At 37.2% G+C, this 115,343-nt stretch carries 113 protein-coding genes, 1 tRNA gene, 1 other RNA gene and 1 pseudogene (1 of these 116 running past the window's edge); 68 read left to right on the plus strand and 48 right to left on the minus strand.

Annotation, left to right across the window (positions count from 1 at the left end):
- The 8 genes and pseudogenes from FJA49_RS07185 to FJA49_RS07220 form a co-directional block, all read right to left on the minus strand.
- Positions 1-1,744 (minus strand): annotated as a pseudogene (locus FJA49_RS07185) (hypothetical protein); the annotation flags it as partial.
- A 94-nt stretch (positions 1,745-1,838) separates the two neighbouring features.
- Positions 1,839-3,710 carry an OmpA family protein gene (locus tag FJA49_RS07190; protein WP_140000314.1) on the minus strand — a complete coding sequence of 624 codons (1,872 nt, stop codon included), beginning with the start codon at positions 3,708-3,710 and terminating at the stop codon, positions 1,839-1,841.
- Between the two features lie 17 nt (positions 3,711-3,727).
- Positions 3,728-4,663 (minus strand): PorP/SprF family type IX secretion system membrane protein, encoded by a 936-nt coding sequence (locus tag FJA49_RS07195; protein ID WP_140000315.1) that lies wholly within the window; start codon positions 4,661-4,663, stop codon positions 3,728-3,730.
- A gap of 72 nt (positions 4,664-4,735) precedes the next feature.
- Entirely contained in the window at positions 4,736-13,093 is an 8,358-nt protein-coding gene (locus FJA49_RS07200) for a choice-of-anchor J domain-containing protein (RefSeq protein ID WP_140000316.1), read from the minus strand.
- 160 nt (positions 13,094-13,253) lie between these two features.
- Positions 13,254-14,408, minus strand: coding sequence for a tetratricopeptide repeat protein (locus FJA49_RS07205; protein ID WP_140000317.1), 1,155 nt, complete (start codon positions 14,406-14,408; stop codon positions 13,254-13,256).
- Positions 14,398-15,912 carry a helix-turn-helix domain-containing protein gene (locus FJA49_RS07210; protein WP_158629459.1) on the minus strand — a complete coding sequence of 505 codons (1,515 nt, stop codon included), beginning with the start codon at positions 15,910-15,912 and terminating at the stop codon, positions 14,398-14,400. Before FJA49_RS07210 ends, FJA49_RS07205 begins: the two co-directional genes overlap by 11 nt.
- A gap of 234 nt (positions 15,913-16,146) precedes the next feature.
- On the minus strand, positions 16,147-17,322 hold the full coding sequence (locus tag FJA49_RS07215; protein WP_140000319.1) for a GlmU family protein: 1,176 nt from the start codon (positions 17,320-17,322) through the stop codon (positions 16,147-16,149).
- A 242-nt stretch (positions 17,323-17,564) separates the two neighbouring features.
- Entirely contained in the window at positions 17,565-17,816 is a 252-nt protein-coding gene (locus FJA49_RS07220; RefSeq protein ID WP_140000320.1) for a type B 50S ribosomal protein L31, read from the minus strand.
- Between the two features lie 245 nt (positions 17,817-18,061).
- Here FJA49_RS07220 and FJA49_RS07225 point away from each other — a divergent pair, with 245 nt between their 5' ends.
- From FJA49_RS07225 to FJA49_RS07245, 5 genes are read left to right on the plus strand one after another with little or no spacing between them, the layout of a single operon-like run.
- On the plus strand, positions 18,062-18,592 hold the full coding sequence (locus FJA49_RS07225; RefSeq protein WP_140000321.1) for a DUF4199 domain-containing protein: 531 nt from the start codon (positions 18,062-18,064) through the stop codon (positions 18,590-18,592).
- Complete coding sequence (locus FJA49_RS07230) at positions 18,592-19,548, plus strand: glycosyltransferase family 2 protein (protein WP_140000322.1); 957 nt, start codon at positions 18,592-18,594, stop codon at positions 19,546-19,548. The genes FJA49_RS07225 and FJA49_RS07230 overlap by 1 nt, the downstream gene beginning before the upstream one ends.
- A gap of 31 nt (positions 19,549-19,579) precedes the next feature.
- Positions 19,580-21,307, plus strand: a complete 1,728-nt coding sequence (locus FJA49_RS07235; RefSeq protein WP_140000323.1) for a phospho-sugar mutase — start codon at positions 19,580-19,582, stop codon at positions 21,305-21,307.
- A gap of 12 nt (positions 21,308-21,319) precedes the next feature.
- Positions 21,320-23,149, plus strand: coding sequence for an ABC transporter ATP-binding protein (locus FJA49_RS07240; protein ID WP_140000324.1), 1,830 nt, complete (start codon positions 21,320-21,322; stop codon positions 23,147-23,149).
- Between the two features lie 10 nt (positions 23,150-23,159).
- Positions 23,160-23,861, plus strand: coding sequence for a DUF2971 domain-containing protein (locus tag FJA49_RS07245; RefSeq protein ID WP_140000325.1), 702 nt, complete (start codon positions 23,160-23,162; stop codon positions 23,859-23,861).
- Between the two features lie 32 nt (positions 23,862-23,893).
- Here FJA49_RS07245 and FJA49_RS07250 read toward each other — a convergent pair whose 3' ends face one another.
- From FJA49_RS07250 to FJA49_RS07260, 3 genes are read right to left on the minus strand one after another with little or no spacing between them, the layout of a single operon-like run.
- A complete protein-coding gene (locus FJA49_RS07250) occupies positions 23,894-24,628 on the minus strand; it encodes a hypothetical protein (protein WP_140000326.1) in 735 nt (244 codons plus the stop codon).
- A gap of 53 nt (positions 24,629-24,681) precedes the next feature.
- Complete coding sequence (locus FJA49_RS07255) at positions 24,682-27,144, minus strand: TonB-dependent receptor (RefSeq protein ID WP_140000327.1); 2,463 nt, start codon at positions 27,142-27,144, stop codon at positions 24,682-24,684.
- 11 nt (positions 27,145-27,155) lie between these two features.
- A complete protein-coding gene (locus tag FJA49_RS07260; RefSeq protein ID WP_140000328.1) occupies positions 27,156-28,853 on the minus strand; it encodes a M23 family metallopeptidase in 1,698 nt (565 codons plus the stop codon).
- A gap of 187 nt (positions 28,854-29,040) precedes the next feature.
- On the opposite strand from FJA49_RS07260, the gene FJA49_RS07265 reads away from it, so the two are divergent.
- From FJA49_RS07265 to rny, 4 genes are all read left to right on the plus strand, one after another.
- Positions 29,041-29,331, plus strand: a complete 291-nt coding sequence (locus FJA49_RS07265) for a hypothetical protein (protein WP_140000329.1) — start codon at positions 29,041-29,043, stop codon at positions 29,329-29,331.
- Positions 29,332-29,336: 5 nt separating this feature from the next.
- Entirely contained in the window at positions 29,337-29,630 is a 294-nt protein-coding gene (locus FJA49_RS07270) for a cell division protein ZapA (RefSeq protein WP_140000330.1), read from the plus strand.
- A gap of 58 nt (positions 29,631-29,688) precedes the next feature.
- A non-coding RNA gene (ssrS, locus tag FJA49_RS07275) (6S RNA) lies at positions 29,689-29,794 on the plus strand.
- Positions 29,795-29,844: 50 nt separating this feature from the next.
- The gene (rny, locus tag FJA49_RS07280; RefSeq protein ID WP_140000331.1) at positions 29,845-31,410 is read left to right on the plus strand and encodes a ribonuclease Y; all 1,566 of its coding nucleotides are present in this window, start codon (positions 29,845-29,847) and stop codon (positions 31,408-31,410) included.
- A gap of 59 nt (positions 31,411-31,469) precedes the next feature.
- On the opposite strand, the gene FJA49_RS07285 is transcribed toward rny, so the two are convergent.
- The 3 genes from FJA49_RS07285 to xerD form a co-directional block, all read right to left on the minus strand.
- Complete coding sequence (locus FJA49_RS07285) at positions 31,470-31,868, minus strand: response regulator (RefSeq protein WP_140000332.1); 399 nt, start codon at positions 31,866-31,868, stop codon at positions 31,470-31,472.
- Positions 31,855-33,378 carry a PAS domain-containing sensor histidine kinase gene (locus tag FJA49_RS07290; protein WP_140000333.1) on the minus strand — a complete coding sequence of 508 codons (1,524 nt, stop codon included), beginning with the start codon at positions 33,376-33,378 and terminating at the stop codon, positions 31,855-31,857. The genes FJA49_RS07285 and FJA49_RS07290 overlap by 14 nt, the downstream gene beginning before the upstream one ends.
- 86 nt (positions 33,379-33,464) lie before the next feature.
- On the minus strand, positions 33,465-34,364 hold the full coding sequence (xerD, locus tag FJA49_RS07295; protein ID WP_140000334.1) for a site-specific tyrosine recombinase XerD: 900 nt from the start codon (positions 34,362-34,364) through the stop codon (positions 33,465-33,467).
- A gap of 82 nt (positions 34,365-34,446) precedes the next feature.
- On the opposite strand from xerD, the gene FJA49_RS07300 reads away from it, so the two are divergent.
- Positions 34,447-35,067, plus strand: a complete 621-nt coding sequence (locus FJA49_RS07300) for a porin family protein (RefSeq protein ID WP_140000335.1) — start codon at positions 34,447-34,449, stop codon at positions 35,065-35,067.
- An 83-nt stretch (positions 35,068-35,150) separates the two neighbouring features.
- On the opposite strand, the gene FJA49_RS07305 is transcribed toward FJA49_RS07300, so the two are convergent.
- From FJA49_RS07305 to FJA49_RS07325, 5 genes are all read right to left on the minus strand, one after another.
- Entirely contained in the window at positions 35,151-39,362 is a 4,212-nt protein-coding gene (locus FJA49_RS07305) for a GEVED domain-containing protein (protein ID WP_140000336.1), read from the minus strand.
- Between the two features lie 326 nt (positions 39,363-39,688).
- A complete protein-coding gene (locus FJA49_RS07310; RefSeq protein ID WP_140000337.1) occupies positions 39,689-41,002 on the minus strand; it encodes an ABC1 kinase family protein in 1,314 nt (437 codons plus the stop codon).
- A 9-nt stretch (positions 41,003-41,011) separates the two neighbouring features.
- Positions 41,012-41,680, minus strand: a complete 669-nt coding sequence (locus tag FJA49_RS07315) for a TetR family transcriptional regulator C-terminal domain-containing protein (RefSeq protein WP_140000338.1) — start codon at positions 41,678-41,680, stop codon at positions 41,012-41,014.
- A gap of 182 nt (positions 41,681-41,862) precedes the next feature.
- Positions 41,863-42,558, minus strand: coding sequence for an OmpA family protein (locus FJA49_RS07320; protein WP_140000339.1), 696 nt, complete (start codon positions 42,556-42,558; stop codon positions 41,863-41,865).
- A gap of 19 nt (positions 42,559-42,577) precedes the next feature.
- Complete coding sequence (locus FJA49_RS07325; protein ID WP_140000340.1) at positions 42,578-43,054, minus strand: lipocalin family protein; 477 nt, start codon at positions 43,052-43,054, stop codon at positions 42,578-42,580.
- A 184-nt stretch (positions 43,055-43,238) separates the two neighbouring features.
- Here FJA49_RS07325 and htpG point away from each other — a divergent pair, with 184 nt between their 5' ends.
- Positions 43,239-45,125 (plus strand): molecular chaperone HtpG, encoded by a 1,887-nt coding sequence (gene htpG / locus FJA49_RS07330; RefSeq protein ID WP_140000341.1) that lies wholly within the window; start codon positions 43,239-43,241, stop codon positions 45,123-45,125.
- Between the two features lie 178 nt (positions 45,126-45,303).
- Here htpG and FJA49_RS07335 read toward each other — a convergent pair whose 3' ends face one another.
- The gene (locus FJA49_RS07335) at positions 45,304-45,915 is read right to left on the minus strand and encodes a murein L,D-transpeptidase catalytic domain-containing protein (RefSeq protein WP_140000342.1); all 612 of its coding nucleotides are present in this window, start codon (positions 45,913-45,915) and stop codon (positions 45,304-45,306) included.
- Between the two features lie 140 nt (positions 45,916-46,055).
- Here FJA49_RS07335 and FJA49_RS07340 point away from each other — a divergent pair, with 140 nt between their 5' ends.
- The 9 genes from FJA49_RS07340 (at position 46,056) to FJA49_RS07380 (ending at position 54,430) form a co-directional block, all read left to right on the plus strand.
- Positions 46,056-46,955: an EamA family transporter gene (locus FJA49_RS07340; RefSeq protein ID WP_140000343.1), complete on the plus strand. Its 900-nt coding sequence runs from the start codon at positions 46,056-46,058 to the stop codon at positions 46,953-46,955.
- Between the two features lie 181 nt (positions 46,956-47,136).
- Positions 47,137-48,486 (plus strand): sensor histidine kinase, encoded by a 1,350-nt coding sequence (locus tag FJA49_RS07345; RefSeq protein ID WP_140000344.1) that lies wholly within the window; start codon positions 47,137-47,139, stop codon positions 48,484-48,486.
- Between the two features lie 16 nt (positions 48,487-48,502).
- On the plus strand, positions 48,503-49,345 hold the full coding sequence (locus FJA49_RS07350) for a sterol desaturase family protein (RefSeq protein WP_140000345.1): 843 nt from the start codon (positions 48,503-48,505) through the stop codon (positions 49,343-49,345).
- Between the two features lie 92 nt (positions 49,346-49,437).
- Positions 49,438-49,716, plus strand: coding sequence for a DUF2805 domain-containing protein (locus FJA49_RS07355; protein ID WP_140000346.1), 279 nt, complete (start codon positions 49,438-49,440; stop codon positions 49,714-49,716).
- Positions 49,717-49,848: 132 nt separating this feature from the next.
- Positions 49,849-50,130, plus strand: a complete 282-nt coding sequence (locus tag FJA49_RS07360) for a DUF2089 family protein (protein ID WP_140000347.1) — start codon at positions 49,849-49,851, stop codon at positions 50,128-50,130.
- Positions 50,127-50,720, plus strand: a complete 594-nt coding sequence (locus tag FJA49_RS07365) for a hypothetical protein (protein WP_140000348.1) — start codon at positions 50,127-50,129, stop codon at positions 50,718-50,720. Before FJA49_RS07360 ends, FJA49_RS07365 begins: the two co-directional genes overlap by 4 nt.
- A 4-nt stretch (positions 50,721-50,724) precedes the next feature.
- Positions 50,725-51,666, plus strand: a complete 942-nt coding sequence (locus FJA49_RS07370) for an alpha/beta hydrolase (RefSeq protein WP_140000349.1) — start codon at positions 50,725-50,727, stop codon at positions 51,664-51,666.
- 76 nt (positions 51,667-51,742) lie between these two features.
- Positions 51,743-53,590, plus strand: coding sequence for a M61 family metallopeptidase (locus FJA49_RS07375; RefSeq protein WP_140000350.1), 1,848 nt, complete (start codon positions 51,743-51,745; stop codon positions 53,588-53,590).
- A 126-nt stretch (positions 53,591-53,716) separates the two neighbouring features.
- Positions 53,717-54,430 (plus strand): DUF4369 domain-containing protein, encoded by a 714-nt coding sequence (locus FJA49_RS07380; RefSeq protein WP_140000351.1) that lies wholly within the window; start codon positions 53,717-53,719, stop codon positions 54,428-54,430.
- A 55-nt stretch (positions 54,431-54,485) separates the two neighbouring features.
- Here FJA49_RS07380 and FJA49_RS07385 read toward each other — a convergent pair whose 3' ends face one another.
- The 7 genes from FJA49_RS07385 to idi form a co-directional block, all read right to left on the minus strand.
- A complete protein-coding gene (locus FJA49_RS07385) occupies positions 54,486-55,832 on the minus strand; it encodes a T9SS type A sorting domain-containing protein (protein WP_140000352.1) in 1,347 nt (448 codons plus the stop codon).
- Between the two features lie 139 nt (positions 55,833-55,971).
- Positions 55,972-57,357, minus strand: a complete 1,386-nt coding sequence (locus FJA49_RS07390) for an RCC1 domain-containing protein (protein ID WP_140000353.1) — start codon at positions 57,355-57,357, stop codon at positions 55,972-55,974.
- A 183-nt stretch (positions 57,358-57,540) separates the two neighbouring features.
- A tRNA-Thr gene (locus FJA49_RS07395) sits at positions 57,541-57,614 on the minus strand.
- Positions 57,615-57,692: 78 nt separating this feature from the next.
- Complete coding sequence (locus FJA49_RS07400) at positions 57,693-57,959, minus strand: hypothetical protein (protein WP_140000354.1); 267 nt, start codon at positions 57,957-57,959, stop codon at positions 57,693-57,695.
- A 58-nt stretch (positions 57,960-58,017) separates the two neighbouring features.
- Positions 58,018-58,983, minus strand: a complete 966-nt coding sequence (locus FJA49_RS07405; protein WP_140000355.1) for a type I phosphomannose isomerase catalytic subunit — start codon at positions 58,981-58,983, stop codon at positions 58,018-58,020.
- Between the two features lie 85 nt (positions 58,984-59,068).
- Complete coding sequence (locus FJA49_RS07410; protein ID WP_140000356.1) at positions 59,069-59,479, minus strand: 6-pyruvoyl trahydropterin synthase family protein; 411 nt, start codon at positions 59,477-59,479, stop codon at positions 59,069-59,071.
- A 108-nt stretch (positions 59,480-59,587) separates the two neighbouring features.
- Entirely contained in the window at positions 59,588-60,115 is a 528-nt protein-coding gene (gene idi, locus FJA49_RS07415) for an isopentenyl-diphosphate Delta-isomerase (RefSeq protein ID WP_140000357.1), read from the minus strand.
- Between the two features lie 325 nt (positions 60,116-60,440).
- On the opposite strand from idi, the gene FJA49_RS07420 reads away from it, so the two are divergent.
- From FJA49_RS07420 to FJA49_RS07430, 3 genes are read left to right on the plus strand one after another with little or no spacing between them, the layout of a single operon-like run.
- Positions 60,441-60,743 carry a hypothetical protein gene (locus FJA49_RS07420; RefSeq protein WP_140000358.1) on the plus strand — a complete coding sequence of 101 codons (303 nt, stop codon included), beginning with the start codon at positions 60,441-60,443 and terminating at the stop codon, positions 60,741-60,743.
- Entirely contained in the window at positions 60,740-61,216 is a 477-nt protein-coding gene (locus FJA49_RS07425; RefSeq protein ID WP_140000359.1) for a hypothetical protein, read from the plus strand. The genes FJA49_RS07420 and FJA49_RS07425 overlap by 4 nt, the downstream gene beginning before the upstream one ends.
- Before the next feature lie 56 nt (positions 61,217-61,272).
- Entirely contained in the window at positions 61,273-61,821 is a 549-nt protein-coding gene (locus FJA49_RS07430) for a TPM domain-containing protein (protein ID WP_140000360.1), read from the plus strand.
- A 52-nt stretch (positions 61,822-61,873) separates the two neighbouring features.
- On the opposite strand, the gene FJA49_RS07435 is transcribed toward FJA49_RS07430, so the two are convergent.
- The gene (locus FJA49_RS07435; RefSeq protein WP_140000361.1) at positions 61,874-62,245 is read right to left on the minus strand and encodes a VOC family protein; all 372 of its coding nucleotides are present in this window, start codon (positions 62,243-62,245) and stop codon (positions 61,874-61,876) included.
- 147 nt (positions 62,246-62,392) lie between these two features.
- Here FJA49_RS07435 and FJA49_RS07440 point away from each other — a divergent pair, with 147 nt between their 5' ends.
- The 3 genes from FJA49_RS07440 to FJA49_RS07450 all read left to right on the plus strand — a co-directional run bounded on the left by FJA49_RS07440 (position 62,393) and on the right by FJA49_RS07450 (position 65,225).
- Positions 62,393-63,196, plus strand: a complete 804-nt coding sequence (locus FJA49_RS07440; RefSeq protein WP_140000362.1) for a hypothetical protein — start codon at positions 62,393-62,395, stop codon at positions 63,194-63,196.
- Positions 63,197-63,216: 20 nt separating this feature from the next.
- Positions 63,217-64,623 carry an aminotransferase-like domain-containing protein gene (locus FJA49_RS07445; protein ID WP_140000363.1) on the plus strand — a complete coding sequence of 469 codons (1,407 nt, stop codon included), beginning with the start codon at positions 63,217-63,219 and terminating at the stop codon, positions 64,621-64,623.
- A gap of 86 nt (positions 64,624-64,709) precedes the next feature.
- Positions 64,710-65,225, plus strand: a complete 516-nt coding sequence (locus FJA49_RS07450; protein ID WP_140000364.1) for an N-acetyltransferase — start codon at positions 64,710-64,712, stop codon at positions 65,223-65,225.
- A 46-nt stretch (positions 65,226-65,271) separates the two neighbouring features.
- On the opposite strand, the gene FJA49_RS07455 is transcribed toward FJA49_RS07450, so the two are convergent.
- Positions 65,272-66,009 carry an NAD(P)-dependent oxidoreductase gene (locus FJA49_RS07455; protein WP_140000365.1) on the minus strand — a complete coding sequence of 246 codons (738 nt, stop codon included), beginning with the start codon at positions 66,007-66,009 and terminating at the stop codon, positions 65,272-65,274.
- Positions 66,010-66,184: 175 nt separating this feature from the next.
- On the opposite strand from FJA49_RS07455, the gene FJA49_RS07460 reads away from it, so the two are divergent.
- From FJA49_RS07460 to FJA49_RS07495, 8 genes are all read left to right on the plus strand, one after another.
- Positions 66,185-66,508 (plus strand): ArsR/SmtB family transcription factor, encoded by a 324-nt coding sequence (locus FJA49_RS07460; RefSeq protein ID WP_140000366.1) that lies wholly within the window; start codon positions 66,185-66,187, stop codon positions 66,506-66,508.
- A gap of 3 nt (positions 66,509-66,511) precedes the next feature.
- A complete protein-coding gene (locus FJA49_RS07465) occupies positions 66,512-66,979 on the plus strand; it encodes an SRPBCC family protein (protein ID WP_140000367.1) in 468 nt (155 codons plus the stop codon).
- Positions 66,980-66,985: 6 nt separating this feature from the next.
- The gene (locus FJA49_RS07470) at positions 66,986-67,369 is read left to right on the plus strand and encodes a DoxX family protein (protein ID WP_140000368.1); all 384 of its coding nucleotides are present in this window, start codon (positions 66,986-66,988) and stop codon (positions 67,367-67,369) included.
- 12 nt (positions 67,370-67,381) lie between these two features.
- Positions 67,382-67,942: a DUF4256 domain-containing protein gene (locus FJA49_RS07475; RefSeq protein WP_140000369.1), complete on the plus strand. Its 561-nt coding sequence runs from the start codon at positions 67,382-67,384 to the stop codon at positions 67,940-67,942.
- Between the two features lie 82 nt (positions 67,943-68,024).
- On the plus strand, positions 68,025-68,543 hold the full coding sequence (locus FJA49_RS07480) for a DinB family protein (protein WP_140000370.1): 519 nt from the start codon (positions 68,025-68,027) through the stop codon (positions 68,541-68,543).
- 10 nt (positions 68,544-68,553) lie between these two features.
- Positions 68,554-68,949 carry a DUF1398 domain-containing protein gene (locus FJA49_RS07485; protein WP_140000371.1) on the plus strand — a complete coding sequence of 132 codons (396 nt, stop codon included), beginning with the start codon at positions 68,554-68,556 and terminating at the stop codon, positions 68,947-68,949.
- A gap of 149 nt (positions 68,950-69,098) precedes the next feature.
- Positions 69,099-70,097, plus strand: a complete 999-nt coding sequence (locus tag FJA49_RS07490) for an SDR family NAD(P)-dependent oxidoreductase (protein ID WP_140000372.1) — start codon at positions 69,099-69,101, stop codon at positions 70,095-70,097.
- A gap of 80 nt (positions 70,098-70,177) precedes the next feature.
- Complete coding sequence (locus FJA49_RS07495; protein ID WP_140000629.1) at positions 70,178-70,993, plus strand: helix-turn-helix domain-containing protein; 816 nt, start codon at positions 70,178-70,180, stop codon at positions 70,991-70,993.
- Positions 70,994-70,996: 3 nt separating this feature from the next.
- Here the strand turns inward: FJA49_RS07495 and FJA49_RS07500 are convergent, their stop codons facing one another.
- On the minus strand, positions 70,997-71,527 hold the full coding sequence (locus FJA49_RS07500; protein ID WP_140000373.1) for an NAD(P)H-dependent oxidoreductase: 531 nt from the start codon (positions 71,525-71,527) through the stop codon (positions 70,997-70,999).
- 102 nt (positions 71,528-71,629) lie between these two features.
- Between FJA49_RS07500 and FJA49_RS07505 the strand changes: the two genes are divergently transcribed.
- The 5 genes from FJA49_RS07505 (at position 71,630) to FJA49_RS07525 (ending at position 75,018) form a co-directional block, all read left to right on the plus strand.
- Positions 71,630-71,992, plus strand: coding sequence for a winged helix-turn-helix transcriptional regulator (locus tag FJA49_RS07505; protein ID WP_140000374.1), 363 nt, complete (start codon positions 71,630-71,632; stop codon positions 71,990-71,992).
- Positions 71,989-73,479, plus strand: coding sequence for a hypothetical protein (locus tag FJA49_RS07510; protein WP_140000375.1), 1,491 nt, complete (start codon positions 71,989-71,991; stop codon positions 73,477-73,479). Before FJA49_RS07505 ends, FJA49_RS07510 begins: the two co-directional genes overlap by 4 nt.
- A gap of 73 nt (positions 73,480-73,552) precedes the next feature.
- On the plus strand, positions 73,553-74,107 hold the full coding sequence (locus FJA49_RS07515) for a YdeI/OmpD-associated family protein (protein ID WP_140000376.1): 555 nt from the start codon (positions 73,553-73,555) through the stop codon (positions 74,105-74,107).
- Positions 74,108-74,343: 236 nt separating this feature from the next.
- Positions 74,344-74,670 (plus strand): potassium transporter KefB, encoded by a 327-nt coding sequence (locus FJA49_RS07520; protein WP_140000377.1) that lies wholly within the window; start codon positions 74,344-74,346, stop codon positions 74,668-74,670.
- Positions 74,671-74,715: 45 nt separating this feature from the next.
- The gene (locus FJA49_RS07525) at positions 74,716-75,018 is read left to right on the plus strand and encodes a hypothetical protein (RefSeq protein ID WP_140000378.1); all 303 of its coding nucleotides are present in this window, start codon (positions 74,716-74,718) and stop codon (positions 75,016-75,018) included.
- A 181-nt stretch (positions 75,019-75,199) separates the two neighbouring features.
- On the opposite strand, the gene FJA49_RS07530 is transcribed toward FJA49_RS07525, so the two are convergent.
- Positions 75,200-76,642: a S41 family peptidase gene (locus tag FJA49_RS07530; RefSeq protein ID WP_199758367.1), complete on the minus strand. Its 1,443-nt coding sequence runs from the start codon at positions 76,640-76,642 to the stop codon at positions 75,200-75,202.
- Positions 76,643-76,953: 311 nt separating this feature from the next.
- Between FJA49_RS07530 and FJA49_RS07535 the strand changes: the two genes are divergently transcribed.
- The 15 genes from FJA49_RS07535 (at position 76,954) to FJA49_RS07600 (ending at position 86,573) form a co-directional block, all read left to right on the plus strand.
- Positions 76,954-77,820, plus strand: a complete 867-nt coding sequence (locus FJA49_RS07535; RefSeq protein WP_140000379.1) for a tetratricopeptide repeat protein — start codon at positions 76,954-76,956, stop codon at positions 77,818-77,820.
- A 37-nt stretch (positions 77,821-77,857) separates the two neighbouring features.
- Complete coding sequence (locus FJA49_RS07540; protein WP_140000380.1) at positions 77,858-78,436, plus strand: hypothetical protein; 579 nt, start codon at positions 77,858-77,860, stop codon at positions 78,434-78,436.
- A 56-nt stretch (positions 78,437-78,492) separates the two neighbouring features.
- Positions 78,493-79,017 (plus strand): hypothetical protein, encoded by a 525-nt coding sequence (locus tag FJA49_RS07545; RefSeq protein ID WP_140000381.1) that lies wholly within the window; start codon positions 78,493-78,495, stop codon positions 79,015-79,017.
- Positions 79,018-79,125: 108 nt separating this feature from the next.
- Positions 79,126-79,506, plus strand: coding sequence for a 2-dehydro-3-deoxyphosphooctonate aldolase (locus FJA49_RS07550; protein WP_140000382.1), 381 nt, complete (start codon positions 79,126-79,128; stop codon positions 79,504-79,506).
- Between the two features lie 17 nt (positions 79,507-79,523).
- Positions 79,524-80,570, plus strand: a complete 1,047-nt coding sequence (locus FJA49_RS07555; RefSeq protein WP_140000383.1) for a transglutaminase domain-containing protein — start codon at positions 79,524-79,526, stop codon at positions 80,568-80,570.
- Between the two features lie 134 nt (positions 80,571-80,704).
- A complete protein-coding gene (locus tag FJA49_RS07560) occupies positions 80,705-81,097 on the plus strand; it encodes a hypothetical protein (protein ID WP_140000384.1) in 393 nt (130 codons plus the stop codon).
- 49 nt (positions 81,098-81,146) lie between these two features.
- Positions 81,147-81,893: a hypothetical protein gene (locus FJA49_RS07565; RefSeq protein WP_140000385.1), complete on the plus strand. Its 747-nt coding sequence runs from the start codon at positions 81,147-81,149 to the stop codon at positions 81,891-81,893.
- A gap of 157 nt (positions 81,894-82,050) precedes the next feature.
- Positions 82,051-82,800, plus strand: a complete 750-nt coding sequence (locus FJA49_RS07570; protein WP_140000386.1) for an RDD family protein — start codon at positions 82,051-82,053, stop codon at positions 82,798-82,800.
- 204 nt (positions 82,801-83,004) lie between these two features.
- Complete coding sequence (locus FJA49_RS07575; RefSeq protein WP_140000387.1) at positions 83,005-83,577, plus strand: hypothetical protein; 573 nt, start codon at positions 83,005-83,007, stop codon at positions 83,575-83,577.
- A gap of 71 nt (positions 83,578-83,648) precedes the next feature.
- Positions 83,649-83,960, plus strand: a complete 312-nt coding sequence (locus FJA49_RS07580; RefSeq protein WP_140000388.1) for a hypothetical protein — start codon at positions 83,649-83,651, stop codon at positions 83,958-83,960.
- 50 nt (positions 83,961-84,010) lie between these two features.
- Positions 84,011-84,184, plus strand: coding sequence for a hypothetical protein (locus FJA49_RS18420; RefSeq protein WP_158629460.1), 174 nt, complete (start codon positions 84,011-84,013; stop codon positions 84,182-84,184).
- A gap of 2 nt (positions 84,185-84,186) precedes the next feature.
- Positions 84,187-84,420, plus strand: coding sequence for a hypothetical protein (locus tag FJA49_RS07585; RefSeq protein WP_140000389.1), 234 nt, complete (start codon positions 84,187-84,189; stop codon positions 84,418-84,420).
- A gap of 34 nt (positions 84,421-84,454) precedes the next feature.
- On the plus strand, positions 84,455-85,267 hold the full coding sequence (locus FJA49_RS07590) for a trypsin-like peptidase domain-containing protein (protein WP_140000390.1): 813 nt from the start codon (positions 84,455-84,457) through the stop codon (positions 85,265-85,267).
- A gap of 431 nt (positions 85,268-85,698) precedes the next feature.
- Positions 85,699-86,172: a hypothetical protein gene (locus FJA49_RS07595; protein WP_140000391.1), complete on the plus strand. Its 474-nt coding sequence runs from the start codon at positions 85,699-85,701 to the stop codon at positions 86,170-86,172.
- A complete protein-coding gene (locus FJA49_RS07600) occupies positions 86,172-86,573 on the plus strand; it encodes a hypothetical protein (RefSeq protein WP_140000392.1) in 402 nt (133 codons plus the stop codon). Before FJA49_RS07595 ends, FJA49_RS07600 begins: the two co-directional genes overlap by 1 nt.
- Positions 86,574-86,621: 48 nt before the next feature.
- Here FJA49_RS07600 and FJA49_RS07605 read toward each other — a convergent pair whose 3' ends face one another.
- Positions 86,622-86,894 (minus strand): hypothetical protein, encoded by a 273-nt coding sequence (locus tag FJA49_RS07605; RefSeq protein ID WP_140000393.1) that lies wholly within the window; start codon positions 86,892-86,894, stop codon positions 86,622-86,624.
- Between the two features lie 341 nt (positions 86,895-87,235).
- On the opposite strand from FJA49_RS07605, the gene FJA49_RS07610 reads away from it, so the two are divergent.
- Positions 87,236-87,589: a hypothetical protein gene (locus FJA49_RS07610; RefSeq protein ID WP_140000394.1), complete on the plus strand. Its 354-nt coding sequence runs from the start codon at positions 87,236-87,238 to the stop codon at positions 87,587-87,589.
- 126 nt (positions 87,590-87,715) lie between these two features.
- On the opposite strand, the gene FJA49_RS07615 is transcribed toward FJA49_RS07610, so the two are convergent.
- The 3 genes from FJA49_RS07615 to FJA49_RS07625 form a co-directional block, all read right to left on the minus strand.
- Positions 87,716-89,284 (minus strand): NAD(P)/FAD-dependent oxidoreductase, encoded by a 1,569-nt coding sequence (locus tag FJA49_RS07615; protein WP_140000395.1) that lies wholly within the window; start codon positions 89,282-89,284, stop codon positions 87,716-87,718.
- Between the two features lie 123 nt (positions 89,285-89,407).
- Positions 89,408-90,952, minus strand: a complete 1,545-nt coding sequence (locus tag FJA49_RS07620) for a T9SS type A sorting domain-containing protein (protein WP_140000396.1) — start codon at positions 90,950-90,952, stop codon at positions 89,408-89,410.
- A gap of 41 nt (positions 90,953-90,993) precedes the next feature.
- Complete coding sequence (locus tag FJA49_RS07625) at positions 90,994-92,046, minus strand: DUF2891 domain-containing protein (RefSeq protein WP_140000397.1); 1,053 nt, start codon at positions 92,044-92,046, stop codon at positions 90,994-90,996.
- A gap of 103 nt (positions 92,047-92,149) precedes the next feature.
- Between FJA49_RS07625 and FJA49_RS07630 the strand changes: the two genes are divergently transcribed.
- The gene (locus FJA49_RS07630) at positions 92,150-92,386 is read left to right on the plus strand and encodes a hypothetical protein (RefSeq protein ID WP_140000398.1); all 237 of its coding nucleotides are present in this window, start codon (positions 92,150-92,152) and stop codon (positions 92,384-92,386) included.
- A gap of 339 nt (positions 92,387-92,725) precedes the next feature.
- On the opposite strand, the gene recQ is transcribed toward FJA49_RS07630, so the two are convergent.
- On the minus strand, positions 92,726-94,921 hold the full coding sequence (recQ, locus tag FJA49_RS07635; RefSeq protein ID WP_140000399.1) for a DNA helicase RecQ: 2,196 nt from the start codon (positions 94,919-94,921) through the stop codon (positions 92,726-92,728).
- Between the two features lie 86 nt (positions 94,922-95,007).
- Here recQ and FJA49_RS07640 point away from each other — a divergent pair, with 86 nt between their 5' ends.
- From FJA49_RS07640 to lptB, 4 genes are all read left to right on the plus strand, one after another.
- Positions 95,008-95,973 carry a KpsF/GutQ family sugar-phosphate isomerase gene (locus FJA49_RS07640; protein ID WP_199758368.1) on the plus strand — a complete coding sequence of 322 codons (966 nt, stop codon included), beginning with the start codon at positions 95,008-95,010 and terminating at the stop codon, positions 95,971-95,973.
- Positions 95,974-95,975: 2 nt separating this feature from the next.
- The gene (gene tatC / locus FJA49_RS07645) at positions 95,976-96,803 is read left to right on the plus strand and encodes a twin-arginine translocase subunit TatC (protein ID WP_140000400.1); all 828 of its coding nucleotides are present in this window, start codon (positions 95,976-95,978) and stop codon (positions 96,801-96,803) included.
- Positions 96,787-97,134, plus strand: coding sequence for a carboxymuconolactone decarboxylase family protein (locus FJA49_RS07650; RefSeq protein WP_140000401.1), 348 nt, complete (start codon positions 96,787-96,789; stop codon positions 97,132-97,134). The genes tatC and FJA49_RS07650 overlap by 17 nt, the downstream gene beginning before the upstream one ends.
- 77 nt (positions 97,135-97,211) lie before the next feature.
- A complete protein-coding gene (gene lptB / locus FJA49_RS07655; RefSeq protein ID WP_140000402.1) occupies positions 97,212-97,952 on the plus strand; it encodes an LPS export ABC transporter ATP-binding protein in 741 nt (246 codons plus the stop codon).
- A 107-nt stretch (positions 97,953-98,059) separates the two neighbouring features.
- Here the strand turns inward: lptB and FJA49_RS07660 are convergent, their stop codons facing one another.
- Both FJA49_RS07660 and FJA49_RS07665 read right to left on the minus strand, forming a co-directional pair.
- Positions 98,060-98,911 carry a glycoside hydrolase family 25 protein gene (locus FJA49_RS07660; RefSeq protein WP_140000403.1) on the minus strand — a complete coding sequence of 284 codons (852 nt, stop codon included), beginning with the start codon at positions 98,909-98,911 and terminating at the stop codon, positions 98,060-98,062.
- Positions 98,912-99,115: 204 nt separating this feature from the next.
- Positions 99,116-99,829 (minus strand): CDP-alcohol phosphatidyltransferase family protein, encoded by a 714-nt coding sequence (locus tag FJA49_RS07665; RefSeq protein WP_140000404.1) that lies wholly within the window; start codon positions 99,827-99,829, stop codon positions 99,116-99,118.
- Between the two features lie 199 nt (positions 99,830-100,028).
- On the opposite strand from FJA49_RS07665, the gene FJA49_RS07670 reads away from it, so the two are divergent.
- The gene (locus FJA49_RS07670) at positions 100,029-101,099 is read left to right on the plus strand and encodes a putative type IX sorting system protein PorV2 (RefSeq protein WP_449404269.1); all 1,071 of its coding nucleotides are present in this window, start codon (positions 100,029-100,031) and stop codon (positions 101,097-101,099) included.
- A 67-nt stretch (positions 101,100-101,166) separates the two neighbouring features.
- Positions 101,167-102,300 (plus strand): lipoprotein N-acyltransferase Lnb domain-containing protein, encoded by a 1,134-nt coding sequence (locus FJA49_RS07675; RefSeq protein WP_140000405.1) that lies wholly within the window; start codon positions 101,167-101,169, stop codon positions 102,298-102,300.
- A 1-nt stretch (position 102,301) separates the two neighbouring features.
- Here FJA49_RS07675 and FJA49_RS07680 read toward each other — a convergent pair whose 3' ends face one another.
- From FJA49_RS07680 to FJA49_RS07705, 6 genes are read right to left on the minus strand one after another with little or no spacing between them, the layout of a single operon-like run.
- On the minus strand, positions 102,302-103,696 hold the full coding sequence (locus FJA49_RS07680; protein ID WP_140000406.1) for a sugar transferase: 1,395 nt from the start codon (positions 103,694-103,696) through the stop codon (positions 102,302-102,304).
- Between the two features lie 58 nt (positions 103,697-103,754).
- Positions 103,755-104,765, minus strand: a complete 1,011-nt coding sequence (locus FJA49_RS07685; protein WP_140000407.1) for a glycosyltransferase family 4 protein — start codon at positions 104,763-104,765, stop codon at positions 103,755-103,757.
- On the minus strand, positions 104,737-106,086 hold the full coding sequence (locus FJA49_RS07690; protein ID WP_140000408.1) for an O-antigen ligase family protein: 1,350 nt from the start codon (positions 106,084-106,086) through the stop codon (positions 104,737-104,739). Before FJA49_RS07690 ends, FJA49_RS07685 begins: the two co-directional genes overlap by 29 nt.
- Complete coding sequence (locus FJA49_RS07695; RefSeq protein ID WP_140000409.1) at positions 106,070-107,161, minus strand: glycosyltransferase; 1,092 nt, start codon at positions 107,159-107,161, stop codon at positions 106,070-106,072. The genes FJA49_RS07690 and FJA49_RS07695 overlap by 17 nt, the downstream gene beginning before the upstream one ends.
- Positions 107,158-108,276: a glycosyltransferase family 4 protein gene (locus tag FJA49_RS07700; protein ID WP_140000410.1), complete on the minus strand. Its 1,119-nt coding sequence runs from the start codon at positions 108,274-108,276 to the stop codon at positions 107,158-107,160. Before FJA49_RS07700 ends, FJA49_RS07695 begins: the two co-directional genes overlap by 4 nt.
- Positions 108,273-109,277 carry a glycosyltransferase family 2 protein gene (locus tag FJA49_RS07705; protein WP_140000411.1) on the minus strand — a complete coding sequence of 335 codons (1,005 nt, stop codon included), beginning with the start codon at positions 109,275-109,277 and terminating at the stop codon, positions 108,273-108,275. The genes FJA49_RS07700 and FJA49_RS07705 overlap by 4 nt, the downstream gene beginning before the upstream one ends.
- A gap of 179 nt (positions 109,278-109,456) precedes the next feature.
- Here FJA49_RS07705 and FJA49_RS07710 point away from each other — a divergent pair, with 179 nt between their 5' ends.
- The 6 genes from FJA49_RS07710 to FJA49_RS07735 all read left to right on the plus strand — a co-directional run bounded on the left by FJA49_RS07710 (position 109,457) and on the right by FJA49_RS07735 (position 112,578).
- Positions 109,457-109,828: a hypothetical protein gene (locus tag FJA49_RS07710; protein ID WP_140000412.1), complete on the plus strand. Its 372-nt coding sequence runs from the start codon at positions 109,457-109,459 to the stop codon at positions 109,826-109,828.
- A 48-nt stretch (positions 109,829-109,876) separates the two neighbouring features.
- The gene (locus FJA49_RS07715; protein ID WP_140000413.1) at positions 109,877-110,296 is read left to right on the plus strand and encodes a hypothetical protein; all 420 of its coding nucleotides are present in this window, start codon (positions 109,877-109,879) and stop codon (positions 110,294-110,296) included.
- 104 nt (positions 110,297-110,400) lie between these two features.
- The gene (locus FJA49_RS07720) at positions 110,401-110,631 is read left to right on the plus strand and encodes a hypothetical protein (RefSeq protein ID WP_140000414.1); all 231 of its coding nucleotides are present in this window, start codon (positions 110,401-110,403) and stop codon (positions 110,629-110,631) included.
- A gap of 36 nt (positions 110,632-110,667) precedes the next feature.
- A complete protein-coding gene (locus FJA49_RS07725; RefSeq protein WP_140000415.1) occupies positions 110,668-110,937 on the plus strand; it encodes a SoxR reducing system RseC family protein in 270 nt (89 codons plus the stop codon).
- A gap of 90 nt (positions 110,938-111,027) precedes the next feature.
- Positions 111,028-111,489, plus strand: a complete 462-nt coding sequence (locus tag FJA49_RS07730; protein WP_158629461.1) for a hypothetical protein — start codon at positions 111,028-111,030, stop codon at positions 111,487-111,489.
- A 447-nt stretch (positions 111,490-111,936) separates the two neighbouring features.
- A complete protein-coding gene (locus FJA49_RS07735) occupies positions 111,937-112,578 on the plus strand; it encodes a GNAT family N-acetyltransferase (RefSeq protein ID WP_140000417.1) in 642 nt (213 codons plus the stop codon).
- A 12-nt stretch (positions 112,579-112,590) separates the two neighbouring features.
- On the opposite strand, the gene FJA49_RS07740 is transcribed toward FJA49_RS07735, so the two are convergent.
- The 4 genes from FJA49_RS07740 to FJA49_RS07755 form a co-directional block, all read right to left on the minus strand.
- Entirely contained in the window at positions 112,591-113,094 is a 504-nt protein-coding gene (locus FJA49_RS07740) for a transposase (RefSeq protein WP_140000418.1), read from the minus strand.
- A gap of 1 nt (position 113,095) precedes the next feature.
- Positions 113,096-113,557: a MarR family winged helix-turn-helix transcriptional regulator gene (locus FJA49_RS07745; protein WP_140000419.1), complete on the minus strand. Its 462-nt coding sequence runs from the start codon at positions 113,555-113,557 to the stop codon at positions 113,096-113,098.
- 158 nt (positions 113,558-113,715) lie between these two features.
- Positions 113,716-115,257, minus strand: a complete 1,542-nt coding sequence (locus FJA49_RS07750) for a glycosyltransferase family 2 protein (RefSeq protein WP_140000420.1) — start codon at positions 115,255-115,257, stop codon at positions 113,716-113,718.
- Positions 115,254-115,343: the end of a glycosyltransferase family 4 protein gene (locus FJA49_RS07755; protein WP_140000421.1), read on the minus strand. Its footprint extends 1,053 nt past the window's final position; 90 of the gene's 1,143 nt are visible here — the last part of the coding sequence; its start codon lies off the right edge, out of view — the gene reads right to left on this strand; the stop codon is at positions 115,254-115,256. The genes FJA49_RS07750 and FJA49_RS07755 overlap by 4 nt, the downstream gene beginning before the upstream one ends.

The raw sequence follows: 115,343 nt of genomic DNA on the forward strand, positions 1-115,343 counted from the left end.
TGACCTGGGAATTAAGCGTGCCGGTAATCGTTACCGTGCCGGTGCCGTTCTCGCAGATCACGGGGGTAGATGTCGATATCGTCGCAGTCGGGGCATTCGTTACCTCGATGCTGACAGTGCCCGTTGCAGGTTGCGTGCACATTGGGGCTATACTTGAGGTTATGCTCACCAGTGTATAGGTATGCGTGCCTGGCGTAAGAAGAATTTCCTGAATGATATATTCTCCGCTGGCAGGAATAGAAATCTGAGGCTGTGCCGCCCCATCCAACATGAAATCCACATTTGCGTTCGGTTCGCCGGTAATCTTTACTCTCGATGGGTTGCCAAGACATACCTGAGCATCAACCTGGTGGATTGTAGCCGTTGGCATAGGCCTTACGGTTATGATAACCGAATCCGTAAGGTTCTGCTCGCAAGGCGGCGTTCCGGTTGTGGATACCTTTACTAGTGTATAGGTATAGGTTCCAGGAGTAAGGTTGTTTGGAACGGTAATAGTACCGTTACCCGTCGTAGTGTTAAGAGGCAGTGTCTGCTGTACTCCCGCCGGGTTGGTATAGGTCACTACCGTGCCAGGTGTACCCTGCACATCGATGGTAAAGCCGCTGCCCTCGCAGATAGGAGTATCTGCTGTAGTAATATCGGCAGTTATTGTAGGTGATCCAATTGTGGCCTGACTTGTAAGTAATTGTGAACAGATAACAGTATTACTTGAATCTACTATCCTTCCTTCCACTAAAGTATATGTGATTGGGCCAGTGAAAGTCTCTAAAAAAGGATGAGTTCCACTTGCATCTAAGGTTACTGTTTGTATAGGCCCTGCATTAACCCTATAATCAATTATAGCATTGGGTATTCCATTAATCGTAAATGTTACCTGTTCTCCTAAGCATGCTGTAGGAGTTGATGCAGTTATTGTAGCATTGGGTATAGGATAAACTTTCAATGTAAAATCAACAACACTATAGCACTTAGTAACATTGTCAGTCACTCTGGCAAAAATTTGCTGAGGATTAGGAGAGTTACTGATTATGTTTGGCAAAGGCAATACCTGATCAACAGCGTTTGCTAATGTTGTATGAAAGGTTATTGTGTTATTTGTGAGATCAGGATTAATAAGGCTTCTATAGGAATTAAGATCAAACAGTCCTACACCAGGTGTATTACTACAGGTTCTTCTTTCTCCAATTGGATTGGCCTGGGGGGCTGTAGGAAAAGTAGCAGTACCTATCCATTCCAGTTCAAAACCACCATCTCCTACCGGCCTATCAATAGCAATATAATAGGATTGTCCTGCTGTCACATTCAACCATCTTACATAACCATCACCATTAGCACCAGGTCCAACCTGAGTAGCTGTCGTACTTGCATACATACCGGTATGATTGTTTGCCTGTCCAGCCAACTGAGGATTCGTTGTAGCACAACGAATTGGGCTTCCTAAACTAGAACAAGTTCTATTAGGTCCATATACCCAAAAATCATAATCTACGAGAATACTAGGATCCAATGGTTTTATATGAAATCCTAAAGTTCCGGAAGTGGCAATATTAATTTTAAGCCAAATAGAATTATGTTCTAAACCACCACAACCCGATACCTCCTGTACATTTCCTATACCAGAAGCATTGGATGTGAATGTGCCATTACCGCAAACCGTTATGGCATTGACACAATCATTGGGTTGTTGGGCATTGGCCAGATAACCAAATAATACCAAAAGACTTATTGTCAGAAACTTTCTCATTTTAATCATTGCATTTTTTTGAAAACCCCAACAGCCGGTCTTAAAAAGACCAGCTGTCGAGTTACTATATTCTTTAATCCGTAAGAACCGTGTCCTATCTCTTTATAATCTTAAATTCCGAACGCCTGTTCTGCGCATCCTCCTCTTCCGTGCAGTTTGCCTTGCAGTCGATCTTTGGTTCCGTGATCCCGAACCCTTTGCCCGATAGGCGTTCCTTGCCGATGCCTTTCGACACGAGGTACTGAACCGTGGACTGCGCCCTCTGCTCGGAAAGCTTCAGGTTGTAGGCAGCGCTTCCCTTGCCATCCGTATGCGACTTCACATAGATAACCATATCCGGGTATTTGTTCATCACATTCACAAGCTTGTCCAGTTCGGTAGCACCCTGCTGGGTAATATTGCTCTTGTTGAACTCAAAATAGATGTTTTTCAGCAATACTTCCGTATCCGTGATCACTACCTCTACAGGTTCAAGGGCGATATCGACAGCTGTCTTGCCGCCTTTCGTTTTCATTACTCTGCCTGATCCCGCCTCATAATCTTTCTTGGTGGCCTGGAACACGTATTCCGTATCGCATTCCACGTCAAAGGAAACTTCCCCGTTCGAGCCACTCTGTTTCGTGGCTATCACGTTTTTCTTTGCATCCAGGATTGACACGCTGGCATCTGATAATACGCGGCCTGTCTTGCTGTCCTTCACCATGGCTATGGCCTCTACCCTGCACACCGGTACTGCCTTGATGATATTGTCCTTGCCGTTCCTGTTTGAGGAGAAGTAGCCTTCGTTTTTAGCCGTATTGAAACTGAAGGAGAAGTCGTCCTTCTCGCTGTTCACCGGCTTGCCTACGTTAATAGCTTCTCCGTCCTTGTTCAGATCTGCCCTAAACACGTCCAGTCCTCCAAATCCTTGCTTGCCGCTTGATGCAAAATAAAGGATGCCGTTATCGCTCATGAAAGGAAATCCTTCCTTACCGGCAGTGTTCACGTTCGATCCCAGGTTTTGTGGCTTGCCATAGCTGGTGCCATCAACCGATACTTTCCAGATATCGGAATCGCCGTGGCCGCCGGGCATGTTCGAGGTAAAGTATAAGGTCTTGCCGTCCGGGCTAAGGCTCGGGTGCGTTACGGAATAGCTTTTGCTATTGAACGGGAGTGCCTGGATGTTGGTCCATTTGCCGTCAACTCTTGTTGCCCTGTAGAGTCCCTGCTGTCCTATCTTCACGTTGTTCTTCCTGTCCTTGTCAAAGTTTCCGTCATTAAGGCCGTCTCTGGCAAAGAAGATGGTGTTCCCGTCTGCGCTTATGGTAACCGGCCCGTCATGGAAGGCGGTGTTTAGTTCATTAACCGCTTTGGGTTCTGACAGGGTTCCGTCCGCATTTCTTATGGACTGGAAGATATCCAGGTAGGGTTGCTTCACCCATTTGTCGGTCTTGTTCGAGTTGTTCCTCGTGCTCACGAAGTACAGGATATTGTCATTGGAGAGCACTGCCCCGAAATCGCTCTGGTCCTTGCTGTTGATGGTGGTCTCGCTGATATCAAAGAGTTTGTCCTTGCTGGAAAGGCTTGGGATATAGTTCGGGTTTGCCTTATGGTCCTTGGCCCTCTGGTCGTTTGGCAGCAGGCTCGCAAACCTGTCCATCTGCTTGTTGGCTTCCTGGTATTTGCCCTGCGACCTTAATGCTTGTGCATAACGGTAATACGTTTCCGCATCCTGGCTGCTCTCCACTGCCTTGGCATACCATCTGGAGGCTTCCGGCATATTGAACACGTTATAGTAGCTGTCTGCAAGCTGCTTATAGACATGGCTGTCGCCCTTCTTGCCTTCCGCAAGCTTCAGGTATTCCTCTATGGCCGCAACATACTGGTAGCTGCCGTAAAGCCTGTCTGCCTTTTCTGAATCCTTGTTCTGCCCGTAACCGGAGGCAATGGCCAGGAGCAGCCCTGCGGCTATGTATATTTTTTTCATTTTCTTGCTCTTTTGGGTTAGAAATATCTTGGTGATACGGATACCTTCTTCGGGAAGTTCAGGTCGAACAGCAGCATGATCTCGTGCGAGGACTGCGTGCTTACCTTAAGGTCCGAGATGATACGGTCATAGGCATATCCGATGCGGATGTTAGGCGTCACTGCGTAGTTGACCATTCCCCCGAAGGAATCGTCAAGACGGTAGGTGGCCCCTATCTCGAAGCGGTCAAAGAACATCATGTTGGCCGAGGCGTCAAGCGAGGTGGGCGCATCGAAGGCCGACTTTAGCATGAACGAGGGCTTGAACTTGGTGTTTTCAGAAAGCTCGAACACGTACCCTCCCGTCAGGAAGTAGTGCTGCGTCTCCGAGCCGAACTGGTATTCCCTTCCGTCGTTCCTGATATCAAGGTGCTTGCTCTTGAGCATGTTCGGTACCGAAAGCGCAAGATAGTACTTTTGGGTATAATAGAAGAATCCCGTACCGATATTGAAGAACGTGTTGCTTGAGTTTTCCCTGAAGGCAGGGTCATTGATATCCGGGACGTGTCCGTTACCAATATCGCTGAACAGGCCTACTTTATGGAAAGTGGCTCCGGCCTTGATACCGAGCGCCAGGCGGTGTTCGCCCCCGAGGTTCAGTGTATAGGAGAAGTCCCCATATACGTTGGTCTCATCCACGGGCCCGATCCTGTCCGTTATGGCTGAGAGTCCTAATCCGACATTTTTACCTGCCGGGCTGTGTACCGACAGGGTTCCCGTTTTGGGTGCTCCCTCGATGTCTACCCATTGGGCACGGTAAAGCAGGCCGACGGCCAGGTTTTCCTTGGAGCCCGCATACGCCGGGTTCATCACGTTCATGTTGTACATGTATTGCGTATAGTGGGGATCCTGCTGTGCCTGGGCGCCTACCGTGACCATAAACGCAAAGGCTAGTGTAAGATATATTTTTTTCATGTGTATCTATAGTTTTCTTTGGTGTAGGGATTGGCCTGCCTTGCGGCAGGCCGTCCTTACCTCTTATGATTGTTAGTATTGCCTGTTGATATAGACCCATCCCGTTACCGTGGTACCGTCCTGCTTGGAGATGCTGTAGAAGTACGTGGCGTCCGGAAGGTCCTTGCCGTCCCTGTCCTGGCCATGCCACTCGTTAGTGTAGCTTCCCTTGAACTTGTAGACTTCTGTTCCGTATCTGTTAAAGATGCTCAGGTGTTGTACTCCCATACCGCTCAAATCGAAGCTGTCGTTCAATGAATCACCGTTAGGGGAGATCCCTTTTGGGATAAGCTTGCAGGAGCTGCTCTCGACCGTGAAGCTCGCAGTAGTGCTGCATGCGCCGGATCCTGCCGTTACCGTAAAGGTGATCGGCATCGTGGCGCCCGGGTGCTGCGACAGGTATTCCTCGACGTTAAGGTCTGCCTGGTTCCCAACCGTGGCTCCGCTTCCGTCTTTCCACTCGTAGCTGGCAGCGTCTGATGGCGTGGCCTTGAGCCATAGCGTCTGGTTGCTGCATTCCTTGGCGATCGACACTTGAAGGCCTTCTGAGATGGTAACCGTGAAGCTGCCGTTGCCGCCAAGGCTGCACGTTGCGATGTTCTCCTCTATCACGTAGGTGATCTGGTAGGTACCCGGGGTGCTCTGCGAAACGGAGATCTCTCCCGTGGCCGTGTTGATCGCTACTCCCGTAGGGGCGCTGAAACGTCCTCCCGCAGTAAAGCCTGCCGCCAGGTTCGGCAATAGGTTCGCATCGTTCTGGCATACCGGCGTGTCGTAGGTGAAGCCTACAGTTGGCGTTACGCCTGCGTTGATCGTGATGGAAACGGTATTGCTGCCGCCATCGGTACATGTAGCTATATTTTGTGCTAATGTATATACAATCTGATGTGTTCCTTGCGTTGCTCCTGCCAAGTTGATCTCACCTGTAGTTGGATTTACTGTAATTGTAGAAGAAGTAAATGAACCTCCCTGAGTAAATCCTGTTGATAATATCGGTCTTGGGTTTGTAGACGCATTTATACAGGTATTATTATAACTGAATGTCAGTTGCGGTGTTGTCAGCGCATTGATCGTAATATTTTCTGTATGGATTCCACCTGAATTACAACCTGATTGTACAACCTTGTATGTAATTGTATAGTTTCCTGCAGGACTATTTGCCAAATCAATTTCTCCTGTTGTTGCATTGATAACCAAGCCGCCCGTTGCTTCAAAAGCACCTCCTATATAGAAGTCTTGAGCTAATGTTGGCAATGGGTTCGCTCCTGCCTTACAGTACGATGCCTGATACGTAAATCCTGTTACTGGAGTAACTCCGCTTTCCAATACGATCTCAGCAATAAACTCTCCTTCATCAGTACAAGTTGCCAAATCACGAACCAATGTGTACTTAATTTGGTGCGTTCCAGCTGTAGCTCCAGCCAGATTGATTTCACCTGTTGTTGGGTTTACCGTAATTGTAGAAGAACTAAATGTTCCTCCAGAACTAAATCCTGTTGGCAATATCGGCAAAGGATTTGTACCTGAATTTGTACAAACATTAGCATAGCTAAATGTTACTTGCGGTGTTACCACAGCATTGATTGTAACGTTTTCTGTATGGATTCCACCTGAATTACAGCCTGATTGTACAACTTTATACGTAATCGTATATACTCCAGCCGGGCTATTTGCCAAATCAATTTCTCCGGTCGTTGCATTGATAATTAAGCCTCCGGTTGTCTCAAAAGCACCTCCAGTGTAGAAGTCCTGAGCTAATGTTGGCAGTGGGTTCGTTCCAGCCTTGCAATACGAAGTCTGATACGTAAATCCTGTTACTGGCACAATATTCTGCTCTATCTGAATCTGGAAGGTCTGACTTCCTGCATTTCTACATGCAGCTGCATCAGAATTCACATTATAGGTTATAGTATGAAGACCAACAGTTGCTGTTGCCATATCTATTTCTCCTGTCAGCGTATTTACAGTAAGAGTTCCAGAGGAAAATTCTCCACCCGTAGTAAAGCCAGAAGGCAATTGTGGTAAAAGATTAGCGTTGTTTGAACATACAGGGGTTTCATAAGTGAAATTAACCTGTGCTGCAACTGCCGGATCGATTGTGATGGAAACTGTATTTATTCCTCCATCTGTACATCCCACATTTCCTATACTATACTTTACAGTATAAGTTCCTGCTGTACTTGTACCTAAATCAATTTCTCCTGTTGTTGTATTGATTCCAAGTCCGTTTGGTGTAGCCTCAAAAGTTCCTCCTGTTGCAAAGCCAGGATTTTTTGTGATTACCGGATTTGATCCAAAAATACAATAATTGCCATCATCATAGCTAAAGCCAACCTCAGCTGTAGTTCTTTGATTTACTGTTACTGTTATTGCTACTCTAGGTCCTTCACAACCGTTAACATCAACATTACTTACATAATATGTTGTTGATCCTACTGCAGTCGTTTCTGGAGTTGGAGCCGTTGTTGTTCCTGTACCACCAGTTTCCTGAGTAAACCATTTCAATGTATAGTTTACAGTAGGCGTAGCTGCCAATGGCTGAGCGGTAGCATTCAAGCAATATTCTACAGGACTTGTAACCGTTGGCACATCGCTGAATCCGTTGTAAGTCACTACTACAGTCTTATCGCAGTATCTTGTTTTCCAATGGAAAGTGTATGCTCCAGGTGTATTGAATCCTGAAATAGCTGTCGATTTGTTATTCGGACTTGCGATAATCACTTGTGCCGGATTGTTTTCGTCAGCAACCCATGTTCCAACACCTTCTGCTTCAAGTAGTGCAGAGGTTTCTTGGCAGGCAAGCGTAAGAGGTGCTGTTTTTATATCTACATTGGCTGTAATAGACACAGCATCCAAAAGGTTTCCTCCGGCATTGTCTTTCGACCTGAAGACAAAACGGGTTACAGTCTGTCCTGCAGGTACATTATAAGTACCTTCATAGTAGTTCCATCTAAGGCTGCCCGGATGTTGTTCAAGCAATACGAACGGTCCTGCAGGTGGTCCTGCAAGCAATTCTAATGAGCTGTTGCCACCTCTTGTTGCATGAGCATAGCCATATTTAAATTGAGTTATCTCTGAACTGTCAAGATCCTGATAAATCCCTTTCACATTATCAAGGGTTGTAGGTGCCGGATCAGGAGAAAGTGTCTGAACGACTTGTCCTCCATCATAAGGCATATAACCGTCTATTCCTGTCGCATTTCCAAAGAAAAATTCGTTGTAAAGCGAAGATGTAGGATCTACTATGGCATTGGTTCTCCATCCCGGAATTATGTTCTGCGGATAGAAGTTACCCAATCCAAAATCAGCTTCCGGTCTTTCAAAGCTACCATTTACAATATCCAAGGCACAAAGGTTCTGAGGCGTAGTGATACACACATCGAATGTACAGATATTTGGAGCCGTATCATTCAGGGTCATTCTTACCTTATAGGTAGCTCCCGGTTCTACTTCTGCCATATACGACATTACGATTGCATTGTTATAGGTACATGCCAATTGCTGTAAGGACGAACCGTTGACTTTGTATAGCGTTAATGTAATACTTGGTGCAACCACATCTGGCGTATAGCCGCCCTGATAGCTTCCCTTTGCAGAGAAATTGCCCAATTCCAGTACATGTACTTTTGAGGAAGCCACAAATTCAAACCAAATGTCTCCATTGTTGACTCCTGTGCAAGCCATAGCTTCTGTTGAAGCCGTTGCTCCAATAAAACTTGCTTTGGTAGCCGATTGCTCGCAATCAGTACCTGCGTTTACAGGGATAACGACTGCTTTGGAAGCATCATCATTTCTCACAAACTTGCGAGGGCCTGACCAGTAGCTTTTATCATTAGAACTACAAACTGCCCTTACAAAGAACTCATAAGTTCCTGCTTTCAAATCAGCAAAATCAGAAGCTTGTGGCGTATAGGAAGCTGTTGTTACAAGCGTTCCTGATTGCGGTAATGTATTATTCTCCAATGGCTGTATGAATACTTCCCATTGAGTCTCGCTTCCGCCTGCTGTCCAGGAAAGAACTCCTGTAGAGTTAACCGCAAGGTTGGTTGGCTGCGGACAGGTAACCGGCCCACAGGTTGCAACTCCTGTATATATTCTTGAGTTTGAAAGCCCAATACCTCCTATCCAAACCTGATTTCCTGAAGCATCTTTAATCTCTACACGAGCAGTAGTAAATTGCCATTCATTTCCGGCATCGTTTACTAATGAGAATTCTACTCCCGTACATAAGAATACCGTAAAGTCTACAGGAGGAGGAACCTGACCAAACGGTCCTGAAGGGAACACCATACTTTGGATTATAACTCCATTCTGAACCAGGTTTATTCCACCACCAACTCCTGATGAAGTACCTCCACTTAAAGTAATGGTATATTCACAAAGGTTTTCAAAACTACATCTTGTAGTAAATTCAAATGGTCCAACCCATTCGCTGTCTTGAGTGGCACTACATACCGCTCTTACATAGTATTCATATTTTACTGCTGGCGTTAGGCCTGTCACAGTATATGGATTCGATGATGTATTGTGCAGGTATTGCGCATCACCATCTCCAACAGGAGCCGGCAATTCAGCAGGCTGTACATATACATCCCATGAAGTTTCGGTACCGTTGGCATCCCATGAAATCTTAGCACCGGTATCGATAATATCGCTTACCGCTAGATTGTTAGGAACAGCACATGCAGGTATGTCTTCGATAACTACTTTGTCTATTACCAATAACTGTCCTCTATAATTCCAAGGATTTGGAGCTTTTTGAGGAATATGCCATGCAATGTTGATATCGCCCGTAACACCAGCCGGAAGGTTGATTACTTTTTCCTTCCATTCCGGATTATTAAGAGGGGGCACACTTTCGTAGCTTACTTCATATAACATGGTTGAGAACTGATTCAGTTCGCTTCCGCTTGTAGATAATTTCACTTCAAGATCTTCCTTGAAATCATCACCCCACAGTACTCTGTAGTAATAACGCAGGCGTTGTCCTGGTCTAACTGTTATTGTTGGCGAGATCAACCAATCGTCATTATTTCCGTTAGATCCCGTAAATATCATTGCTGCATGCTCTCCTTCGTATGGATTTAGCGTGTTATGCAGGTTCCATGAAAAAGTATCGCTATTGCCATTAACAACTCGCCAACATTCTTCTGATACCGATCCCGGGTTGAATGTCTCCACAAACGGTGTCGTAAAGGCGTTACATAATGTGGTAAATCTAAAAGGCCCTACCCATTGGCTTTGTTCCGAAGTACTGCAATAAGCCCTCACATAATATTCGTATTGTCTATTAGGTAGTAATGGTCCTGTAGCAAAAGTTGTATTGTTGCTTGTCAATTGTCCGTTTCCGGTAGGGATTCCTGAACCTACCTCCTGTACTACGACTTGCCACTGAGTTTCCTGATATCCTTTAGTCCAGGACAACACACCAGAAGTTTGCGTAATACTAGCAGCCCTAAGTTCAGATGGTGCCGGACATGCCGGAGCATCTTCAACCTTTACGTCATCGATTTGCAAAATGGATGTTCCTCCTGCTGTCGAAAAGGATGGCGGTACCCTGAACGCAATATACACTGGTCCGGTTGCATTGATGTAAAGTGATTTTTCGATAAAGTCAGTATTGGTAAACTCCATCAGCGGCATAATAACGCTGAAGCTTGCTGGGTTCCTATCCGTAGTAGATATCAAAACCTCAATACCAAATCTAGGATTTGGGAACATAGGACTCAAAGCCGCCTTATATTTGAATTTTAAGGTTTTAGTTCCTACCACATTGATAGCCGGAGAAATCAGCCAGTCATTGTATGATGCCGTAGGGAAAGGAAAAGTCCTACCCTGAATTGCTGCAAACGTAGGATCTAAACGCCATGTAGTTCCATCAGTATTCGCATCCGTAATGGTCCAGCATGATCTGTGATTATTTACATCTGCAGTATCAAAATTTTCATTGAAAGGCGTATCAAAAACACCACAAACCGTTGTAAAATAAAAAGGTCCTACCCAGTTACTTTGTTGTGTAGAAGAACAGTAGGCTCTTACATAATATTCATATTGTGTAGCATGTGTAAGCTGATCTGCTGTATATTGTGCTGAATTGACAAGCACTCCGCTTCCTGTTGGGATGCCTGTATCCTTAGGTTGTACTACAACCTGCCATTGGGTTTCAACATCGCCTGCTGTCCATGACAATTGTGCTTGTGAAGTTGTAATTCCATTTGCTGCAAGCGCAAGTGGATCCGGACATGCCGGCTTGTCTTCAATAAACACATCGTCAATCGAGATTCTGGTTGCAGTATGTCCTGATCCGGGAACAATAACCCAGGCAATATTTACATTACCTGTTATATTCGCCGGAATATTGATTATTTTCTCTTGCCAAGCGGTATTCGTAATTTGCGTATCCGGAAGCAGAATTGTTGTAAAATTATCTGCTCCTACACCAGTTGTAGAGATCTTAATACCATAACTAGCAACTCCTCCCGTTACCTGATGTTTATATCTTAGTCTTTTTTGAGTTCCATTGAAATTAACCTGTGGAGAAACAAACATATCATTATTATTATTTTGGAAGGTGCTTGTCTGCATAGTAGCATAACCTCCCAAATAAGACCATCTTTGTCCATCTCTATTCACATCAATAGCTGTCCAGCATGGTTCTGAAACTGTTGCTGATGTTCCCGGAAATGCGGTAGAATAAGGCGTATTAAAAACGGCACATTGTGTCGTAAATCGATACGGTATTCCCCATTCTCCTGGAGTACCTCCGCATACTGATCGTACATATAGGTCATACGATTGGCCAGCTGCTAATCCTGAAGTTATCAGGTTATCAATATTACTATTGGTAGCCGTTCCTGGGCCAGTTGGAACACCTGCATTTGCAGGACGCACTACATATTCCCATGAGCTCGCCAAATTGGCAACGTTATCCCAAGAGAACACAACACTATCCTGAAGCAAGTTTTTATAGGTGAATACGCTTGGCGCTCCACAGCTTGAAAAACTCAATTCAAAATTAAAACAGATACTTGTTGATGCTGGTGATGTTGAAGAAATCACAATGATATAAGTATGACCAGCCTGTACATATAAATTAGATATGTATTTTGGCGTACTTGTAGCAGTTGTATTCAATCCTGCCATACAACTCACTCCTACAGTACTACAACTGTCATAAACAAATACGCCGGTAATAGCATTACCAAAACATCCAGAACCCGGTGAAGACGGAAGTGTCATCTGCTTTATACTAAGCAATCCATTCTGTGTAGGCGTATAAGAGAAAAAAGCTTTTGCTCCATTTAGATAGTTACCTGTAACTCCAGCCGGAAGACATCCCGATCCTTGAGTCGTATAGCTCGTTGGATTATCTGCAAAAAGGTTAAGGTTACTTGATAAGATATAAGGTGTACTCGTAACAGGGATCACGATTGGAGAGTCACATGACAATCCTACTTTCTTTGTTCTGAAAGGAAATGGTCCTGCCCATTCGCTGGCTGTATCGGCATCACATACTGTCTTGATATATACATCGTAAGCAGTATCCGCCAAAAGCGAACCTGCTGGATAAGAGTTCTGAACGTTAGTGCCTGTGGCTCCAGGTGCTGTTCCTTGCGTTACGACCTGAATTTGAAAATCAAAAGCCGTTGGATGCGTCCAAGCCAGGTTGGCACCACTTGATGTGATGTTGCTCGCCGAAAAATTAGTTTGGATTACTTTCTGGCAGGATTCTATAACCCTGATGTTGTCCAGGAACCACGCATCGCCACTTGGTGTTGCACCGGTTTGGGTATTAACAACCACAAACGCAATATTGACATTCAGTCCAACCGGAATATTCGAAGGGATAGCAACTATCTTTTCTTCGTATGCCGTCTGAGAACCTATATTAAGGTCTGCTTCTGTCCAAGACTTTAATATTACGCTATAACCGGATGGGTCATTCAGTCCTGCTGTTGACAGCCTGATCTGGTAGATAGCCCCGTTATTGGCACTGGTTGCCTGTTTTGAATAAAAGCGGATTTCCCCGTTTTGAGGAATCTGAACGGGTGTTGCTAAAAAATACTGTGCGGTATTACCGGCACCGATGTTTTCTGCACTCGGGTTCAAAAAAGCCGCACTGGTTCCTCTGTAGCTGTCAGAAGAAATTCCCCAGGTTTGTGTCCCTACAGTGTTTGTAAAGGACGGCCATGAAGATGGTATGCCGCTTTCAAACGTCTGTAAAGCCAATTGTGCGTGGGCACTAATGGAAATAAAAAATAAAAATAGGGGGATTACAATTCTCTTCCTAATACTCCTCTGTATTAGCCTGTCCTGAATTGTAGAGAATCGATAAAAGCCAGTCTGCAAGAACCTACTTATTATCGAAGTAAATGGTAATTCTTTTCTCATGAGTCATTACATTTTTCAGTTAGTGTTTCGTCATAAAAATAGAAACAACTCTTAACACTTTCTTAAGAATGTCTTTACTATTTACCGAAATTCACAAAACCAAAAAACGAAATAAACTATTTAAAATCAGATGATTACACACAAAAAAAATCAAACTTATCTAATTGGATTTTGCTTTAGAATTTTGAATGTTTTCAATAATTTTATTTAATTTTAATATATTTTTCTCACTTTTCTTAATTAATATAAAGAAAAATATAACAGCCGTTATTATTAGCAACAAAGTTGTTAGGATATAATAATTGTAAGTAGAAATTTCTGTTTGAAGGTTTTTATTTTGAGACTTATAACCTTCATTTATCAAATTGTTGATTGATTTTCGTTCCGATTCCTTGACCTTTAATTGAGTATCCAGATATAGAGCGTGAAATTTCTCATAGTTGTCCCAATCGTTTACTGCCAGGTAATTTTCTAAAAGGCCATTGTAAATCCCTCTGTTTAAAACCAAGTCGCCTACTCTATTTGAAACAGCCAATGCTTCTTCAAGTTCTTTTATGGCGTCACGGTATCTTCCTTCCAGCGTATAGACTTCAGCCAATCCTTTTTGAGCAAAAGCCTGAAGGCTGATGGCATGGATTCCTTTTGTAATCTCAATAGCTTCAAAAAAACTTTTCTTAGCCGATTCGTAATCGGATAAAAGAATATAGCAGTTCCCTTTATTATAAAGCGCAATACTCAAAGTGGTCTTTATCATGGCTTTATCGGCCTTACCCAATTCGGCTATTCCTTTATTAAAAAAGTTTATCGCAATATCGCAGTTTAGTTTTTCTTTGTATATGAACCCTCTGACAATATGATTTCTTCCCAAATGATACATTACAGAATCTTTTATTGGATAGGCCATACAGAGTCTCTCTGCTTCATTTAGATATTGTATCGCCTCATCATATATTTTCATCTGCTGGTATTGGATTCCCATTTTGTTGGCAATCTTAATCTTTAGCAGCGGATCGTCTATATGACTGGAAAGATTATTCGCCATGATGACATATTCCAGTGATTTCTGGTAATCTCTTTTTACAGAATAAGCATCTGCAACAAGCATGAGGCCTTTTATTTTGGTTTTGGCATCCTCTTTAGCATTGGCAATAATATACTCGCCCGCTTTAATAGCTTTTTCAGGCTTCTCATAGATTTCCGTCCCGCTGGCCTTAATAATACTGTCAACATTTTTGATAGACTGCGCAAAAGCAGCATAGCCAAAGAATAAGGCTAAGCCTAAAAAAGCGGAGAAAAAATAGCGATTATGATGCATGGCTGTTCATTTTTTCTTGTTTAAGGGCTTCTGTTTCTTCTTTCAGAAGGTCAATGAATGTACCTGGTGCTATTCCCGTTATTGATTTAAAGACCGTAGCAAAACTACTGTGGGATGAAAAACCACTTTTTTCAGCCAGATAGCTGATTTTATAGTGCATATAATTAGGGTCTTCTTTCAACTTTCCTATGATAAAAGTAATACGCAGCTTGTTGATATAGGTATTAAAGTTATCCTGATAATGCTTGTTTATTATCTCTGACAGGTATTTGGTATTGGTATCAAATTGACCCGCCAAGACCGCCAGCGACATTTCCTTGTTGGTATATCGGATAGAGTTTTCAAAACGTTTCAATTTGGTGAGTATCACCTGTTCCGTTTCTAACGGAATTGATATCTTTTTATTGGTTTCTCGTTTTTCAGGCTGTAATTTCACAACATTATTGGTCTTTATCTCGAGATAGCTGATGATTTCTTTCAAACGCTTTTTCTTCAGATAATTTTTTAACCAAAGCAACAACCCCATAATCAGTACAAAAATCAATGCTCCTACAGCCAAATAAAAATAATCGGCATAACGTGATTTCGCTTTCTGGAAATCTGATTCCTGCTCCTGGCTAATTAAATTATAAGCCGAGTTGACAGCATCCTGCTCAGATTCTTCAACATTGTCGTAGGTTTTCAGAAACTTATTATCAAATAATTGGTAATTTTTCTTGTCATTCAAAGCAAGATAATTGATCCCCAATTGTTTGTTGATAACCTTTAAGAGTGCTTCATTTTTAAGTGTTGATGCCATTCTCATAGACACCAGTAAAGTATCAATGGCTCTGGCATGTTGCTTTTCATGAAAATAAACAAGACCTAACTCATTTAATAGTGCTATTTCGTTCAGATAATCTGAATTCTTTTGAGTCTTGGAAAGTTTTAGAGCCTTTGCCAAATAATAATTGGCAGAATCTATTTTTGTCAAACCCACAAAGGCTCTGGCTTTAGCAACATAAAATTCTTGTTGCAGGGAAGCATTTTTACTAAAAGCTGGCTGATATATTTTATCTGCTTTCTGCAATAGCTCAAAAGCACTTTGGTAGTTCTGCCTGTCCAAATACATTACCGAATTACCAATTAAAATTTTAGCCTCAAAGTAGCCTTGTTCTTCTTTTGATTTGAGTCCTGAAATTTTTTCTGTAGCTTCCTCAAGACATCTTTTTGACTGATTGTCAAGATATAGGGTTCTGAAAAGCTGCGATTTAAGGAGCAGTATTTTTATTTTTTCATCATCACCGGCTTTATCAGCAAATTTACCAGCTTCAAAAACATTGATTACCGAATTGTTATAATCGCCTTTTGCCCAATAGCTTTCTGCTAACAATAGGTAAAATTTTGCCTTCTGAATATCCGACGGATTATTCTTTAGCAGGTATTGTCCTATTTTTACCGCTTCCTCAGGATTGGAATGCACCAACTCATAGGCCTTACCCAACAACGATTCGTTGGGAGCCATAGATTGCCCATAAACAGGGCTTTTCCATAAGCAAAGTGCCACGAGAATTATCCAACATGTATAAAGGCGACAGGGTTTCATTTTTTCTGGTACTTCTGATTTATGGTTTTCCGTAAAACTCTTTCTACAAATATATCCTCTTTTCTTGTATTTTTAAGAAATATGCCCACAGAATAACATATTTCTCCTGAAATTAGTATAAAAAAACGCTAGAGGATATCTAGCGTTTTTTTATTAATCTTTTCTCCATTTTTTTGTTTGTTCAAAAACGTGCTCAAGTATCCTGGCTTCTTTTTCATCAAACTCAACATTTCTCCTTGCCATGACTATTCTCGCAGTTTCAAAAGCTTTTTTAGTTATATAGGTTGTAAATCCTGCTGCGCCGCCCCAAGAAAAACTTGGCACAAAATTTCGAGGAAATCCACTTCCGAAAATATTGGTGCTAACACCTACAACCGTTCCAGTATTAAACATGGTATTGATTCCGCATTTGCTATGATCTCCCATCATCAAACCGCAAAATTGCAGGCCTGTTTTGGCAAACCCTTCGGTTTCATAGCTCCATAATTTTACCTCTTCGTAATTATTCTTCAGATTTGAATTATTGCTATCCGCTCCTATATTGCACCATTCACCTAAAACAGAGTTTCCTAAAAATCCGTCATGCCCTTTATTAGAATAGGCAAAAAGCACGGAATTACTGATTTCTCCTCCTGCTCTTGAAAATGGGCCAATAGTTGTGGCACCATATATTTTTGTCGCCAGTTTTACTTGTGCTCCTTCGCAAAGAGCAAATGGCCCTCTGATAACAGAACCTTCCATGATTTCAGAATTTTTTCCAATATAAATTGGACCTGTAGAAGCATTTAGGGTTACGAATTCAAGCTTTGCACCTTCTTCAATAAAAATATTTTCCGGAGCAATGACATTGACACTTTTTGGAATTGGTTGTGAAATCCTGTCTTCTGTCAAAAGTTCAAAGTCTTCTCGAAGCGCAGCATCATTTTTCTGAAAAATATCCCACGTATGTTCAATCGTGATACAATCGTCGTTGTATTCTAAGATTTCGTAGTTTTCAAAATCGACTTCTTCCTGACTTTCTTCCGAGAAAAAGGCAATTACCTCTTCTCCTTTAAAAATAGCCTGGTTTTTCTCTAACGACTTTATCATTTCAGCCAAAACCTCGTTAGGAAGAAAAGAGGCATTGATCATAATGTTTTCAGGCATTTCTACCATAGGAAACTTTTCCATAAGGTATTCCTCCGTCAGGCTTGTAGTAGTATAACCTAAATATTTTTCCCATTTTTCACGAATAGTCAGAATCCCTACACGAATATCTGCAACAGGGCGGGTAAATGTAAAAGGTAATAGGGCATTTCGAACGGTTCCGTCAAAAAGTATATAGTTCATCTTGTTTAGTTTATAGTTGATAGTTATTAGTTGATAGTTTGGATTCTGGATTTTTGATTTAGGCTTTGGACTTTAGATTTATGATTTTAGATTTATGATCTTGACCTAGAAATTCAAAAACCTTAGCACCTCAGAACCTTAATCATCCCAAAGTTACAAAGTAAAAATATAAAAAAGATATCTTGCAAATAAAAAAGCCCTCCAAATCTGGAAGGCTTTTTGTTATTTTGAGCGTACAAAAATTATTTTGCGTGCTTAGCGTATTTCGTTTTGAATTTGTCGATACGTCCTGCAGTATCAATCAATTTAGACTTACCTGTGTAGAAAGGGTGAGATGTTCTAGATATCTCCATTTTTACAACCGGATATTCAACTCCTTCGTGAATGATTGTTTCTTTTGTGTCTGCTGTAGATTTAGTAATAAACACATCTTCGTTTGACATGTCTTTGAAAGCAACTAATCTGTAATTCTCTGGGTGAATTCCTTTTTTCATCTTATTTGATTTTTTATTCAATTGGTTATAAGCTGCTCTGAAGCTTTTCGTATTGAAAAGGTATAAACCTCTTATAACTTTTTAATTTTTAAACTTTTATTGTTTTGAGTCTGCAAATTTACAATTATTTTTTAATCTGCAAATCTTTATTACTCTTTTTTTTCGAGTATTCCCGATTGATTTTTGTTACACTATAATCACGGATTTCTTATATTTGTAGATTAATTCTTAAAATAGATAAAACGATGAATCCAATTATTAAGAAAAACGGTATTTCCTTCGGAATTGCACTTGGTATTTTTTCCATCCTAGTCACAACATTAATATATGTTATCGATTACACTCAATTCATAAATATCTGGTTGGGCTTAATAATTCTTACAATCTATATTATAGTTGGATTTGTTTTGGTTTCAAAAACTAAGAAAGATCTCAACAACGAAATTACTTTTAAAGAAGCTTTTACAGTTTTCTTTTTAGCTGGAGTTATAGGCGCTGTTTTATCCGTTTTATTTAACATATTGCTTTTCAACTACATTGACCCAGCAGCAAAAGATTCTCTAAATGACTTAACTCTAAAATACACAGTAGGAATGATGGAGAAATTTGGAGCTCCTGCCGCTGAAGTAGACAAAGTAAGAGCCGAAATGGGCAGCGTGGACAATTATTCTCCAGCAAGCCAATTTAAAGGTCTTCTGTTTAATATCATTCTTTCATCAATATTTGCAGCAATCTTAGGATTAATTTTTAAAAGCAAAGCCGCTTACAAAGAATAATGAATCTATCCATTATTATCCCTCTTCTCAACGAAGAAGAATCTTTAAAAGAATTACAGCAGTGGATTGAAAAAGTCATGACTGCTAATAGTTTTTCATACGAAGTCATTTTCATAGATGATGGTAGTACTGATAATTCCTGGCCTATTATAGAGGGATTATCACAAGAAAATCCAAACATAAAGGGAATCCGATTCTTACGGAATTATGGAAAATCCCAAGCCTTGCATGCTGGTTTTGCCAAAGCACAAGGTGATGTTATTATTACTATGGATGCCGATTTGCAAGACAGCCCGGATGAAATTCCGGAACTGTACTCCATGATTGTCAACCAGAAATACGACTTAGTTTCGGGCTGGAAGAAAAAACGCTTTGATTCTGTTGTATCCAAAAACCTGCCATCAAAATTATTCAACTGGGCTGCAAGGAAAACCTCGGGAGTTCAACTGAACGATTTTAACTGCGGATTAAAAGCCTATAAAAATGTAGTTATCAAAAACATTGAGGTTTCTGGCGAAATGCACCGTTACATTCCCGTACTGGCAAAAAATGCCGGGTTTGCTAAAATCGGAGAAAAAATCGTAGTGCATCAGGCCCGAAAATATGGCTCCACAAAATTTGGAATGGAGCGTTTCATCAATGGTTTCCTTGATTTGATTACCATTTGGTTTCTTTCCCGATTTGGGAAAAGACCAATGCACCTGTTTGGCGCTTGGGGCGTCCTGATGTTTATCATCGGATTTTTATCCGCAGGTTATATCGGATTCATGAAGCTCTACAGATTATACGACAAGCAGCCTACCATTTTAGTTACTGACAATCCTTGGTTTTATATCGCATTAACAACCATGATTATTGGAACGCAGCTGTTTCTTGCCGGATTTTTGGGAGAAATCATCCTACGAACAAAAAATAACGAAGAACGATATAAAGTTTCTAAAGAAATAAATCTTTAAATTTAAAGTTCAATTTAAATTTTAAACCCGAATGCACATCGAACAAAATATATTAGACAAAGTAAACGTTTGGCTATCGCCAATTTTTGACGAAAAAACACATAAGGAAATTACTGAAATGATGACTTCTTCTCCTAAAGAATTGGAGGAAAGTTTCTATAAAAATCTTGAATTCGGAACCGGTGGTATGCGTGGAATCATGGGTGTAGGAACCAATCGTATCAACAAATATACGCTTGGAAAAAACACTCAGGGAATTTCGGACTATATGAAAAAGTCATTTCCAAACGAACAGTTGAAAGTAGCGATTGCCTACGATTGTCGTCATAATAGCGATACTTTGGCAAAAATAGTAGCCGATGTTTTTTCTGCAAACGGAATCAAAGTATACTTGTTTTCAGAAATGCGCCCTACTCCGGAATTGTCTTTCGCTTTGAAATATCTGAAATGCCATGCTGGCATTGTGCTTACGGCTTCGCATAATCCGCCTGAATACAACGGATATAAAGTGTATTGGCAGGATGGCGGCCAATTGGTTCCGCCTCAGGATGCTGAAATCATACAAATGATTGAAGAACTGGGCTATGACCAAATTAACTTTAAGGCCAATGAAAAACTAATCGAACACATCGACAAAAAAATCGATGAGGCTTTTATCAATTCAACCATTGAAAATGCTAGTTTTAATACGCCTGCTCAAGCCAAAGAGAACCTGAATGTAGTTTACACATCATTACACGGTACTTCCATCAAATCAATTCCTGATGTTTTATCAAAAGCAGGTTATACTAATGTCAATATTGTTCCAGAACAAGCGATTCCAGACGGAAACTTCCCTACCGTAAAGTCTCCAAACCCAGAAGAACCGGAAGCATTGACCATGGCACTGGCACTGGCTGACAAACTAGGAGCTGATATTGTTGTTGGAACCGATCCGGATTCTGACCGCCTTGGTGTTGCTGTTCGTGATAATGACGGCAAGATGATTCTCTTAAACGGAAACCAGACTATGGTTTTGATGACCGCTTTTCTGTTGGAACAATGGCAAAAAGAAGGAAGAATTACCGGAAACGAATTTATTGGCTCAACAATTGTTTCTACTCCAATGATGTTGGAATTAGGAACAGCTTATAATGTAGAATGCAAAGTGGGGCTGACCGGATTTAAATGGATTGCCAAAATGATCAAAGATTTCCCTGAGCTGAAATTTATTGGTGGTGGCGAAGAAAGCTTCGGATTTATGGTTGGTGATGCCGTACGTGATAAAGATGCAGTTGCAGCCACTTTATTGGTCTGTGAAATTGCGGCACAGGCAAAAGCTCATGGCAGTTCGCTTTATAAAGAATTACTAAACCTGTATGTTGACTTTGGATTTTATAAAGAATACCTGATTTCGATGACCAAAAAAGGAATTGAAGGTGCTGCAGAAATCCAAACGATGATGTTGGAATTGCGTCAAAATCCTTTGAAAGAAATCAACGGACAAAGAGTCTTAATGGTAGAAGATTACCAGAATTCAACAGCTAAAAATCTATTTACAGGAGAGACCGAAACGTTGAAGATTCCAAAATCAAACGTTTTGATCTATTATCTGGAAGACGGAACAAAAATATGTGCCAGACCAAGCGGTACGGAGCCTAAAATAAAATTCTATTTCAGCGTGAACGAGCCTTTGGATTCTGTTGAGCACGCTAAAGAGGTTGAAAAAAACCTAGACCAAAAAATTAAAAATATCATTGCAGAAATGCATCTGCAATAATCCCAGTCATTAATGGATGCAAATATAAAAAAGTTAATCCCTTTTGCTTTTCGGTATAAAAAAGACATTGTTTTAAATATTGTCTATAATATTTTTTATGCTTTTTTCTCGACCCTTTTGATGGTTTCTATGATTCCAACATTAAATGTGTTGTTTGGACTTAATGAGAAAATCCTAGTAAAACCAGAATACACAGGGATTGAAAATTTAAAATCGTTTTCTGAAGATTATCTTAACTATCAAGTTACCCAATTTACAGAAAACAGCGGCTTTGAATATGCCATGATTTTTGTGATATCAATTATCATAGCAACCGCATTTTTGAAAAATTTGACCAACTATTTAGCTTCCTACCACATCACCCGACTTAGAAATGGTGTCTTAAATGATTTAAGAGAGAAATTATATAATGTAATTATCAATCTTCCTGTTTCTTATTATTCAGAAAAAAGAAAAGGAGATGTGATGTCGAGAATGCTAGGTGATGTTAACGAAGTTAAAAACGCATTTTTTCAAGTTTTGGAACTTGTGGTTAGAGAACCGCTAACAATTCTATTCTCAATTGGTGCCATGTTCTTTATAAGCGCAAAACTTACATTGTTTGTGTTTTTATTTATTCCAATTTCTGGATTTATAATTTCCAGAGTCGGGAAAAACTTAAAAACCAAATCAACAAGAGCTCAAGAAGAAAACGGAATACAAATATCAATTTTGGACGAGACATTAAGCGGCTTAAAAGTAGTTAAAGGCTTTAATTCTGAAAATGTTTTTATATCAAAATTCAATCTTTCTTTAAAACGATTATTACGTTTATCCAATAGCATTGGTAACAAGAATAACCTGGCTTCGCCTTTAAGCGAATTTTTAGGGATTCTAACCATCGCCGTTCTTTTATGGTATGGGGCGCAATTAGTGATTGTAGACAAGTCATTGTCCCCAACAACATTCATTGCCTATATCGCTTTAGCGTATACGATTTTAACTCCGGCAAAAGCAATTTCAAAAGCCTCTTATCAGGTAAAAACAGGACTTGCTGCCGCTGAACGTGTTTTTACTTTAATGGAGGAAGAAAATACGATTACAGATAAAGTTGATGCTATTGAGAAAAACACTTTTGAAGACAACATTCATATCGATAACATCAATTTTAGGTATGAAAAAGAAAATGTCCTTAAAAACTTTTCGTTAGATGTCAAAAAAGGGCAAACCGTTGCTTTGGTTGGACAATCCGGAAGTGGAAAAAGTACAATCGCCAATTTATTGACCCGTTTCTATGATGTTCAGGAAGGAGTTTTAAAAATTGACGGCATCGATATAAAAGACATCAGTATGAAGTCGCTAAGAGGCTTGATGGGCTTGGTTACCCAAGACAGCATCTTGTTTAACGATTCTATAAAAAACAACATCCTATTAGGCAAACAGAACGCTACTGACGAAGAAATCATCGCTGCACTGAAAATTGCCAATGCTTACGAATTTGTAAAAGATTTGCCAGAGGGAATCAACACAAATGTTGGAGACAGCGGGAACAAATTATCGGGCGGACAAAAACAACGTTTGAGCATTGCCCGTGCCGTACTAAAAAACCCTCCAATCATGATTCTGGATGAAGCTACTTCTGCTTTGGACACAGAAAGCGAAAGACTGGTTCAGGTAGCATTAGAAAACATGATGCAGAACAGGACTTCGGTTGTTATTGCCCACAGATTATCGACCATCCAAAAGGCAGACAAGATTGTCGTAATGCAAAAAGGCGAAATCGTAGAACAAGGAAATCACGAGGAATTGCTCGCTAAAAACGGAGTGTATAAAAAACTTGTAATGATGCAATCATTCGAATAAGGAACAAAAGATGTATCAAAATAATCCAAATATAAGTCTTCCGGAAAATCTCGACACAGTCGTATGGAAATATTTGGATTTATCAAAGTTTCTTGATCTGCTGTTGTCAAGAAAGCTTTTCATGTCACGGTCGGATAAATTTGAAGACCAATATGAAGGCACGTTCAGCGAACCTACATTTGAGGAGATTCGGAAGATTTCTGAAAACAATCCCGAATTTTTGGATGCATATAAAACGCAACGAAAAAATGTGGTGATCAGCAGCTGGCATATCAATGAATATGAATCTTTTGCCATGTGGCAGATTTTCACCCAAAACAGCGAAGGACTTGCCATACAGTCCACTATTCGTAGAATACAGGAGTCTTTGCATTTAGAGAAGCAATACGAGCAGCATATTGGCGAGGTGAACTATATTGATTACAAAAAGGAATATATTCCGTTTAACGACGACTTCTTCCCTTTCCTCTTTAAGAGAAAGAGTTTTCAATACGAAAGAGAAGTTCGGATTATCTCCAATCTTTCCTCCCATAACCTGACTATAAACGAAGGCGTAAAGATTGATGTAGATATCAATAAAATGATTGAAAAGATTTACATCCACCCTAAGTCTGAAAACTGGTATAAAAACCTTGTTATTCAATTAGTGGGTCAGCTTGGTTTTGATTTTACTATTGAGAAATCAGATTTGGAAAGCGACATATTAATCTAAAAAAAATCCCCAAGCAGTGCTTGGGGATTTTTTTATGCTCCGTTTCCGTTTCCTATCGGATCGTATTTTTCGGTTTTCCAGTCCGGAGAAAGCAGCTCAACATAATAGTAATGTACCGCATCATCTTTATCAAAAGCCCCGTTCTTGTTAATATCTTCTATAGTTCTGTAATATAGCCTGTTTTGAGCTTCTACTATATTCCAATCGATTAGTTCCTGGTAATCTTCAGAAAGTTTTTGGAAATGCTTGCCGTTGATTTCGCTTATGTAAAGACATTTGATATCGTTGGCATCTAATTTTCCGTCTTTATTGGTATCCATATCTACTAAGGAATACACCAGAATCTGTTTTTTAGTCTTATCAGCAATCGTGTTCAGGAAAGTCACCGTCTGCATCTGGATTTTCTTATCCGTAAGCGGCTTTAGTGCTGTTGAATCGATATGCTGGAATTTTAGGTTTTCAAAATATCCTGTAAGTTCAAATCGATTGTAATTGGAAATAGCATAACTCACAGAATTTGTCTTACTGGAACCATACGTTCTTGAGTTTCCATCATACACACGAACATCACCAATGGCATGGATAAGGTATTTTGTACCATCCATATGGATTGGAAGATCGGCAATTTTTATCTGCGAAGAATCTGGTTTAGTCACCACTTTTTCTGGCTTGGTGTCATAAATTACCTTTGGAGTTTCCTCCTTATCTTTACAACTAGCCAAACAGGCCATTGCCGCTACGAGTATATAGGTTTGAAATTTTCTCATTTCATCAGCTTAAAAGTCATTCAAATATAAAGATAAAACTTCAGAATTTCAATTTATAATCTTGCTGTAATCTTTACGTTGAAAACTCGGGTTGTCATATAGTTCGGAATTCCATACTGAACTTTCGTATAAACATCTCTTACCCAAGTATTTGTTATCGCATTCTGATTATTAAACATGTTGAATATCTCCAATCCAAGTGATAAGTCTTTGAAACGCTTCAACCAATGTCCTTCAGGTCTTTCGTTATTTCTCTCTGTAAAGACATATGAAAATCCTACGTCTGCTCTGCGATAATCACGAAGACGGCTCTGGTACACATATGGATCAGCATAAGAAGGCGATCCGCCTGGCAATCCGGTATTGTATACCAAGTTCAAGTACAATTTCAGGTTCGGAATATTTTTCACATAGTCCTGAAACAGTATACCGAATTTCAATCTTTGGTCTGTTGGCCTTGCAATATAGCCTCGGTCATTTATATTTTCTTCTGTTTTCATGTATCCGAAACTGAACCAGGATTCTGTACCCGGAACAAATTCTCCGTTTAGGCGGGCATCAAAACCAGTTGCATAGGCTTTGGCATCGTTGTTTGCGCTATAGCGGATTCTTACGTTGTCAAGCGTATACGTATTTACATCAGACATTGATTTGTAATAGGCCTCTGTAACCAATTTAAACGGTCGCTCCCACATCTTAAAGCTGTAATCGTTGCTCAATACAACATGGATAGATTGCTGGGCTTTCACATCCGGATTTACTTTTCCGTCAGCACCACGAAGTTCTCTGTAAAATGGCGGCTGGTGGTATAATCCCCCTGAAAGACGAAATACCATATCGCTATCCCAATCCGGCTTTATAGCAAACTGAGCTCTTGGACTAAAGGTTGTTTGGCTTTTCCCATCTAAATCATCACCGGAAACTTGCCAGTTATGGGCTCTTACACCAAAATTATACCATACATCATGCGTTCCTATAAGTCCTTTTTTACTCCATTGAACATATCCGGAAAGCCTGTCGATTTTTGTGTAGTTCAAGGCTCTTACATTTTGATAAGGAACCAATGGACCTGTGTACGGAGTGTAAGGTTGGTCACGTATTGGCAAATCGATCACCGGCGGATTTAAAGAAAACCCTGCTGAATCGATTACTTCCCATTCTACTATTCTGTCACGAATGTCTTCACGGGTGTATTTGAAGCCCCATTCTATTTTGTTTTCCTTGATGTTATGAAAACCTTTTACTTCTGCATTTACAATCAAGGCATCCAAATCATTTCTGGCGTGATTTAACTGTGAACCGATTTCTTGCGTATAGACAATGTTTCCAAGATTTCCAGAACCAATATTAGTATCCAGTTCTCCAAAACTGTAATCGGCTTTGATATCAAAATATTCTTGCTCTTGTGTCAGATAAGCTGATGCAATAAGTTTTAGTGTAAAATCTTCACTTGCTTTGTAAGTTGTTTTTAAAGCTCCAAAATAAGTCTCGTATCTGTCTTTTTCCTGTCCTTCATAAAAAACCAATAGTGCTTTCGGATCATCAATTGTTCCGAAATTGGTCTGTCTTGTCAAAGGCTCATAGTTGTAACGGTTTTGCGAGATATTCCCAAGAAAACTCAACTCCCATTTATTATTTGGGTTATAGGTTACGTTAGTTTGTATATCGGCAAAAGTAGGCTTGAAATTCGTTTCTGTTTCCTGACTGTTTACCAAAAGGCTGTTGTCTCTGTATCGAACTCCGGTAATGGCAGCCCATTTTTGGTTTTTAGATGCCGTTTCCACCATTAGGCTTCCTCCTAGCAAACTTGCTTCAAGAGAAGCTCCAAAACTTTTTGGCCTTCTGTATGTAATATCCAATACAGAAGATAATTTGTCACCATATTTAGCTTGAAAACCTCCTGCAGAGAAATCTACATTCTGGATCATATCTGTATTTGTAAAACTCAATCCTTCTTGCTGACCAGAACGTATCAAAAAAGGACGGTAGACCTCTACTTCGTTTACATAAACCAAGTTTTCATCATAGTTTCCTCCCCTTACGTTATAACCGCTACTCAAATCGCTGTTATTATTTACACCCGGAAGTGTTTTCAATAGGTTTTCTACACCTGCATTGGCACCGGGAATCAATTTGATGTCTCTTGGAGAAATATTGGTAATTCCTTCAATCCTTTTTCGGTTGTCATAAATTTCAACAACACCAATCATTTCGACTTTTTTGCTCAGCACCGGATTGAATTCAAAATCTTCATTTGGCTTTAGCTCAATATCTAAAGAAGAGCTTTTGTTTGACAAATGCGAGAAAATGACTGTGATTTTTTGGTTGGCCGGAACGGTCAGGATATAAAATCCGTTTTTATTAGAAGTAGTAGATTTATTTTTATAACTAATATCCGCATCTTCAACCGGCTGGTTGTTTTCATCTAAAATAACACCCTTGATTCTGGCAGTTTGTGCAAATGCGGCAATGCTTATAAAGAAAAAAAGAACTGTAGCTAAATTTTTTGTTTTCAAATTATACTTTTTTATTGTTGTTGACTTCTAAAAAAATGCGACTCAAAGGTAGCAGAATTTCCCATATTATCAGACACAACTATTTTTAAATCATTTCTTCCTTCGTCGGCAATATTGTCTTCGAAATTATAAGAAAGCTTTTTTGTTTTGTAATCATATTCTAACAGAATCCATTTTCCGTTCAGATATCCGTTATATTCTGCTATTCCAGACATATTATCCGAAATATAGATTTCCAAAAATTGCTGCTTGCTAATCCATTTTCCTTCAACGAAATTAGGATTGCTGATTTTTGGTGCAATTGTGTCCATTGCTAAAACGAATTGACCTAAATCTTTAGTATATGTTGTAAAAACATTTCCTTTTCTGGTCGTTTTATTAAACCCGAGACGCTTTCCTTCCCTTGATGCTATAAACATCTTTGACTTATCGGCTTCAGATGAAACCTTATCTTCAAACGTGATGGTCATATTGTTGTGCACCGGAACGGTTTCGTTGTGCAGGTAGAGTATCGAATCTTTTACGTCAAAATCAATATAAAAATCTTCATAAAAAGTACCGGCAGGAATAAAAACGGATACATTATCCTTTGCATAGCTGTTGTCTTTTCTTGCTTTCAGGAAAAATCCGGTGCGTTTTTCTTCTTTAGGCACTTTTACAGGCAAGGCAGAATATTCGATTGGAATATTAATTACGCTTTTGTTTTTATTAAAATCAGAAACTTCCACCTGATAGTTCTGATACAGGTTTGGAGTTACATCAATTATCCCATAAGTATTATTAGCCGTGATAATGCTAAGAAGGTAGGGTTCTATCATAAAAAGCTTCTGTACTCGCTGTCCGGTTCGCTTGTAACGCGGATAATCAATCAATGCATTGATATAACGCCCTTCATCAAAACCAAAAGTATCAAACTGGTATCCGAAAAAAGGTTTTCCGTTGCTCAAGCTCTGTACTTTAAACACACCGTTCCTATTGTAGCTGTTATCAAAAAGGTCATAGGTGTTGACACCAAATCCTATCTTTCCGTTAGCCATAATTTTTTCAGCTATATAGCTTCCGTCCTTTTGCTGCGAAAGGTTGAGTTCAATCGGTTTTTGTATCTGGTTTACGCTGGAACTGTCGCCAATAGGATAAACGACAAGACTGTTGATTACCGGCGGCTTTGTATCTTTTATCTGAATATCGAACCCGAAAAGCATCGGATTGATTATTTTTTCTGTTTTGGAATCACGAAATTCAAAATGCAGGTGCGGTCCGCCAGATCCACCAGAATTTCCGGACAAAGCGATAATATCACCCTTTTTAACTACCAATTCATTTTCTGTAGGAAACATTTCAACCTCAAACGATTTCTGCTCATACTGTTTCTTTTTGATATAGGCTTCAATTGCAGGCGACGCTTTTTGAAGATGCCCGTAAACCGTAGTATAACCGTTAGGATGTGTAATATAAATTGCTTTTCCGTAACCCCATGTAGAAATCTTGATGCGTGACACATAACCGTCAGCAGCAGCATATACATTCAATCCTTCTTTTTGCTGTGTCTTAAAATCGAGTCCAGTATGGAAATGATTTCCTCTCAATTCCCCAAAGGTTCCGGATAAATAAAGCGGGATATCCAAGGGCGAACGGAAATAATCTTTCGGATAGTCATTTTGTCCAAAAACCGAAATCGTAAACAGTAAAAATAACAGGCTAAATCGCATAGTAAAGGTTTTTGCTAATATAAAAAAAAGAGTAAACAAACCGGACAGAAAAACCGAAAATTATAACTCCTTACTTCACAAATTATTACATGAAAAGCTTCATTAAAAAAGAGAATTTAAGGAAAAATATTGCAATATTTAAATAGGAATAGTAACTTTGTAAATTATGTAATGAATATTGACCCGGATGAGTGAAATTGCGCAAATCATTGATACTCTTGAAAGCAGGCTTGAAAAACTTATCGCGAAAATTGAGGGTTTGGAAAAAACATCACGCGAACTGCAGCAGGAATTAGATCGGGCGGCAAACGTGATGCAGAAGCAATCGAAAGAGATTGAAACATTGAAAGCGCAGCATGACACGCTCAGAATGGCGAATTCATTACTAGGCAGTGAAGAAAATAAAAGAGATACAAAGCTTAAGATAAATTCATTAATCCGTGAAATTGATTACTGTATAGCACAGCTTTCTGATTAGCAATTATGGACGAAAAGCTTAAAATTAAAATATCGATCGCAGACAGAGTCTATCCTTTAACGGTAGATATGTCACAGGAAGAGGGGCTACGAAGCGCTTCTAAGAAGATTGACTTGATGATTAAGCAATTCGAAGAAAATTATGCTGTTCGTGACAAACAGGATGTTTTGGCAATGTGCGCCCTGCAATTTGCATCGCAATTAGAGCAAAAACAGATTGATTCTTCAGCAGAAAATGTTGAAGCTAATGAAAGACTGAAAAAGATTAATGATTTATTAGCAAGCTATCTTGACAGATAAAAAAAGACGTTCTTTAACATAGACTAAAATACTGCCTACATTAGTTCATATTTGATAAACTCAACACTAACAAATTAGAATGAGCAAATCGTCGCTACTAAAGCAAGCTGCCTTGAGCAGATCCTTGAACAGCGAGTTAGCTCAAAACTTGTCTTAACGAGTTTATACAAGCAACCTAATGTAGGCTTTTTTTATATATAAACATTCAACAAACATGGACAGTACATTAGTTATAATTATTTCAGGAATCGTAGGCATCGCGGTAGGTTTTGCAGTTGCAAAAATCATGGAAAGAAGCAACGTTTCCAACTTAATAAAAAACGCTAAGAAAGAAGCCGCATCTATTTTAAAGGATGCTAAGGCAGAAGCGGAGACCAATAAGCAGCATAAAATCCTGCAAGCAAAAGAAAAATTTATTGAACTTAAAGCCGAGCACGAACAAGTAATCTTGGCAAGAGATAAAAAGATAGCAGAAGCCGAAAAAAGAACTAGAGACAAAGAATCTCAGGTTTCTAACGAATTGGCAAAGACCAAAAAAGCTACAGACGACCTCGAGTCTAAAATCAGCGATTACTCTAACAAAATCGAAACTCTTGAAAAAAGACAAGCTGAAGTAGACAGACTACACAAAAGCCAGGTGGAACAATTGGAAGTTATTTCCGGTTTATCTGCTGAAGAAGCGAAAAACCAATTGGTTGAAAGCCTTAGAGCTGAAGCGAAAAGTGGTGCTATGTCTTATATTCAGGAAACTCTTGAAGAAGCTAAGCTTACAGCACAGCAAGAAGCTAAAAAAATCATCATCAATACTATTCAAAGAGTTGGTACGGAAGAAGCGGTTGAAAACTGCGTATCTGTTTTCAACATTGAATCTGACGATGTAAAAGGTAGAATTATTGGCCGTGAAGGTAGAAACATCCGAGCTTTAGAAGCAGCTACAGGAGTTGAAATTATTGTTGACGATACTCCAGAAGCAATTATCCTTTCTTGTTTTGACCCAGTTCGTAGAGAGATTGCCCGTTTAGCATTACATAAATTAGTAACTGACGGTCGTATTCACCCGGCAAGAATCGAAGAAGTTGTTGCTAAAACAGCCAAACAGATTGACGATGAGATTATTGAAGTTGGTAAACGTACCGTAATTGATTTGGGAATCCACGGATTACACCCTGAATTGATTAAAGTTGTAGGTAGAATGAAATACCGTTCTTCTTATGGACAAAACCTGCTACAACACTCCCGTGAGGTTTCTAAACTTTGTGGTATCATGGCAGCAGAATTGGGCTTGAACGTAAAACTGGCAAAAAGAGCCGGATTACTACACGATATAGGAAAAGTGCCTGATACAGAAAGTGATCTTCCACACGCATTATTAGGTATGCAGTGGGCTGAGAAATATGGTGAAAAAGAAGAAGTATGCAATGCAATTGGAGCTCACCACGATGAGATTGAAATGAAATCACTTCTTTCTCCTATTGTTCAGGTTTGTGATGCCATTTCAGGAGCAAGACCAGGAGCGAGAAGACAAGTACTTGATTCGTATATCCAGAGATTGAAAGACCTTGAAGATATTGCTTACGGTTTCCAGGGAGTGAAAAGCGCTTACGCTATCCAGGCAGGTAGAGAATTGCGTGTTATTGTAGAAAGCGAAAAAGTTTCTGACGATAATGCTGCCAACCTTTCTTTCGACATCTCTCAAAAGATACAGACAGAAATGACCTATCCAGGTCAGGTAAAAATTACGGTTATCAGAGAAACCAGAGCCGTAAATATTGCGAAATAAGAATATACCAAATAAGCACAAAAAAAGCTCCTCAGATTGAGGAGCTTTTTTTTATGGTATTAGTTTAAGAATATTCTGCAGATGTCTTCCAAGCAGACCGGTTTCAGGAAATAGTCTTGTATTTCATTTGGGAAATCTTTTGCCTTATTCAGGTCAAAAGGACTGTTTGAAGAGCTTACCATATAGATAACGGTTTCTTTATTCAGCGTTCCCTTTATTTTGCGGAACTCTTCCAGAAACTGCCATCCGTCCATAACGGGCATATTGATATCCAAAAGAATCAAATCCGGAAGCGTTGTGCCATTTTTAGAATTCTCTTTCAAGCCTTCTATGGCATCATGCCCGTTTTCGAAAAATCTTGAATTGACTTCAATATTATTCTTCTTCAATAAATTTTTTAATATAAAATGATAAACTTTATCATCATCAACTACAAAAACATCATTAAACTTTTTCATTAAAATATATTTTAAATGCAGTACCCTCTCCTACTTTACTCTTAACTTCTATTTTTCCTCCCATAGCTTCGACCTGATTTTTTGTAATGAAAAGGCCAATTCCTCTGGAATCCGGATGCTGATGAAATGTCTTGTACATTCCAAATAGCGAATCCTTATATTTCTCCAAATCAATCCCAAGGCCATTATCTGAAATTGTCAATACCTTTTTACCTTTTTCATAAGTAAGCTGGTACGTAATTTCTAACCTTCTTTCCGGATTGGAGTATTTTATTGCATTGGTTGTAAAATTCAAAAGTATGCTTTCCAGATAAGCAGGGTTATAATTAATATGGATGTCATCTGGAATCAAACTGATAATTTTTACATCATGTTTGTTTATCTTCTCGCTCAATACGTTTAATGTCCGTTGAAAAAACTCATAAAGATTTAAGTTTTCCCTGGCAATTTTTATTTCGGTGTGTATACTGACTAATTCATTCAGGTGTTCGATGGTCTGTGTCAGGTCATTTGAAATAGTCCTCAAATGCTGTAATGTCTCTTCTCTCTCGCTTGAATCCTGAATATCATCAACCAAATCCAAAAGCATCGTAAAATTCCCTGCATGCGAACGCAAGTTATGAGAAACGATGTGGGCAAAATTCAAAAGCCTGCTGTTTTGTTCACTTACAATATCCAGCGTCTTTTTTAATTCATCTTCTCTTTCCTTTTGGGACGAAATATCTGTATGCGTTCCAATAATTCGTAACGGTTTCCCTGATTTGTCGCGCTCAATTACTTTTCCGCGGTCAAGAATCCATTTATAGGTTCCTTTTCTGCCTTTTACTCTGTGTAGGTTTTCATACACATCCGTTATTCCTTTCAAATGCAGGTCGATATCAGAAAGATATTCCTTCTGGTCGTCTGGATGCACTTTAGAAATACAATTTTCAAAAGAATTGATTCCTTCAGTTTCATCCAAATCCAAAATCTTCATGGATTGTTCTGAATAGAAAACTGTATTGTCTACAAGATTCCAATCCCAGACACCTCCCATAGAAGCTTCCAGTGCAAATTCAAAGCGTTTTTCTGATAAAACTAACCTCAACTCTTGTTCCTTATTTGCCGTTATATCGGTAATTCGGCCATAAAACACAACGCTTCCATCTTTCATGGCTTCCGGTTTGGCTGAACCTTTCAGCCAACGGACACCTTTTTTAGGAAGCAGAACCCTGTATTCATGGTTCCATCTTGTTAATGTATCCCTTGATTTTAAGACTGATTTTAAAAATGCTTTCACGTCTTCTTTAAGAATACGATCCGTAATTACCGGACCGGCATCATGTTCCAGAAAGTCTTTTTCAAAACCATAGATTTCCATGGCAGAATTACTTACAAACGGCATGCTGTAAGTGTTATCTTTCTCAATTTTAAACTGAAAAATCAGATCTGGGATTTCTCTCAGAAGTTTTTCATAAAATTGATTCGATGTGTACGATTCATTTGAATTAACGTAATTCTCGAATGCCATTAAGGGTTAACATATTGGTTAGGTGCAACAAAAGTATATACCAAAACGTCAACTCTTCGTTAGAAAAACACAAAATCGTTTAACGGTTATTTTCTTGGATGAAATGCATTCATAACCTCTGTAAGGTGCCTCCTGTCAAGATGTACATAGATTTCTGTAGTGGTAATTGATTCATGTCCGAGCATGAGTTGGATGGAACGCAGGTCGGCTCCATTTTCAAGAAGATGTGTAGCAAAAGAATGCCTGAAGGTGTGTGGGCTGATAGTTTTTTTAAGATTTATTTTTACAGCCAGATCTTTGATAATGGTAAAAACCATCGCTCGGGTCAGCTGTTTTCCTCTTCTATTCAAGAACAAAGTATCTTCATGCCCTTTTTGAATATCGAGATGCGAACGTACTGATGTTTTATAAATATCGATATACTTTTGCGTAAGATTTCCAATTGGCACAAAACGCTGTTTATCGCCTTTTCCTTTTACTTTTATGAATCCTTCTTCAAAAAACAAATCGGAAATCCGAAGTGATATCAGTTCTGAAACCCTAAGTCCACAGCCGTATAAGGTTTCCAACATAGCACGGTTTCTTTCGCCTTGATCTGTGTTAAGTTCAATGGCGCCAATAATTTTATCTATTTCATCTGTAGACAAAGTATCGGGGAGTTTTCGTCCTATTTTGGGGATTTCCACAAGTTCCATAGGATTATCATTCCGATAATCCTCAAAAATCATATAGTTGAAAAAACTTCGTAATCCAGAAATTATTCGTGCCTGGGAACGGGGATTTATAGTCTTCGAAATCTCATAGATAAATTGCTGAATGGTTTCTTCAGAAATCGAAATAGGATTTTCATTTATTTGATTATCAGATAAATACAAAACTATTTTTTCAATATCAAAAGTATAATTGTCAATTGTATTTTGTGACAATCCTCTTTCAATCTTCAAAAAAGATTGGAAATTTTTAATATAAGTCGCCCAGTTTGCCATGTGTCAAAGTTATGTTAATAATACTATGCTGGCATAATACGTGTTCTTAATTGTCTTAACAACTAACAAAAATAATTTAATTATGAAGCTATTAAAAATTATTTCGACAAATGTGTTGTTGCTTGCCGGGATGGCGACTTATGCACAATCTACACAATCTTCAGGCTCATTTAATGAGGCAGGATTTGGAGTAAAAGCAGGTTTAAATTATTCTACAGTTACAAAAGGGGATTTTGACGAAGGCCCAGATGCCAGAACAAGTTTTTATGTGGGTGCTATAGCGGAAATTCCACTTATTGACAATTCCTTCTCCATACAGCCGGAGGTTATTTATTCGCGACAAGGTTTTGAAAGGAATTATTCGTTTCTAGGAAGCGACTATACTGCAGAGTACCAATTGGACTATATTAATGTTCCGATATTGGCAAAGCTTTACATCGTAAAAGGATTTAGCATAGAAGCCGGTCCGCAGTTCGGATTTAAAATCAGTGAAAAAGTCGATTTAGACAATAATGACGGTAATACCGGAGAAGATCTTGATGAAGTCAACGATTTTAATATGAGCTTAGCTGCCGGTCTTACATTTCAATTTGATGGCGGTTTATTTATCAACGGGAGATACAACCATAGTTTTAATGAGGTTGTTAAAGATACTGATGCTAAAAACTCCGTTTTCCAAGTTGGTTTAGGATTTAAATTCTAATCTAATTCAAATTACAAATAAAAAAACAGCCTTTGGGAATGACTCTCAAAGGCTGTTTCTATTAAATGCGGGTACAGTTCTAATTAATACACTATTTTTCTGGAAACTTTTATTCCTTCTGTCGTAACGACCTGAACAATCAACACCTGATCTGTTGGAGGCAGGCTTTTGATTATTTTTTCTGAAGCGTTGATTTTTTGACCGTCGAATAATAATCTTCCTTGAATATCAAAAACTCTTATGCCGTCAATTGTGGCCAATCCTGATGTTACGACAACATCTTTGTCTTTTTTATAAATCACGATGCTTTCCGGGTTAAATTCAGGTATTCCCAGTGCCTCATTTCTATAAACGATTTGGAATCTGCTATCAAATGTTCCGATACCTGCCGTAAAGCTATACGGTCCTGATTTCAGGTTATGAATTGTGTTCTGAAGATTGTCTTTCAAATAAATATCCTGGCTGACAAACAATCCGTCTAACATATCAAGGCTGATTGTAAAAGTTCCGGCAATAGTGGTCTTGATTCCCAAATTGACTACATCTGTGTTATCAAACGGAAGCGCACGTCCTTGTATTGCCAGTTTTTGCGAGTCAGTTATGGAATAGATACTAACATGGTTGCCTCCAAAAAGACTACCGTCAAAACCTCTATCCAGACCATTAGTGGCTCCTCCAATATATCCCACCAGCGTTTGGTTAAAAGCACCCTGGCTATTTCTTAGATTCAGCCAGAACCTGTTTTTTTCAATTCCTGAATTGGCAGCATTCCGCTTATTAGGGTTCATAGTCCTGTAAAAACGATTGTTTTCATCTTGGACTCTCATCGTATTCGTAAACCTGGCAGGAAGATTTCCAAGACCTCGTACAAAAAACGCCTGTCCGGAAGCCAAATATTTCGTTGGTGTAGCACCATTGAAATTGTCGCTGATTTCAGGATTTAAAGGATCTGGTGTTGCTGGCGATGTGGCTACTCCACCAGATAAATTATAGGTTGCATAGTCATTTGCTGTGTAATTATAGGTCTGGTCGCCTGGCACTGCATTGCTTGGAGCAGAATTGTGTGTCCATAGATAAATCGTTCCATCCAAAGCAGCGACATTGTCTACATAGGATAGGAATGCATCCAAATCTACCGCCGACGGATAAGGATTTCCTATCAGGTTCCATTTATAGTCTGCCGGCAAAGGACTTGTATTTCCATAAACCGTAATGGGAATGTCTCCATTGTTTGGCACTCCTTCAAAAGTACCTTCATATTGTACTGCAGCCGTTGTCGAGAAACTCTGAGGCGCTCTTACAATATAACCTTTGGCGTCTGCCATAGTAACATTACCGTTCATATGTGTAACCCAAGCCTGACTAACCGGATTCCAGCTATAATACTTATCTGCCATTGTTGTTGGAGACAAATTATGCAACATCTGCCCTGCAACCGGAGATGCCCAGTACGTAAAATCAAGTCTTTTTACTGGTTGTGTTTTACGTTTTGATCTGATTATTCCGATATTGGTATTTGTTGTACCAGCAGTTTGCAAGAGGCTTGCAGTATCTTCAAATGTAAGCGTGGCCGCAGGATTTATCCTAACCTGATTTCTCACGGTTACGGTGTTGTCTGCATTAATCACTACATTTCCACTGTTTACCTGAAGAAGGCATCCTGAAATATCACCTATGGAGCTATAATTTCCATTAAAAATTATCTTTTCGGTTCCGGCTACCGGCGCTGTTCCAGAACTCCAGGAAGTACCGTTCCAGGTATTAGAACTACCCGAAATAATTGCCGTATCAGTTGCTTCACATCCGGAGCCATTAGTTACGGTGGCTGTATAGGTTTGTGCTGCATCCGGATAAGCATATACAGTTGCACTATTTCCACCTGTATAGGGAGTTGTTAAAGCTGAATCCGTATACAATCCTGCGATTGGAGTCCAAGCCACCGGTGAAGGAACTGAAGTTCCTGTAATCCTGATATCGTCAATATTCCAACCGTAGTTCCATCCGGAATAATACCTAAAACGGACTCTAAGGTTAGGCTGATTGATATACGCAGAAAGATTAATATTTACAGTAGCAAAATTTGTCGGGCTACCTTGGTCGCTGGTATATGTTTGTATCGCTGTCCAAACTCCATCTAAATCGCCATCCGTATTTACCTCTACAATAGCTCTGTCTGGTGCTTCGAAATTATCATAGTTGTAATAATGCCTGAAGCTAAGAGTCAGTGAAGTATAATTATACGTATTGATTGCCCCACTCATAGTCAATGCATTGTTTGAAAAACCAGGATCATCGTAATAAGAGTCAATCGCTCCAAAACTGCTTCCTGAATTTACTGTTCCATAGCTGATATATTCACTTGGACTTTCTTCAATGTACCAGTATCCGAAATCAGAAGAACCATAATCCTGCAACATCATTAATGTGGATGTAGACACTTCAAAGTCTTCATAGAAAAGAGTATCTGTTGTTCCAGAATTGCTCCCTGTGGCAACCAATTCGATAACGCCATCGCATAAATTAGCAGCAGCCGGTGTTACCGATGATGAAGGAGCCGGATACACAAAAGCGTTTACAGGAAATCTTGGGCTTTCACAAACTCCATTATAGGCTGTTACATAATAGGTTTTTGTAACGCTCAATGATGGTGTCACAAATGAACCTGTAGGTGTGACCGCCACAGGGCTTCCGCTGCTTATGTATTCATACCATCTGTATTCTGTAGTTCCAGCTCCACCTGTAGCCGTTAAGGTTACTGTGCCAGGCCCGCAGGTTCTTCCAGAGGTTGCGGTAACCGTATGTGAACACGACTGGATTACGGTAATAAGATAGTCTTCTACTTCACCATTATTGAATGTGGCCTGACAAGGATTATTATTTGCATTACGCATTAATTTTATCCTCAGTCGGGTTGTGCCAAGAGTTGCACCAGCCGGTACTGTAATCGTCAAAGTGTAAGTACCACTACCAGATGCAGCAATCGGACCTGTCACCACTTCTCCTGCATCTCCAAAATCGCCATCCTGATTCCAATCTGCAAAAAGATATATACCGTCATTGGCATGCCCACTGGATGTTGTTACTTTAATGGTAGATGTAGCAGTTCCCTGCATTACAGATGCAATTGAGCCTAACCCTGTATAATTAGCATAGTTTGACTGTGTACTCGTATTTGAAAATCCTCCTGAAACAACTCTTGAAATATATTCGTTGTTGTTTGTAGATGTAGTCGGACAATAACAAAGTGTAGTTGTTACCAATAGCGGTGTTGAGATTGTAGTATTGCCACTGCAGGTTATTCTTGATCTATAATATTTATTGGATGTCTGACTCGTTACTTGTGTACTAGCGGTGCCCAGGTTTGTCAAACCTGAAGTAAATGCCAGATCATTAGCACTTTCCCACTGGTATGTTATTCCTGTTCCTGTATAAGTCGTTCCAAGCGATAATGTAAAATTCGTAGCTGTACAAACTGGATTTGCAGAGCTTACAGTTGTAGAAGCAGCCGGAGCACCTGAACATACTGGTAATGGCGTCCACCTGAAAGTTGTTCCTGTTGATGGAAAAGTAGTATTTCTGGTTCTGCAGGCATGTGTGTTTAATGTTCCAGCCGTCGTATTATTATACCAGTCTGTATTGTTTGCCTGCAGGAGTCTATTATTGAAATCTCCATTGGTAGCACCTCGCAACCCAACCTGAACATTAAAATTGGTATTCGTAGCCGGAGCACAGCTACCATATCTCATTTCAACAACATTGGTGGTTTCATACAAGCGTATCTGAAAATTAAAATCGCCATTAATTATACCTGAACTATATCGCCTCGCATTATTCCATTGAACTACAAATACCCTGTTTGGACTCGAACCGGTAGTTCCATAAACAATAGTAGAACTATTGGAAGTTAAATCTCCTCCTAAAGCACTAACAGCTCCTGAATAGGCATTCCCTTGGGAAATAGGATTATAATCTGTTGTTCCGGATGCTGTTCCTCCAAAAGTTACATAACCGTTTGAATTTACAGAACAGGAAGTATAACCTGTTCCGTTAAATGTAAAAGTAAATGGAATGGCTACAGAAGCCACATTATCATCCCAACCGGAAACATGCACTACTGTTGATGTTGGTAAAGAGGTATAAGTCCCGGAAGATTGGGAAAAAGTATAGGCACTAACCTGTCCAAAACTTTTATGTGCTGTAAAGAAAACAAGCAACATCAAAATCAGCTGAAGAATTTTTGCACGGGGAATGCTTTCAAATTCATCAATTGATAAATTTTTGTAATTATTTTTCATAGTCTAGGGGTTTAACATCGAAATTTATGATAAAACAAAGCCGTTTTAACACAAATTCAGACTATGAAAAGTATTTTCAGAATAATTACGACCAACTACATTTCCGTATCGTCCAACTACAATATTTGACTATTACTGTTGATAAGTTTTTTTAGTTTATGTGTATAAAATCAACAAAAAAAGTAGGATTAAACTTACTTATAGTTATTAAAATCGTCTAATTGACACAGTTAGGAGATAAAAAGTTACATTATTCATAAAAAATAAGAGCGATTTTCACGTATGAAAACCGCTCTTACAACCTAACCAACCATTAAAAACAAAAATTAATTTTTCATGTATTTTTTATAATTTTCAGTATCGATTCTTGCTTTCAGATCATGCAATAAACTATACAATCCGAAGAAAGTCCTATTGATGTATAAAAAGTGTTTTGAACCACGATTCCCATTCATTTTCCTAAGTTTTGAATCTTTACTGTATTCTTCGCTAAGCTGCGCCATCTCTCCAAAAAAGGCTTCATCTGAAAAATCAAAAGCATCGGTTTGGTAGGGTCTTGTAAACAACCGTAGCAGCTGATTGAACAATTCAGAAAAATAAGCGACTTCTTCTTTAGTATCGTCATGTCGCAAAATCTCAAGCGCATATAATTTCTCGAGAAACAGTTCTTGATTATCCATAATTTCGGGTCTTGCCAATTCAAAATACGGAATATAAAAATCTTCCGGAACCTGTTTTATGCATCCAAAATCAATGGCTATCAAATTTCCATCCTTATCAATTAAAAAGTTACCCGGATGCGGATCAGCATGAACCTGTCGGAGCTGGTGCATCTGGAACATATAAAAATCCCATAACGCCTGGCCTAATCTATCGCCTTTTGCTCTGTCTTCATTATGAGCTGTAAATTCAGACAAATGTTCGCCATCCATCCAATCCATCGTAATAATCTTTTTAGAAGACAATTCAGGATAGTATTTCGGAAATTTCAGATTGGTAATTTCACTACAGGCTTCTGCTATAGCAACACCCTGGCTCAATTCCAATTCATAATCTGTTTCTTCCAGCAGTTTATTTTCCACTTCCTTAAAGTACCTTTCCGAATCTTTCCCTTGAAGATTAAACATCTTGACAGCAAAAGGCTTGACAATAGCCAAATCAGAGCTAATACTTTCTGCTACTCCGGGATACTGGATTTTTACAGCTAGTTTTTTTCCGTCTTTAGTCGCTTGATGAACTTGTCCAATACTTGCAGCATTCACAGAATCTGCCGTAAATGAATCATAAATCTCTTCGGGAAACATTCCTAAGTATTTCTTGAACGTTTTTCTTACCAAAGGCGCTGATAAAGGCGGTACAGAAAACTGGGCAAGTGAAAACTTCTCTACATAGGCTCTTGGCATGATATTTTTATCCATACTCAGCATCTGAGCTACTTTCAAAGCGCTGCCTTTTAAGTTTTTCAATCCGTCATAAATATCCTCAGCGTTATTTTCATTCAGCTTTTCTTTTGTCAGGGAAGGATTGACAATCTTTTCTCCATAATAGGCAATATAGTTGCCTCCCACCTTAATTCCGGTTTTAACCAATTGTCCGGCTCTTTCAATCTTATTTACGGGTATCTTATCTAGTGTTTTCATCTTTCCTCCTTATCTTCTTTCTTTCCAAATAAATTTCCCCAGATCAAACAGGCTTTCCAATGGCGTCGTATCCAGTATATCAAAAGTAGCTTTCACTGCTTTCTCAATCATGATATCCGTTTTCTCAAATCCTTTTGATGTATCTTCCATCCAAAATTTCAATATGAATAAGAACTGAAGCCAGGCACCTTCAGAAAAAACCGGCGTTGTGATTTTCTTTATCTTGCTGTCTTTTTCTGTCTCTCCTGTTTTTAATATATCTACGATATAATCTTTGAAATGGTTTCGAAGTGATGCCAACTGTTTGAGATTACGGAGTCCTTCCTTATTATCTTTTAATGTATAGTAAACGTAGGTTCTGTTTAATGTCAGGATTTCAAATAATGTGAAATAAAGTGACAACAGCTTATTCCTGTTTTCATAGGCAGCATAATTAGCATCTTTATGCAGCGTACTTATTGCATTTTCAAAAAACTTGACCCAGATTGTTTCTCTTAAGGCATCCAGCGAATTAAAAAAGGAGTAAAAATCGGCTTCCTCTATTGCATTCTCTTTGCAAAAAAGATATACGTTTTTTGGAGCTTCGTTTTTTTCAAGAACAGCATTCATATACATTTCGATCAACTGATCATCATCGATAAGCTGTTTTTTTGACTTCGGGTTCTTTGCTGTTGCCATGATATAGTTTTTTTTGATTGTACAGTAAAGGTACATTTCAATTATTTCTGAAACATATAAACATCTGTTAAATATCTTTCAAAAAATTTGAACTAATGTCGTACATTCCAAAGCTTTATTTTTCATTGGCATAAAAAAGGCCGTCTAAAAAGACGGCCTTAGAAACTATATTCTTGTATAATTTAGTTTTTCACTTCTTTTTGGGCATCTTGTACCATTTTTTCATTTGCTGTAATTGCAAATTCAACACGACGGTTTTTAGATCTTCCGTCAGGCGTATCATTTGATGCTATAGGATCAGCTATTCCTAAACCTGTAGTATTAAATCTCGAACCATTAATACCTTTGCTAACCAAATAGCTCTTTACAGAAGCAGCTCTTTCACCTGACAATTTCAAGTTATATTCAGCTGGACCTGTACTGTCAGTATATCCGTAAATCTGAATGTTAGTATCAGGGTACGAATTAAACACACTAACCAGCTTATCAAGGTTTGCTTTAGCTGCAGCTGTCAAAGTTGATTTGTTGGTATCAAAACGAACAGCATTTTCATTCAATGTCAATTTGATTCCTTCTCCTACTCTTTCTACTTCAGCTCCCGGAAGCGCATTATCAATTTCTCTGGCTTGCTTGTCCATTTTGTTACCGATAACACCTCCAACGGTTCCACCAACAACACCTCCAAGAACAGCTCCTAAAGCAGTGTTCCCTCCTTTACCTATGTTATTACCCAAAATACCTCCAAGAACAGCACCTGCAGCAACACCAATACCAGCTCCTTTTTGAGTATTATTCATATTTTTTGCAGACTCACAGCCTGTAAAAAAAGTACCTATAGCAAATAAACATGCTAATGAATATATTCCAATTCTTTTCATATCGATTATTGTTTTTGGATTAGTTTACTTTTGTAAATTGATATACAACGTCTGTCAGTTTCCCTCCTACGTCAATTTTGTCTATCAATTGGAATGAGGTTTCTGTTTGGTTGGCAACAGCCAATACATACCCATCTCTTACTCTTTTAGCTTTTTCACCAGCATCAAGAACTTTAAGGACAAATTGTCCGTCTTTATTAACAAACCAGGTAATTGGCGAGCTGAATGCCGGACATCCCATTTTGGTCAATGCCATCTCACCTTTATTATTGTTTGAAATGAATTTCCACGTACTTCCTACAAAACATTGTGAATCAGCTAACTGAAAAGAATTCACCTTAATGTATTCAGAGCCTGGATAATTAACGGAACTGACAACCCAGTTTCCTTTAATTGCAACCTGTGAAGACCTATCCGTCTTAGTGTTAGTTATCGATGAAGTTTTACAAGATGCAAATAGCACTGCAAAAACTCCAAGTAAGATTAATTTTTTCATAGATTGGTATTTTTAAAGTTTATTACGTTACAAATATACAATGGATTGATTTCGAAATGTTAAAATTTCCATTTTATTATCTTAAAATTAACAATTCAGCCAATTTGTCATTTCAATAGTTTTTGGTATTCTATTTGAAAATAAAAATACTGAAAATAATTAACAATATTAATATCAATAGTTTATGACAACAGGAAAAATTAATGTTTCGGTAGAAAACATTTTCCCGCTTATCAAAAAGTTCTTATACAGCGATCACGAGATTTTCTTGCGCGAATTGGTTTCCAATGCAACTGACGCTACGTTAAAGCTAAAACATCTGGCAAATATTGGCGAGGCTAAAGTGGAATATGGAAATCCTATCATCGAGATAAAAATCGATAAGGAAGGAAAGAAAATTCATATTATCGATCAGGGCTTGGGGATGACTGCGGAAGAGGTAGAAAAGTACATCAATCAGGTTGCTTTTTCCGGAGCGGAAGAATTTCTTGAAAAATATAAAGATTCTGCCAAAGACTCAGGAATCATAGGCCACTTCGGACTAGGTTTCTATTCGGCATTTATGGTGGCAGAAAAAGTAGAGATTATTACAAAATCCTATAAAAACGAACCGGCAGCACATTGGACATGCGACGGAAGTCCGGAATTTACACTGGAATCCTCTGACAAAACTTCACGCGGTACGGAAATCATATTACATATCGCAGAAGATTCTTTGGAATTTCTTGAAGAAGGAAAAATTTCAGGGTTATTGGAGAAGTATAACAAGTTCATGCCTATTCCAATCAAATTCGGAACAAGAACCGAAACGCTTCCAAAACCGGATGATGCTCCAGAAGATTATGTAGCAGAGACTATCGAAGTTGACAATATCATCAACAATCCAAATCCGGCATGGACAAAGCAGCCGACGGAGCTTACTGATGAAGATTATAAGGAGTTCTACAGAGAATTGTATCCGATGCAATTTGAAGAACCGCTTTTTAATATCCATTTGAATGTCGACTATCCTTTTAACCTGACAGGAATATTGTATTTCCCAAAAATGACAGGTGACCTGCAGATCCAAAAAGATAAAATTCAGCTCTATCAGAATCAGGTTTTCGTGACCGACAATGTTGAAGGAATCGTTCCCGAGTTTTTGACTATGCTAAAAGGAGTTATCGATTCTCCGGACATCCCCCTAAACGTTTCTCGTTCCTACCTGCAAGCTGACGGAGCCGTAAAGAAGATTTCCAACTACATTACCCGAAAAGTAGCTGACAAGTTGAAATCGCTTTTCACTGAAAACCGTGAAGATTTCGAACAAAAATGGAACGATATCAAAATCGTATTGGAATATGGTATGCTGTCTGAGCCTAAGTTTTACGAAAAGGCCGGTGCATTTGCATTGTATCCTACCGTTGATGAGAAATACTACACACTTGAGGAATTAAAAGAGAAAACAAAAGACACACAAACCGACAAAAACGGTAATCTTGTCATTTTATATGCTTCTAACAAAGACGCACAGCATAGTTATATTGCCGAAGCTCAAGCTAAAGGTTATGACGTACTGCTTTTGGATTCACCAATCATTTCGCACCTTATCCAAAAACTAGAGGCTGATAATGAAAAACTGACATTCGTACGTGTTGATTCTGACCATATCAATAACCTGATCAAGAAAGAAGAAGAAACAATTTCCAAGCTTTCTGATGAGGAAAAAGAAAAACTAAAAACGGAACTGGAAGGTGTAATTTCAGACAAGAAATATTCTATCCAGCTAGAAGCTCTGGACAGCCAGTCGGCGCCATTTGTGATTACGCAACCAGAATTTTTGCGTCGTATGAAAGAAATGAGCCAAACCGGCGGCGGAGGTATGTTTGGAATGGGCAATATGCCGGAAATGTACAATTTGGTAGTTAATACCAATCACGAATTGGCTTCGAACATATTAAATTCTACAGACAAATCACATCAGGAAGCTGTCGTGAAACAAGCATTAGATTTGGCTAAACTGTCTCAGAACCTGTTAAAAGGAGAAGAATTGACCGCTTTTGTAAAAAGAAGCTTTGAGTTGATTAAGTAAGATTTGAGATTGAGGATTTTAGATTGCAGATTTCTGCTTTCTGTTTACCCAAAATATCTATCATCTATCATCTATTATCTATTTTACATACTTTAATTAAAAAAACCCTGTAAGTTTCTTGCAGGGTTTTTTAATGATTTTATCTTAATAAACTTTGCGGCTTATCTGAGTTTTCATCTCAATCAATAATCCATAACAGTACGGGTTTATCAGTCTTTTGGAGTTTTTTATCCAAAAGCTTCATAAAATCATCTGATACTGCCGGACAACCCCAACTTAACGGAGCATATCTAGGAGCTATTTCTGTATTTGAAACTGCCGTCCAGGAATGCAGGACTATGACTCTGCTTACGGCATTACTATTTGTGGCATCTAATCCATGAAGCCAGTATTTTATCTTGATGCCCCAAGTACTGGAATCTCTTTTTCCGATCTTGTACTTACCTTGTGACGAGCAGTGGCTATTGTCTTTATTGCTGAATTTTGCCTTTTCCCATTTCGTCTCATTGGTTTGGCCAACATCGCAGCTGCCGTGAGTCACAAGATTTTCATCACTGATTTTATCGGTCTTGAAATCGTAGATATAAAATCTGTTTTTCCCGGAATGAACACTCAAGTCAATCAGGAAATAATAGTCTTCGTTAAATTTTTCTTTTTTACAAAATGCCTTTGCTTCTTTATGAAAGCTGGCATAATCACGCTTTTTGATATTCTTTTCGGTACTGGTGGCTGGTCCTTCGCTACAACTAATAAAATGCAAGGCCACAAATAGGAAGATTCTTTGGATCATAGTATTTCTATCGGATTTAAAATAAATTACTGGCTATTACTTCTTAACTACAATCCTGTTAAAATAGTATTATTTAATGACAAAAAAAGGATTAGCAAAAAACTATGCCTTATCTTTGCCCGCTTTTTAAAAATGAAAAAATGTTTGGAAATAAAGTATTAAAAGGAGTTTTTCTTGTAGGTCTTGGTGCTACGAGTTATGGAATGTTGGCAACTTTTGTAAAGATGGCCTATGGTGAAGGCTATACAACAGCCGAAGTTACTTCGTCGCAATTTTTGTTCGGGATTATCGGAATACTTCTTATAAATGCTTTTCAAAAAACCAGAAAAGACAATGTTGTAATCAAAGCTTCTAAAAAGAATATTACACATTTGATGATTGCTGGTACGTCTACCGGATTGACCAGTATTTTTTACTATCTCGCAGTACGTTATATTCCTGTTTCAATCGGAATCGTATTGCTTATGCAGACGGTTTGGATGGGTGTGCTTTTAGAGATGTTTCTTGAAAAAAAGCTTCCTTCAACTACAAAGATAATTGCGGTTGTTATTGTATTGATTGGTACTGCTTTGGCAACAAATCTTATCAATACTGAAGTTGACCTGGATTGGCGAGGTCTTGCCTGGGGACTTATGGCAGCAGCTTCTTTTACAACAACAATGTTTACAGCTAATAGAATTGCAGTCGGTATTTCTTCTGCGCAAAGAAGTCTTTATATGCTTTTAGGAGGTGGAATCATCGTGCTTATATTTGCGCTGATTACCCAAAACACGCCTTTTGACACTAGTATTTTCTTAAAATGGGGAATTGTACTTTCATTATTTGGAACCATCATACCTCCAATGTTATTGAATGCCGGATTTCCGCTTACAGGTATCGGATTGGGAAGTATTGTTTCTTCTCTTGAGCTTCCGGTTTCAGTACTTATGGCCTTTTTCCTTCTTCAAGAAGAAGTCGTATTCCTACAATGGCTGGGTATCGTGCTCATCATTCTGGCAATTGTCATTATGAATGTCAAGTTTCGGAAGCAGGAATCCTAAAATTATATTTTTTACACTACTATGAACTGCCCGGATTTCGGGCAGTTTTTTTTTATTGTTTATCAGATTTCCCGCATTCGAAAAACCTTGCTTTATTTTTAAACGTATACAAAAAAATAATTGCATTACTTTGCATTGTCTTGAAAAGGGCGCTCCAAAACAAATAATACCGCGAATACTAATGGGAAAGATATCTCTAAAAACCACTATTGACATAACCTTTATAGTTATCGTCACTTCTTTTGCAATTCTTGCCTACTCTATCCACAGCCGATCACAATCTGTAAGACAAAACAGGATGATCGTAAACCATACGAGCAATATCAATAGCGTGCTTGAAAAAGTGCTTTCCAGTACTATCGACATCGAAACAGGAACACGTGGCTATACGATTACCGGAGATGAAAATTACCTGGAAGTTTACAACCACGGACATAAAAATCTCGAAATATGGATTGATTCGCTTCGTTCTATGAACGAAACTGACGAATACCAAAATAAAAAGCTCGACACCTTGGAAAAGCTAATTGAATCCAAGCAGAAAGTAAGCGCTATGGTAATCAAGGCACGAAGAGAATATGGAATGGAAGAAGCTACAGAATTGATAAAAAAAGGCCGTGGCAAGGAAGTTATGGATTCTATCAGAAGATCAATACGTGACTACCAAAATCAGGCAGTGCTAATTTTATCCGACAATCTGGCCCAGACCGAAGAAAATGTGCAAGCTCGAAACAATCGTTTCTTTCTTTTTATTGTTGTCACATTTGCGATATTGATCTTTGCTTATATCAAGATTCGTCAGAATACGAAACGCTTACTATTGGATAAAATCATCCAGGAAAACCTGATGGATGAACTTACGATTCAAAACCAACAGCTTAATGATTTTGCCAGCATTACTTCACACAACCTCCGATCACCAGCATCAAACATTACGGCTCTGATTGCTACTATTGAAGATGACAGTCCGATTGAAGAGTATAAGACAATTTTTGAAATGCTTAGAAAAGTAGCGCAGAACCTGAATGATTCGCTAAACCAGCTTATGGAAGTACTGCATATCAAAAAAAATAAAATTGAAAAGGAAATATTGTCTTTCCATCAAGTCTATTCCAAGACAATTGAATCGCTACAAGGTGAAATTTTAAAATCTGGTGCCATAATAAAAGCTGATTTTAAAGAAGTATCAGAAATAGCCTATTCCAGAATCTACTTGGAAAGTATTTTTCACAATCTCATTAGCAATGCTCTCAAATACAGAGCTATGGAAAGAACACCGGAAATTACAATTCGTTCTGAAAGAAAAAATAATATTGTTTATCTTTATGTTATTGATAACGGACTTGGAATCGATCTGACAAAAAATGGCCATAAGATTTTCGGTATGAACCAGATTTTCCATAATCACCCGGAGGCCAAAGGCATTGGGCTTTTTATGACGAAGACACAAATCGAAAGTATGAAAGGGAAAATCTCTGTAGCCAGCGAAGTCAATATCGGAACCACGTTTACGGTCATGTTCGGAACATAAACTAAAATCGCAGGATATGAATGATATTGTCAATTATTTCTCAACCATTCCTTCATTGCACAGAGGCCTTATACTCGTGGGTGGCATTGCAATCTTTTGGATGATTGAAAACGCATTTCCCTTATTTCGGTTCAATTATAAAAAATGGAATCATGCCGGAATCAATATCTTCTTTACCCTGACGACCATAGTTGTAAATTTCATTTTAGCTTTTATATTGCTTCTGGCCTCGGAATGGGCATTAAAAAACAATTTTGGAGTTCTTGAGTGGCTACCAGAACTTCCGTTATGGCTGTATACTTTAATCGGATTATTACTTCTTGACCTTATTGGAGCTTATTTAGCACATCTTGTACAGCACAAAACCCGATGGCTCTGGCATTTCCACTTGATTCATCATACGGACACCTGGGTAGACACGACTACTGCCAACAGACATCATCCGGGAGAAAGTGTCGTACGCTTTGTATTTACTGCTGCTGCCGTACTCATAACTGGTGCTCCGATGTGGCTTGCATTTTTATACCAATCCTTATCGGTTGTTTTTTCTCAATTTAACCATGCCAATCTTTCGCTTCCTGAAAAGCTCGACAGATACATCAGTTATATTATCGTTTCTCCGAATATGCACAAAGTGCACCATCATTATGTTTTGCCTTATACAGATTCTAATTATGGCAATATCTTCTCTATATGGGACAGGCTTTTTGGTACTTTTTTGACACTCCCAAAAGAAAACATTATCTACGGTGTTGATACTCATATGCAACCATCCGAAAATAATCGCCTCTCTAATCTGGTTGCAATTCCCTTTCAGAAACACAGATCTCCTCAAACTGTTCCCGAAGAAAAAATTTAAGACCGCTTGAAAAAGTAATTATTTTTTTTATTAATATTGAGTAACAATTAAAAAACGTACAATTACTATTTATCTGAATTAATTTTCATGTAATGAAAAAAGGCAAAAACATTGAGCTGACTCGAGAGGAAAATGAAAAGCTTGTTACATTGGCTTTAGAGGAAAAAAATCCTTTTGAGATTATTAAAAAAGAGTTAGGATTAACCGAAAAGGATGTAATCGAAATAATGAAGAAAAGACTTACCGCAGATAAATTTGAGCTGTGGAAGAAAAAAGCAATGGCTAGCAAGCCTAAGCCAAAACCGCCAAAGATTGATGATTTTGATGAAGATTTGGACGGGAAATACTACATCAAGAATAAATTTGATTAACATAAATACTTTAAAAATATTCCTTTTAGGAATATTTTTTTTGCCTTTACCTCAAATAAAACATAAACTAAAATTAATTTTATTTAAGTTTGCATAAACTTTATTAATATAAAATTGAATTAATTTTAGTTTATGACACCAAAACTCCCAATTCATTGTCCCAGTTGTAGCGACTCTCTCTCTGTTTCACAGTTGAAGTGCGAGAACTGCCAGACTACCGTTTCCGGTAACTATTCGCTTCCCTTCTATCTCCAGCTTTCTGAAGAAGAACAAAATTTTATCCTTCAATTTTTCCTTACCAGCGGCAGCCTTAAAGAAATGGCCGTGCAGATGGGCAATAGCTACCCCACTGTTAGGAACAAACTGGATGATATTATTGAAAAAATAAAAAAACTTAAATCCGGAAACCAATGAAAAAGCTCTTTTTTAACCCGTTCGAAAAAAACTCAGAAACCAGGCTTCTTGTTTTTGGATTAATCATAACTGCAATCGGAAGTTATCTTGGCTATCTTTTAAATGGCAGATATGACGGTGTTATTGACTTACATTTTACAAAAAACACCACACTTGCCCAACCTTTTATCGATAACCTGATTAATATTGTTTCCTTATTTGCAGTACTTTTTCTTGTTGGGAAGCTCATTAACTCCAAAACCAGAATAATTGACATCCTAAGTCCTATTCTTATCTCACGTATACCTTTTTACCTGTTGACTTTTTTCAATTTCAGAAATTATATTTCAGATGTCACTGCCAGCATCGTTGAAAAACTAGACCTAAAAGCAATGCCTACTGAACTAGACCTGTCTCCAGTTAGCATGATACTATTAATGCTGTTTGCCATGATATCTATTTTGTGTCTGGTATGGTTTATAATCCTTCTCTACAACGGATTTAAAATAGCAACCAACTGTAAGACCATTGCACACAAATTATATTTCGCACTTGCTATTGTGGCTGCAGAAATTATTTCCAAAATCCTTATCTCACTTCTTACCTATTAACATCATGATCAAAAAAATAATCTCACTTAGTTTTGTATTCTTTTCAGCAGTAGCCTCGTTTTCACAAGAAAGCAAATTTTCTACAGAGGAAATAGACATCAACCCTTTTATCCCGGGAACTCTTTACACTCCTGAAAAGGCTTCTAAAAAAACAGACTTGATTATCCTGATTGCAGGTTCAGGACCAACTGATAGAAATGGGAACCAGCTGGGTGCCATCAGCAACTGCTTAAAATTTTTAGCTGAGGGTCTGGCCAAAAACAATTTTGCAGTTTACAATTATGACAAAAGGCCTATTGTTGAAATGCGTTCCGGAAAATTAGATGAATCCAAACTAAGCTTTGACCCTTTAATCCAAGATGTAAAAGATATCGTAAGCTACTTCAAAGCAAAAAAACAGTTTCATAAAATCATCATTGCCGGACATAGTGAAGGATCTCTGATTGGTATGAATGCCGCACTACCTGATGCGGATGCTTTTATTTCGCTTGCCGGTGCAGGCAGGCCGATCGATGAAGTTTTGGTAGAACAGATTGGGAAGAGAGCGCCAATGTTGAAAGAAGAAACAGCCAAAGGTCTTGAACTTCTCAAAAAAGGAGAAACTTTTGAAGCTAAAAATCCAATGTTAGCAGGACTTTTCAGAGCAAGTGTCCAACCTTATATGATTTCATGGCTGAAACACAATCCGCAGGAAGAAATCAAAAAACTACAAATCCCTATTCTTATTATTAATGGCACAAAAGACATACAGATTCCAGTACAAGACGCTGAATTGCTCCATAATGCCAATCCGAAATCGGAATTAGTCCTTATTGAAAACATGAACCATATATTCAAAGAAATCAAAGGAGATGAGACCGAAAACATGGGAAGTTACACGAATCCGAACCTTCCGGTGATGCCTCAACTTATAGAAAAAATTACTACCTTTCTCAAAAAAATATAATTCTTTCTTAAATAAAACAGGAAGCTGTAACAAAAAACTAGTTTGGCGAACCTATTGAGGATAAAACAAAAAAATAATGAGAAAAATAGTTTATTCACTGGCAGTTGCTGCATTATTATGGAGCTGCAAACCCTCTGAAAATATAGTATCAAACATCACAAAAAATGAAGTTGAGGTACAAATCGACCTTAACGGCATCAAAGATGACAAAGTAATGGTTACAGTCGTACCGCCAGCGATTAAATCCGAGAAGATTACCTATCATATTCCTAAAATAATACCAGGAACCTATTCTGAAGACGATTATGGGAAATTTTTAGAAAACGTAAAAGCTTACGATGCCAAAGGCAATGCATTGAGTGTAGCCAAAACAGATGATAACTCCTGGACTATCAGCGATGCAAAAAAACTTGCAAAACTGACCTATTGGGTAAATGACACCTATGATATTGAAAGTACACATGATATTTTTTCACCGGCTGGTAGTAATATCGAGGCAGGAAAAAACATCATGTTGAATACTCATGCTTTTGTAGGCTATTTTAAAGAGTTTCTTGATGTTCCTTATCAGGTAAACATTACGCATCCCGCAACACTTTGGGGTGCAACATCAATGACCGATACGGATGCTTCTGACACCAAAGACATTTTTACTGTTTCCAGATATTCTGAATTGGTAGAAAATCCTATTATGTATTCCAAACCGGATTATACAACTTTTACTGTAAACGGGATGGAAATCCTGATTGCCGTTTATTCTCCAAACGGTATAGTTACTGCAGAGAGCATTACTCCAGAGATGAAAACAATGATGACTGCACAAAAGAATTTCTTAGGCAAATTCAATTCTACAAAAAAATATAGTGTTCTTATCTATCTGTCTGACACATCCCGCAATGATGCCCACGGTTTTGGAGCTTTGGAACATCCTACAGCAACAACGGTAGTAATGCCGGAAGCTATGCCAAAAGAACAATTAGCCGAGCAGTTGAAAGATGTTGTTTCTCATGAGTTCTTCCATATCGTGACGCCATTGACAATACATTCAAAAGAAATCCAGTTCTTTGACTATAACAAGCCAAAAATGTCGGAGCACTTATGGATGTATGAAGGTGTGACTGAATATTTCGCAAACCTTTTCCAGGTCAATCAAGGCTTAATTACCGAAGATGAATTTTACGAAAGAATGGCTACCAAAATTGCCAATGCTTCGACTATGGATGACACCATGCCATTTACCAAAATGAGTTCTATGGTGTTACAGAAACCTTATAAGGAACAATACCAAAACGTATACGAAAAAGGGGCCTTGATAGCCATGTGTATTGACATACAGATTCGCCAGGACAGCAACGGACAAAGAGGCATTCTTGACCTGATGCAGAAACTTTCTAACGAATATGGCACTAAAAAAGCTTTTGACGATTCAGAACTTTTTGACAAAATCGAGTCTTTGACTTCACCAGAAGTTCGAAAGTTCCTTGACACTTATGTTGCTGGGCCAACACCTATTCCTTATGATGTTTATTTTGCTAAAATGGGCGTTACAAAAGCGATGACTAAGGTTACAGGAAATGCCTTCCTTAAAGGTATGGAGCCTAACTTCTCAATCAATCCGGCAACAAAAGAAATTTTTATACTTGCAGGTAGTGAAAAGCTTGATTTCTATAAGAATCTGGGCGTAAAAGATGCCGATATACTTCTTGAAGTCAATGGCACAAAATACAATCTTGACAATGTTTATGATATGATCATGGGCAGCTTGACATGGAAAGAAAATGACCCGATTACAGTAAAAGTAAAACGTAACGGTAAAGAAATGCAACTAAAAGGAAATATCAAGCTTCCTAGTGAAGAAGTAGAAGGATATCAGGCTACCGATGCGAGTAAAGCCAAATTAAAAGAAGCCTGGTTAAAAGGATAATCAGCATACTATAAAACTAATCCCCAATTTAAAATCTAAATTGGGGATTTTTTTATTATTTTGCCGCAAATTAAAAATCAGGGGCTGCCAAGAATAAAACTGCCCGCAAAAATACCAGCAACAATTATGAGAAAAATAGTGTTTGCTTTTGCAGCATTAGCAATGATTTCCTGTAAGGAAGAAAAGAAAGAAGGAAATCTTCACATCAAAGGAAATGTGGAAGGCTTAAAACAAGGAACGCTTTATATTCAGAAAATTGTGGATACGGCGTTAGTTGCTGTTGATACGATTGTTATCAAGGGGAACTCTCATTTTGAAAGCCATCTGACTATCGATTCGCCAGAAATGCTTTACCTGTTTTTAGATAGAGGCGAAACTAATAGCATTGACAACAATTTAATGTTTTTTGCCGAGCCTGGAAACATGACAATCGACACAAGACTGGATTCCTTTTTTGCTGCAGCAAAAATAACAGGCTCTGAAAATCAAAAATTATTTGAAGAATACAGAAAAATCATGTCAAGGTACAAAAACACGCAATTAAGCCTGACAGAAGAGAAATTAAGAGCGCTACAATTTAAGAGAGATGTTTCGTCAGATTTTGACAAGAAGAATAGCGACAACCTAAAAAGAAAATATCTGATGGCCATCAACTTTGCCTTAAACAACAAAGACCATGACATCGCTCCATATATCGCTCTAGCGGACATTTATAATGCCAACATTAAGTATCTGGACACTATAGACAAATCTATGGCTCCAAAAATAGCACAATCCAAATACGGAAAGATGCTAACGAAGTTTGTAGCTGAAAGAAAACAAGCAGAACAGAAACAGTAATAAAAAAACGCCTTGAAAATTCAAGGCGTTTTTTATTATTACATATATGAAATTACTAATTCTTAATTATTTTTGCGTTTTGAGTTCCCTTATCCGTAAATAGCTTTACGATATAAGTACCAGAAGTTACATTGGAAATATCTAACACGATATTTGTCTCAGTCTTCGCATTCTTCATCAGAATTAACCTTCCTTGCAGATCATATAGCTCTATTTTCTCCAATTGTGACTGACGGGTTTCAATATTCAAAACAGCATTGGCAGGATTTGGATAAATTAGTGCCATCTCTAAATTGGCTGCAGGATTATCAACTGACAGAGCTGGACAACCTATTTCTATTGGACTGTTTCTTTGAATATTAGTACCATCACCTAATTCTCTACCTAAATTTCCCCCCCATGCCCATAGTGTACCATCTGATTTTAATGCAAAATTGCTGGAATCACCTACTGTTATTTGTGACCAGTTGGTATCTGTGCCTGATTGAGTTGGTACAAGTTTAGTATTAGTTGTACCATCACCCAGCTGGCCAAAATAGTTACTCCCCCATGCCCATAGTGTGCCATCCGTTTTTATGGCAATTGTACAGGCATCTCCTGCTTTAACTTCTGACCAATTGGCATCTGTCCCTATTTGTACCGGAGCGCTTCTATCAATAGTTGTTCCATCTCCAAGCCAACCTAACCCATTATCTCCCCAAGCCCAAAGTGTACCGTCTGTTTTTATAGCAGCCGAACGGAAAATTCCAGATGCTATTTTAGACCAATTATTTTCTGCGCCTATTTGTATTGGAACATTGGCATATCTTAAGTTCCAATCCCAAAGTGTACCATTTGTTTTTAATATGACTACATGTGATCCACCCCAAGCAATTTTAGCCCAATCGGTATCGACACCTATTTGTACTGGGGTATTTCTTCGTGAATCCGGTGTATGCTCTCCATTATATCCCCAAGCCCAAAGCGTACCATTCGTTTTTATTGCAATTGTAATGGCTTCTCCTGCTTCAATTTCTGACCAGTCATTTGAAACTCCTACCTGTATTGGAGTGCTTTTGTCAATAGTAGTTCCATCACCAAGCTCTCCATAAACATTACGCCCCCAGCTCCAAAGCGTGCCATCCGTTTTAATAGCAACTGTATGGAAGTATCCAGGTCTTACTTTAGACCAATTTGTTTCAGTACCTATCTGAATTGGAGTATTTTTATCGACTGTAGTACCATCACCTAGCTGACCATAATAATTACGCCCCCAAGCCCAAAGCTTACCATCTGTTTTAATAGCAACTGTATACCAAAGACCAGCTCCCACTTGAGACCAACATTGGGCAAAAGAAAAGGCACTACTAAACAAAAGACAAGATACTAATAGCTGCTTTTTTAGAGAGTAAATTATTTTCATGTTTTATTTTATAAATATCCCTTCAAAGAAAAGAAAAATATGTTATTGCTAAAAATACTTTTTCAATTCATCTCTTAACAAAAAAACGCCTTGAAAATTCAAGGCGTTTTTTTATTACGTTATATGGAAATAGAAAGTACTAATTCTTAATTATTTTTGTGTTTTGAGTTCCCTTATCTGTAAATAGCTTTACGATATAAGTACCAGAAGTTACATTGGAAATATCTAACACGATATTTGTCTCAGTCTTCGCATTCTTCATCAGAATTAACCTTCCTTGCAGGTCATATAGCTCTATTTTCTCTAATTGTGACTGACGGGTTTCAATATTCAAAACAGCATTGGCAGGATTTGGATAAATTAGTGCCATCTCTAAATTGGCTGCGGGATTATCAACTGACAGAGCTGAACAGCTTATTTCTCTTGGTGCATATCTATCATTAGTAGTACCATCACCTATTTGACCAGAGAAGTTGGACCCCCAAGTCCAAAGTGTGTTATCTGTTTTTAATGCAATAACGTGCATATACCCCATTGTTATTTGTGACCAATTGGTATCTGTACCTACTTGTCTCGGTATAACATTTCTACCGTTAGGATCACCATGATTGCCTAGCTGACCAAAATAATTAGCTCCCCAGGTCCATAGCGTGCCATCAGTTTTTACTGCTACCGTATTGATATTTGAGGCTGCTATTTGAGACCAATTGGTATCTGTTCCAATTTGTATTGGAGTAGTCTTTCCAATTGTGGTACCATCACCAAGCCAACTCCACTGGTTAGCTCCCCAGGCCCATAGCGTACCATCTGTTTTTAATGCAACTGTATGCATATATCCTGTTGCTATTTTTGACCAATCATTTGCCGTACCTATCTGTATCGGAGTGGTTTTAAGAGTTGTAGTACCATCACCTAATTGACCTTCACTATTTCCTCCCCAGGCCCAAAGTGTACCATTCGTTTTTAATGCAATTATATGTCCTAAGCCACGTGAAATCTTAGACCAATCGGTATCAGTACCTACTTGCTCCGGGGTATCTCTATACTCAGCATTCTCATCTAAATCAATGATACCCCATGACCAAAGTGTACCATCCGTTTTTATTGCAATATTACGAGCATCTTTTGCTTCAATCTGTGACCAATCACTTAAAACTCCAATTCGTATTGGAGTGCTTTTGTTAATAATAGTACCGTCACCTAGCTGACCATAATCATTGCGCCCCCAAGCCCAAAGCGTGCCATCGGTTTTTATTGCAAATGTGTGATATCCTCCAGCACATACTTTAGCCCAATTTGTATCAGTACCAATTTGAATCGGAGCGCTTTTGTCGGTTGTAGTACCATCACCTAATTGACCATAGGCATTACCTCCCAAAGCCCAAATTGTACCATCGGTTTTTAACGCAACAGTATGGAGGCGGCCTCCTGTTATTTGAGACCAGCATTGCGCAAAAGAAAAGACGCTATTAAGCAAAAGACAAGATACTAATAGCTGCTTTTTTAGAGAGTAAATTATTTTCATGTTTTTGTTTTACAAATGTTCCTTCAAAGAAAAGAAAAAATAATATTCTAAAATATTTTTTTCAATAGATCTCTTTTATAAAAAAACGCCTTGTTAATTCAAGGCGTTTTTCGTTTCAGGATATCCAAAATCCAAAATCTCTTAAAAACAAAAAACCATCCTTTCGGATGGTTTTTCTTATTGAGCCGATAGAGGGACTCGAACCCACGACCTGCTGATTACAAATCAGCTGCTCTAGCCAGCTGAGCTACACCGGCATCTCAATACGGGTGCAAATATAGTTCTGAATTTTAATTTTCCAAAAAAAATCTGCACTTTTTTTATCTTTTTTTAGACTACAAAGCGTTAATTTTAGCAACCAATTGATTAGCAGTTTGTTCTAATTCTACATTGATTTGCTTGAAATGTGCTTTTTTATTTTCTACATTTTTTGCGTTCACTTTTGCGATCAAAGAATCAAAAGCAACAATTGCCTCATCAATCAAAGCTTCAGAAGCTTCAGTTGGTTTTCCTGTTGTTGACATTTCCCAGATATATACTGCTTCAATAATGTCTCCTAATACGTAATTGATGTCTTTCTTTAAATTCCTAACGTTTGCCATTTTTTTAAATTTTAATTTGCGTCTGCAAAATTAAGCATAATCTTTCTATTTGAGGCTATTAAATATAAATTTCTAAAAGTACAGCCTGCCCTTCTAATTCATACTCTTGCATTGCAGCGGGCAACAATACCGTATCTCCTTTTTTATAATCCCATACTGTTTCGTTGTATTTTACTTTAAAATCACCTTCCATACACATATAAACCGTAAAAGATTCATGCTGTTTCTTTATTTCTATCTTACCGTTAAGCGGCAAATAATCGGTAGTAAAATAAGGGCATATCACTACCGGATTGCTTTTATTTTCTTCTTGGGTGTAGGTTCTCTTTGTATCAGTCCTATCATAATTAATTGCATCCAGCGCCAGATCAATATGAAGTTCTCTCGATTTTCCTTCTGCATCAACTCTATCCCAATCATAAACTCTATAGGTAATATCAGAAGTTTGCTGGATTTCAGCAATTACAATTCCGGCTCCGATGGCATGGATTGTTCCTGTTTCTAAAAAAAAGACATCACCTTTTTTTACAGTGATTTCTTCTAAGATTGACAATAGCGTCTTGTTTTCAAGGTTTTTCAAATACTTTTCCTTGCTTGACTTTTCTTTAAAACCTACCACAATTTTTGCATTTTCATCTGCCTGCATCACATACCACATTTCTGTTTTCCCAAAGGAATTATGACGCTTTTTGGCAAGTTCATCATTTGGATGCACCTGAATTGACAAGTCATCTTTAGCATCGATAAACTTAAATAGCAAAGGGAATTCTGTACCAAACTTTCTGTGTACTGTTTTACCAAGAATTTCTTCGGGATATTGCGAAATCAATTCCGAAAGCAATTTTCCTTTGTATTCGCCTACAGCAATACGGCTAATATCACCCGGAACAGTAGATAGTTCCCAGCTTTCGCCTGTTGTCTCTGACTGTATCGGCTTATCGAAAACGGTTTTGAGCTTCGTTCCTCCCCAGATACGCTCTTTTAGTATCGGTTCAAAAACCAGCGGATATATATGTAGACTCATAATTTTTTTGGAAACAAATTACAGAAATTCCCAATCTTGCTTGTACTACTATTTTTGAAATAGCTTATATGATTTCTAGTTCGTCCTATTCTCCTTTATAACTCACAAAATTTCGTGGAGTTTCATAAAGAATAACTTCCAGATCTTTATCGGTATCAATTCTTTTTCTGATCTTATTCCAGATAACAACAACAATATTTTCGGCTGTCGGATTCAAGTCTAAGAATTCTGGCACATCTAAATTCAGGTTTTTATGATCAAAAGGTTTTTCAACCTCATCAAGAATAATATCGGCCAAATCCTTGATATCGATCACATAGCCCGTATCAGGATTGATTTTTCCAGTCACGCTAACAATCAATTCATAATTATGTCCATGAAAATTAGGATTGTTGCACTTCCCAAAAACCGAATCGTTTTTTTCATCCGACCAATCTTTACGATATAAGCGGTGTGCGGCGTTAAAATGGGCTTTTCTGCTGACAGTTACTCTCATCTTGGAAGTATTATTCTATTATTTGTGATTTTTGATTTAGGATTTTTGATTTGTGCCTTTTTGACTTTCAACTTTCGACTTTCAACTTTCGACTTTCAACTTTCAACTTTACAACTTATGTTCTTCAAGAAAGTGATAAAATTCATCAAAAATAATCTTGAACCACACTGTATATTTTTCCGGATTCACCTGCATGTCATCTTTGATTGCATCAATATCCATCCATTTCCAGTTTTCTACTTCTTCAGGATTGATTTCGGGTTCTCCATCAAAATAGCCAACCATTACATGATCCAATTCATGTTCTGTCAAGCCATTGTCAAACGGCGCTTTATAGATAAAATGAAACAGTTCTTTCAGTTCTGTTGAAAAACCCATTTCCTCCATAAGTCGGCGGTTTCCTGCCTGAATATTGCTTTCACCTTCACGCTGATGACTGCAACAGGTGTTTGTCCACAACAATGGCGAATGGTATTTCTGTGAAGCACGCTGCTGGAGCATTACTTCATTTTTTGAATTCAGTATAAAAATCGAAAATGCTCTGTGGAGCTGCGCTTTTTCATGAGCTTCCAGTTTTGGCATTAATCCAATCTGCTCATCACGCTCATTAACCAATATTACTTTTTCTTCTATCATAACTTTGTATACCTGACAAAAATACGAAAAAGAAACGGCCTTGTGAAATCAATAATTATTAGAGCTTTTTCATGAGTTATATGATTTTGAATATATTTGGGATATAATTCAAATTGCATATGAAACAAAGACTTTTTATCTATATAGTATTTCTGATATTTTCAAACAACCTCTTTGCTCATAAAAACATGTATATTGTAGAAACTTATGGCAACGTCACGTTTATTTAAAAACAGGTTTTGAATATTCTGAAATTGAAAAAATAAGAGTGATAGGGAAACTGTCTGAGAAACTATCAAAGAGACTCAATTATAAAGATACTTTGTTGATTGAATACGTCAACGATTATGGAGATCGTTTACCGGAGGAAATTTATACGTTTGAAAACAACAACACAAATCTCAAATTCACTATTGATGATAACCACGATTTTAGACCTTTTGATTATGTCAAAGCCCATAAGGAATATTACAACCTAGATGAAACAAATTTAAATAAAAAAAATTATGGAATCTCGATAAGAATAAATGCTAATAGTATTGATATTGAACAAGTATTAAAATTAGTTGAATACTCAATCCAAAACCGTAAATCTTTAAACCATAAATTAGAGAAAAAAAATTTGTGATAGATGGCCGGGAAGATGAGAACCCATATATCTACCCCGTAAGTATTATCCCTAAAAAATTGTTTGATCAGATTACTTCAAGTAAATCTGATCTTGTAGGAGAAATAATAAACGAAAAAACAAAAATAGATCTAGAAAAAGGTTCTAAAATTGAACTTTATTGGAGTAATAATGAATTTCTATTCGAGGTAGGATCTTATTACAGTTCAGAAAAGCGCCTATTCAAAATCAAAGATTACTACTATTACACCTATATTGATCCAATGTCATTGCTGGTATTCGTAGATAAAGAAAACTTCTACTATTTGCACCATGAAAATATTTCAGGAATGTTAATCCATATAGATAACGGAACTCTTTGGCCATTCCAGGCTATGAGTAGGTTTGGCAAACAGGTAATCCTTTTTAATAATTACAATAAAATAAATATCTTTTTAACAGATAAAAACAAGGTCATCTCTAAATTTGAATAACCCATTTAAAAGACATTATAAAGATCTTTTATTCTAACATCATATAGTACAAAAGCATGAAAAGGATTCTTGTTATCATTATTTTCTTATTTTCAACTAGTGTTTGGTCACAAGAGAAAACAGAAAACATTGATTCGTTAAAAACAAAATCTATTGAACTCTTTAGAAATCTATTTTGGAATAATCCTCCCAGATATCAAAAATGGGTAAATGATTATGAAAATTTATATACTACTGGCCAAAAAACAGAGCTTACTACCCTCATTGATAATTTTGAGAAAGAAACTTCTTTCGAGATAGCAATTGTCACAATTGACACGATAAGAGTTGAAGAAGATAAATTTGAAGATCTATCTCTGCATATTGCCAAAACTTGGGGAGTTGGAAAGCGTTTTAAGGACAATGGAATCTTAATTGCCATTTCAAAAGGTTACAGGAAGATGAGAATACAGAATGGAAATGGAACTGAAAAAATATTCACAAACGAAGAAACACAGTTGGTTATTGACAACAATTTCATCCCCTATTTCAAAAAAGAAGAGTATTTTAATGGAACATTATCAGGATTAAAAGAAATAATGCGGATTCTGAAAAACAAAATGTAATGCCTGTTTAATACTATCAAAAAGGCATTACATCATTTATTTATTCTTACTATTAAACATGTTGATCTAATAAAATCATATTACCATCAGGATCGGCAATCATCAAACTCGCCGGACCGGTTGTTGCTTCATCGGCTTCGCTAATCAAAGACAGGCCTGATGCTTTCAGGCTTTTCTGTATCTCTCTTACATCTTCAAAATCATTGAGCTTTTGAGCATTTTGGTCCCAACCAGGATTAAATGTCATCAGATTTCCTTCAAACATTCCTTGAAACAACCCGATGATTGTATCTCCGTTTTTTAGGATAAGCCAATTGTGTGAAATATCTCCTCCAAAAGCAGTAAAGCCAAGAGTCTCGTAAAATTTTTTAGAAGCATGAATATCCTTAACACTCAAGCTGATTGAAAATGCACCTAGTTTCATTTGTTATCTTTTTTAATACAGACTAAGCTGATTGTTTTTTTATAAATATATACATTTCATCCAATATTTCGATAAACCAAACGAACATCATAATAACGAACATCATAATAAGGTTTCAATTCTTTTTTTATTTCCTAATTTTATGCCATGAAACAAATCTTTTCAATCCTTCTTATTACTGTAACGGCTATCTGTTCAGCTCAAAAAACCGAAATATATGTAATTGGTAACATACATGACAGTGTTCCCAACTATCATCCAAAAATACTTCTGACCATGTTAGATAAGATAGGACCCGATATCATATTGCATGAAGTTGACAAAAAAGGAATGGAAGACTATGCCAAAGGCAATGGTCTTACAGAAAATGAGATCAGGGCCAGCACTCTTTATTCAAAAAAAAATCCTAATACCTTAAGGCTTCCTTTTGAATTTGAAGGAAGAAACCAATACCGCAAAGACCATGGTATGGTGCCAACAGATAATCTTTCAGTCAAACTGATCGACAGTCTTTACAAAGCCAAGCAACTAACTTCCAAGGAATCAAAAATATACGAAACCTTCAATGCACTCACACAAGAGCTTATAAAGATTGCGGAAGGAACACCAGAAAAATTCAATAATTCGTCAACAGATCGTATTGCTGAAAAAAGACAAAATTCCCAATATCATGAACTCTTGAAGATAACTGACAACAGACCTGAATTTTCAAAGAGATATGTCACAAAACCCAATGGAGAAAAGATAAGCTATAAAGATGGTTTCAAGAAGATGTCAGATTTTTGGGATCTCAGGAACAAAACCATGGCCCAGAATATCTACAACATAGCCCAGCAATATCCTGGTACAAAAATAGTTGTCCTAACCGGTTTCCTGCATCGCTATTATCTGATTAAAGAATTAAAAAAATTAAACAAGCAAAATTATATTCTCAAAGAGTTTTATGAATAAAAGCTTGCCAATCTAGCTGTATGAAATCGTATAAATTTGAAATCTTTACCTCGCCTTTAGAAAAAAACATACGTGAGGGCATTTACAAGCCGGGGCACAAACTGCCTTCGGTACGTGAATTAAAAGATAAATACCAGCTAAGCACAAGTTCGGTACAAAATGGCTACGAATACCTCATCATCCAAGGATTGGTAGAAAGCGTTCCAAAATCAGGATACTATGTTAGTCGTCAATTTGGCAAATCTCAAGAGTCAATTAAAACAAGCCATACTCCTATAATCAGGGATGCCTTGTTTGAGAACAATCTTGCCTCTATTACTTCGCTGCGAAAAGGACGGAAACTCTCCGAATTTAATGTTACAACACCAGGCGACCTATTAGTTCCTCAAAAACTAATATTGCGTACCATGCAGCAGGTAATCCGCGAACAGGGAGCGAGCTTGTTGCGCTATTATCCGTCAAACGGGTTGCCCGACTTAAAAGAAAATATTATCAAACGTGCTGCTGGATATAAGACCATCCTTAATCCGGACGAACTGCTTATTACAGATGGTGCCCTACAAGCATTATATATAGCGCTGGCTTCCGTATGCAGTGCCGGAGATGTGGTTGCTGTTGAAAGCCCGTGTATCTTTTCTATGCTGGAAGTAATTCGGGTACTCAACCTAAAAGTTATAGAAATTCCTATAGATAGAGAAAACGGCTTTGACATTGACTTTTTAAAAAAAGCATGCGCAAAAAACAAGATAAGAGCTGTTCTCCTGACTCCTAATTTTCATAATCCTACAGGCATTTCGCTGACAGATGAGAAGAAAAGGGCTTTGCTCTCCGTTGTGCAGGACTATGAAATTACACTTATCGAAAATGACATCTATGGTGACCTACATTTTAGCGGAATCCGGCCAACTACGATTAAAAGTTTTGATGATAGCGGCCTTGTCATGACCTATTCTTCTTATGCCAAGACTCTTGCTCCTGGCATTAGACTTGGATGGCTGTCGGCAGGCAAATTTGTCCAAAGAGCTGAGCAGATTAAATTTTCTTTAGGCAGCACCGTTTCTCCTATTTATCAAGAAACAGTCAATCGCTTGCTATCAACAAGCAGTTACGATAGGCACCTTATAGCATTTCGAAAGCAACTGAAAAAAAATTCCGATTTCACTTTAGACTTACTTAATGAAAACTTCCCTGACGGCACTTCTATGACAGTTCCTACCGGAGGCTACTCCATTTGGGTAAAAATGCCAGACACTACAGACATGGACAATTTTTATGCCCAATGTGAAAAAATTGGTGTACGGTTTACACCTGGCTATACTTTTTCATTTTCAGATACTTTTCCCAACTATTTCAGAGTCGTGTTTGCAGATACCTATACGCCTAAAAGAATTGAAGCCATTAAACAAGCAGGACAGCTCACCCGCTAATCTGTACCGACGATTGTTTCCGATTTTGTACTGACATACATCTCAAAAACCTCTCTAATTTTGCATATTTACCAACAGAAAGAGAAATGGAAATCATTACAAAATTCATAATCGCCACAGAACAAGGCAGAGGTATCGTGGCTACATTAGCCAAAGAGATAGCAGCAGAAAAATTCGCATCATTAGTAGAACCTCAACAGCTCGAAGACTATATCGAAAAAAAGTTCAACGACAAGAACCTGATTGCTGAAATGAATAGCATGTCAAATCAATGGTTGGTTGTTTATGTAGGAGATACACCGGCAGGTTATGCCTATATTACTTCAAATGGAAGGAAACCAAAAAATCAGGAAGAGGCACGAATGATGAGAATTGCCGATTTTGGAATACTCGAAAAGTATAACGATACGACTGTTAGGCTTTCATTACTCGAAAAATGCTTAGCTATCAGCAAATCTTATAACGGACTTTGGGTACATGAATATAAAGAAAATCCTTTGATCGCTTTTTTTGAGTCTGAAGGATTTGTAATGCAGAATGAGGTTTATCAGCATGAGGAACTTCCCTTGCCTTCTATATTTCTAACCAGAAATAATCTTTAACTGGAGGTAACACATAAGTAAATTGGCCGCTTATAAACAGTATAATTTACTTTTCTTCTATTGCATCGTTGTAAAGTACTGGCATCTGTCCTTTCCATTTTTTCCATGCCTTATCATCAAGTAGTAATTGGCTCATAAAATGCGCTACGTTACTACGGCTTACCTTTCCTGAGTCAAATAGGGCACTTCTTGTTGGAGATGTATGTGCCGAATACGCAGTTACATTTTCAATATCAATCAGGCTGTCAGGACGTACTGCCGCCCATTCAACAAAAGGATTTTTCTGTCCTATTTTTATTCTCAGATAATCGGTTGCTTTTTCATTATCAACATGCGGAGGCAAAAGCAATCGAAGCAGGCCTATCACTATTTTCTGCCCAATAGAAATGCGTTCATTCAAATCTCTGTTGCTATTTCCGGCCGTATTCATCAAGACCAGTCTTAATGGCTTCTCCGGTGCGTTTTTAATAATAGCCTGACAAAGCAGTTCAACCATATCAGCAACCAGCCTTCTTGGCTTTCCATAAATCCCTTTAAAGCTTAGATTATGTCCAAGACAAGAAGCCACCGACTGACAATCTTTGAGATATGCCATCATCTCATCAATACTGATGGTTTCAATCGCATCTACTTTAATTATTGTGAGTCTGTCATTACTTTTCCATGTTTCAGGAATAGAGCTGGAAAATCGCACGATTGCCTTCACACTTTGACCGGATTTTAATAATTGCTCAACCAATAGTTTTCCAGTTGCTCCGCTTGCACCAACTACTAATGTTGTCATATTTTAACGTATTACCTTTTATTAATAGCCTTATTACTATTGGGTTTACTAAAATAAGACATTTAAAGATAACTAGGAATTATGGTCCTGGCTGTTTTGTTATTTGCATCTTTTACAGAAAAAAACTTGTGTAGCTAAATGACTTCATATATATTTGTAGTCAAATAACTTCATAATGAATTTAAGACGAGATGTTTTTCAGGCAATAGCAGATCCTACCAGAAGGGCTATACTGCTATTATTATCTACCCAATCCATGACTGCTGGAGCAATTGCATCCAATTTTGATACGGCACGACCTACGGTATCGAAGCATTTGCAAATACTTACAGAATGTGAACTACTCAACCAGGAACAGAATGGAAGGGAAATGTATTATCATCTCAACCCGAACAAGCTAAAAGAAATAGCCGACTTTATCGAACCGTTCCAAAAAATGTGGGATGACAGGTTCAATAAACTGGAAGACATAATGAAAGCCTACCAATCAAAAAAATAAGAAATGGAACGAAAAACAAAAATCAATGCCGAAGAAGGCAAACAGGAACTGCTGATTACCCGGGAATTTGACTTGCCGCTGGAATTGCTTTTTAAAGCTTATGAAGAAGCTGAAATCGTAGCCCAATGGATGGGAACAAAAGTAGTAAAGCTTGAAAATAAAAAGCATGGGAGCTACCAGTTTGAAACATCAGACCCACATGGGAACGTGGTTTTTAGATCAAACGGAACTATCCATGAATTCATACCAAACCAAAAAATTACCCGCACATTTGAAATGGAAAATACCCCTTTTCCAATACAGCTCGAATACCTAGAATTTGAAAAATTGACCGACACTACCAGCAAGCTTACAATGCATGTCATATACAAATCTGTAGATGTTAGAAATCAAATATTGCAACTTCCTTTTGCACAAGGAATCAACATGGCTCACGACCGACTCCAAAACGTGGCAGCTAATTTAAAATAACAGAAAATGGAAAAGAGAAATAAAATTATTTATTGGATTTCGACACTCTGGCTGGCATTAGGAATGGCTTCAACCGGAATTGTACAATTATTAGGTGTAAAAGAAGAAACGGAAATGATGACACATTTAGGGTATCCCTCCTATTTTCTCACTATTCTGGGAACCTGGAAAATTTTGGGTGTGATTGCTATACTTATCCCTAAATTTACGTTACTAAAGGAATGGACCTATGCGGGATTCTTTTTTGCTATGTCGGGAGCAATATTTTCACATATTGCATTACACGATCCTGTAAAAGAGCGCTTTCCTCCATTATTGCTATTGGTATTGACACTGACATCCTGGTATTTTAGGCCAGCCAATAGAAAAACAATTACTGTCAAATCCTAAAAATATCAAGTCATGGATAAAAAGAAATTATCAGAGTCACAAAGCGAGACGCTAATGGGCATATTGAGAACCCGTTTTGAAAAAAATACAAACCGACATAAGGGCATGAAATGGGCCGACATACAAGCAAAATTAGAAGCCAATCCTGAAAAGCTTTGGTCGCTAGACGAAATGGAAGAAACGGGTGGCGAACCTGATGTTGTGGGGTTTGATAAAAAAACAGGTGAATATATTTTTTTCGACTGTGCAGCGGAAAGTCCAAAAGGGCGTCGAAGCATTTGTTATGACCAACAAGCATTAGAATCCAGAAAAGAACACAAACCAAAAGACAGCGCCATAGCCATGGCAGATGCTATGGGTATTGAAATCCTTACTGAAGAACAATACCGTGAATTACAGAAATTAGGCGTGTTCGATATCAAAACATCAAGCTGGGTTCAGACTCCGGCAGAAATCCGAAAACGTGGCGGCGCCCTTTTTTGCGACAGGCGCTATGACACAGTTTTCCTTTATCATAATGGTGCCGAATCCTATTATGCCGCCAGAGGATTTAGAGGTTGTTTAAAGGTATAAAAGCGTGTTTTGATTAAATAGGTTAATTTCATAACTTCGTCAAAACCAGAATTTTTGTTCCTACCAACGCAAAACAAAAACAATGAATACATCAGAACTTATTGCCTTATTCCAAAACAACCATCTGGAATTGGCCGATTATGTAAATGCTTTGCCAGACGACCAATTTCTCCATAGCAAAAATGGCAAGTGGACAGCCGGACAACAACTCAGCCATGTTTATCTCTGCTTGTTGCCGATTTCAAAAGCACTGCCCTCAAAAGAATTCCTTATCCAAAAATTCGGAAAAATTGATCGTCCACTTTGGGATTATGATACTGTAATTGCCAATTATAAAGAAGCTCTTGCCAAAGGCGGAAAAGCTCCGGAAAAATTCCTGCCGGAAGCCGTACAGCCGGAAGCCAAGACAGAATTAACAGCAGAACTACAGCAAATTCTGGACTTCATACAACAACAATTGGCAGGTTATACCGAAGAAGAACTGGACACGATTGTCATGCCACATCCATTGTTGGGTATTATGACTGTTAGGGAAATGTTTTTCCTGATGGCCTACCATGCAATACACCATTTGAGACAAACAGAACAAAACTTAGCTTAAACCAATAATTATGTTTTCCGAAGCACAAATCAAACAAGCCCACAGCAAAGTAAAATCAGGTGCAGACTTCCCAGCCTATATACAAGAAATCAAATTTTTAGGCGTAACTTATTACGAAGTGTATGTCACTGACGGCCATTCCGAATATCATGGTGTCAATGATTATAAAATTACAACTTCGGCTAAATATGAAAATATGACTGTAGCAGACAACTGCGATATAGAATCCTTTAAAGCAGGCTTAAAAGCACACCAGCAAGGGCAAACCGACTACATTACTTTTATTGCTATGAGTGCAGAGTCTGGTGTTGAAAAATGGGAAGTAGATACCGAAAAAATGTCCTGTACCTATTACGACAAGACTGGTAATGAAATATTGGTAGAACAAATACCTAATAAGAAATAAGAAATCACAAAGCTGAAGCCCAAACTTCAGCTTTTTTATTGCCTAATAAATCGGACGTTTAAACAAAGTAAATCAGGACTTTTAAACAAAGTTGCCCTATACAATCCATCCTAATTTTGTCTCAACATAAATCAATAAAATTTATACAAATGAGACAGAACAATTATCAGGGAGCATTGCAACAACCTCTAAATTCAGGATTTGGCGCAACTTCCACAGCAACCGAAGTTATCCAAGGTATCGACCTTACAGGAAAAATCGCTATTGTTACGGGCGGCAACACAGGTATCGGACTTGAAACCGCAAAAGTACTGGCTAATGCAGGAGCCACCGTTATTATTCCGGCTAGGGATATTGAAAAAGCAAAAAGAAATCTTGAGGGTATTGCCAATATCGAATTAGAAGCGATGGATTTGATGGATACTAATTCTATTGATGCCTTTGCAGCAAGATTTCTGGCTTCGGGAAGACCATTACATCTACTTATTCACAATGCCGGAATCATGTGGGTACCATTGCGTTGGGACAATCGTGGTTATGAATCCCAACTGGCTACAAATTATCTTGCCCAATTTCAATTAACAGCAAGACTATGGCCGGCACTAAAAAAAGCTAATGGAGCCAGAGTTGTGAATGTTTCTTCACAAGGACATCAGTTTGGAACTTTTGATTTCGATGATCCTAACTTTTTAAATCGTGAGTATGAAACCTTGCTAAGTTATGGACAATCCAAAACAGCAAGCAATTTGTTTGCGTTAGAACTCGACGAGCGTGGCAAAGACTTCGGCATAAGAGCCTATTCGCTTCATCCGGGAGCCATAAACGGAACGGAGCTGGCTCGTGAAGCACCATTAGAACTATTCCAAAAACTAGGCTATTGTGATGCCAACGGCACTATACTTCCAGAAGTAGCTGCAGCACTAAAAACCATTCCTCAAGGAGCTGCTACAACCGTATGGTGTGCTACAAGCCCAATGCTTGACATTCTGGGAGGCGTATATTGTGAAGATTGTGATATTGCAGGTTTAGCCCTGGAGGAAGGAATAACCAAAGGTGTCAGACCGTATGCTATTGATGAATCCAATGCCAAACGCTTATGGACTTTAAGTGAAACAATGACGGGCATTACTTTCAAGCCTGCTGAGTAACATCTTTATTACATCCTAAAATGGACAATTCTTTTTATTTTTGTAAGGCGCAGCTATCACAAAACGCAATACGGCTTCCAATGGAATATCAGGCAAAATACATTACAGACGACATCAAGCTTTCCTGTTATGAGGACAAGTTTTTCAAATCGGATATTATGTTCGACCACCATATGCTGGTTTGGTTTATCTCTGGAGAAACCAAAATTGTGCAGGCTGATGCGACTTATTATTTTAAAAAAGGTGATATCTTTTTAATTCCAAGAAACCAGCTTGCAACCATCATCAATTATCCGAAAGACGGGCAACCGCATAAAACGGTAGTGATGCATCTGTCTACTGAAAAACTGCGTGATTTTTATGCTGAACTGAATACCAAACCAAAAGCTATAGAATCACATAAAATACACAGTTACAGTAACCATCCATTGCTTGAAAGCTGTCTGGCTTCCTTGCTTCCTTATTTTACTATGGAAACCTTACCGGAAGATATTGCTTCATTAAAAATTAAAGAAGCCATAAGCATATTACGCACTATAGACAAAAAAATAGATGATGTGCTCACTAATTTTGAAGAACCCGGAAAAATTGACCTTGCCGGTTATATGGAAAAGAATTTTATGTTTAATCTTCCTTTGGAAAAATTCGGGTACCTAACAGGACGCAGCCTGACAACTTTCAAACGGGATTTTAGCAAAGTATTTCATACAACACCACAACGATGGCTTACGCAAAAGCGATTGGAACTGGCACATTATCAATTTATCGAAAAGAAGAAAAAGCCAATTGATGTCTGCTATGAAGTTGGATTTGAAAACCTATCGCATTTTTCACATGCCTTTAAAAAGCAATTTGGCTATTCGCCAACCGAGCTAACGAAACGGCAAAATGCTTAATATTTACAGAGTCTCTAAAAACTTCATATAATCAGGCACACTCCTTTCAATCCACTCGTCAGAAGCATTGAGCTCAATTCCGTAATAAGCAAAAAAGTAGCGGTAGTCCGCCTTGATATATTCAAAAGTCAGTTCAAAAGGAGCCGTCAGCTCTCGCAAGTTATACTTGTATTTGCCGTCGGCTCTATATTCTTCTTCGTCTATTCCCACGGATAATGCCATTGCTATTTTCTTACCAGCCATCTTATAGCCGCTTTGACTTCCGTACGCCCAACCATACGTCAGTACTTCATCCAACCATTTTTTAAACAACGGCGGACAATTAAACCAATAAAAAGGAAATTGGAATATAATCTTGTCAAAGGATTCTATCAGCTTTTGCTCTTTAGCAACATCAATTTTTTCATCGGGATAGACTTCGTATAAACGATGGATAAAATAATCTTCTGGATTTTTTTCTAATTCTTCAATCCATCTTTTATTGATTACAGATTCTTGTATATTTGGGTGTATTACCACAACTAATGTTTTCATTTTTATATTTTCTTAATTTGTAAATCTGGAACAAAAGTAAAGCACTACACTTAATTCTGTATATTAGCAACCAATTGTATGATACTATCAAAAAGGTAAGTAATGACTAAAATAAAGGAAACTTCAACCAACTTCGAAAACAAAAAGCTATTGGAAGATGAATGTCTGGAAGTATATGCTTCGGGCATCATTGGAGGACAATGGACTTTAGCGATATGCTGTTACCTGATTAATGGAAAACTAAGATTCGGAGAATTAAAAAAATGCATGCCAACTATCACAGAACGTATGCTGACTTTACAGTTGCGTAAATTGGAAAAGAATAAAATCATCACACGCACCGTTTATGCAGAAGTTCCGCCAAGAGTAGAATATGAATTAACCGCTATTGGCTATCAGCTAGGCACTATAATCGGGGAACTTGAAGATTGGGGAAGAAAGCACAAAGAACTAATGAAACCATGAAATTAGTTTTTCTATTCTTCTTTTGCCTTCTCATACATCCCATATGCAATGGGCAGCAAACCTATACAATTACGGAAGGCGAATTGCAGTTTATCCATCCTGAAAAAGGAATTGTTATCAAAAAAAATGACTCTTTCTATAAACTGGATATCAATGTTGATTTTATTGGCAATAAACAAAATATAAGTTCGGCTTTAAGTCCTATTAAGGAAGAGGAAGTCAAAATTCTTTCTAAAAAACAAAATAGTATCACTTATAATGAAATTGATGGCAGTTATGATTTCAAAAAACTGCAAAAGCTGCAATTTGTATTCGAGGAAGATAAAGATGATTCCTATAAATTCTGCCAATTCAATCCCAACTATTTTGCTATTTTTTCCAACAAACGAGAAAATGAAGCAACCTACACTTCTCTGGTTGAATACATGCCATATATCTTCATTCTGTTTGGAAAGAAAAAAATAATCTACACTTACCATAATGAGTACGTATATCTGATTCCCACTAAAAACAAAATAAACCTATTTGAACAGTACAGTAAACCTATTGCCGAGCTGAAAACAGAAAAGTTAGTCCTTACCAATAATGAGATATTTGAATTTTCTATCCATGCATTCCCTAATCTTGAAGAAAGTTTTTTCAAAATAGACTCGTTATCCAACAAGAAAGTAATCCTAAAAAACAGCTATAACGAAACACTTATATCAAAAAGTTATGACTCTATAGTACTAGGCACTCTAATCCGATGCTATGATAATGGCTCAATTGACTTATACAACCTTGCTTTAAAAAAGCTAAACAAAACCAAACTTAAGGCAGTAAAACAGTACAGAGGAAGCCTACAGGTAATTGAAAACAACCGCTTAAAATTAATGGACTGGACTGGAGCCGAAATTAAAAAGAAAATAGACTTTGGAATCGTTTTATTGGAAGCGCCTGAAAGAAATTATTTCTATGAGGTCTCAATTAAAAAAGAACCTCATTTCGTTTTAAAAGCGAGAAACTTTGACAATTTTTGTAGAGAAGATTCAAACACCACTATTGACAGTATTTCTTTACTCAACACAGAAAACATAAAAGCTTTCTATTTTAAACAACAATCTACCGATACTATTGCCCGCCCTTATGATTTTACACCACATTTCCAATCCGACAAAAAAGCACGTATTACCGAATTGGTAAATTTTGACTACGAAACCATCTGGTTCTTAAACAATGATGGTACTTTTGGAATGAACTATTTGGGCCATTTTATCAAAACAGATTTTGATTCCACCACATTTAGCAATCATCAAAAGCTGCAATCTGTAGATTATAATTATCCTTATTACAAAATCAGGAAAAACGATTTGTATCAGTTCTTCCCACTACAAAAAGACTTTCGTTATAAGAAACTGGGCGATTTTCAAGGTAACTTTGCCCGTTTCGAATTATCAAATGGACAAAAAGGCTGGTTAAGTCTGGACGGTAAAGAATCTCTTGATTGATGTTTTTTTAACTTTGTTCCAGGCACTATAAAATGCCCATAATGGCAGACATTTTAAAATTAAAGAAAACACAATGGTAGCAACCTTTTTTGCATCACAGGCGGAATTTAGAAAATGGCTCAAAAAGCACCATAAAAACGAAACGGAGCTTCTGGTCGGTTTCTATAAATTGGACAGTGGGAAACCATCAATGACCTGGTCGCAATCTGTTGACCAGGCACTTTGTTTTGGCTGGATCGACGGAGTACGGAGGTCTGTAGACAAAGAAAGTTATTCTATTCGCTTTACACCACGAAAAAAGACAAGCAACTGGAGTGCCATAAATATCAAAAAGATGGAAGAACTTACCAAAGCCGGACTGATGACCGAAGCTGGACAAAACGCTTTCATCCAAAGAATAGAAAGCAGGTCAAAGATTTATTCCTATGAAAATGAACCTGTACTTCTTGATGCCGAATATGAAAGTCAATTCAGAAAGAACACCGCCGCCTGGGATTTCTTTATGAAACAAGCTCCATCTTATAAAAAGCTAACGATTCATTGGATCATGGATGCAAAGCAGGAAAAAACCAGACAATCCCGACTTGAAAAAACAATCCGTGAAAGCGAGCAACAAAAAAGAGTCTGATAATTACAGAATAACGCTACTTTTTCTATAATTCCTTTTCCTAGCAAAAACAGGCCCTCACAACCTTTTTCACTATTGCTCATAATTTTTTCTGATTATTTTTTGCACAGTTCTAAAATATGTATTTACTTTGAATTACAAAGTACTTTTCGAAAGCCGAAAGTCGAAAGTCGAAAGTCGAAAGTCGAAAGTCGAAAATCTTAAATCAAAAATCTTAAATCAAAAATCTTCATATCATGAACGCAACATCACACACTCTTTCTTCAACTTTAAAAAGAAGAATATTAATTGGCGGAGGAATTGCTACAGCTTTGATTCTTTTCTTCCTGATAACCGCTGGCGAGCCCAATCCGGAATGGGGAAAATTCTGGAGAATTAAACCTCTTATAATTGTACCATTGGCGGGAGCTTTTGGTGGTGGCCTATTCCATTACATCAATCAATTTATGGGCGGCAAAAAAATAGGAACAAGAATAGCGGCTTTCTTGATTGGAGCTATAGCATTTATTATAGCGCTTTGGATGGGCACCGTATTAGGATTAAACGGTACGTATTGGAATTAATTTCGCAATTCGACCAACTAAAACAACCTTTAAATTACTATCAAAATGGCAACGAAATCATTTAATAGTATTACTACCCTATCCGTGATAGTAACTTTCATGGCAGTAGTGCTTGGCTTTATTGGCGTTGTGATTTCTGAAATTTATCCGGGGTTTATTATCTTATTTCTTTTGATGCTGATTGCAATTGGCTCAAAGTTTTACGCCAAGAAAAACAGTAATAAGCCCAATAACTTTCAGGGAAATTATTACACATTCCTCGGTATTCTTAATGTGCTAATAATTCTTGTGACTTTGTGGATGACATTTGTAATCACCCATGATCGTATTCTTCAGGATTGCTGCTGATTTATGAAATCTATACCTAACGAAAGTCAATTTTTCAAAATCCTTTCCTTATAAACTTTGTGGCTCTGCTTCTTTGCGAGTAATTGTTTCACGCAAAGACGCAGAGCCGCAAAGAAAAAAGTATAACTTAGAAATCTATTGCCCAGAAAAACAATAAAAAAGCCTCAATTGAGGCTTTTTCTTATGGCTGAAACTCTTTATCTTCTAAAACAGAAGTTGCATATTTTACCCAAAGTTCTTTCGGGATAGTACTATCTATAAAATAATCAGGCTGTAGTCCGATACCGTCAATCTGCATGCCTGGTATTCTATAGCTTTTAGATAAACAGTAGCCCAATTGGAATTTCTCATCTGGTGATTTTACAAAATTCATGTTTGAAATATCCAATACCCCAAAAGTAGTCGTTCCAAAAAGCTTTACTTTTTTGCTTTGTTTAGCTGCCATCAAAAACTGTTCGTCAGTACTTCCGTTAGCCTCATTGGCTATGATAGCTACCTGTTGGGGAAAAGGCAATACAGAATCCATCTTCTGTATATGCACTTTATCGTCTCCGTTCAAATTCACAAATTTACCTAGATTGTCATTAAGCAATGTGAGCGCAGCATTTACCTGCATTCTACTTTTTTCTGACAAGTCCGGCATAGACAAGTAGCCTTCCATCCTTTTGTTGTTTAATGGTGTAGACAAAAGTTCCATGCCTACAATACGTATTGGATTCGTATACAAATAAGGGATAATATTCGCATAACTGTCATCATCGCCACCCGTTCCGTTACGAATATCAATTATTAGATTCTTAGTACTCTTGATATCTTTTTCATTGGCCAAAAGCACGCTGTCAATCGCCTTTTTTTGCATCCCGTTAAAAGAAGGAATTCGCAATAGCAAAGTCTCTCCAGAAATTTTCTCCATAAAAGGCTTTCCGGTACTCATTGCTTTTGCGTAGAGTTGTATATCTGCATTTTCAGGAAAAGTAGGGTATTCTCGCTGCAACTGAATCGCAGGTGCCAATTTTATAGCATTTTTCCCAATCCAATCTACCTTGCTGAATTTTAAAGGCGAAAAATCTCCCATATAATAAACACCAGAGCCATCTTCTTTTATTTCCAATTTTAACTGTTGCGGTTTCCATGCTGCATTAGTCGTTTCCAGTACAACTCCTTTATAACCTTTATCCTTTTTGACAATACCAATTTTATACACTCCTACTTTCCATATTCCCGCAAAGTCCTTAACATCTTTTGTAGGCTTGTTTCGCAATTCTTTTTCCTTTACAGCTAATACTGGCCATTCCTTAACATCTGCCGATTTTCCCGGAGCTGTTGCCAAAGCCATAACTCCAAAATGTCCTTTTCTAAAAAACTTCAACCATTCATTAAGCACTTCAGCACATTCATGACTTTCTGTTATCGTTTTCATTTTTGCTGAAAATGCAGCATTGTGTTTTTCATACATATCCATTCCTTTTTGCTGGATAGCATAATCAAAGCCGGCATCGTTTTTTTCAAATGTCTCTTTAACCCATTTAAAAGCTTCGGAACAGTCGCATGTTTGGGCTTTTACGACAAATGTGGTAAACATTAAAAAGGAGGAGAGCAAAAATGCCTGGAAAGTAAATTTCATAAAAGTAAGGGTTATGTTATGACCTCTAGTTCAGTCTAAAAATCATCTGCAAGATAATAAAGAAACTTTACACCAATTCTATATTCAAATTAGCTTATTTTATTCATTATGCCTTTTGTGTCTTTGCGCCTTTGCGAGCAACTATTTCACGCAAAGGCGCAAAGTTTTAAAACAGCTATTTTTATGAACTCCTAAATGCTTTGTTTTATAAGAATTTTACTCTAGTTTAAAACATTTTAATATATTTGATTTCAAACGATTATCTAGAATAACTATAAACCTAGCTAACCACTCATAGATCTCATTAACCCATGAAAAAAATTCTACTCCCAACTTTTGTCCTTATTTCATTTCTATCCAACGCTCAAAGCATAGAAGAAAAAATTGCTAAAAAAGCATGCGAATGCGTAGCGCAAAAAGCTGAAATTGGCGATGATGCTTACAGAAACTGCATTGCCGATATCGTAAAGGATGCTATTGCTAAAGAAGAAGACGCCAAAACCCGGGAAGAATTAAATACGGTCGAAGGACTCATGACATTGCTCCCAAAAGTCAAAAGTCTTTTGCCTGAAATCTGTGACAAGGCAAAAGGGCAAAAATCAGACGATAAAGAAAAAATATTCTATTCCGATTCCAAAATTGAAAGCGCACAAAACGCTTATATAATAGCTAAAGATTTTATGCGCAATGGTCAACATAAATTAGCCATTGAGAACTTTCTTATGGCTATTAAAAGAGACGAAAACTTTGTCTTGGCTTATGATGATTTGGCTGTTTGTTACAGGAAATTGGAAAAGTATAACGATGCTATAAAATACTATAAAAAATCACTCGAAATTTATCCTGAAGGCGACTTTGCACTGATGAATATTGCCGTTGTCTATTCTTTAAAATCAGATTTTAAAACAGCTATTGGATATTATGAAAAACTAATACAGTACCATCCCAATAATGCCGAAGGTTATTTTGGGGCCGGGAAAAATTATTTCTTGCTAAAGAATTACGAAAAAGCACTGAACAATATATTCACAGCACACCGAATCTATATTGAAGAAAACTCCCAATACGCTAAAGATTCTGAACTGGTTATAGGTGCCATTTATCAAAAAATGCTGGAAGAAAATAAAGAAGAGTTGTTTAAGAAGATTGCCAAGGAGCATGATATTCAGTTGGATTAAAACCCACATGCCCACTTTCAAAACTAACACTGCCAAAATGAACTTTTTTAAGAAAGACCTAGAAAGCGAAAACAAAAAGAGACTCCAAAACCTTGTTGATCAGACTATAAAATCTGATGTCCCACAAGGATGGAGAAAACTTGTATTTGGAATTGGCGGGTTAAGTGAAATTGGGTTTTCTAAACAATATCCAAATCTCTTATTAGTCATTTCAAGCCAAGGCAGGGGAATAATTGATTGTGAGAATCTAAAATTAATAGAGAGAGATTATAATACCGATTGGAATTGGATAGATTCTTTTGAATTAACTGCCCAGGGAATAGGAGTTTTATCAAATGAGAAGATTTTTGTTTCCGGACTGCATGGAGGAGGTTTGCCTCTAATGAACAAAGATGGAGATTCCCTGAAATTTATGGCTACCGAATGGCCAATTATCGATATTATTTTTGAGCCTCGTTTTAAAAGCATCTACAAAGAAAATCAAGCGCAACAATGTTTTAGGATTTTTCACGACTATGAATTACGTGCCTACGGATTTTCATATGATGGAGAAACTTTCGTAATAGCCACAAGTAGTGAAATCAGTATATATAGAAAAGAAATATCGAAATACTAATTATAAGAGAGCTGAATGAATAAGATACTGAGACCTTCAACATTAACTGTTAACAAATGAAAAATTCTATCTGCATTCTTGTATTACTCCTATTTTTAAATAGCTGTAAAAAACAAGAAATTGATTCGCCAAAAGCCAATCTTCCCACCACAATAGAGTCCAAATCAGAAATTACGGATTCCAACAAACTTGAAAATGATATTTCTCAGGCAATAGAAGATATAGAAAAATCAAAACCCGAAGACAGGAGAAAAAACATCATCCAATTTTTAAGTTTTGCAGATACAATTGATGGTGCTGTGGCTGAAAGCTATTGCAATTTTGCTTTTGAATATGTAGAAAACAACACCAAAGATTTTCTTTCGGTACTTACTCCAAATGATTCCATAGCAATTGCACAATGGGCTAAAAAAAGCTCTGATGAAATAGCAATACTGGCTGAAACTCCTGAAGAAATTAGCAGCCTCTGGACAGAAATAAACAAAAACCATATCGCAAAAAGACAAAATCTAAGTCCAAATGAAATAGAACTTGATAAACTTTATCTCAAAGAATTAAAGTTGGCAATTGATAAGCATTAAAAAATATTGGGATACTAAATCTGAGAAATGCAATTAAACAACATATCATCCTCACACAAAAACAAAACATTTTAAATCAAAACTTTAACAAACAAAAAAACAAAACAAATGAAATCACTAATTAAAACTTTACTAATCAGCCTTGCCGTAGTTTCATGTTCATCAAATAAATCAGGAGATTCAAAAGTCAACACAGATGCATCGTATGGCTATACCGAAAAAAATCCGATAAAAGTGGGTGGTTTTTCAAACGGCCCAGCTAACGAAAGAAGATATCTGAATTCATTATCCGGCCCAAATGGGGAAACTATAAATTATGAGAGAACAGGAAGCTGCTGTGCTTTTGAAACAAAAAACAGTCCTTTTGGTAGCGGTATGCTAGATGCTTATGCTGTAACTTATGAAGGTAAAAAAGATACAGTAATGTTATATCTCAATATGTATGACAAAGCATCCTTAAAGGCTCCTGTAGGTTTTAAGTTCAAGTAAACTTTGTAAATAAAATAATGAAATCCTTTTTTTTATCGATCCTGCTCTTTGCCTCATTTTTTGCTTATTCGCAGGATGAAATTGACGTGGATGAAATCTCATCAAACGATTATGAAAACATAGAGTATGATGGGGACTTATCTAAATTGGTTATTTCACTTACTAAAAACTCCAATACGGACTTAGAAAAAGCCGAAGTCATTTTTAAATGGATTACCAATACTATCAGCTACGACTATAAACTGTTCAATAAAAACAAAAGAGCAAAAAAATTCAGGTGTAAGAACAAAGCAGAATGTCAGCAAAAAATGATTGATTGGAAAAACAAAGAAATTAAAAAAATCCTTCGGAAGAAAAAAGCGATTTGTTGGGGATACTCCGAACTTTACAAAAGAATGTGTGCCATTGCTGGTGTTAACTGCATTATTATTAACGGATATATAAAAACAGACGCGGCGCATGTTGGCCGAATGGGTATTTTAGACCATGCCTGGAATGCAATTGTCATTGACAACGAATATCATTATTTAGATGCGACCTGGGCGTCAGGATACTGCACAAAAAAAGAAAATGGAAAATTAAACGGATTTGTAAAAAAATACAATGACTATTATTGGTTAACGCCCATAGATAAATTATCCCGAAATCATTTCCCAAAAGACACTTTACTATTGGTAAATTCCAAGTATAATAAAAAGCTTTTCAAGCAAAATCCTTATATCGAAGGCACAAAGCTTCCTTTAATTGAAATTATTTCGCCAGATTCCGGGGTATTGAATCAAAAAATAAATGACACCATTAAATTTTCGTTCCAATATTCAAAATCAATCAAGAATCTCCAAATCAATACTAATCTCAAACGAAATCCAAAAATATGGCGGGTTACTAAAGGAGTAAGAACTATAGATGACAAGGCACTCAGCAAACAGGAATATATTACACCCACAAAACAAAACGGCATCTATTCCTTTGAATATGTTGTGCAAAGCAACTCACTACGATATATTGAAATTTTATTTGAGCACAGGCTCGTTCTAAAATATCTAGTAAAGATTACGGAATAAGATTGCTGCCAACTGTCACTTTAAACCGCATCATTTCAAAGCAATCATTTTTATTTTAATCATTTATCAGAAATCCAATCACAACAATTCGGTGCATTTAATTTCAAATGTGTCATTAAATAAATTAAACAATTATGGGAATAGTAATTTTTCCTTTTATACTCTTAGCTGCTATAATTAGTATTATTTCGATGGTTTCAGTAATAAAAAGCATCCCAAAAAGAGAACTTAAATTAGAACAAGTATTTTTAGGCTTTGTTTTATCAGCTGCCATATATTTTACAATCATCTCGTGTTATGTTGCAATCGGATCAGCCTGGGTTTTAAGTACCGGATTTATAATTCCTATCTTTATGGTTTTCCTGCCCTATTTTGCATCTAAGACATTGAAAACAGGAAACTCAAAACAAATTTATTGGTCAAAAGTCCTCTTAGTAAGCATTAGTATTACCGCAATTTTAGCGACAATTTATTTTGAATATGCTTTTAATTTCTTTGATTATTATGGGATTGAAAAGACACATTAATAACAGATTTATTAAGCACATTTAATTTTCGTATATTAAATAAACCCCCATGAAATCAGTTATAGTAATACTATTATTCATCTCATTTACTTCTTGCAAGCAAAATCAAGATACTAAAGAATTTCCTGAAAAAACTTTATCAGACACTACAACCGTACAAGCCACTAAAACCGAAAACCAACAAATCCATTATTTTGATACCACATTTGTTGTCAACAAACAAAACTTTCAATTCACGATAAATGACATCGATGAAGAGAATGTCACGCTAACCTTTATCAGAAATTCAAAAAATATAAAAACAGATACCATTTCATCCATCGGATTAGGCGACTTTGAATTTATTGACTTTAATAAGGATGGTAATACCGACATACAATTCACTTATCTCGGCAATAATCCTTCCTTTTATCTTTATTTGTTTGACAGCAAAAACAATGAGTTCAAAAATGTAAAAGACTTTGTCAAATTTTCATATTCAACTCAACTCAAAACAAATCCAAAATATTATTATTCCTATGAAAGAGCGGGATGTGCAGATTATAATTGGGTAAGCGATTTATTCTATATTGATAATTTTACTGCCATCCAAATCGGGCATATATACGGACAAGGCTGTGAATTTGAAATAGAAAAAAATCCTCAAGTAATTGAGATTTTTAAAATTATTGGCAATAATGAAGAAAACCAAAAACAGATTGAAAAACTGCCTTATACCAAAAACATATCTAAGTTTGATGAAAAATGGGATTTTATTGAAAAGTATTGGAATGCTAATTATAAGAAGTTTGAATAAAAAAGAATAAGACCTATAGCATTAATAACGACACCTTAATAAAGAAAATATTAAAAAAATTAATGATAAAGAGTTTGATAAGCCGAAGTATGAAACGATAAGAGAAAGATAACAGCAAAAATCCCCTAAATAACAAAGCCAATTTAAATCAACAACTATGACAGAACAAACAACAACATTTCTTAAATCAAGCCGAAAAAGACGAATTGTAGCATTTTTAATCGACCACTTCGTGTTAAGCTTCTTAATAGTCTCTATTTGCTTTCTCGCACTTGGCCCAGATTTTATAGATAAAGCCAGTACAGGTAAAATAATATCCCTGCCTTTGATTATGTCTTTAGGATTTCTTTTATACTTATTAAAAGACAGTATAAAAGGAATTAGTATTGGAAAATGGGCTATGGGAATTATGATTCGTGATGAAAATAACCCAACCCAAATACCATCAATTGGTCGTTTATTTTTACGGAATGTGCCGTTTATAATTTGGCCTGTTGAATTTATCGTATTGGCAACAAGCGATCAAAAGAAAAGATTAGGAGATAAGATTGCTAAAACAATTGTAGTCAAAAATCCTAATAAGCCGGCACAGCTTCCTCGAATTTTAATGCTTATTGGCGTTGCAATTGCCTTTTTTGTACTCTTTATTGTTTTAATAGGTAGTGCCATGAAAAATTCAGACGCCTATAAAACTGCAATAACCGAAATCGAAAAAAGTGAAGAAATCCGAATCCAAACCGGAGGTATTAAAGGCTACGGAATAATGCCAACAGGAAACATTAGTGTATCTAACAATGAAGGACAAGCCCAACTTGAAATCAAAGTGTTAGGAAACACTAATGACATGCACGTAAATGTCTATTTAGAGAAAGAAAATGGACAATGGAAAGTAATAGAAATGCAATAATAAAAATAGTTATTAATTGTAATTTTCAAAACAGCTAAGCCGCCTATTAGGCGGCTTTGTTATTTCTATTAAATTCATAAAAACATTTTATCGATAAAATATGCTTTTTATCAAATGTTTTAGTAAGAATTTACTTTGGATATAATATTTTAATATATTTGATTTCAGACAATTACAAAATTTCAACTAAACAATCTACAATTAATGATACCAATTTACGAACAAGGACATCAACAAGGGATTGGGCATGGATTCAAAAGTTTCTTAAGAACATTTATTCAGATATGTGAAAATCATTTAGATAATGGGCGTGCCAAATCATTTGCATTCATCTTATATGATTTTCATGATAATCAAATTAGAGACATTCTAAAAAGTCAAGGAGGTTTTGCAAAACTAGATAGACTTTCAGGTTCTGAATTATCTATTTTCTATATCCATTCTAACGACAAAAAGCTAATCAAAACATTTAATCAAATTTTTTTAGGAGCATTCGAAATAGAAAACACAGCCGAGTTACCGGGTGTCATTTTTTTTAAAATAGTTGATAGGAATGTTGAAGATTTACAAATTGTTGAATTAGAACAAAATGATAAAATGTTTGCATTTCAAGAACTTTATTCAACAATAGAAGATTATTTAAAAGATAGTAGAAATATACCTAAACCTAAAAAGAATAAATTGTTTAATTTTTTTGGCAATGTAAAAAAAGTCGCTGTCGAGGAATTAATAGCTTGGGTACTTAATGAGAGTATAAAAAAGGCTCAAAATTTATGATAAAAGCCAATTTTTAAACAAAAATTCAAAATCCTCAAGTTTCAAAACATCTTAGAATCAATAAATTAAATATGAATAACACTATTTGTTATATTGTAAAAACATGGAATAACGGAAACAAAAACAGTTCAGGAGCCGGATATGGAATTCGTATAGGCATTAAAAATTTTGACGATTTAAAAGATTGGGAAGAAATTATTGTTGACACTAATTCTATTAAACGTACATCACAAAATTTCACGAAAAAATGTCCCGAAATTAGAAATATAATTATTGGGAAATTTTTACTCAAAAATGATTTAAGCAATTGGAAATATGGGAAACCTTTTAAACTTAAACTTTGCAAAGTTGGAGAGAATAAATTTGAACTTAAAATATTATAAATTAATAAATCGCAGAAAATTTTACTTGATAAACTTAAAAACTAATATTTATGGAGGAATGGATTGAATTAGGATATCAAATAATAAGAGATCTCAAAAAGGCAGTAGAAGAAAACAATAAAGAAGAAATTGAAAGACTAGAAAAGGTAAAGCAACATTATGCTAATTTTTTTCAACCAACGATTTCTATTGAAAAATTTAAATCAGATAATGGTTTAATTTAAACATGAAAAATTTACTCACTCTACATGAGGCTGTAATTTTAATTTTATTAAAAAAGCCTAATCGGACAGCTTCATATGACGAAATAGCCAAAGAAATTGAAAAGCGTAATTTATTCCCAATTAGAAAAGGAAATATATCACTCAGTGAGCAAATAAAATTAAGAACGTCTATCGCATCAAGCAAATACAAGCACCTTTTTCAGAAGGTTTCTGAAAATGAAATTAGGTTTACTTAAAATAATATTATAATCTATAAACAGTTGACTCATTATGATAATACATGAAGATAATTTTGCATATTCTATTTCACTTTCAATTAACGAAGGAAAATCAAAAGGTTCAGGATTCAGATTAAAATATAAAGGATATAACTTTATTGTTTCAGCCAAGCATGTTTTCTATGATTCAAGCAATAATCTATATGGTGACCTTTTAATTGCAACATGTCAATCACCATTAGATGATGGAAAATTAATTTTTCAAATTCATCTAGATGAAGCCAAAATATTCTATTCAAAAACTTCTGATGTTTGCGTTATACTTTTAGGTAAAAACTATCCTGTATATTCAGAATCAGTACCTTTGAAAGATGATTTAAACCAAATAAAAAGACCTGCAAGTTTAGAAATCGAAGAGTATATTCACATTTTAGAAGAATCTGCCAGCCATATAGTATCGGTAGACATTGAAGCGACAAGAAATCTAAATCAAATTAGAATAGCTAATGAAGTTTATCTCATGGGATATCCTACTTCATTAGGTCTAAAAGAAAATAAATATTTTGACAGCTCAAAACCTTTAATGAGAAAAGGAATTATTTCAGGTATAAATATTAAAGAAAATACTTTTATAATAGACTGCCCGTCTTATCAAGGAAACTCTGGAGGCCCTGTTGTAGAACAAGGAGAAGATGGTTGTTTCTGTGTAATAGGAATTGTCTCGCAATATATACCTTATGAAACTGAGTGGTATAATAGTCGTGAAAAAATTAAAAATACAGAAGTAGCAAATTCTGGTTTTTCAGTATGCATCCCCTTTGATTCTATCACAGAATTAATAGAATCAAATTTAGATAGTTTATAATTTTGTGATAATTCAGATTGACAAATATTGCATTAACAATAAGTTTTATAAACAAAAAACCGCCTCACAGCGGTTTTTTTAATTTTCTCCCCAAACACTTCACACCAAAAAGCGCACGCTTTTCATCAGCATTTATAGAAATATCAGAATGATATAAAGCCATATCATGTACCAATTTTAACGACTTCGATAATTCCAAAGTGCCATAAAACAAAACAAATTCAATAAATTCAAATTGAGCTAGTGTGAGTCACACCTACATTCTCGCACGTTGTGCATTACCCTCTGACATAGGATCTCATTCGAACATCAAACCTTTTAGTAAGAATTATTCTCCATTTAAAAACAATTTAATACATTTGATTTCAGACAGTTATAAATATTACACTATATATAAATGAAACTAATAATAATCAATAAAACGAATAGCCATGAAAAAAAACGTAATTTACATTTTAAGTGTATCTTTTCTTATTCTTAGTTGCGGTACACCGAAAACATTAAAACAATTAGGCTGGTCAAAAGGATGTCCTTTAGAACGACTAAATTGGATGGAAGCTTCTGAAGGTTATGACAGTAAAACAATGTTAGAAATTGCCACAAAACTAGAAGCTGCTGTTAAATCAGATCTATCGGCAATTAAAGGTGACGCAAAAGCAAAAGGAGAACTTAATTCGACTTTAAATGACATCGTAAATAAAAATGGTGGTGGTAAAATAAAAGTATCTCAAGAATTTTATGAAGCATATATAAATAAACGTTCTGGAATATGTGCAGTTTATCAAGGAATAAAAGACAAAATATTTACTGACGATGTTGCAAAAAGTAAAGCCCAAGAATTATACTTGAAACTTGCGGAATCTTTTTCACAAATAAAATCTGAAGAAGAAAAAAAAAACCAATAGTGAGTTTCAACGGAAGACAGGACTCCATAATGAAGTTTACAATCACAAACAAGGACACAAAAGCATTAGATTTAATACGTCTTTTTTTACAGCATCCAACAATTGAAAAACTTAAAAATACTGGTACTGGATGGAATCAACCGGTTCAATATGAACCCGTAGAAAATTTAGGAGAAATCATAGTAGATATAAATCTTGACAAGACATACATATCCAAACTTTCTTACAATATTATCTTAGCTCCCGAACAGACCAAATCGTTTATTTTTAAATATTCTACTAAAACCAAACATCCTGATGACAATCAAATTATTGATTGGAAAAATTATAAAATTGTATTTTGGTTTCAATCTTCCAGTTTTTCTGACTATATCATTGAAGAAATAGAAATTGACGAATAAATACTAACAAGTATTTTACACTAGAAAAACCGCTTCCCAGCGGTTTTTCTATATTTCCTCAACTCCCTCCCACAAACACTTCACCCCAAAAAGCGCACGCTTTTCATCAGCATTAATAGAAATATCAGAATGATATAAAGCCATATCATGCACGAGTTTTAACGACTTCGATAATTCCGAAGCGCCATAAAACAAAACAAATTCAATAAATTCAGATTGAGATGGTGTTAACCACACCTTTACCTTTGATACGTTTCGTGTATTACCCGCTGTGTCGGCTGAAGGATTCAGCTCGTCACCTTGACTTTTAGAAGTTTGCATTTTGTATGGATTATAAAGTTTATAAAAAAGGAGAGGTCACCGCAAACTTCGTTAATTTTTACATTAATCAGTCTCGGGACTTTCACCCGTTTGCCTCTCCCAAGGTACATTTCAAAATGGATTTGTGAATAATGTGTCATAAATTAATAAAGTTTGCATTACAAACATACACCTTATTTAAACACATAGCCATTTGTAATCGCTTATATACGGATAATTACAAAACGAATAAAGCTATCCATTATTTCCTCCTCATATACGGAAATCCGTAATCATACTAAAAATCAATACATTATATTTGATTATTGCGCTTTATTATTAACTCTCACACACTTTACATTATGAAAAAATTACTTTTATTAGCAATCCCCTTATTACTGTTTGGATTTACATCACCTAGCAGCAACCCTAAAAAAGAAGAAACCATTAATCGCAAAATGATGCTTGCCAATTCTTTGTGCGTTGCATCCTGTACAACAACGCATATCAGGGTAAAGATTGCAGGAGACCCTCTTCCTCCGGGAACTATCAATTGGTATCTTGACGGGGTTCTTGCCGCCACCGGAGGACGTATTTTTAATGTGCCAAGAACAGCTACAATCGTAACTGTTGCAGTAGGCTCTCCGGGAGTTTTGGTAGCAGGAGACACTATAGCAGCGTTGAGTACACAATGTGCCGTACCTCCTTGCCCATAAATTGCAAATTTGCGATAAACAAAAAAGCCTCTATTTGATAGAGGCTTTTTTGTTCTAGGGTTAAATTCGCCCTGTTATTTGTATATCTTATCAGAAATTGATTTGAAACTTAGAACCCCAATTGATTTAGGCAGTAGCTATACCCAAACTCTCACCAATTTTCAAAGCACATTTTTCACCATCAATAGCTGCCGAAATAATTCCTCCGGCATAACCTGCGCCTTCCCCACATGGATATAAGCCTTTGATGTGCACATGCTCTAACGAGAAGTTATCTCTTGGAATACGCACCGGCGATGAAGTTCGTGATTCGGGCGCATGCAAAATGGCATCGTTGGTCATATAACCTCGCATGGATTTGCCAAACTGCACAAATCCTTCACGCATGATTTGCGTTAAAAAGCCCGGAAAAACCTGTCCCAGTTCTACCGGAGTCGTTCCCGGAACATAAGATGTTTTTGGAATATCGGCAGAAACCTTGCTTTGCGTAAAATCAACCATACGCTGTGCCGGAACTCGTTGGGTTTCGCCTGCCAAATGCCAGGCACGCTGTTCGATGCTTTTTTGGAATTCCATTCCCGCCAAAGCACCAAACTTGGCAAATGGTTTAAAATCTTCCAGTTTTAGTTCGACAACAATTCCTGAATTGGCTGTTTCCTGATCACGTTTGGATGGCGACCAGCCGTTGGTTACTACCTCACCCGGACTTGTAGCACAAGGTGCAATCACGCCACCCGGACACATACAAAACGAATACATTCCCCTGCCGTTCACCTGTTTCACGATAGAATACGGCGCCGGCGGAAGATAATCTCCACGGAAATCACAACTGTACTGTATGCTGTCAATCAGCGTTTGCGGATGCTCCGCACGAACGCCCAAAGCAAAAGGCTTGGCCTCGATAAAAATTTTCTTTCGGTCAAGCAATTCAAAAATATCCCTTGCCGAATGGCCTGTAGCCAATATGATTTTTGAAGCTTTTATGAGGTCGCCCTTTTGGGTTTCTACTCCTTCTACTTCGTTGTTTTTTACTAAAATATCCGTCACACGAGTATCAAACAAGACTACGCCACCAAACTCGATAATCTTTTCACGCATTGACTTGATGATTTTCGGCAGTTTGTTTGTCCCGATATGCGGATGTGCTTCTACCAGAATTTCTTCCGAAGCGCCAAACCCAACAAACAATTCCAAAATACGGTCTACATCACCACGCTTTTTAGAACGGGTGTACAATTTACCGTCAGAATAAGTTCCGGCTCCGCCCTCGCCATAACAATAGTTCGAATCCTCGTTTACGATATGATCTCTGTTGATGGCTTTTAAATCACGGCGTCTTTCCTGCACATCCTTGCCACGTTCCAACACTATAGGCTTTAGTCCTAATTCAATCAATTGCAAAGCCGCAAAAAGACCCGCAGGACCTGCTCCAATAACAATTACTTCCTGCTTGCCAGACACATCTTTATACTCCGGAAGTCCGATTTTGGTTTCCTGATAATCTTCTTTCCAATACGCCTGAATCTTCAGATTAATCTTGATTGATTTTTGTCGGGCGTCAATAGAACGTTTGAGTATGGCAATATGCCTGATTTCGGCAGGATTTACCTGCATCAGCTTGGCAACATGTTCGGTCAATAATTGCGAATTGGCAGCCACTTCGGGCACTACTTGTATTTGAAATTCTCTCGGCATGGGGCAAAGGTAGAAAAAGGATTATTTTTTACCATAAATTAATGGCTTTTCATAAATCAGAGATTGCAAAATAAAAAAGGTTCAGCTTTCGCCAAACCTTTTTATAAAGACTAAAATACGATTTTATTTCTTGATAAACTTGTAGTTCATTACCTGATTGCCTACTTCCATTTTCACGAAATACATTCCCGTTTGCAGCTCTGAAACCGGAATAGAAGTTGTATTTGCCGCATTTGGAACCTGCTTCACCAACATTCCGTTGATGGAGTATATTGCAATGTTTGAAATCACTTCGTTGGTTCTGTTATCAATGTTTAAAGTGTTTGAAACCGGGTTTGGATATAATGAAATCAAACTGTTAAGATTATGTCCGTCAACACCTAAAGCTACAGCCATCTCTAAGTAGTCAGGAAGACCGTTATTGTTCGTATCATCATCAGCAGGATTATTGTTTCTGTTATAATCTTCATTAATAGTCAGAACTCCATCGCCATCATCATCATTATCCAAATAATTTGGAATACCATCATTATCTGTATCTAAAAGAGAATTAGTACTATTTGAATTTCTTCCGGAAGCAAATACATATTCAAAAGAAGTCAGAATCATATCGCCATCATCATCATTGTCAAGGAAGTTTGGAATACCGTCTCCATCTGTATCATCATTTTCCAAATTCCCGTCTCCATTCAGGTCTTCAGAAGCTGTTGCGATAGTATCCAAATCATAATCCACATTGCAGTCGATGGCTCTAAGAATTATTTTTATAATCTGCCCATTATTATTACCATACATAATTTCCTCATAAGCAGCAGGGTTATGATAAATTAATGGCTGTATCTCATTAACTTGATTTTGCGCATCAGATAAAGTATGATGAAACGTCATAAACGGAGCCGAAAGGTCGTCAATAACAACCTGAAGATCGAAAGCCGCAGTACCATCCAAGTCTGGATCACATTTTGTGTATTTATACGTATTCATTTCAGACGGAAGACTAAATCTCCATCCTTCCTGTGTAGCTGCCCAAGCCCCTGTATTTCTTCCAGGAGGTGTCAGTGCTATAGTTCCTGATTCATTGACAATACCGGTTATAGCATTTCCGCTATTCCATGCAGTACAAACTGGTTTGCTGATTATCTGCACATCTATAGTGTTCAATGTTTCATAAAGTACCGTCTGGAATGTACTTTTCAGATTTGAACAAACTGCCCCTCCATAATGTGGCTGGTCAATAAACATCAGAATGAATTTTCTGTATGGAGCGGCACCTACAACCGAATAGGAAATGGTTCCTGTTGCGTTACCATTATTCAAATCGTGATAACAGGCCAGGATTGCATTTTTTATCTGAAAACTTAGATTTGGGATTGTAGTCGTAATCTGCCATGGACCATTTTGATTGGCTAGGCTTGTCCTAAAATCGATATACCCATTTGAAGATACCACCAATTGATTATAGGTATTGCCATAAAAAGTAAAGTTAAATGGCAAGGTTACGACCGGCGAATTGCGATCATCCACATTAAACAATGGCGTTGGCGAGATTAAAGTATACGCTTGGTGCGGTATTGCTGACACGGTATATTGCGCATTTCCTTTATTAGAAAGGAAAAGCAAGGGAAGCAATACACAAAATAATTTTTTAGTTAAGTAGTTGTTTTTCATACGTTTGTTTTATTCAAATATACAAAAAAACTTACATACGATTATTTTTTTTCTTCATAAGCACGCAACGCAAAAGAAGCCAGCCAATGCTCGCCTTCATAGTTCCCATCAACTACAGAAGGTAAGGAAAAATCCATATGTTTGTCGGCCAAAACTTTTAAATGTGAAAACTCTTTAGGATATTGGTTGATTAGATAATATAAGTTCCAGGCACGGCTAAAATTCAATCCGTCCAAATGCACCAGATGACCGTCGGTGCGATCAGAAACCTTTGCCACATCCCAGGTAAACTTTTTATTAAAAAGTGGTGGCGCAAAGCTTTTCATCCATTTCAAGAATTCTTCACGAGGCAAAATACGCTGCATGATGCCCATTTCTTCCAAGCAAGGCGAAAGGAAATCCGTTCCGCTAGGTTCCCAGGTGAAGGGACAATCTTTATCATTTTGAAATAAGCGCATCGCATTCTCTTTGATACTTTTTTGCAAGGCTTCGTTTTTGGAATGTACCGCATAATCCCACGCAAAATTCAACCCAAAAGCCGTATTCGAATGCGTTCCTGCCCGCACAGGATACAATAGTTTTGGCAAAAATTCGATATATCGTGTAATGATAATATCTGACAATGGTTTCAGATTATTGGCCAACTCTTTTGCATAGGGTTCATTTGAGGTTTCGAGCTCGAGTTGCAATTTCAACAACCATGTCCAGCCATAAGTACGTTCAAAAGACTTTTCATGCTCTTTGGAAAGGTAAGCTACTTCCTGCTGTATGTTTTCTTTAGAAAGATTTACTTTTAATTTCTGTATGATTTCATTGCGTTTGTCCAGGTCTGGAAATTGTTTTAACAGATAGACCAAGCTCCAATGTCCGTGAACGGACGAATGCCAGTCAAAACAGCCGTAAAATGCCGGATGCAGCTTTTTTGGTGATTGTAATTCGGTAGCGTCCTGCAAAAGTTGTCCTAATTTATTAGGATATTCCTGTTGCAGGCACTTGATTGGCAAAGTAGCGAGATGGTTTGCTTTTTCTAAAGTCAGTTCTTGCGAAAAGCCCAATTGAAAACAAAAAAGAAAGAGATAATGCGATAATTTCATGGTACATCTTTTCCCAAAAATAAACTTTTGTGACTAATTCTATACAAAAAAAGAACAAGCCGCTATAAGTTCGTAGATTTGTATTCCAAAAAAGCAATAAATAATGTCCAGAAGAATAAAGCTAATATGGGATTTCAAAGGCCCAGCCGGCACCAAAACCGCAGAACATCACGAAATCCATCTTAAAGAATTTATCGAAGCAGAAAAGCTTCCACTCAACATCACCGGATTCGAAACCCTACACGAAATGCACGCCATTGCTTTTATGGTCGTGGAAGAAGAGAATATGATTGCGGTGAGGGATGCGTTGAAACCGCATAGAGGGGAAGTGTGGGAATAGTTGATAAGGGATAGTTTTTAGTGGACAGAGGATAGTGGATAGTTTTTAGTGGATAGAGGATAGTTGAAAAGGGATAGTGGATGGTTGATAGTTGGGAGTGAGTGCAAAAAAATAAGATTCCAGAAAACATTTATAGTGCCCTCTGAAATCTTAAATCAAAAAAGTGGATAGTTTTTAGTGGATAGTCGATAGTGGGGAGTGAGTGCAAAAAATAAGATTTCAGAAAACATATATACTACCCTCTGAAATCTTAAATCTAATATCTCAAACCTAAAATCTTAAATCCTAAGTCTTAAATCGGAAATCAAAAATTCGTAATTCCAAATTCCTAATTCCAAATTAATTCGCCACTTCGCTGATAAACTTAATGCGCATCAAACGAAGTTCTTCGATGTCGTAATCGCCATCAAATTCCTTAAGGGCGTCTTTTATATTATCAGAATGTGATTCCATAAAATATTCATGGATTTCTTCCTGCTGGTCCTCGTCTAAAATATCGTCAATCCAGTATTTGATATTCAGTTTGGTACCTGAATAGACAATCTGCTCCATTTCTTTTAGCAGTAAGTCCATCTCAAGTCCTTTGGCTTTTGCGATGTCGTTTAGGGAAAGCTTTCTGTCTACGTTTTGGATAATGTATAATTTCAAAGCTGAATTCGCTCCAGTAGATTTTACAACTAAATCATCCGGACGGATAATATCGTTGTCTTCAACATAACGCCCTATCAGCTCGACAAAATCTTTACCGTATTTCTTGGCTTTTCCTTCTCCAACGCCGTGAACACTACCCAATTCCTCAATAGAAACCGGATATTTCAAAGCCATATCTTCTAATGACGGATCCTGGAATACCACAAATGGCGGCACACCCAGTTTTTTCGCTACTTTTTTACGCAAATCACGCAACATGCCCATCAAAACTTCATCTGCTGTACCCGATGATTTTGCCGCTGTAACAATAGCTTCGTCTTCTGCTTCGTTATAATCATGGTCTTCTGACATCATGAAAGAAGTAGGGTTTTTGATAAAATCAGCGCCTTTTTCCGTAAGCTTCAATATGCCGTAGGTTTCGATATCTTTTGACAGATAACCATCTACCAGAACCTGACGAATCAGAGCCATCCAATAGCGTTCGTCAAAATCAGCACCGCTGCCAAAGAAACTCTGTGCATCGGTTTTATGTGCCTTGATGGTAGCGTTGATTTTACCAATCAAGGTGAAAATAATCTCTTTTGATTTGTATAAATGTTTGGTATCACGAACAATCTTCAGCAATTTGACTACCTGGTCTTTTGCCTCCACTTTTTTCTTCGGATTCCTTACGTTATCGTCCATATCGGCACCTTCGCCTGTCTCGCTGTCGAATTCTTCTCCAAAATAATGCAATAAGAATTTCCTTCTTGACATAGAAGTTTCCGCATAGGCTACAACTTCCTGCAAAAGCGCAAAACCAATTTCCTGTTCGGCAACCGGTTTTCCGGCCATAAATTTCTCCAGCTTTTCTACATCTTTGTATGAATAGTACGCCAAACAATGTCCTTCACCGCCGTCACGTCCTGCCCTACCCGTTTCCTGGTAATAGCTTTCTAATGATTTTGGAATATCGTGGTGAATAACAAAACGAACATCCGGTTTGTCAATTCCCATTCCAAAAGCAATTGTTGCGACTACAACATCAACATCTTCCATCAGGAACATATCCTGGTGTTTGGCACGTGTTTTAGCATCCAGACCCGCATGATACGGAACCGCACTGATTCCGTTTACCTGCAAAACCTGAGCAATTTCCTCTACCTTTTTACGGCTAAGGCAATAGATGATTCCGGATTTTCCTTTATGTTGTTTGATAAATCGGATAATATCCGATTCAATGTTTTTAGTTTTTGTACGTACCTCATAAAACAAATTCGGACGGTTGAACGATGCCTTGAATGTCGTAGCATTGACCATATCCAAATTCTTTAGGATGTCTTCCTGTACTTTAGGCGTAGCTGTTGCCGTTAATCCAATTACCGGAATATCTCCAAGCTGTTTTATAATGGCCCGAAGGTTTCGATATTCCGGACGGAAGTCATGTCCCCATTCCGAAATACAGTGCGCTTCGTCAATAGCCACAAAAGAAAGCGGCACGCTTTTCAGAAACTGTATGTATTCTTCTTTGGTTAGCGATTCCGGCGCTACGTATAATAATTTTGTAATTCCGGAAACAATATCCTTTTTTACCTGAGCGATTTCGGTTTTTGTAAGTGATGAATTTAAAACGTGGGCGATTCCATTTTCCGAAGAAAGGCTTCGAATGGCATCCACCTGATTTTTCATAAGCGCAATAAGCGGAGAAACTACAATTGCCGTACCTTCCTGTGTTAGGGCTGGAAGTTGGTAGCAGAGGGATTTTCCGCCACCGGTAGGCATAATAACGAATGTATTATTTCTGTGTATGATACTCTTGACAACTTGTTCTTGCAATCCCTTAAATTGGCTGAAGCCAAAATATTTTTTTAACTCGTAGTGGATGTCAATTTCGTTTGAATTCATTCTTTTTTAATGGTATTTTACATAAATTTGCACAACATAAAGATACAACTTTCTTTTATAACCACAAATTTTATAATAAATCTGTTTTGATAGAAAAAGAAGCAATATTGGCCTCTGCCAAAAAAACAATATTAGCTGAAAGTAAAGCAATTGCAAATCTTTCAGAACTTCTCACCAACGATTTTGCCGAAGCTGTAGAAATCATTTTCAAGTCAAAAGGACGCCTGATTGTTACCGGAATAGGAAAAAGCGCCATCATTGCTCAAAAAATCGTAGCGACCCTTAATTCTACCGGAACTCCATCGATGTTCCTGCACGCTTCAGAAGCCATTCATGGCGATTTGGGAATGGTACAGCAAGATGATGTCGTTATCTGTATTTCAAAAAGCGGCAACAGTCCGGAAATCAAAGTTTTGGTTCCTCTGTTAAAACGTTTTGGAAACATTTTAATTGCGATTACCGGAAATTTAACTTCTTTTCTTGGAAAAGAATCCGATTATGTCTTAAATGCGTATGTAGAGTCAGAATGCGATCCAATTAACCTTGCTCCTACTAACAGCACAACAGCACAGCTTGTTATTGGCGATGCTCTGGCGGTTGCCTTGATGGAACTTCGTGATTTTAAAAGCGAAGATTTTGCCAAATACCATCCGGGTGGTGCTTTAGGGAAAAAACTATTGCTTCGTGTTAAGGATATGTTGGATACTACACACAGACCTGTCGTTGCACCAGATTCAAGCATCAAGAAAGTTATTGTTGAGATTTCTGAAAAAAGACTGGGCGTTACTGCCGTAGTAGAAAACGACAAAGTCATAGGCATCATTACAGATGGTGACATCAGAAGAATGCTTAACGACCGTGATACTTTCAATGACCTGACAGCAAAAGACATCATGACCAAAAATCCAAAGATGATTAAATCTAACGATATGGTTGTTGACGCTCTGAACATTTTGGAAGATTTTTCAATAACGCAGCTTGTTGTCGTGGATGAAGGCAATTATTTGGGAGTTATCCACCTCCATGATATTTTAAAAGAAGGAATCGTATAATTATGGCTAGAAAGAAAAACGCAAACGAAATGTCGTTTCTTGACCATTTGGAAGAACTCCGATGGTTGCTAATCAGAAGCACATTAGCTATAGTAGTCGCCTCCACTGTCGCATTCTTCTTCAGTGATTTTATTTTTGATAAGATTATATTCGGACCTAAAGACCCTAACTTTATTACCTATCGTTGGTTCTGTGAAGTCAGTAAGTTTTTTGGTAGTACAGGAGAAGGCTTTTGCGATTATAAAATCAATTTTGATGTACAGAGCCGTGTCATGTCCGGACAGTTCAATGCGCACATCTGGACCTCTATAACCGCCGGTTTTATTCTTGCCTTTCCCTTTATTTTATGGGAATGCTGGAAATTTATCAGCCCGGCATTATATGACAAAGAAAAAAAGAATGCTAAGGTATTTTTAGCAATAGCTTCCTTTTTGTTTTTCCTTGGAGTATTGTTTGGTTATTTTATCATCACGCCACTTTCTATCAACTTCCTGGCAGGATATCAGGTGAGTACGCAAATCCACAACGATATCGATTTGGATTCTTACATCTCGCTGATACGAAGCACAACGCTATCTTGCGGTTTGGTTTTTGAATTGCCAATCGTTATGTTTTTCCTTTCCAAATTAGGACTTATAACGCCTGCATTCTTAAGGAAATACAGAAAATATGCTATCGTTATCATTCTGATTATTGCGGCTATCGTGACACCACCGGATGTAGTGAGCCAGATTATCGTAACAATTCCGTTATTAATATTATACGAACTCAGCATCTATATCTCAGGCTGGGTATTAAAAAATAAGCTGAAAAATGAGCAATCTAGTTAAAGAATTCAACGATTACCGTCAGGTAATGAATGAAAAGCTGCTGAATGACGACAACAAAGTCATTAAAAGGATTTTCAACCTTGATACTAACGCCTATATGGAAGGCGCATTAAATGTCAAGACCAAAGAACTACTCGGATTAGTAGCTTCTACCGTTTTGCGATGTGATGATTGCGTAAAATATCATTTGGAAACCTGCTATAAAGAAGGCATTACAAAAGCAGAAATGATGGAAGCCATGAGTATTGCTACATTAGTAGGCGGTACAATCGTAATTCCACATTTGAGAAGAGCTTACGAATTCTGGGAAGCCCTGGAAGAAAATAAATAATTGTTAATTAGTAACTGCTTTACTCTGAATAGTCGTTTATTTGTTCGGCAATTTTATAAAGATTAAAAAATCGGAATATGATTCTAAGAGCTGACAATCTGGTCAAAACATACAAAGGAAGAAGTGTTGTAAAAGGTATTTCTGTAGAAGTAAATCAAGGAGAAATTGTAGGTCTTCTGGGACCTAATGGTGCAGGAAAAACTACTTCTTTCTATATGATTGTAGGTTTGGTAAAGCCAAATAGCGGTAAAATTTATCTTGACACTACCGAAATTACGGACTATCCGATGTATAAAAGAGCACAGAACGGAATTGGTTATTTGGCTCAGGAAGCTTCTGTTTTTAGAAAATTGAGCATTGAAGATAACATTATGAGCGTACTTCAATTAACCACTCTTTCCAAGCAGGAACAGGAAGCCAAAATGGAAAGCCTTATTGCTGAATTTAGCTTAGGACATATCCGCACTAACCGTGGTGACTTGCTTTCCGGTGGAGAAAGAAGACGAACGGAAATTGCACGTGCTTTGGCAACCGATCCAAAATTTATCTTATTGGATGAGCCATTTGCCGGAGTTGACCCGGTGGCAGTAGAAGACATTCAAAGAATTGTAGCCCAATTAAAAAATAAAAATATCGGAATTCTCATCACAGACCACAACGTACAAGAAACGCTTGCTATTACCGACAAAACCTACCTTATGTTTGAAGGAGGTATCTTAAAAGCCGGTGTTCCTGAAGAACTGGTTCAGGACGAAATGGTAAGAAGAGTTTATCTTGGGCAGAATTTTGAGTTGCGTAAGAAGAAGTTGGAGTTTTAGATTTGGGATTTTAGATTGCAGATTTATGATTTGAGATTTAAGATTTTAGATTTTGGACGATAGAGAATAGACAGAACCGGGAAGTTAGCTTTTCGGTTTTTTTGTTTTTAGTTGATGGTGAAGTACTGCAGTTGCTTCTGTGTGCCGTTATAGATATTGACATCTACGGTTCCTTGAATGCCTGGCACGGTGGCTTTTTCTGTGAATTGCCAAAACAGCCATTCGTCTTTGATGGTTTCTTCAAAAAAATTGTAGTTGGCAATCCAAAATGTGTAACCTTTAAATTCTTCTTTCAGGAAGTCATTATAATAGCTTTCTCCTGAGTAAATAATTGGTTTTACATTATAGTGTTTTTCAACTTTTTTTAGCCATCGTTTCAAGCCAATCTTAAGGCTGTCTATGGATTGCTCTTTAGGTAGTTTTTCAATATCCAGAACAGGAGGCAGATCGCCTTTATGAAGTTTTACGGTTTTGATAAAATTGTCGGCCTGTTCGATAGAATTTTCGTTCGGGCGGTAGTAATGATAAGCACCACGAATCAGCTTATGTTTTTTCGCTTCCTTCCAATTGTCTTTAAAAGTGGCATCTACCCTATTCTTTCCGGCTGTTGCACGTATAAAAACAAATCCCAACGGAAATGTTTCTTCAATAGCTTTCGCCTTTTCCCATTCAACATCACCTTGGTATTCGGATACATCAAAACCATATACCTTATTCTCGTGTTTGCTTAAAACCTGATAAATCCTGACATCGGCAATTCGTTTTTCTTCTGCAAGCTTTTTGTCTGTCTTAAAACTAAAATAATAAGCCAATCCTTCCCGATAATGATAAGCTGTCCCAGCAATCAAAAGAATAAAAAACGCCCAAAGCGAAAATTTCAATACGTTTCCGGAGAAAAAGCTTTTCTTCTTTTTGGATTTTCGTACTGCGGGTTTTCTTCTTGGAACCGGTTTCTTCATTTAGTAAAAATAAATGTTTTTGAGAAAAAGTTATATCTGAAACTTAAAATTATAAAACGCCCGATCACAAGAATTGTTACTTTTTTTAAACACCACAAATTGAGTGACCAAAGCAATTCTACCCAAAAACAAACGGAATTTACACAATCAACGACAAAAATCTAAAATCTTAAATCCAAAATCTGCAATCCCAAATCTAAAATCTTAAATACTTTTCTTATTCGTCAAAACCGACAACAGTATGTAAAAAAGAATCAACAATGGAATTCCCAAAGCTTTAAAAAACACTAAAAGCAACACAGATACTGTCAAAAATATAATCTGAAGTTTGTTTTTTGCAAAACTTGCGCTTTTTACTTTCAATGAAAAAAGAGGAATTTCAGCATTTAGCATAAAAGCACTGAAAAGGGAAATAACAAGCAATATCCATGGATTACTCAAGGCCTGCGAAATAAATCCGTATTGGTTATCAAGCAGAATAAGCGGAAGGCTTAAAATAAATAGCGCATTGGCCGGAGTAGGCAATCCGATAAAAGAATCGGTCTGGCGGGTATCGATATTGAAATTGGCCAAACGATAGCAGGAGCCCAAAGTAATGATAAAACCCAGATATGGAAACAGCATTTGCCATCCGGAAGACGGAAAGCCTAAAGCTTGATTCATCAAATAATACATCGCTAGTCCCGGAACTACACCACTGGTTACCATATCAGCCAACGAATCGAGTTGTAATCCCAACGGGCTAGAAACTTTAAACAGTCTTGCAAAAAAGCCATCAAAGAAGTCAAGAAAGATTCCAAGACACACAAATAAAAAGGCCATCTTAAAATCCTGATGGAAAGCAAAGATTAATGCTATGCATCCTGAAAAGAGGTTGAGCAACGTTATAATATTCGGAACTTGAGCCTTGATTCGCATATCTTATTGTTTTTAGTTGGCATGAGCGCAAATTTAGCACAATAAGTTTATAGTGCAGTGCGTTTCTTATAACAGATTTTTAACTTGAACTTCCGTAGAGCTATTTATTGTGACAAGGCAAACAAGGAAGCTCGATAAAAATTTATATTTTTGGACGATAATTAACAATACAGATTTCGGCTTGTAAAAACAATTTGCTTTGAAAAAACCCCTTATAGCTTCTCTTCTTCTGGTATCTTCTTTCGCTTATAGTCAAGCGATCAGGAAATATTCCAATGAATTTATGAATATTGGTGTCGATGCGGCTGCATTGGGTATGTCAAATGCTGTGACGGCCAGTACTAATGATGTCAATTCCGGATATTGGAATCCGGCCGGACTTATTCACCTTGAAGACAAGCAGGCTTCTTTGATGCATGCCAGCTATTTTGCCAATATTGCACAATACGACTATGCGGGTTTTGCCATGCCAATTGACAACGAAAGTGCCTGGGGATTATCTGTAATACGTTTTGGAGTTGATGACATCCTAAATACGACCGAGTTAATTGACAGCGAAGGAAATATCGATTACAATAGAATCAGCCTGTTTTCTACTGCCGATTATGGTGTGACTTTTTCTTATGCCAGAAAATTAAAAATTCCGGGATTTCAATACGGGATAAACGCTAAAGTAATTCGACGAGTTATTGGAGATTTTGCCAATTCCTGGGGATTTGGTTTTGACATTGGAGTACAATTCGAAAGAAATGATTGGAAATTCGGATTGATGGTACGTGATGTCACTACAACCTATAACATCTGGAATATTGACGAGGAAGCTTATAATAAAATCAAGGAAGCCATTCCAGGCGAAAATCAGGAATTACCCGAGGATTCTGAAATCACGCTTCCAAAAGCACAATTAGGACTTTCTAAAAAGTTTATCATCCGTTATGACTACAGCATACTAGCTGCTGCTAACCTGAACATGAGTTTTGCCCGTACCAACGATATTATTTCTACAGATGTCGTAAGCATTGACCCGGCTCTTGGTTTTGAATTTGGATATACCGATCTTGTTTTTTTAAGAGCAGGCGTTGGAAATTTTCAAAATGTAAAACAGCTTGACGGAAGTGACAAAGTAGGTTTCCAGCCTAACATTGGACTTGGATTCAAATACAAAGGCGTTCAGGTAGATTATGCGCTGACCGATATTGGTGACCAAAGTGTGGCTTTGTATTCTAATATTTTTTCGGTAAAAGTAGACCTGGGTATCTTTAGGAGGTAATTTTCGGGTGGTTTCAGCATGGAAATATTTAGTAGTTTTACGGATATTTGTGCTTTAATTTTATCCTATGTCAAGAATCAGACTTTTTTTTCTTTTATTATTGCTGGCGTTTCCGCTATCTAAAGGTTTTTCGCAAAGCGCAATCTTATCCGATTCTGCAAAAATAAGCATCCTGACTATAGGTACTGCCAACGAATCACACACTCTTTACGGACATACCGGCCTACGTGTTTTAGACGAACAACGTGGTTTGGATATAGTTTATAATTTTGGCTATTTTGATTTCAACACGCCTTATTTTCTTGCAAAATTCGTCAAAGGTGATCTGCAATATTTTGTTGCCACCAATCCATATGCTGACTTTGAATATAGCTACAGAGAAGAAAACCGTTCTATTTATGAGCAAGAACTTAATCTGAGTAAAATTCAGAAACAGAAGTTACTTGAGGAGCTAAACAAGACTCTTTATTCTGACGAACGTTTTTATACTTATAAATTTATCGACAGGAACTGTACCACTATGGTTATTGACAAGGTAAATGATGTGCTTGGCAGCAAAATCATCACTACAAAAAAACCAGTCACGGTAACCTACAGAGAAATACTCAATCCCTATCTGAGCAGTAACTTTTTTCAGAAATTAGGCATCAATATTATTTTTGGGCCAAAAACAGATAGAAAAGCCGAGGTGTTGTTTCTTCCTCTGGAATTAATGGATGTCTTAAAAACTACTGTTTACAATGGAAAACCTTTGGTTACAGAAACTAAAACAGTCTTTGAAGCCAAACCAGTAAAAACGATTTCATATTGGAATAATATTTATGTTTTTTCAGCCTTGATACTTTTAATTGTTGTACTGAAAAACAATACCGTTTATCTTACTTATTTTACAATTTTGGGCCTATTGGGCGTGTTTCTTTCACTGGTAGGTTTTTATTCATTCCACGAAGAAGTATGTTGGAATTATAATGTACTCCTGTTCAATCCGTCATTGCTGCTTCTGGTCTATTTCTACAAAAAGAAAAACCGCAAATGGATATCCAATCTTGCCCTGTTCAATTTAGCCTGTATTGCTATCTATCTGGTTGTTATTATCAATAAAGCACAACTATTACTATTTATGTCATTATTGATTACTTCTACGATAATCCTTGCAAAATGGGCCAGAAAGAATAAAAAGATAAAAACAGTAACCGCTTAGGTTATTGGCCGCGATAAAACAGAATGGTGCTGAAGGTTTTGACCGTAATGTTGATATCCAAGAAAATACTTCGATGCTTGATATAATACAGGTCATACTGTAACTTAATCAGGCTGTCTTTGATGGAATCACCATAAGAATAATTGACTTGTGCCCATCCGGTAAGTCCCGGTTTGATTACGTGACGGGTTTGGTAAAACGGCATCTGGTTGGCAATTTGTTCTACAAAAAACGGGCGTTCCGGCCGTGGTCCGATAACAGCCATGTCGCCTTTGAGAACATTTATAAACTGCGGGAACTCGTCTATTCTTGATTTTCTTAAAAATTTGCCGAAAAAGGTGATCCTGCTGTCGTTCTGAGTAGCAAATATTGCCGTATCCGTTTCTGCATTTTTTACCATTGTTCGGAATTTATAGATCTTGAATATCTTACCGTTTTTCCCTACTCTTTCCTGCACATAAAACAGAGAGCCTTTATTTCCAATAAAATTAGCAACGTAAATAAAGGGGAGCAAATATAGTCCGATGGCTATTCCTACCAACGAAATCAGAATTTCGATAAGCCTTGCCAGCAACAGATAAAGCTTATTATGATTGCTTCGGCTAAATGGAAAATACCTGTAAAAATCCCTATCGACATACTGAACCGGAATACGCTGCGTGATGGTTTCATAGACTTGTGTATATTCCCGAATTACAAATCCTTGCTCCAAAAGAGCCAAAAGACGGTTGTATAAATCAACTGTTATCCCGTCTGTTTTTTGTGAAGCGATGACAATTTCTGATATCGCATTTTTCTTTATAAAGCCATTCAGATCAGCAATTTCTATAGTGGTAACGTTAGCTGTATCTACCGAATTATCACCTTTGGAATCCGTATTGATAAAACCTAATATTTTATAATGCGGATCTACTTTTTCGAGGGATGCTACCAACTCTTCCAGCTGATTTTTGTCACAAACCATAACAACCCGCTTTAAAAAACGATGCGAAGCCAGAAACGCCTGATAAAACATACGCCATATGAATAAAGCTAAGGTAATGGCCAGGAAAAAATAGATTATCTGTAACCTGTTAGAAGGAAGTACCGGCGTAAAAATAGGCGTTAAAAGAAAGAATAAAACGGTAGTAGAAGACGTAAGCAGTATACTTTTGATAATCTGATACTGATTACTGGCAGTCTGTAAATTATACATTTCAAAGACGGTGCCCAAAATATTCAGGTAAATTCCTAAAACAATCGTCCAGTAAAAATTAGCCTTGGAAATGCTGAAATAATCAAATTTAAAAAGAAGCCCTACGATGTACAACGCCAAGATAACTGTCAATACATCAAACAATCGCAAGAGGAGCTTACGCTCCGAGATTTCAAAATGTATTTTTTTAAACGAGAACATCTGTGGTAGATTTGGACTAGCGCAATTTAACATTATTTTAGCAATAATAAATCTATCGCTAACACAAAATTTTGTTCCACAGTAGCTTCACTTGCTGCCAGTCAAAACTTTCGGCTTTTTTTCGTGCATTTTGAGCCAAATCTAAGGCGAGATTCTTATTTTCAACTATCTTTTTAACTGCATCAATCATGCTTTCAGTATTCCCGTCTTCTACTAAAAGAGCTGTTTTCTCATCTTCAAGCAAAAAGGGAATACCGCCAACATTTGTGCTAACCACGGGCAACCCTAAAGCCATGGCTTCCATAACGCTGACAGGCATATTGTCAAAATGAGTGGTATTGATAAAGATGTTGTAGTTTTGAGATAACTGAATCCAATCGGCTTTAGCAAGCTTTCCGGTAAACTTTACATCCAGCTGATATTTTAAAACCAGTTCCTTGGTTTTTTCTAGCATACCATCCTTTTCAGGCCCAACCATACAAAGTGATGCTTCAGGAAATTCTTTTTTGATATGACGAAATACTTCAATAGCCATAAAAGGATTGTAAATAGCCGCAAATGCCCTAACCCACAAAAGTTTTGGCTGTTCTATTTCCCTTTCCTTAAAAGTATAATTCTGGATATCAAGCGTATTGGGAATATAAACCATGTTTTGGATGCCTTGTTTCTGGAAATACTCAAACAGATATCCCGAAGGAGCACTATTTTTATAGGCATGATTAAAAACCATATTGCATAATCCTGGATTTTTGGCAATTCGCTGCGGCAAATCGCCACCCCGAAGCATTGGAATATATTTTATCTTTAACAGGCGTGCCAACTGGCTGACAAAAAAAGCATACCAAAAGTTAGAGGTGCTGTACGTATCGATAAGTATATAATCAACCTTGTTCCTTAACTGTATTGTAGTCCATAACATATCGAACAATCGCACTGCCTTATTCTTTTTGGATGAAGCATAAAAAAGCGTGTAGCCTTCGCCTTCCAAAAGCGGTCCCAAAGTTTCGATTGAAGTAACCGAAAAACCATGTTGCGATAATTTATTCCCTATGTACAGTAGGTTTTTCAATAGAATATACTTTGAGCAATGTTAGCGAATAAATAAAAGCAGGAGCTACTAACCTCATGGCAGCATGGTTGATGGTCAGGAACCAAAACACAAAAAACGACAGCAGGTAAAAATGGTGCTTGTTGTCAACATATAAAACTAAGGGCGTGAAGAATAAAATCAATATTGCAAAAATACCCAGCGTGCCATGTTCGGCCAACATACGGGTCAATTCATTATGTGATGCCGCTCTGATTCCGGTGATTTCTTCTCTGTATTCTTTATTTTTCCCAACACCAATTCCCAGTATTGGGTTTTCCATAAACATCTGTAGTTCGGTCGATGCAATTTGCTCCCTTCCTCCTAATCGGTCTTCCTTTTCACGTCCGGCTGCATCTTGGTTGGCATATCGCTTTTCAATCAGTCCGCTGGTCTGCAAAGAGCTATAACCCCAAACTCCGATCCCTGCCAAAACAGTCAATATGACTACGACATTTAGTTTCATTTTGGTTTGCAAATTTGCCAGCGTATATAACGCTCCAAAAAGCATGACAATCATAACTAATCCCGTAATTACTCCTCCTCTCGAGAACGTGACGATTCCCCTGAATGTAAGAACTAATGTAAAAAACAGGTTAATCAACATATACCTCTTGTTAGGAGAATTTAGCAGCATTCTTGAAAAAAAGATAAAAAATCCGAGTCCCAAAATGGTAGAAACCTGATTAGGACCAAAACCACCTGAAGTTTCAAAGTTAGAAGATGTCCCGGTCACTACATCTTTTACATCGGGAGTATAAATAAACAAATAACAGGCTGTTGACAGGATGGGCAGAACGGCAGCCAGCAGAACATTTGATAATTCCGTAAACGAAATCTTTCGCCTGTAGGTATAAATTGAACATAATCCCAGACAAACCGGCCCTACGATATTAAATGTTATCGCTTTCCTTACATCAGTGCTGATGTCTAAAGTTATGGTAGAAATCACCACTCCCGGAATTAAAAGCAAGAGATATATCCAATAGGGAATAGAGTTTTTGGAAAAACTGCTGTAAAAAATCCCCATAAGCATAAAGATCATTACGCCATATTTGGAAAATTCATTCAGAAAATTTCCTCCAGTCATTCGCAGCAAAACTTCGCTTCCGGCTATATAGGCCGAAAGATACAATACCTCATTATGCTTATTGGAAGTCTTTAGTACTATACTAACGCCAATCAGCAACGTAAGCAATCCGTATACTTTAGACAGTAACGGAAACAAGTATATTGCAAAGCCAATCGCAATATGCAGCAAGACAAGCCCGATATAGGTAATCTGTCTACTTTTGTTTTGCATTTAAAATGTTTTGATATTGCAATATTAAGGCATTCATGACAATTTCTTCCGAATAGCTTTGCTTTATTCTCGTTTTTAAAGCTTCTGACATTGATTTTCTCAACTGTTCATCGCCCGCCATTCGTTGCAATTGTGCCGTTAACATTTTCACATCCGATGGATTAAAGGAAAGTCCTGTTTTTTCATGCTCTATGATTTCTCCACAATAGCCAACATTGGTTGAAACAACCGCCAGTCCAGCCAGGCCATATTCCAGCAAAGTAACCGGAAAACCTTCGTAAATAGAGGCCAGTACGCCTATTGTTCCTTGTTGTAATATAGCATTAATATCCGGACAGCTACCGTAAATAAAAACGTTATCCTCGAGGTGATTCTCTTTTATAAACTGTTTTAAGAATGAAGAATACTCATCTTGAGAATCTTTACCGACAAGATGTAGCGACCAGTCTCCATTTTTAAGTTCGAAATCCCGAAAAGCCTCCAAAAGCAGGGCATGGTTTTTAGGATGTCTCAGGTTGGATAAGCAGATGATTCTTTTTCCATCCGTACCTTTTACTATTGTTTGCTTTTGCTCTGTCTCGTTCTGGATAGCGAAATTAGGGAGATATACTACTTTAGAAACTGCCAGATTACGCTCTGCCCAGGCTTTTAATTCATGATTGACCACGACCACCGCATCAAAAAAACGAGAAGCCGCTTTCAAAACAGCATTTTTATATCCTTTTTGCGTACTTCTTCCACCATGATGGTCATGCCAGATAATTTTTATTTTAGGATAGGCTATCTTGAGCATTACTGCCATAAAATAGGAAGTCCCGTGCGCATGGACAATAGCTATATTATTGTCTTTCACAAAGCGTTTCAGCTTGGAAACAGCCTGAAAGTCAATCGTCCGTTTTCGTTGCAGAAATACATAGGGAATCGTTTCATGTAATTGTTCTTTCAACAAACCTTCCTTACGTGTAACTGCTAGTGCCGAAAACGCAATCCGGACACCCAAACTATTGGCATAGTTAACGGCCATACGTTCAGCACCGCCGGCTTCTAGCGAATCGATTAGCTGCAGGACTCTCATACGTTTTTCAAAAGACTTTTGATTTCACTTTCAAAATAATCCAAAGTATATCTTCTGGACCAAAGTACCGCTTTTTCAGCTTTGTTTTTATATTCTCCAGGTGCTTTTAGCAAAGCAACCATATTCTCACAATCTTGTTCAAGGTTTATTTCAAGCAACAATCCTCTTGTGCCATAATCAAGCATATCCGGCACACAGGAAACTCTACTTGAAACCGGAACACATCCCCAGAACATGGCTTCGGCTACTACTTTTGGCCATCCTTCACTCTTGGAAGGCAATACCAGAAAATGGCTTTCTTCATAGGCCTGCTGTAGACTTTCTTTTGTCTGGTTGCCTCTTAGCAAAATGGAATTCTCCAGATTATTTTTAGCGATATATTCTTGTAAAGCACTTCTTTCTTTTCCATCTCCAAAAAGTTCCAGCTGCACATCAAATCCCTGTCGAATTAGCTTTTCAGCCAACTGTACAGCATATAATGGTCTTTTGCCTTCTGCCAATGTTCCTGCAAAAAGCAATTTTATTTTTCCTTCTAAGGTCCGCAATATTACTGGTTTTTTATCCTTATCATGATAGGTAGCCGTAAAAAATGGTCGTATGTTTTTGGTTTGGTTGGGCCAATTCCCGTACACCAATACCTGCATATTTTTAGTCAGAAACGTATTGCTTAAAATCCATCGTTGAACCTTATAGCTAAACGGCTGTTTTGATTTAGGATCCCAATTGCCAGCATATTTGGCTGTTTTGGGTGTCTTTGGAAAAAGAATTTGTACAAAACAACCCAGCAAGCCAACATTACCCGGACATCTTAGGTGAATGTGGTCGGCTTCACGCATTGCTTTGTAGATAACCCTAATTAGTTTGGGCATTTTAAGCAATGCTGACAATTTTGCTTTCAATCCGATGGCATTAAATCCGGGAATTTCCATCAATCGAACTTCCCGTTCATAAGGCAGATGAATAGCGTTTGGCTGTAAATGGGTTGTTGGCGCTACTAAAAGCACCTCGTCTACATTCTCTATCCACAGATTCATTTCACGCACATATGGCGCATAGGCATACAGTCTGTCGTTTTCCTTTAAATGAGGTACGTGGGTAATAATGGCAAACTTCATGACAGCTCTGGTTTAGGTTTGCTAAAAAACAGACTCCACCAACCTACCGTTCTTCCTAATGCTTCTGTAAAAGCCTGCTTTTTTTGTGAGGAAGTAAGTGCGTTTCCATATCGAATTAGGATTAGCAACAGCGTAATGCTGTGCCATTTCAATTTGGCTTTAGCTGATGGTTTCGGGTATTTCGACCGCCATACATACCAGCCGTTACGCACTACCATTTTCCCATAAGCATATTTATTTGGTCTACCAGAAGCATCGTGATAATGCGCCAACTTAGCATTTGTATTCACATATAGCTTTCCTAAATTGGAAAGCCGTAACGTAAAATCGGCATCTTCATACAAGCCATAACCTTCAAAATAAGTAGAAAATCGGAGTTGGTTAAAAACTTCTTTTCGAAATGATGAAACACCGCCCATTAGTTGCTGTACTTCATAGATCTTTCCTGATGGCGGCAAAAAACCGATGCTTCTTCCGTGTGAATATTCCGGAGCAAATCCAGGCGATACATTGCTGTCAAGTCCTAATTTCTTCCGGGCTACAAAACGGGAACCGTCTTTGCGTTTCCAGCCGTCATAAACAAATTCATTTGTCTTTTCTTTATAGTTTTCTGCAATGGGCTGCCAAGCTGTTTCATTGGTAATATAACCTCCTACTCCCAAAGCTTCAGGATGCATATCATAAACCGATAGGATTTCCTCAAAATAAGTAGGTTCCAGTACCGTATCATCATCTAAAAAACAAACGATTTCTGCTTCGGGCATGACTCTGTTGATTCCAAAGTTTCGCTGTCTTGTTAAACCACGGTCTTTCGAATCAACTTTGAAATACGAAAGTCCTTTGAAATGTTTTTCTTCTAAAGCTGTTTTTGTAAAATCATCCGGGCTTCCGTCTACAACCAAAATCTCATTTGGGTACACAGTCTGTTTCTCTACAGATTCTAAAAGAGTCAACAAAGGAGTGGCTCTTTTATAAGTACAAATAATCAGTGAGAATTTCATAGGATGTGGTTGATGAGAACAAATATAGAAATTTAGGATTCATTCTATTCTATAACTATATGTCGTATATCTTTTCAAAAGGAAAATTATTACATTTAGCAATAAATATTTAATTTTCACGAGAGTCTTCCCTACACTTTATGTAAGTTGCCCGTTATCATCAATTTCACCCTAGAACTATGTTTGTAGAAACACCTATTAGTTTTGTACCGGAAAAACAATTTCCTCATCTCAATATTAAATATATTGATTTAAATGAAATAGGACAAGGTGGTCCGGAAATAGGCAAGCTCCTAATCAATGACATCCTTGTTTCAAAACATCTTTTTGGTGGCCCATTTTTAAAAGATGAAAATTTTATTTATTTACCAATCTATCTCAAAAGCTTTTTTCACAAAGGGTTTAAAATTGCGAAAGTGGATTTTAAAACGTTTGAAATTGAAATGTTGGGTAATTTTAAAAATCTTATAAACCTATATAAGATTGACAAAACCTTCATATATTACTTTACAGATTTAGATGGAACCTTAAGCAATAAAATTATTAAATAGGAAGATTATATTCCAGAAAATTAAATCAAGACATTAAGCAGTCTGACAATGAAAAACCTACTTTATAAAATAATGATTAGCTCAATCTATACTGCTCAAAATAACGGATATATGAGCGATATCTGGAAGTTTGCTTCAGGATTTTATTTTGCTTTTGCAACTTCCATTTACGTTATTTTTGTTTACCTGATTCTTAATAACTATATATTAGACGGTGGCTTAGATTTTTTAACCATAACTTTTATTTCTGAAAGAGCATACAATTTCGTTTTAAATGCGGGAATGTATTCTATAACACCAATTATGCTACTTCATTATTTTTTATTCTTAAGACATGACAAATTCAAAGTTTTGATTAAGCAATATAAAAATCAGTATAACAAAAAATTATTTGCCTGGTATTTCATAATAGCACTGATTTTTATGTTTGTTTCATTGTTTTTAAAAGTTGAAAAAACATCTTTATAATGGAAATTAAAAAAATAATACATTTTTATCCAATAGCGGTACTACTTGGCATATTTACTTATTTCTATTGGAGTGGTAAAAGTAACGATGATAAATTTTATAAATTGAAATTTAATTCTCTGATAGTAGAAAGAAACAATTGGCAACTACGCACTACAGAATTTTATATGCAGAATGGATTGAGAATTGACTCAAACGCTATCTATGATTTCAAATTAAAGTTAGGAGACTCCATAACTAAAGATGCAAATTCAGACTTATTTAAAGTATACAGAAAAGATACTGTCGATAAGAAATATCATTTTTTAATTGAGTATGACAATGATAGCCATTAAAAATCAGATGATTTAATCATTTTAACAATCAAACTCATGAATAAACTATTTGAAATAATTTATTGGGTAAAAATTTTTCTTTCACCCTTTATCATTTTTCTTTTTATCGCCTTAGCCATTTATTTTTCTAATGAAGAACTGCTTTGGATTTCTATCTTACTCTCCATTATTGGGCTTGTCCTAGGAATAGTTTATGCGGAAAGAATAAGAAAAAAACACGGAACAACACAGTATATGGGAAAAATATACAATACGGATGATATCTCAGATTATAATGAAATTATTGATGGAAAGAAAAATGATTAAAAGTAAATGACAAGAATACTATACATCCTTTTATTATCAATATCTTTTATTGGTTGTAGTACACCTAAATTCTATACTGAAATTGCTACGATGCAAAAAGAAATACGAGATGATATAGATAAAGCTGAAGGTAATCCCCAGAATGAAGTTCGAATAAAAGGATATAATATGAATAAGCTCGTTTTAAAAAAAATGAGGAATGAACTTAAAAATACTAATCATATCCTATATTATTATTCGCCTGATCCTTCCTTTTCATCAAACAAATTTTGGTTTATAATTTATGATGTTGATAATAAGGTTTATTACAATATAGAAAACAATGATTTTAATAATAAACAAATCGACCTGATTGAAAAAACAGATAAACTAAGTGAAAAATTTGCGCTTTTTGTTTTTAATAATTATATGAACAATAATTGTGAACTATTAAAAAGTAAAGGTAATGTCAATATATCTGGAGTACGAACCTATGAAGCAATTTATGAAATCAATTTAACTAACAAAGAAAATAAACATTGTTATTTTAAAAACTTCCTATTAATGAATTAAAAATCAAGGGAGTTCTTCTGTACCTGAGATCTTACTTAATCGGTCGAAAGAATAGGAAAAAATGGGGAAAACAAGGTATATAGGAAAACAATATATAATCAATTATGGATAAAAATGTAATTAAATCGTCTTATATTTCTTTTATCGGACTTATTCTAATGATTATTACACAACTTATTTTAGCGAATAAAATTTTTTCATTCTACAATTTTAACATGAGAAAAGTCTATGCGTTAATTACGTATCTTGTATACGTTCCTTTACTTGGAATAGTTTTCTTAACAACAGCTTTTGTTTTTTATTATTATTGTAAAAACAGATTCAAACTCTCACTAAAATATTTCTATTTTACAATTCCTTCAATACTATATCTATCAATCTGTGCTTTTATTTTATTTCAAATAATCTATAAGGTAAACAGGGCAATGTCTATTCAATAAAAAAGTCATGAAAAACCAAGTCTCTCCAGATATTCTCCAAAAATGGCTTACCGCCTGGTCGCTATCAAGAGAATTACCCTTACCAATTGTATTCAAATCCGGTTTTAAAGTTGAAGTCGGCGATGTGAAACAAAAAGAAAGGTATGTATTTGCAGAACTGAATGAGGATTTTATCCAACTTTCTAATACAATCATTGAACCCTGGATTTTTCTAAAAGCCTGTGCCTCTCCTGAAGAAATAAAAAATCATGTTTCTGAAAAGTGGACGCTCCAACCACAGGGTTATATGATGGCGTGTTCTGAGCCAATGGTTTTTCCAAATCGTCATCTCGATACCGAATACCATTTGGAATTTGATAGCTATAATTCAACCTTTGTAGTCAGAATCCTTACTCAAAATAACGAAGAAGTAGCTATTGGTCGTGTAGTGCTTGTTGATGATATAGCCGTATACGACCGAATCATAACTGACAGCAATCACAGAAGAAAAGGCCTTGCCACTATAATCATAAGAGAACTTGAAAAAATAGCACTCTCTAAAAATAGTACCAAAAACTTCCTGGTAGCTACTGAAGAAGGCAGGCAGTTATATCAATCTTTAGGCTGGGATGTCTATAGCTTGTATACATCGATTGTTATCGTTTCATAGGAGACAATACAATTAATGTCGCATATTAAACAATCGGACACATAACGGTATCATTCCCAATGAAACGGCTACAAAAATAAAAACCCGTATATAATTGAGCGTTTGCCAAAGCTTGACCCTACTAAGCAAATCTTTAGTTTCATTGGGTGCAATTGCCATTTTTTGGAAGTCGATAATAGCAGAGGCAAAATAAGAAAGCGTCCAAATCCTAACCGCAAAATGGATGGCGAGCAAGACTAAAAGCCAATTCCGTATAGGGTCTATTTTCCAGCAAAAGTACAACGCCATCAAAAAAGTAATTTCATGTAGGGAATGGAATACTATCCAGAAAATTTTCAAGCTACTACCCTGTCCGTCTAATAAAAGCTTAAAATTGTCCGGTGGTGAAACTGTCCATTTCGGAACAAAAAGCAATGTTTCAAAAATTTGAGCCCCATTCATCATAAAATAAACAAGAGTCGTAATACAGAGCCATAGCTCTGCTCTTGACAGATAACTTGTCGTAATATTTTCCATTTTAATCGTTTGATTTAGAATTCATCGAACCGGTTACTTCTTTCATGATGACGGTAGCTTCCGAAAAATAGCGCTTTATGGCTTCCATTTCCGATGGTGAAAAAGAAGCAATCAGTGCTGTTGTTTTTTGTTGCAGTTCCACAAAAAGCGGCTGTAATAATTTCATAGCATTTTCTTCATTAGGCACGATGATTACTTTTCTTCGATCGTCCTTAGTGAATTTTCTTTTGAGAAGCTTTTTTTTCTCCAGTCGGTCAATCAATCCGGTAACAGCGCCGGACGTCAATCCTGTCGACTTAGAAAGTTCGCCTGCTGTCAATTCCTTATGTTGTAAAATTAGTCCCAGGTATTTATGATCTGAACCTGCCAAGCCTGCTTTGCGGGCAATTGCCTCGTGCATAAAAATGGAAGCGTCGGAATATTGTCGGCTCGCTTGTCTAAATTGTTGAAGTAAATCGTTCATATTTTTATCTTATTAACTAAATATCTTAGCTACAAAGATATTATTTTTTTATATACGAAAATACTACTCCGTCCTAAATTATATTCTTAGAAGTATTAATTGAGAGCCAATAGTTTACAATAAATCAGATAGGTAATGGAATAAATCCAGCTAGTAATTCAGCTATTTTTAATTTTATTAGCCCAAAAAAGACTAACCGCCCATTTTGCTTTGAAGTTTTTATAATAGCGAAATGGGTTCCTTATGGATTGGTGTTTGTAAAACTTAAAAAAAGAAACCGTTTTATAGCCTTCCAGTTGTGTTTTAGATTGGTGTAGCAACCTGTACAGCATTACGGTAGGTGATGGTTTTGGCTGAAGTTTCTCATCTTTCCAAGCCAATTCAGGTTTCGATCTAAAACCACCTATCGGAGCTTTTAAGTGTAGTATTTGGGGAAATGGAAGATATAACACATCAAATCCTTTATTGCGAAGTTGCATTCCAAAATCCGCATCTTCTCCAAAACCAAACTCAAAACGCTGGTCAAATTGGAGTCCTTTTAAAGTGTCTGTTTTCACGATACTGCATCCCGACCCAAATGTTTTCCATTGAAAAACTGCATCGAACACGGTCTTTTCGTTGATTTGAAGGCAGCTTAACGTATTGGCTTCGTTTCCGTATTTGGCAATCTGGCTGAAAGCCGTTTCCAGAAAATCTTCTCCTACACGAATATCATCATCTGCAAAGAAAACCCATTCACTTTCAATTTGGGATAAGGCAATATTTCTAGCATTGCAGGCTCCTGCCTGACGTGTAAATGTATGCGAAATAGCAAAAGGCCAGGAATTATTTTGGAGATAAACCAGATTACTCTGGCTTCCTTCAACCGGATTTTGTTCAACGATAATAACTTTTCGGGGCAACTGTTTCTGAGCAGCCAAATCGGATAGAAATGTATATAGATATTGTTCCCTGCCAATGGTTGGGATAATTACATCTATTGCGGCTTCATTAATAATCTGCCTGGAAGATTGGACAAAAACGGCATCCAAAACTTTTCCAGTAGTTTTCCTTTTACCATAAAATAGACTCTGAAAAAAAGGCAATAAAAACCATTGCTTTTGATGCAGGATACAATTAAACAATAAAAGAAATATCCATCGGGATTTATAATGCTGTCGTACAAACTTGAAAACAGTTTTTGTACTCGCTTTTGTAGTTGTATAACCTGTATCAGAATGCAAAAGCAATCGAGGTTCCGAGTAACATAAAAGTCCATGTGGCATCCATAGCTTTGCTAAAGAATGCAGGAAATAATCGAAATCCGTATCGCGTACGATTTCCTTTTCTAAGCGCAACATTACTTCGCATGATATTCCACCTATGGCAGCACTGGCAAACCAGGTTGCATACTTCGCATTCTTGTTAGGATTAGCAAACAGGCTTTCCTCTATATATCCAATAGTATCCGGAAAATAGTTTTCTTTTGCCGGATTATAAAAAGCCATTATCTTTTTATGATGGAAAATATCAGAAATGCTTTCTTTATTAAAATAATTGCGTTGTGATTCATGGCACCAAAATATCAGTGATTCAGGAAACGCTTGTGCTGCTTCAAACAGAGTGTCTGCAATCGAAGCCAAACGAACCGGAATATCTTCTCCTAAAGAATCATTCCAGACCTGTGTCACTTTATTATTTTGATGGTAGAGTATAATCATAACTGCTGCTTATAAAATTCTATATTTTGCAGTACTGTTTTTCGTATATCAAAAACATTCTCAACACGTGTTCTTGCATTTTTACC

This window comes from Flavobacterium microcysteis (assembly GCF_006385255.1).
GTDB lineage: Bacteria > Bacteroidota > Bacteroidia > Flavobacteriales > Flavobacteriaceae > Flavobacterium > Flavobacterium microcysteis.

Bases quoted from the DNA above. Each gene is read 5' to 3' on its own strand.
- FJA49_RS07730 (WP_158629461.1), top strand. From the start codon at position 111,028: ATGCAAAAAGAAATACGAGATGATATAGATAAAGCTGAAGGTAATCCC.
- FJA49_RS07380 (WP_140000351.1), top strand. From the start codon at position 53,717: ATGAGAAAAATAGTGTTTGCTTTTGCAGCATTAGCAATGATTTCCTGT.
- FJA49_RS07495 (WP_140000629.1), top strand. From the start codon at position 70,178: ATGGAATATCAGGCAAAATACATTACAGACGACATCAAGCTTTCCTGT.
- FJA49_RS07680 (WP_140000406.1), bottom strand. From the start codon at position 103,696: ATGTTCTCGTTTAAAAAAATACATTTTGAAATCTCGGAGCGTAAGCTC.
- FJA49_RS07650 (WP_140000401.1), top strand. From the start codon at position 96,787: ATGAGCAATCTAGTTAAAGAATTCAACGATTACCGTCAGGTAATGAAT.
- FJA49_RS07500 (WP_140000373.1), bottom strand. From the start codon at position 71,527: ATGAAAACATTAGTTGTGGTAATACACCCAAATATACAAGAATCTGTA.
- recQ (WP_140000399.1), bottom strand. From the start codon at position 94,921: ATGAATTCAAACGAAATTGACATCCACTACGAGTTAAAAAAATATTTT.
- FJA49_RS07310 (WP_140000337.1), bottom strand. From the start codon at position 41,002: ATGAAAACACTAGATAAGATACCCGTAAATAAGATTGAAAGAGCCGGA.
- FJA49_RS07525 (WP_140000378.1), top strand. From the start codon at position 74,716: ATGGCAACGAAATCATTTAATAGTATTACTACCCTATCCGTGATAGTA.
- FJA49_RS07190 (WP_140000314.1), bottom strand. From the start codon at position 3,710: ATGAAAAAAATATACATAGCCGCAGGGCTGCTCCTGGCCATTGCCTCC.
- FJA49_RS07605 (WP_140000393.1), bottom strand. From the start codon at position 86,894: ATGCAAACTTCTAAAAGTCAAGGTGACGAGCTGAATCCTTCAGCCGAC.
- FJA49_RS07735 (WP_140000417.1), top strand. From the start codon at position 111,937: ATGAAAAACCAAGTCTCTCCAGATATTCTCCAAAAATGGCTTACCGCC.
- FJA49_RS07695 (WP_140000409.1), bottom strand. From the start codon at position 107,161: ATGAGAGTCCTGCAGCTAATCGATTCGCTAGAAGCCGGCGGTGCTGAA.
- FJA49_RS07675 (WP_140000405.1), top strand. From the start codon at position 101,167: ATGTCAAGAATCAGACTTTTTTTTCTTTTATTATTGCTGGCGTTTCCG.
- FJA49_RS07555 (WP_140000383.1), top strand. From the start codon at position 79,524: ATGAAATCCTTTTTTTTATCGATCCTGCTCTTTGCCTCATTTTTTGCT.
- FJA49_RS07285 (WP_140000332.1), bottom strand. From the start codon at position 31,868: ATGAAAAAGTTTAATGATGTTTTTGTAGTTGATGATGATAAAGTTTAT.
- FJA49_RS07465 (WP_140000367.1), top strand. From the start codon at position 66,512: ATGGAACGAAAAACAAAAATCAATGCCGAAGAAGGCAAACAGGAACTG.
- FJA49_RS07300 (WP_140000335.1), top strand. From the start codon at position 34,447: ATGAAGCTATTAAAAATTATTTCGACAAATGTGTTGTTGCTTGCCGGG.
- FJA49_RS07340 (WP_140000343.1), top strand. From the start codon at position 46,056: ATGTTTGGAAATAAAGTATTAAAAGGAGTTTTTCTTGTAGGTCTTGGT.
- FJA49_RS07345 (WP_140000344.1), top strand. From the start codon at position 47,137: ATGGGAAAGATATCTCTAAAAACCACTATTGACATAACCTTTATAGTT.
- FJA49_RS07430 (WP_140000360.1), top strand. From the start codon at position 61,273: ATGAAAAGGATTCTTGTTATCATTATTTTCTTATTTTCAACTAGTGTT.
- FJA49_RS07445 (WP_140000363.1), top strand. From the start codon at position 63,217: ATGAAATCGTATAAATTTGAAATCTTTACCTCGCCTTTAGAAAAAAAC.
- xerD (WP_140000334.1), bottom strand. From the start codon at position 34,364: ATGGCAAACTGGGCGACTTATATTAAAAATTTCCAATCTTTTTTGAAG.
- FJA49_RS07450 (WP_140000364.1), top strand. From the start codon at position 64,710: ATGGAAATCATTACAAAATTCATAATCGCCACAGAACAAGGCAGAGGT.
- FJA49_RS07515 (WP_140000376.1), top strand. From the start codon at position 73,553: ATGGTAGCAACCTTTTTTGCATCACAGGCGGAATTTAGAAAATGGCTC.
- FJA49_RS07505 (WP_140000374.1), top strand. From the start codon at position 71,630: ATGACTAAAATAAAGGAAACTTCAACCAACTTCGAAAACAAAAAGCTA.
- FJA49_RS07510 (WP_140000375.1), top strand. From the start codon at position 71,989: ATGAAATTAGTTTTTCTATTCTTCTTTTGCCTTCTCATACATCCCATA.
- FJA49_RS07385 (WP_140000352.1), bottom strand. From the start codon at position 55,832: ATGAAAATAATTTACTCTCTAAAAAAGCAGCTATTAGTATCTTGTCTT.
- FJA49_RS07705 (WP_140000411.1), bottom strand. From the start codon at position 109,277: ATGAAATTCTCACTGATTATTTGTACTTATAAAAGAGCCACTCCTTTG.
- FJA49_RS07715 (WP_140000413.1), top strand. From the start codon at position 109,877: ATGAAAAACCTACTTTATAAAATAATGATTAGCTCAATCTATACTGCT.
- FJA49_RS07460 (WP_140000366.1), top strand. From the start codon at position 66,185: ATGAATTTAAGACGAGATGTTTTTCAGGCAATAGCAGATCCTACCAGA.
- FJA49_RS07305 (WP_140000336.1), bottom strand. From the start codon at position 39,362: ATGAAAAATAATTACAAAAATTTATCAATTGATGAATTTGAAAGCATT.
- FJA49_RS07535 (WP_140000379.1), top strand. From the start codon at position 76,954: ATGAAAAAAATTCTACTCCCAACTTTTGTCCTTATTTCATTTCTATCC.
- FJA49_RS07315 (WP_140000338.1), bottom strand. From the start codon at position 41,680: ATGGCAACAGCAAAGAACCCGAAGTCAAAAAAACAGCTTATCGATGAT.
- FJA49_RS07225 (WP_140000321.1), top strand. From the start codon at position 18,062: ATGAATCCAATTATTAAGAAAAACGGTATTTCCTTCGGAATTGCACTT.
- FJA49_RS07215 (WP_140000319.1), bottom strand. From the start codon at position 17,322: ATGAACTATATACTTTTTGACGGAACCGTTCGAAATGCCCTATTACCT.
- FJA49_RS07400 (WP_140000354.1), bottom strand. From the start codon at position 57,959: ATGGCAAACGTTAGGAATTTAAAGAAAGACATCAATTACGTATTAGGA.
- FJA49_RS07240 (WP_140000324.1), top strand. From the start codon at position 21,320: ATGGATGCAAATATAAAAAAGTTAATCCCTTTTGCTTTTCGGTATAAA.
- FJA49_RS07665 (WP_140000404.1), bottom strand. From the start codon at position 99,829: ATGCGAATCAAGGCTCAAGTTCCGAATATTATAACGTTGCTCAACCTC.
- tatC (WP_140000400.1), top strand. From the start codon at position 95,976: ATGGCTAGAAAGAAAAACGCAAACGAAATGTCGTTTCTTGACCATTTG.
- FJA49_RS07210 (WP_158629459.1), bottom strand. From the start codon at position 15,912: ATGGCTCCCAACGAATCGTTGTTGGGTAAGGCCTATGAGTTGGTGCAT.
- FJA49_RS07740 (WP_140000418.1), bottom strand. From the start codon at position 113,094: ATGGAAAATATTACGACAAGTTATCTGTCAAGAGCAGAGCTATGGCTC.
- FJA49_RS07270 (WP_140000330.1), top strand. From the start codon at position 29,337: ATGGACGAAAAGCTTAAAATTAAAATATCGATCGCAGACAGAGTCTAT.
- FJA49_RS07260 (WP_140000328.1), bottom strand. From the start codon at position 28,853: ATGCGATTTAGCCTGTTATTTTTACTGTTTACGATTTCGGTTTTTGGA.
- FJA49_RS07455 (WP_140000365.1), bottom strand. From the start codon at position 66,009: ATGACAACATTAGTAGTTGGTGCAAGCGGAGCAACTGGAAAACTATTG.
- FJA49_RS07560 (WP_140000384.1), top strand. From the start codon at position 80,705: ATGGGAATAGTAATTTTTCCTTTTATACTCTTAGCTGCTATAATTAGT.
- FJA49_RS07690 (WP_140000408.1), bottom strand. From the start codon at position 106,086: ATGCAAAACAAAAGTAGACAGATTACCTATATCGGGCTTGTCTTGCTG.
- FJA49_RS07485 (WP_140000371.1), top strand. From the start codon at position 68,554: ATGTTTTCCGAAGCACAAATCAAACAAGCCCACAGCAAAGTAAAATCA.
- htpG (WP_140000341.1), top strand. From the start codon at position 43,239: ATGACAACAGGAAAAATTAATGTTTCGGTAGAAAACATTTTCCCGCTT.
- FJA49_RS07585 (WP_140000389.1), top strand. From the start codon at position 84,187: ATGAAAAATTTACTCACTCTACATGAGGCTGTAATTTTAATTTTATTA.
- FJA49_RS07355 (WP_140000346.1), top strand. From the start codon at position 49,438: ATGAAAAAAGGCAAAAACATTGAGCTGACTCGAGAGGAAAATGAAAAG.
- FJA49_RS07265 (WP_140000329.1), top strand. From the start codon at position 29,041: ATGAGTGAAATTGCGCAAATCATTGATACTCTTGAAAGCAGGCTTGAA.
- FJA49_RS07360 (WP_140000347.1), top strand. From the start codon at position 49,849: ATGACACCAAAACTCCCAATTCATTGTCCCAGTTGTAGCGACTCTCTC.
- FJA49_RS07625 (WP_140000397.1), bottom strand. From the start codon at position 92,046: ATGAAATTATCGCATTATCTCTTTCTTTTTTGTTTTCAATTGGGCTTT.
- FJA49_RS07195 (WP_140000315.1), bottom strand. From the start codon at position 4,663: ATGAAAAAAATATATCTTACACTAGCCTTTGCGTTTATGGTCACGGTA.
- FJA49_RS07530 (WP_199758367.1), bottom strand. From the start codon at position 76,642: ATGAAATTTACTTTCCAGGCATTTTTGCTCTCCTCCTTTTTAATGTTT.
- FJA49_RS07590 (WP_140000390.1), top strand. From the start codon at position 84,455: ATGATAATACATGAAGATAATTTTGCATATTCTATTTCACTTTCAATT.
- FJA49_RS07250 (WP_140000326.1), bottom strand. From the start codon at position 24,628: ATGAGAAAATTTCAAACCTATATACTCGTAGCGGCAATGGCCTGTTTG.
- FJA49_RS07610 (WP_140000394.1), top strand. From the start codon at position 87,236: ATGAAAAAATTACTTTTATTAGCAATCCCCTTATTACTGTTTGGATTT.
- FJA49_RS07245 (WP_140000325.1), top strand. From the start codon at position 23,160: ATGTATCAAAATAATCCAAATATAAGTCTTCCGGAAAATCTCGACACA.
- FJA49_RS18420 (WP_158629460.1), top strand. From the start codon at position 84,011: ATGGAGGAATGGATTGAATTAGGATATCAAATAATAAGAGATCTCAAA.
- FJA49_RS07375 (WP_140000350.1), top strand. From the start codon at position 51,743: ATGAGAAAAATAGTTTATTCACTGGCAGTTGCTGCATTATTATGGAGC.
- FJA49_RS07325 (WP_140000340.1), bottom strand. From the start codon at position 43,054: ATGAAAAAATTAATCTTACTTGGAGTTTTTGCAGTGCTATTTGCATCT.
- FJA49_RS07230 (WP_140000322.1), top strand. From the start codon at position 18,592: ATGAATCTATCCATTATTATCCCTCTTCTCAACGAAGAAGAATCTTTA.
- FJA49_RS07290 (WP_140000333.1), bottom strand. From the start codon at position 33,378: ATGGCATTCGAGAATTACGTTAATTCAAATGAATCGTACACATCGAAT.
- FJA49_RS07615 (WP_140000395.1), bottom strand. From the start codon at position 89,284: ATGCCGAGAGAATTTCAAATACAAGTAGTGCCCGAAGTGGCTGCCAAT.
- FJA49_RS07435 (WP_140000361.1), bottom strand. From the start codon at position 62,245: ATGAAACTAGGTGCATTTTCAATCAGCTTGAGTGTTAAGGATATTCAT.
- FJA49_RS07410 (WP_140000356.1), bottom strand. From the start codon at position 59,479: ATGAGAGTAACTGTCAGCAGAAAAGCCCATTTTAACGCCGCACACCGC.
- FJA49_RS07745 (WP_140000419.1), bottom strand. From the start codon at position 113,557: ATGAACGATTTACTTCAACAATTTAGACAAGCGAGCCGACAATATTCC.
- lptB (WP_140000402.1), top strand. From the start codon at position 97,212: ATGATTCTAAGAGCTGACAATCTGGTCAAAACATACAAAGGAAGAAGT.
- FJA49_RS07370 (WP_140000349.1), top strand. From the start codon at position 50,725: ATGATCAAAAAAATAATCTCACTTAGTTTTGTATTCTTTTCAGCAGTA.
- FJA49_RS07440 (WP_140000362.1), top strand. From the start codon at position 62,393: ATGAAACAAATCTTTTCAATCCTTCTTATTACTGTAACGGCTATCTGT.
- FJA49_RS07565 (WP_140000385.1), top strand. From the start codon at position 81,147: ATGAAATCAGTTATAGTAATACTATTATTCATCTCATTTACTTCTTGC.
- FJA49_RS07630 (WP_140000398.1), top strand. From the start codon at position 92,150: ATGTCCAGAAGAATAAAGCTAATATGGGATTTCAAAGGCCCAGCCGGC.
- FJA49_RS07710 (WP_140000412.1), top strand. From the start codon at position 109,457: ATGTTTGTAGAAACACCTATTAGTTTTGTACCGGAAAAACAATTTCCT.
- FJA49_RS07570 (WP_140000386.1), top strand. From the start codon at position 82,051: ATGACAGAACAAACAACAACATTTCTTAAATCAAGCCGAAAAAGACGA.
- FJA49_RS07475 (WP_140000369.1), top strand. From the start codon at position 67,382: ATGGATAAAAAGAAATTATCAGAGTCACAAAGCGAGACGCTAATGGGC.
- FJA49_RS07700 (WP_140000410.1), bottom strand. From the start codon at position 108,276: ATGAAGTTTGCCATTATTACCCACGTACCTCATTTAAAGGAAAACGAC.
- FJA49_RS07545 (WP_140000381.1), top strand. From the start codon at position 78,493: ATGAAAAATTCTATCTGCATTCTTGTATTACTCCTATTTTTAAATAGC.
- FJA49_RS07660 (WP_140000403.1), bottom strand. From the start codon at position 98,911: ATGAAGAAACCGGTTCCAAGAAGAAAACCCGCAGTACGAAAATCCAAA.
- FJA49_RS07390 (WP_140000353.1), bottom strand. From the start codon at position 57,357: ATGAAAATAATTTACTCTCTAAAAAAGCAGCTATTAGTATCTTGTCTT.
- FJA49_RS07620 (WP_140000396.1), bottom strand. From the start codon at position 90,952: ATGAAAAACAACTACTTAACTAAAAAATTATTTTGTGTATTGCTTCCC.
- FJA49_RS07320 (WP_140000339.1), bottom strand. From the start codon at position 42,558: ATGAAAAGAATTGGAATATATTCATTAGCATGTTTATTTGCTATAGGT.
- FJA49_RS07490 (WP_140000372.1), top strand. From the start codon at position 69,099: ATGAGACAGAACAATTATCAGGGAGCATTGCAACAACCTCTAAATTCA.
- rny (WP_140000331.1), top strand. From the start codon at position 29,845: ATGGACAGTACATTAGTTATAATTATTTCAGGAATCGTAGGCATCGCG.
- FJA49_RS07580 (WP_140000388.1), top strand. From the start codon at position 83,649: ATGAATAACACTATTTGTTATATTGTAAAAACATGGAATAACGGAAAC.
- FJA49_RS07750 (WP_140000420.1), bottom strand. From the start codon at position 115,257: ATGATTATACTCTACCATCAAAATAATAAAGTGACACAGGTCTGGAAT.
- FJA49_RS07575 (WP_140000387.1), top strand. From the start codon at position 83,005: ATGATACCAATTTACGAACAAGGACATCAACAAGGGATTGGGCATGGA.
- FJA49_RS07725 (WP_140000415.1), top strand. From the start codon at position 110,668: ATGAATAAACTATTTGAAATAATTTATTGGGTAAAAATTTTTCTTTCA.
- FJA49_RS07200 (WP_140000316.1), bottom strand. From the start codon at position 13,093: ATGAGAAAAGAATTACCATTTACTTCGATAATAAGTAGGTTCTTGCAG.
- FJA49_RS07365 (WP_140000348.1), top strand. From the start codon at position 50,127: ATGAAAAAGCTCTTTTTTAACCCGTTCGAAAAAAACTCAGAAACCAGG.
- FJA49_RS07480 (WP_140000370.1), top strand. From the start codon at position 68,025: ATGAATACATCAGAACTTATTGCCTTATTCCAAAACAACCATCTGGAA.
- FJA49_RS07595 (WP_140000391.1), top strand. From the start codon at position 85,699: ATGAAAAAAAACGTAATTTACATTTTAAGTGTATCTTTTCTTATTCTT.
- FJA49_RS07350 (WP_140000345.1), top strand. From the start codon at position 48,503: ATGAATGATATTGTCAATTATTTCTCAACCATTCCTTCATTGCACAGA.
- FJA49_RS07520 (WP_140000377.1), top strand. From the start codon at position 74,344: ATGAACGCAACATCACACACTCTTTCTTCAACTTTAAAAAGAAGAATA.
- FJA49_RS07550 (WP_140000382.1), top strand. From the start codon at position 79,126: ATGAAATCACTAATTAAAACTTTACTAATCAGCCTTGCCGTAGTTTCA.
- FJA49_RS07220 (WP_140000320.1), bottom strand. From the start codon at position 17,816: ATGAAAAAAGGAATTCACCCAGAGAATTACAGATTAGTTGCTTTCAAA.
- FJA49_RS07235 (WP_140000323.1), top strand. From the start codon at position 19,580: ATGCACATCGAACAAAATATATTAGACAAAGTAAACGTTTGGCTATCG.
- idi (WP_140000357.1), bottom strand. From the start codon at position 60,115: ATGATAGAAGAAAAAGTAATATTGGTTAATGAGCGTGATGAGCAGATT.
- FJA49_RS07335 (WP_140000342.1), bottom strand. From the start codon at position 45,915: ATGATCCAAAGAATCTTCCTATTTGTGGCCTTGCATTTTATTAGTTGT.
- FJA49_RS07405 (WP_140000355.1), bottom strand. From the start codon at position 58,983: ATGAGTCTACATATATATCCGCTGGTTTTTGAACCGATACTAAAAGAG.
- FJA49_RS07205 (WP_140000317.1), bottom strand. From the start codon at position 14,408: ATGCATCATAATCGCTATTTTTTCTCCGCTTTTTTAGGCTTAGCCTTA.
- FJA49_RS07470 (WP_140000368.1), top strand. From the start codon at position 66,986: ATGGAAAAGAGAAATAAAATTATTTATTGGATTTCGACACTCTGGCTG.
- FJA49_RS07540 (WP_140000380.1), top strand. From the start codon at position 77,858: ATGAACTTTTTTAAGAAAGACCTAGAAAGCGAAAACAAAAAGAGACTC.